Source organism: Sphingomonas humi (assembly GCF_039536725.1).
GTDB classification, from domain to species: domain Bacteria; phylum Pseudomonadota; class Alphaproteobacteria; order Sphingomonadales; family Sphingomonadaceae; genus Sphingomicrobium; species Sphingomicrobium humi.
The window spans coordinates 1,198,142-1,308,211 of the sequence record NZ_BAAAZD010000001.1 but is presented as its reverse complement, the minus strand read 5'-3'; the positions used below and the strand labels follow the sequence as shown (position 1 = coordinate 1,308,211).

Genomic DNA, 110,070 nt, shown 5'->3' with positions numbered 1-110,070 from the left:
GCCGATATAGGCCTGCCGTTCGGCTACCGAGATGACGCCGCGCGCCTGCAGCGTGTTGAAGATGTGGCTCGCCTTGATCGCCTGCTCATAGGCAGGAATGGCGAGCTTGCGGTCGAGGCAGTTCTGGCATTCCTCGCTCGCCTTGCGGAAGGCGTCGAACAGGCGCTCGGTCCCGGCGACCTCGAAATTCCACTCGCTCATCTGCTTTTCGTTCGCCAGGAACACGTCGCCATAGGTCGCCTGCCAGCCGCCCGGACCGGGGCTGTTGAACTTGAGGTCGAAGACGTTGTCGACGCCCTGGATGTACATCGCCAGTCGTTCCAGCCCGTAGGTGAGCTCTCCCGCCACCGGCGAGCAGTCGAAGCCGCCGACCTGCTGGAAATAGGTGAATTGGGTCACCTCCATCCCGTCGCACCAGACTTCCCAGCCCAGCCCCCAGGCGCCCAGCGTCGGGCTTTCCCAATCGTCCTCGACGAAGCGGATGTCGTGCGCGGCGGTGTCGATCCCGATCGCGGTCAGGCTGTCGAGATAAAGCTGCTGGAGGTCGGGCGGGCTCGGCTTCAGCATCACCTGATACTGATAGTAGGCGCCGAGCCGATTGGGGTTTTCGCCATAGCGGCCGTCGGTCGGGCGGCGGCACGGCTGGACGTAGGCGCAGTTCCACGGATCGGGGCCAAGCGCGCGCAGTACCGTTGCCGGGTGGAAGGTGCCGGCGCCCATTTCGAGGTCGTAGGGCTGCAGGATCAGGCAGCCGCGTTCCGACCAGTAACGGTGGAGGGTCAGGATCAGGTCCTGGAAGCTCAGCCCTTGGGAGCTCTGGGGCGCAGGCACGGTCATGGCGCGCGCCATAGGGGAGAGCTTGGCAGGCGGGCAAGGGAGACCCATCTCATGGAGCGCGCCGGAACGGTGCCACCCGGCCAACCCGCCGTTCCGGCGCGGGTGCCTTGCAAGGAGAGTTGCGTGGGTTTGAAGTACAACTGGATCGGCAAGGGTCTTGCAGCGCTCGGCCTCGCGACCTTTGGCGGCGCCCCGGCCGAGGCCCGCGTCCCCGCCCAGCCGCGCCCCGCGCTGTGGAAGGTCGCCGACCGCGACACCACCATCTACCTGTTCGGCACCATCCACCTGCTGCCCAGGAACACCGACTGGGTCAGCCCGACGCTCGACCGCGCGGCCGAGGAATCGCAGGGGCTGGTGGTCGAAACCATCGTCGATACCGCCAATCCCGCGCCGTTCGCCGCGACGCTGATGCGGCTGGCGACCTCGCCCGGCCTGCCGCCGCTGCTCGACCGCGTGCCCAGGGACAAGCGCGCCGCGCTCGCCACCGCGATCGCGAAGAGCCGGATCGCCCCCGCGGCGCTCGACAAGATGGAGACCTGGGCAGTCGCTCTGAGCCTGCTCGGACCCCAGTTCGGCGCGATGGAGGTGCACCAGGACGAAGGCGTCGAAATGAAGCTGAAGGCGCGGTTCAGCGCGGCCGGCAAGCCGATCGGCCAGCTCGAAACCAACGAGGAGCAGCTGCGCTTTTTCGATCAGCTGCCCGAACCGGCGCAGGTCCAGCTCCTGCTCGGAACGCTGGAAAGCCCAGCCGCGGTCAAGCAACAGTTCGACGGCATGCTGAGCGCCTGGACCCGCGGCGACGTCAAGGCCATCGCGCGCAGCTTCAACGCCGACATGGCGGGCAGCCCGGCGCTCGAACAGATGCTCCTGAAGCAGCGCAACGCCAACTGGACGCGCTGGATCGAAGGGCGCCTTGGCCAGCCCGGCACGGTGATGGTGGCTGTCGGCGCGGGCCACCTCGCCGGCAGCAACTCGGTCCAGGCCATGCTTCAGAAACGTGGCCTCAAAGTCACTCGAGTGCAGTGATTTTCTCACCGGTAGCAATGCGTTGACTTAGCGGGGGCTAGTCGTGACACTTCGAGCCTTAACCGGTGGCCGGGGGGTCGCATCATGGTACGGACGGGCTGGGCGCGGTGCGCCCGGCAACTGCTGCTGGGCCTTTGTGCCCTTCCGCTGCTGACTTCCAGCCCTACCGCGGCGCGCCCCGCCGATCCCCTTACCGAACCGGTCCATGACCAAGCCAATTGCGCCCGCCCAGCCTTGTGGGTGGTCAGCGATGCCGACACGATCATCTACCTGTTCGGGACCATCCATACCCACGACGGCGTCGCCCACTGGTTCGATCATGCGGTGCGCCGCGCCTTCGACAGCAGCAGCACCCTCGTTCTCGAAACGTTGATCCCGACCCAGCCGGTCAGGGTCGCAGCACCGGCCGGCTCGGGCCTCGCCGTGGCGCGCGCCACGCTGCAATCGGCGCGGACGGTCGGGCTCAGCCCGCAGTTCGGCGCCGACCAGGTCCTCGCCCGCGCCGCCGGGGCCATTGGCAAGCCGATCCTCGGCCTTGAAAGCTTCGACGAACAATTGCGCATGTATCAGTCGCTGCCGAGCCCGGCGCGGCCTGCAGCGCCCGCCGCCGCCGCCGCGCAGGCCCCCAGCCCGGACCAGAATGTCGCGCCTTACCTGCGGACCATGGTCGACCGCTGGAACCAAGGCGATTCGCAGCCGATCGAAGCAGTGGTCGGCGCCGTCCGCGCCCAGTCGCCCGAAGCCTATCAGCGCCTGTTCGCCGATCGCAACGCCGCCTGGGCCAAGTGGATCGAGGCGCGGTTGAAGCAGCCCGGAACCGTGTTCGTCGCGGTCGGCACGGGCCACCTCGTCGGCAGCGACAGCGTGCAGGCGAATCTCGCGGCCGACGGCATCCGTAGCGCCCGCGTCAACTGACGCGCCAGGACAAGCTATCCTGACAAAAAGTCAGGGTTGCTTGACATGGGCCCGCGACTCGGTATGTAAAGCACACCTGACAAGAAGTCAGGGACGCCTTGCACCAGGAAATGGGTCATGGATCGCCTTCGTATCTGCCTCAGCCGAACGCCCGAGCAGCGCCGCCGCGACGATATCGTCGTTATTTGCGCATCGTTCATCACCATCTTCGCGCCGTCGCTGATCGCGGCGATCACGCAGGGGTGGGCGGGATGACGGGGGCGCGCAACGCGTGATGAACCGCCTCAAAGTCCTCCGCGCCGAGCGGGGATGGAGCCAGGCCGACCTTGCCGCGCATCTCGACGTCTCCCGCCAGGCGGTGAACGCGATCGAGACGGGCAAGTACGATCCCTCGCTTCCCCTCGCCTTCAAGCTTGCCCGGCTGTTCGACCAGCCGATCGAGCAGATCTTTTCCGATGAGGTTCAGTGATGACCGACTTCGCCTCCCCCGCTTCGCCGGGCACCGCCTGGATCGACCGGCTGTCCTCGCCGGCGCGGGTCGCCCTTCTCGCCCTTGCCGTTCTCGGCTGCGTGTTCGCCGCTGGGGTCGTCATGGGCCTGTTTGCCGCGACCCTCGAACGTGGCGTGCTCAAGCCCCTGGCGATCGCCGCCTTCGTGGGAAGCCTTGCCGCCGGTGTCGCCCTGGGCTGGTTTGCCTGGCGCCTGTCAGCGCATTGGCGGGGGCCCGCGCAGAGCGCCTACCAGCGCCGCTACAATCGGATGATGGCGGTCCTCGTCGTTTCCGGACTTCCCCTCGGGCTGCTGCTCGGCGTGGCGAACGACGGGCGGCCGCAGGACATCCTCAGCAACGCCCCGCTCGACCCGCTGAGCGCCGGGCTGGCAGCGCTGGTCTCCGTGGTCGTGCTCGCCTCGACCCTGGTCCTCTACCACCGCACCATCGATGACCATGAGCAGCAGGCGTATCTGTGGGCCAACAGCCTCGCCTTCTACTTCCTCGTCCTCGCCCTTCCGGCGGCATGGCTGCTCGCCCGCGGCGGGCTGATCCCACCGATCGGCATCGGCAGCGCCATGCTGATCCTGCTCGCCGCCTGCGTCGTCAATTTCACCGTCTGGGCCTGGCTCAAATACCGCTGATCCCTTTTTTCCCTTCACTCAGGAGTAATACCCATGTTCAAGCTCATCCGTTCGATCCTGCTCGGCAGCGCCCTTGGCCTTGCCGCGCCCTCCATGGCCCAGACGGCGGCCCCGGCCCCGGCCCCGGCCCCCGCCGCCGCCAAGCTGCCCGACACCGATCCCGCCCTGTGGGTGGTGAAGGACGCCGACACGACCATCTACCTGTTCGGCACCTTCCACGCGCTCGACGGCAAGACCGACTGGTTCAACGACGGGGTCAAGAAGGCCTTCGATTCGTCGAGCAAGGTCTACCTTGAAGTCGTGAAGCCCGAGGATCCCGCCGCCATCGCGCCGCTGATGCAGAAATATGCCATCGCCACCGACGGCAAGCCGCTGACCTCCAAGCTTAGCGACAAGGGCAAGAAGGACTTTGCCGCAGCGCTTGCCGAGCTCGGCGCGCCGCCCACCGCGTTCGACACGTTCAAGCCCTTCTTCGCGTCGATGATGCTGTCGGTCCTCCAGGCCCAGAAGCTCGGCAAGACCGGCGAACAGGGCGCGGAAGCGATCATCACCGCCGCCGCCAAGCAGGTGAACAAGCCGGTCGACCAGCTGGAAACGCTCGATTTCCAGATGAGCATGTTCGACGCGCTGCCCGAGGCCGAACAGGTCCGCCTGCTCGAATATACCGCCTCGACGATCGACGAGACGCCGGCCCTGTTCGCCCGCATGACCAAGTTGTGGAACGACGGCGACGCGGAAGGCTTTGCCAAGCTCATCAACGAGATGCAGTCGCAAAGCCCGATGCTCTATGACGTGCTGCTGGCCAAGCGAAACGCGACCTGGGCCAAGTGGATCGACAATCGCCTGAAGGAACCCGGCACCGTCTTCATCGCGGTCGGCGCGGGCCACCTTGCGGGCAAGGACAGCGTCCAGGATTATCTGGCGAAGAGCGGGATCAAGACCGCCCGCGTCAACTACTGACCACACTTCCGTCATTGCGAGAAAAGCGAAGCAATCCACTGGCCCCAACCCGTGGATTGCTTCGCCCACGGCTCGCAATGACAAGCCCCTTTGTTCCCCTTACACGGCCCCCATGAGGATCATCGCCGGCAAGTGGCGCAGCCGGGTCATCGCCGCGCCGCCCACGTCTTCCACCCGCCCGACCGCCGACCGCACGCGCGAGACGCTCTTCTCCATGCTCGCCAGCCGCCTTGGCAGCTTCGACGATCTGGCGGTGGCCGACCTTTATGCCGGAAGCGGCGCGCTGGCGTTCGAGGCCCTGTCCCGCGGCGCCGTCCGCGCGATCCTGGTCGAAACCGACGCATCGGCCCGCCGCACGATCACCGCCAATGCCGCGACGCTCGGCGCCGAAGTCCAGCTGCTCGCCTGCTCCGCCCTCAAGCTGCCGCCGGTTGCCGCGCCGTTCGACCTCATCCTTGCCGACCCGCCCTATGGCGCAGGGGCAGGCGAGGCGGTGCGCGCGGCGGTCGAGCAGGCCGGCTGGCTCGCGCCCGGCGGCTGGCTCGCGATCGAGACCGCGCGGGGAGATCCTGTCGGCCCGGGCGCGCTTCGGCTCGACACCGAACGCGACACCGGGCCGGCGCGGCTGACCCTGCTGCAGTCCTAAACCGGCGCTACTTCTTCGTGGGCAGCTTGTCCGAGACGGCCTTGGTCCCGCTGTTGAATTCCTTCAGCAGCCGGGCACCGATCGCCGCCGCGGCAGCCTTGCCGGCCTTCTTGGCACTGTCCGCGGACTTGACCGCGCCGGGGCTCTTCGACCCTGCTTCGGCGACCGCCGCCACTGCTGCCAGAGCACCGGCCGCGAGCAGTTCGGACACCAGCGGATGATCGGCCAGCCGCGACAGCGCCTCGAGCGGGTGCGGCCGCGCGATGTCGGCGTGCTTCTTCTTGTCGCCCTTGGCCTTCTTCGGCTTCAGCGCCGCGGCCTCGTCGCCCTTGTGGGCCTTTTTCGCTTTCTTGTCCTTGGCCATGAGCAATCCCTGTTTCGTTACGGCAGACGACGCATATCGGCATCCGCGTAGGGCACCGCAAGCGCGCAGGCGGTTGCGGCCTCGCTGTCGAGCCAGGTCGGGACATCGGAAGGACGCAGCATGACGGGCATCGCCTTGGGGTGGATCGCTCCCACCACCGTGTTGGGATCGCAGGTCAGGAAGGCCATGTGGGGCACCCCGCCCTCGCCCGGCCGCCACAGCCCGGCAAAAGCGAACAGGGGCTCGGCCTCCTCGTGCAGGCCGAACCACACCTTGCGCTTGGACCCCTTCTCGCCTTCCCATTCGCAAAAGCGGGTGACCGGGACGACGCAGCGACGATCCGGGCGATTGAGCGCGCTGCGCCAGAACGGGCTGGCCAGGTTGCGGATATTGGTCACCGGCCGCCCCCTGGCCGCGGCGGGCCCGGGGAAGCCCCATTCCATGATCTCGAGCTTGAGCGCGCCGGTGTCGGAACGCCGAAGCACCGGCGCAGGCTTGCCCGGATAGATTTCGCCGAAGGGCGGCAGGTTGTCGCGCTCGCCCTCGAAACTGCCGAACAGCTTCTTCATCTCGTCGACGCTCGCGGTCATGGAATAGAGATTGCACATCGCGCTTCTGCTCACCTCACCGGACCCAAAAACTCGTTTCGCCGTTAATTGCTTATCTGCCGCTTAACCTCGTCGACCATTGGCACGCCGTTCAGGTTGAACAGTCCAGACGAGTTTCAGCGAACCCGCAACGAGAAACAGGAGAAGACGATGCGGAACATGATCATGGCACTTGCCGTCACCGGCCTTACGGTCCCCGCCGCCACGATGGTGGCTCCGGTCCAGGCCGAGGCGCAGTCGCGCTACTACAACGGCCGCACCTGGTATGACAGCCAGGGCCGCGCCCGCTGCCGCCGCAACAACGGCACCACCGGTCTGCTCGTCGGCGCCGCGGGCGGCGCGCTGATCGGCCGCGCGATCGACACCCACGGCAGCCGCGCCACCGGGACCATCCTCGGCGCCGCCGCTGGTGCGCTCCTCGGCCGCGAGGTCGAGCGCAGCCGCAAGCGCTACGTCTGCCGCTAAGGCTGGCATGGCCCTTCCGGGGGCGCCGGCTTAGTGTATTGACACAATAGAACACCTTCCTGTAGCCTTCGGGTCAACAGGGAGGTGTTTTTTCATGTACAGCCAGAATGACCTCGACGAAGCCGTGGCGGCGGGCGCGATCACGCCCGAATCGGCCACCGCGCTCCGCGCCTTCATCGATCAGCAGCGCCATACCCCGGCCGTCGATGAAGAACATTTCCGGCTGATCACCGGCTTCAACGACATCTTCGTCTCGATCGCTGCCACCATCCTGCTGTTTGCGATCGGCTGGATCGCCCACAGCATCGGCGTGAACCTCGGCTTCCGGGTCGGCGGCGACGGCCCGTCGCCTCTCGCACCGGCAGGCATTGCCGCCGCAAGCTGGGGACTGGCGCTCTTCTTCACCGCGAGGCGCCGGATGGCGCTACCCTCGATCCTCCTGCTGCTGGCGTTTGTTGGCGGAGTGACGGCGACGGTCGGCCTGACCATCGCCTATTTCGTTGAGGGAGCTTACCAGAACAGCGATCCCTCGCCGCTGGTCATCGGCCTCACCGCCGCGGCCGCTGCGACCGCCGGCGCGGCCGCCGCCTTCGTCCACTGGAAGCGCTTCCGCGTTCCGATCACCGTTGCCGCCGGCGCGGCGGCGGTGGCCGGAATCGTGGTCGCCCTGCTCGGCGCCGCGATCGGCAAGACGCCGCAGACCATGAACATCCTGCTCGGCGCCGGCCTGGTGCTCGGGGTGGCGGTGTTCCTGTTCGCCATGCGTTGGGATTCGTCTGACCCGGCCCGTATCACCCGCCGCTCCGACGTCGCCTTCTGGCTTCACCTGCTGGCCGCCCCAATGATCGTCCATCCGGTCTTCACCCTGCTCGGGCTGAACGACGGCGACGCGACCGTCGGCGAAGGGCTGGTGGTCATCGCCATCTACGTCGCGCTCGGCATAGCCGCGCTGGCGATCGACCGGCGCGCCCTGCTCGTCTCGGCGCTGGCCTATGTGCTCTACGCCATGAACAACCTGTTCGAGACGTTCGGCGCGGTCGGGCTCAACATCGCCCTGACGGCGCTGGTCATCGGCTCGGCACTGCTGCTGCTGTCGGCCTTCTGGCACCAGGCCCGCGCCGTGGTGGTGGAATGGCTGCCGAGCCGTCTTCGCGGCTACCTGCCGGCGACCGACGTCCGAATCACTCCGCAACCAGCCTGAGCAGGCGCCGCTCGAGCGGGGCCAGGACACCAGCGAGTTCCTGGCCCCGCTTCAGCACTGCACCATGCTCACCGATCAAGGCCCACGCCCCTTGCTTCAACCGAAGCGAGGGGCGTTTTTCAATTCTTACCTCGGGCCGCTCGGCCGCCCGCCGGAACGCCGCGAAGGTGGCGAGGTCGGGGGAAAACTGCATCGCATAATCGCGCCAGTGCCCGGCCGCGACCATCCGTCCGTAAAGGTCGAGGATCCGCTGCAACTCGGCCCGGTCGAAGGCAGCGACGGCTTTCCGGTCGATACGCACCGGAAAGGGCGTGACGCTGCTCACGAAGCCTTGCTCTCCGGCAGTGCCTCACCCCGCGTCCTCAGCGACTTCAATTCGGCGCGAAGCTCCGCCAGCTCGTCTTCCAGCGTGCCGATCCTGGCGCGCACCGGATCGACGTCCTCCCCGCACGGCGTGCCGTAGGGAATGAAGCCCGGGCTGTAGTGGATGAGGTCGACCGGCACCGGGCGGGCCGGAATGCCGACCACCGTGGTGCGCGGCAGCACATCCTTGGTCACCACCGCATTGGCGCCGACCCGGCCGCCCTCGCCGACCGTGATCGGGCCGAGCACCTGCGCGCCCGATCCGATCACCACATTGTCTTCCAGCGTCGGGTGGCGCTTGCCGCCGACGCCCGTGGAGGGATTGGTCCCGCCCAGCGTGACGTTCTGGTAGATGGTGACATTGTCGCCGATCTCCGCTGTCTCGCCGATCACGGTGAAGCCGTGGTCGATGAAGAAATAGCGGCCGATCTTCGCGCCCGGGTGGATGTCGATCCCGGTGAACAGCCGGCTCCAGTGATTGACCAGCCGGGCAAGCCAGAACAGTCGCCCGCCCCACAGCCAGTGCGCGATGCGATGGTACAGGAGGGCCCAGGCCCCGGGATAGAGGATGACGTCCCAGCGGCTGCGTGCGGCGGGATCCCGCTCCTTCACGCTGTCGAGATAGTCGAGAAGGGCGAAACGCAGGGCCCGTATCCTTGGCAGTGGCTGTTCGGCGTAAATGTATGTCGCCGCGCCGCAGTTGCAAAGGAGTGAACGCAAAGGCCCTCTAGGCGGCGCCCGTGAGCTCGGGCATGGCGGCCGCCTGACGCTTGTGAAGGGGGCCCGACGCACATTCTCGCCGAGCTTGCCGCCGATCCGGGCGTTCTCCTTCCCTTCATCCTGATCGGCTTTGCCGCGCAGCTGATCGATGGCGCGCTCGGCATGGCCTATGGCACCATCAGCTCGACCCTGCTGGTCGGGCTCGGCGTGCCCCCCGCGGTGGCCAGCGCCGGGGTCCACACGGCCGAGACCTTCACTACCGGCGTCAGCGCGATCAGCCATATCGCGCATCGCAACGTCGACTGGCGGTTGTTCGGCCGGATCGTGGTTCCGGGAATGATCGGCGGCGTGCTCGGCGCCTATGTGCTCAGCAACATCCACGCCGATGCCGCGCGGCCGTTCGTGCTCGGCTACCTGTTGCTGCTTGGCTTCTACCTGTCGTGGCGCGGCTGGACCCACCGCCACGTCGTCAAGACGCCGCGGATCGTCGCCCCGCTCGGCCTGGTCGGCGGGTTCCTCGACGCCGCGGGCGGTGGCGGCTGGGGTCCGGTGGTCACCTCCAACCTGATGGTCCAGGGCGCCGAGCCGCGATTCACCATCGGCACGGTCAACACCGCCGAATTCTTCCTGACGACGACCGTCAGCCTGACCTTCCTCCTGACGCTCGGCTGGGAAGCCTTCACCACCGCCATCATCGGCCTGCTGATCGGCGGCATCGTCGCCGCCCCGATCGGCGCGGTGGTCGCAAAGCGGGTCGAAGCGGACAAGCTGCTGCTGCTGGTCGGGCTGGTCCTTACCGCCACCAGCGGATGGGGCCTCTACCGGCTGCTCACCGCCTGACAGGCTGTCCTACAGCCGGCGCTTGCGCTACGGTGCGCAGGCTAAAAAGCGGTCGGAAGCTGAATAAGTGGACGAAGTGAACGCCAAGGCATTTTCGCCTCGATTGGCCTTTCCGGGCCTGAGCGCGTAAAGGGCGCGCCATGCATTTCCTTGATCAGGCCAAGATCTTCGTCCGTTCGGGCGCGGGTGGCCCCGGCGCGGTCTCGTTCCGCCGCGAAAAGTTCGTTGAATATGGCGGCCCCGATGGCGGCAATGGCGGCAAGGGCGGCGACATCGTGTTCGAAGCCGTCCACGGCCTCAATACGCTGATCGATTTCCGCTACACCCAGCACTTCAGGGCGCCCCGCGGCAAGGGCGGCGCCGGCTCCAACCGCTTCGGCGCCTATGGCGACGACCTCGTCATCAAGGTTCCGGTCGGAACGCAGATCCTTGCCGACGACGAGGAGCGCACCCTGCTCGCCGACCTCACCACCGAGGGCGAGCGGCTGGTCTTCCTCAAGGGCGGCGACGGCGGCCGCGGCAACGCGACCTACAAGAGCTCGACCAACCGCGCCCCGCGCCAGCACCAGAAGGGCTGGCCGGGCGAGGAAATGTATGTCTGGCTGCGGCTGAAGCTGCTCGCCGACGTCGGCCTGGTCGGGCTTCCCAACGCCGGCAAGTCGACCTTCATCAATGCCGTCACCAACGCCGACGCCAAGGTCGGCGCCTACGCCTTCACCACGCTCCGCCCCCAGCTTGGCGTCGTCAGCCACCAGGGGCGTGAATTCGTGGTCGCCGACATCCCCGGCCTGATCGAGGGCGCCGCCGACGGGGCCGGGATCGGCGACCGCTTCCTCGGCCATATCGAGCGCACCCGCGTGCTCCTCCACCTGGTCGACTGCCAGGACGAGGATGTCGCCACCAGCTACCGGATCGTTCGCGACGAGCTCAACAACTACGGAGCAGGCCTCGAGGACAAGGCCGTGGTGCTGGCCCTAAACAAGGTCGACACCATCGACGCCGAACTGGTCGAAGCGCTGTCGGCCGAACTGGCCGAAGCGAGCGGACTTCCCGTCCTTGCCCTCTCCGCCGCCGCTCAGCAGGGCCTCGGCCCGGTTCTCGACGCGCTGGGCAAGCATCTCGATGACGGTGCCGGCTTGCCGGACGAGGATGCGTCGGCCGAGGACGCCGAGGCGGAACGGAGCTGGTCGCCCCTGTGAGGCTCGCGATCACCGGTGCCACCGGCTTTGTCGGCAGTCGCCTGCTGAGGCACGCGGTCGAACAGGGCCATGACGTCGTCGCCCTCACCCGCAGCTCCCGCAGTGAAAAGCAGGGCGTTACCTGGGTTCAGGGCGCGCTCGACAATCGGCAGGCGCTGCAGCGGCTGGTCGAAGGCGCGGACGCGGTGATCCATGTCGCCGGGGTCATCAATGCTCCCGATGCGGCGGGGTTCGATGCCGGCAACGTCACCGGCACCCTCGCCGTGCTTGCCGCCGCCACCGCCAGCGGCGTCCACCGCTTCGTCCACGTCTCCAGCCTTGCCGCGCGCGAGCCCAAGCTGTCGCTCTATGGTGCGAGCAAGGCCCGCAGCGAGGAACTGGTGCAGCGCAGCGGCCTCGACTGGGCCATCGTCCGTCCGCCCGCCGTCTACGGTCCGGGCGACCGCGAGACGCTCGACCTGTTCAAGGCGGCGCGGCTGGGGGTCGTGCCCTTGCCGCCCAAGGGCCGCCTCAGCCTGATCCATGTCGACGATCTTTCGCGGCTGCTGCTGGCGCTGGCCGCCGAGGATGCGCCGACGCAACTGCTGGTCGAGCCCGACGATGCCCGTGAAGGCGGCTGGACCCACCGCGAATTCGCCGCCGCACTGGCCGCGGCCCAAGAACGCCGCGCGCTCTCGGTCCCGATTCCCGCCGGCTTGATCAGGCTGGGCGCCAGCATCGATGGCCTCCTGCGCCGAGGCAAGGCCAAGCTGACCCCCGACCGCGCGGCCTATTTCTGTCATCCGGACTGGACGGTCGATCCGGCCAGGCGCCCGCCCGAGACCCTATGGAAGGCGGAGATCCCGACCCTTCCCGGCCTTGCCGACACCGCCCGCTGGTACCAGCGGCACGGCTGGCTCTAGCCCTTGGCCTTGTAGCCCGCGACCGCGCCCAGGATGAAGCAGGTCAGCAGGGCCACGCTCACCTTCCCGCTTGGATCGGACCAGCCGAAGTAGGTCGGGCCCACCAGGAAAAGGCCGAGGAAGATGGCGGTTGCCAGATAGGACATGAAGTCGGCCTCCCGAGTCTGGGGCAGTTCGTTACAGGACTGCCGCAGTCTCCCCTGCAATGCTTGCTAGACTCTTATCCCTTGTCCATAGGCGCCTTGTCAAAGCACCCTTTTTGAGCAGCGGAGTGAGGGCATGAAGGCGCGGGTTCTGGTCACGTTGAAGCCGGGCGTCCTCGATCCGCAGGGCAAGGCCATCCACCACGCGCTCGAAGGGCTCGGTTTTGCGGGCGTCAACGACGTTCGCGCGGGCAAGCTGATCGAACTCGACCTCGCCGATGGGACCGAAGATTCGGCGATCGAGGAGATGTGTCGCAAGCTCCTCACCAACACCGTGATCGAGAATTTCAAGATCGAGCGGCTCGGCTGATGCGCAGCGCGGTCCTGGTCTTTCCCGGCTCCAATTGCGACCGGGATCTTGCCGTGGCGCTGGAACGGGCGACCGGCCGCAAGCCCGACATGGTCTGGCACCGCGATACCGCTTTGCCCGAGGGGCTGGACCTGATCGCGGTTCCCGGCGGCTTCTCCTACGGCGATTATCTCCGCTCCGGCGCCATGGCTGCCCGCTCACCGATTATGCAGGCGGTGGTCGAGGAAGCCGGCAAGGGCCGCCCCGTGCTGGGCATCTGCAACGGCTTCCAGGTCCTGACCGAGGCCGGGCTGCTGCCGGGCGCGCTGATGCGCAACGCCAACCTTACCTTCGTCTGCAAGGATGCGGCGCTGACCGTCGCCAACAACCAGACCATCTTCACCAACGCCTATGACGCCGGCGAGGCGATCGCCATTCCGGTCGCTCACCACGACGGCAATTTCCAGGCCGATGCGGAAACGCTCGCCCGGATCGAGGGCGAAGGCCGGGTCACCTTCCGCTACGCCTGCACCGTCAACGGTTCGGCCAACGATATCGCGGGCCTGGTCAACGAAGCCGGGAACGTGCTCGGCATGATGCCGCACCCCGAACGGGCGGCGGAGCCGGCGCACGGCAACCAGGATGGCCGGCGCCTGTTCGAAAGCCTGCTCGGCGCGCTCAGCCCAGCCTAGCGCTGCTGGTCGCGCGGGGTGACGTCGCGGCAGCCGGAGACCGCGGGCGGCATGGCACACAGGTAGATGCGGTCGGGCCCGGGTTCGTCGATCACGATCGTTCGCCGTTCCAGCGTCATCGGGTCGGTCAGGATCACGATCTTGGCAGCTTGGGCCGGCACCGCGGTTAATATTGCCGCGGCCGCCACGAAGCTCGGAAATACGCGCATAAACACCCCTGTCTTGCGTGGTTAATACGCCTGCCGGGCAGTGAATGAAAGATGAATGCTTGAGCCCGGAGCCACTCCGCCCTAGCGACGTCGGCACGCGCCCGTAGCTCAGCTGGATAGAGCACGTGCCTTCTAAGCTCGTGGTCGCAGGTTCGAGTCCTGCCGGGCGCGCCACTTGCGGCCGCGCGGCGCCAGGCAGCGCCGCCAGATCGGGAAAGATGGTTCATGGAAAAACCCCGGACGGCCTCGCCCTGGCCGAGCCACGTGATCGAAACCGGCGACTGGCAGGGTTGGACGCAGTTCACCGCCGATCCGTTCGAGGAGCATGCCGGTCCCTTCTTCTTCCGCCGCGCGGACGACGGATCGATCACCTGCGCGATGAAGGTCGAGACCAAGCATTTGAACGGCGGCCAGTTCATCCACGGCGGCGCGCTGATGACCTTTGCCGATTATTGCCTGTTCGGGATCGCGCAGGATGAGCTTCACGCCGGCCCGGCCGTCACCGCCACCTTCAATGGCGAATTCGTCGCGTCGGTCCCTGCCGGCGCGGTGATCGTCGGCACCGGCGAGGTCATCCGCGCCACGCGTCACCTGATTTTCGTACGCGGGCTGATGCGCAGCGACGGCGCGCCCATCTTCGCCTTCTCGGGCACCTTGAAGAGGATCCGGGCGACCGCCCCCGACCGCCACTGACGCGGCAATTCTAACGCTCTTGCATTATCGAACTTACTGGACGATGCTGAAGCCGTCGAACAGTCTGCAGCTGCACCTGGCGCGATAATGGAGGGGAGCCCATGAGAACCGTTTATGCAACCTCGCTGATGGCGTTGGCCGCGGCGTTGAGCCAACCTGCCGCGGCCCAGACCGCAGGCACTGCGACCACGCCGGCCGGCGACCCGGCAGAGGCGGCGCAGGCGACGACCACCAGCACCGCGCCGCCACCGGCCGCCGCCGTGGAGTCGTCCGGACCGCAGGTTTCCGACATCATCGTCACCGCGCAGCGCCGCAATACGCGCCTGCAGGATACGTCGGCCGCGATTAGCGCCTTTGGCGGCGCTTCGCTCGAAGAGGATCGCGTTCTCAGCTTCGAGGATCTGGCCGGCCAGGCAACGTCCCTGTCGTTCACCGCGCTGACGCCGCTCGACCAGGAATTCAACGTCCGCGGTATCACCAACACGCGCCTCGATTCGCCGACCGCCGACCAGTCGGTCGGTATCTTCATCGATGACGTCTATGTCGGTCGTTCGGGCCTGTTCAACTTCGACCTCTACGACATCGACCGGGTCGAGGTGATCCGCGGACCGCAGGGCGTGCTGCTTGGCCGCAACGTCGTCGGCGGCGCGGTCAGCATCTACAGCGCCGCGCCCAAGTCGGTCTTCGGCGGAAGCATGACCGCCGGCTACGGCGCCTACAACGAGAAGCTGGTGAAGGGCCATCTCACCGGTCCGCTGAGCGAGGGCCTGAACGGCCGCTTCGCCTTCCAGGTGCGCCAGCGCGACGGCTTCAACCAGGACATCGCCCACGACGTCGACCTTGACAATGTCGACAGCATCCAGATGCGCGGCCAGGTCGAATATCGCCCCGCCGGAAGCAGCTTTTCGGCCCGCCTGATCGGTGACTACACCCGCGACAAGGCGAACGGCTTCCACTCGGTGGTGGTCGACGGCCCCGCCGCCGGCGCCGGCCCGTGGAGCCAGGCGCGCGCCCGCGTCGCCGCCATCCGCGGCGGCCTGTCGGTCCGCGAAAGCCTGCCCGACTGGAATACCTACAAGGGCGACGCCTATCCCAGCCCGCAGGCGCTGAGCCGCAAGGCCTGGGGCTTGACCCTCAACCTCCAGCAGGAGTTCGAGAATTTTGCGACGCTGACCTCGATCACCGGCTACCGCCAGGGCAACGGGTTCAATCGCTACGACCAGACCGGCATCGGGCCGAGCAACGCCTACGGCATCTCGATCCCGCTGTTGTTCCGCTCGCCGGTCCGCGAACTGGAGCGGATCAGGCAGTTCACGCAGGAAATCCGCCTCGTCTCGCCAAAGGTCACCGACCATGGCTTCGACTGGATCGTCGGCGTCTATGGCCAGCGCGACCGGGTGCGCAAGAACGACACCATCAGCTTCGAAATCCTGACTCCGCCGCTGCCGACCCTCAATGGTGAATCGGCGTGGGACAACCGCGGCCGCAACCAGTCCTACGCGGTGTTCGGCCAGATCGGCTATCGCTTCACCCCGCAGCTTCGCGTGGTCGGCGGCCTTCGCTATTCGCACGACAAGAAGAGCGGCCGGGTCAGCGGCCTCGCGGTCGAGACGGGCGACAAGTTCAACCCCAACGACATCACCCCGGCCTCGCCGCTGTCGTCGACCTATCGCGAGGGCGGCGGATACACGACCGATTATTCGGACAAGTGGAGCCAGCTCACCCCGCAGGTCACCGCCGAATTCAAGGCTACCCGCAACGTCCTCGTCTACGGCACCTTCTCGACCGGTTATAAGGGCGGCGGGTTCGAGGACGATCCCGCGAACGATGTCGCCGCGCGCACCAGCTACGACCCCGAAAAGGTCGAAAGCTACGAAGTCGGCGCCAAGCTCGACCTGTTCAATCGCCGCGCGCGGCTGAACATCGCGGCCTTCTCGATGCGCTACAAGAACCTGCAGGTCACCCAGACCTCGCAGATCTGTCTGTGCAACATCACCGACAATGCCGCCGACGCGAAGATCAAGGGCATCGAGGCGGAAGCCACCGTGGCGCTGTTCCGCGGCCTCAGCCTCAACGGCGGGCTGACGCTGCTCGATACCAAGTACATCAAGTTCACCGACTCAGTCGGTAACAAGAATGACGGCAAGTTCCTGCAGCGCACGCCGCGCTACCAGTACAACCTCGGTGCCAGTTACACGACCGACGTCGGCAACTGGAAGAACGGCTTCTCGGCGAACATCAATTACAGCCGTCAGGGCAAGCTCAGCTGGAACCCCGAAGGCAGCGCCAACGAGCCTGGCTACGGCCTGCTCGACGCGCGTGTGTCGGTCAGCCCCAACCCCGACCTCACCTTCTCGGTGTGGGGCCGCAACCTGACCGACAAGCTCTACCGCGTGAACGCCATTGCCTTCTTCGGCGACGAAGCTTCGCGCCTGGGTGCCCCGCGCACCTACGGAGCGGAGATCGCCGTCAAGTTCTGAAGCTTCGTCAACCCAAACAGAAAGGGCTCCGGTCGGGTTCGACCGGAGCCCTTCTCTTTTGGGGCCGTGAAAGGCCTTCGTCAGTCGCGCGAGTAGCTGAGGTCATCGGGTGCCTTGCGGCCCATGGTCATGTTCTTGTGGCTGGTGTCGAACAGCCCCATGCACCAGCCTTCGGACGAGGGCTGGTCGCGGTTCCAGTCGAAGATCGCGCGGCGGTGCGCGATCCGCCATTCGCCGCCGCGCCGCTCGAACCGGTCGAAGCTTCGCGCGCCGGTCAGCGTGTCCCAAGGCTCGCCGTCTTTAGGGAAGCGGGCGAAGGTCAGGATGTAGCTTTCGACGAAGGCCCTGTCCTCGCCGTCGAAGTCGATGTGCATATTGCCGACGAAATGCTGCATCGTCGTGCCATTCGCCTTCATCCGCTGCGCCGCGCCCTTCAGATAAGGCACTGCCGGCCCTTCGTACGCGGGGCCGTGCACTTCGATCGCATCGTCCCAATAGCAGCTCAGCAACAAGGTCTCGTCGCCGCGGTCGATGCCGCGGGCATAGCGCATCATGACGTCGTGGATGTCCTGCCGGGCAAGCATGGTTTCAACCGTGTTGATATGCGCCATCACTTCCTCCCGCGGCCGAGCGAGGCGGCCATCGACGTCTTCAGCGTGTGCGGGTCGCGCGCCAGGAACGCGCGAACCGACACCGCGTGTGGATCGGTGTCATGCTCGTCGATGTTGTGGGTGACGGCGGTCAGCCCGGCCTTGCCGATCGCGCGTGGCGAGGATTTTTCCTGCCAGGTCACGTGGCTTGCCATGCGGGTGTCGACCGAGCCCACGATCAGGGCGTGGACGGTGATGTTCATCGGCGCCAGTTCGGCGCGCAGGCAGTCGCTCGCCGCGCGCATCGCGAACTTGGACGGGCTGTAGCCCCCCATGTTCGGCACCGCGACGATCCCGCCAGCCGACAGAACGTTCACCACCGCGCCGCCGCCATTCTTCTCGATGATCGGGGCAAAGGCGCGGATCATCGCTACGGGGCCGAGATAGTTGGTCTCGATCTCCTGCCGCATCGCGCGGTCGTCCTCGGCGCTCAGCAGCGTGACGTTGTTGAACGCCCCGGCATTGTTGACCAGCAGGGTGAGGTCGGTCGCGGTCGCGGCGGCCCTCGCCACCTCTTCCGGCTTGGTCACGTCGAGCTGCATCGCCACCAGCCGGGGGTCGGCCTTGGCAGCTTCCTCGGCATCGGACAGCTGCCGTGCCGCGACATAGACCTTGGCAGCCCCCGCTTCGAGCAGTTCAGCCACGAACCCCTCGCCGATGCCGCGATTGCCGCCTGTCACCAGCGCGACGCACCCTTCGATCTTCATGCCTTCGGTTCCTCCTCACTCATCACCCGCGCGTAGAAATCGGCGAACGCCGCTTCCCCGCCGGCAAAACCCGTTCCGTGTTCGAATCCCGCCAGCGCGTCGGCCTGCTCGCGCAGCACCCCGACGGGTGCCACCGGGCCCTCGAGCGCGCGGGCCGGCCGCACATGGCTTGCACCGGCGACCCAGATGTCCCCGGTCCGGGTCCATTCCGGACTGCACAGCGCGGCCAGCGCCGTGGCAGCATTTGCGGGCGACAGGCGGTCGTCGGGCACCCGGTCGGGCCGGGCGGTCATGTTGGTCGCCGCATAAGGCGTGATCACATTGACCAGGATGGCGGTTCGGCGAAGTTCGTCGGCAAGGCTCAGCGCCCAGCCGTTCACCGCGCCCTTGGAGGCGGCATAAGCGGCACGTCCGCGCACGCCGTGAAGCCCGCCGGTTGAGGAAACGAATACGATCCGTCCGGCCGGGCTTTGGCGAAGCGCGGGCAGCGCCGCTTCGACCAGCGCGACATTGGCGAAGAAGTTGATCGCCATGACCTCGGCAAGCGCGGTGTCGCCCTCCCCGACCTTAATCGCGGGACCGCTGATCCCGGCATTGAGGACGAGGGTGTCGAGCCGCCCGAAGGCGTCCAGCGCCGAAGCGACGATGGCCTTCGCAGCCCCGTCGCAATCGACCGCACTTCCCTCGGCGATGGCGGTGCCGCCCGCCGCCCTGATCCGCTCGACCACCGCCAGCGCGCTGTGCGGCCGGTCGGGGTGGACCCGGTTGTTGACGACGACCCGGTGACTTTCCCCGAGCGCCTCCGCAAAGGCGGCGCCAAGGCCATTACCCGCTCCGGTGACGACGGCGACGCGGCCGCTGTGATGTTCAGCCATGCCCCATGGCGTAACACGTCAGTATGATAATGAAAGTATTATCTGGCGTCCCGCGGATGCTCGATCACCGCATAGTCGACCTCGTCGGGCTTAAGCGGCTGGCGGCATTCCGAACAGACCACCTTGGGATCGAGCGGCTTCCCGCAGACCTTGTGCGTCAGCAGCAACGGCGGCCCCTCGGGCGAGACATAATATTGGTCGCCCCACCGCAGCAGCATCAGCAGCACCGGGAAATATTCGACGCCCTTGCGGGTCACCCGATATTCGTTGCGCCCGGGCGAGGCGGGGTCGGGCCGCTGGCGGATGACCCCGACCGATTGCAGCCACTGCAGCCGCTCGGTCAGGATGTTGGTCGCCATGGCGGTGTCCATGCGGATATCCTCGAACCGGGTGATCCCGGTGAAGATCGAACGCATGATGAGGCTCGCCCAGCGGTCGCCCATCAGCTGCGCCGCCTGGTCGAGGAGCGAGGTCGCGCCCGCGCTCGATCCGCGTTGCTGGCGGCGCCGGCTGTAGAGCGGCGCCATCAGCCCGACGCCGGGGCCTTCCGCCCATTCGACCTCGGTCGCATCGATCGTCTCTCCGCAGCTGCCGCACGCGGGCTCGGGCGCGAATTCCTTGCCGCAGCTCTTGTGGGTCAGGACGACGCTGATCTTGTTGCGCGTCTCGCCGCACTTCTGCTCCCAGCGGAGCATCATTAGCGACGTCCAGTAAACGTCGCGCCCCTTGGGGGTCATCACATAAGCGTAGCGCGGCGGCCGCTCGCAATAGAGCTGCCGCTCCATCAGCCCTGCCGCGACCAGCCGCTTCAGCCGATCCGACAACAAAGCGTTGAGGAGCCCCGTACGGCTGCGCAATTCGTCATATTTCCGTGCGCCAAGCCAGCTTGCCTCGAGGATCAGCAGGATCGGGGTGTCGCCAACGACTTCGAGGGCGCGCCAGACGGAACAGGTTCGGATCAGGGTCGGGGCGTTCATTGGCTGATGCCTATAGCCGCCTCACAGCTCTGCGGTCGAGCGGGCGGCGTGCCGCGCGGCGACGAAGAAAAGCGCGGCCCCGACCGCATATCCGGCCGGTGCCACGATCGCCATCGCATAGCGGATCCCGTCCCCGCCCGGGAACAGCGCGTCGCCCAGCGCCGCCGTGACGCTTGGCCCGAAGCCGATCCCGACCAGGTTGATGATGAAGACATAAAGGGCGGCAATCGTCGCGCGCATTCCGCCGGGCGACAGTTGCTGGAGCACCGAAGGCGCGGCGCTGACCACTCCCGCCGCCGCCGAGAAGAACGCGATGAACAGCGCGGCCATCAGCCACAGCGAATCGACCAGCGGGAAGGCGGCTGCGGCGAGCACCGCGACCGACACCGACCAGCCGCAAAAGCGCATCCGCGACGCCGGCGTGCCACCGCTCAGCCGGTCCATCAGCGCGCCGAACCCGATCATCCCGATCAGCCCGCCGGCGATCAGCATCGCGCCCGACAGGAAGCCTGCATTGGCCAGCGCGAGCCGGCCGCCGCGCACCAGCATCGCCGGCAGCCAGTTGACCGTGCCGAGCACCGACAGGTTCACCGCCGCGACGCCGAGGAAGACGGACCAGAAGAAGCCCGCGTTGCGACCAAGGTGCTCGCGCACGTCGCGCACGCTGGAGGCCGGCGCGCGGCCGCCCGCGGCGTGACTGGGATCGCGAATCATCAGGAACAGGAGCGAGATCAGGAAGCCCGGCAGCCCGGCCACGATGAAGGCGAACTGCCACGGCCGGACCTCACCGATCAGCGGCATGGTGACGCTGTCGGCGCCCGCGACCAGCGACACCACCGCGCCGCCGATCATGAAGGCAAGGCCCGCGCCGATCGCCGACCCGAGGCCGAAGATGCCCATGGCGAGGCCCAGGCGGCGGCGGTCGAAGCTGTCGGAAATCATCGAATAGGCCGCGGGCGATAGCACCGCTTCGCCGACCCCGACTCCCATCCGCGCCACGAACAGCCCGCCGAAGCTGGTCGCGAACCCGCACGCCACCGTCATCGCGCTCCACACCGCGATCCCCGCCGAGACGGCGCGCGGACGATGGACCCGGTCGATGAGCCGCCCCAGCGGGATCGCCGCGATCGTGAAGAACAGGGCGAAGGCCAACCCCTGCAGCAGGCTGATCTGCGTATCGCTGATCTTGAGGTCGGCCTTGATGCTGTCGACCAGCAGGCCGATGATCATCCGGTCGACGAAGGAAACGATGTAGGCGAGGAACAACGCCGCAAGCAGCAGCCACGCGCCCAGCGTGTTGCGCTGGGCGGTGGCGGCGGGCGGATCGGGGCTGAGCATCGCTTGGCCGTCCCGCCTAGAAGTCTTCGCCGACCCCCATCGCCTCGAGCAATTCCTTGCGGTCGTAATATTCGCGCCATTCGGCGACCTTGCCGTCGCGGATCTCGAGCACGCCGACTACCGGCACCTTGCCGCTGTGGCCCTTGAAGGTGAAATTGTCGGTTCGCTCGATGAAGACGGTATTGCCCTTCACCGCGATATTGCGCGGCTCGATCTTCATGTAGCTTGCATTGTCGACGAGGAATTTCATCCGCGGGCGGATGTTCTCGCGGCCCTTGATCGGGTCGATCATCATCGAATGAAGCACCCCGTCCTCGGTGAACATGTCGGCGATCTTGTCGCCGTCGCGATCGTCCCATGCCTTGATCATCTGCATCACGACTTCAACGGGATCCTGGCTCATGCGGCTCTCCTTGGCTGGGCTCGCTTTGGGGGCGGCAACCGCCGCCTGGGGCAGGCAAACTGCCGCCAGCAACAGGAGGGTATCCTTCGCCAACGTGCTCATGCATGCCTCCTCGATATTATTATGAAAGTCAGACTGTCCTTTGGTGCTGGCTACGTCAAGCAGCTTGATCGCAAACTTGCGCAATCGAACGGACTACCGTAATCTGCGGGCGATCCCAGTTGCTTGGAAATTGCGCCATGAACGTCGAGAAACTCGCCCCCGTCCGCTCGTCGCTCCAGCCGAGCAATCATCCCTATCTGAACGGCCCGTGGACCCCGCTCCACGAAGAAGTGAACGCGACCGATCTCGAGGTGATCGAGGGCGCGATCCCCGACGACATCGACGGGATCTACCTGCGCAATACCGAGAATCAGCTCCACCAGCCGCTCGGCCGCCACCACCCGTTCGACGGTGACGGCATGATCCACCAGATCAGCTTTTCGAACGGCAAGGCCACCTATCGCAACCGCTTCATCCGCACCCGTTGCTTCGAGGCCGAACAGATCGCCGGCGGCTCCTTGTGGGGCGGGCTGATGGACGGCCATGCGGTGTCGAAGCGCCCGGGCTTCGGCGCGCACGGCGGGCTCAAGGACAGCGCCTCGACCGACGTCATCGTCCATGCCGGAAAGGCGATCGCCACCTTCTACCAGTGCGGCGAAGGCTATATCCTCGATCCCGAGACGCTCGACCAGTCGGGGGTCGCCTCGTGGGTCCCGCTCGACGGCATTTCGGCCCATCCGAAGGTCGACGAGGAGACCGGCGAGCTGCTGTTCTTCAACTATTCGAAGTCGGCGCCCTACATGCATTATGGCGTGGTCGACGCGACCGGAAAGCTGGTTCACTACACCCCCGTGCCGCTGCCCGGGCCGCGTCTTCCCCACGACATGATCTTCTCGAAGAACTGGTCGATCCTCAACGACCTGCCGGTGTTCTGGGACCAGGAACTGATCGAGACCCGCGGGCTGCACGCCGTCCGGCTGCACAAGGGCATTCCCTCCCGCTTCGCACTGATCCCGCGCCACGGCGGCGCAGACGAGATCCGCTGGTTCGAAGCCGCGCCGACCTATGTGCTTCACTTCCTCAATGCCTATGAGGAAGGCGACGAGGTCATCGTCGACGGCTATTTCCAGGAAAACCCCACCCCCAAGCCACAGCCCGACGCCGGCCCGCATGGCCATCTGATGAGCTATCTCGACGGCCACGCGCTCAGCACCAAGCTCCACCGCTGGCGCTTCAACCTCGCCGACGGCACCACCCGCGAAGAGCGCCTCGACGACCGCACGGTCGAATTCGGCATGATCAACCAGAAATATGCCGGCAGGAAGTATCGCTACGCCTATTCGACCGTGGCCAAGCCCGGCTGGTTCCTGTTCGAAGGCTTCGTCAAGCACGACCTCGAAACCGGCGAGGCGATCGAGATCAAGCTCGAGCCCGGCCGCTACGGCTCCGAAGCCCCATTCGCCCCGCGCGTCGGCGCGGTCGACGAGGATGACGGCTATCTCGTCAGCTTCATCATCGACGAAAATCGCGGCACTAGCGAATGCATCCTGATCGACGCCAAGAAGTTCGCCGACGGTCCGGTCTGCCGCATCGCGCTTCCCCACAAGATGTCGAGCGGGACCCACGCCCACTGGGTCGACCGGGAAAGCCTGCGCAAGGCCCGCGCGGACGAGATCGCCCGCCTGCAGGCCGCGGGCTGATTGGCGGTCAGAGCCGCGCGAGCACCGCTTCGCGCAGCTCTGACCGAACCACTTTGTTCATCGCGTTGCGCGGCAGCCGGTCGAGCGTCACCAGCCGCTCGGGCAGCTTGAACACCGCCACCCCGCGCGCCTTCAGGAACGCGCTGACGTCGGCGACCGACAGTTCGGCGCCGTCCGCGGGCACGATCCCCACCGCCACCCGCTCTCCAAGGTCGGGGTCGGGAATGCCGACCGTCGCGGCCTCGCGGCTGCCGGGCAGGCCGGCCAGCAAGTCGTCGAGTTCGGCGGGCGAGATATTAACCCCGCCGCGCACGATGATCTCCTTCGACCTGCCGACGAAGCGGTAGAAGCGCCTGAGGTTGCCGTCGCCGGCGATCTCGAACTGGTCGCCGGTGCGGAACCAGCCCTGCTCGTCGAAGGCGGCGGCGGTCAGCTCGGGCGCCTGCCAGTAGCCGCCGAATAATGTCGCGCCTTTCAGTCGCAGCTCGCCCGGCCGCCCGGGCTCCTCGATCTCCTCGCCGGTTTCGAGATCGACCAGCCGGGTCCGCAGCGCCTCGTGGTTGAGCCCGCTCCAGCCATGCCCATCGACCCCGAAACGCGGGAAATAGCGCGACCGGTCGGTGGTGTCGGGGACGTCGACCGCGCTCGAATAAAGCGAAGCGCCTTCGTTCGACCCGAAGATGTTGCAGATCTCGATCCCGCGCGCCTGCCAGCCTTCGATCAGCCAGGGCGACAGCGGCGCCGAGCCCGAGCCGATCGCGCGGAGCGACCTAAGGTCGAACTTCTCCATCAGCGCCGGCTGCTTCAGCAGCGCGGTCAGCACCGCGGGCGGAGCGATGGTGTAGGTCACCTGCTCGGCCTCGATCTGCTGAAGGAAGATGCCGAGGTCGAACGGATGGTGCAGCACCAGCCGCGCGGGCAGCGTCAGCCACGGCATGACCAGCCCGCCGATCGATCCGATGTTCACCAGCGGAAACGGGTTGAGCAACGTATCGCCCGGCACCATCCCGGTCCCCTGCGCGACCACATGCGCGTTGAGGATCCAATGGTTGTGATCGCGCGGGACGCCCTTGGGCCGCGACTCGGTGCCCGACGTCCAGCAGATGGTCAACACTTCGCCGCCGACGGTCGGATGTTCGGCGACGTGGGCGGCGACGGTTGCCGGGTCGGCATCGGCCATCTCTTCCCTGAGGTCGCCGGTCCCGTCCCCGAACAGCGCCACCTCGAGCCCCAGTTCGCGCCCCTGCGCGGCATGATCGAACCCCGCGAAGGCCGGCACCGTGACGAACAGCCGCGGCTTGGTCTGCGCCGAGATGAAGGCCAGTTCGTGGACGCGATATTGCATCACCACCGGCGACACGATCAGGCCCAGCCGCGCGCAGGCGAGGAACAGCAGCACCGCATCGACCGTGTTGGGCAGCTGCGCCAGCACGATGTCGTCCTTGCTGAGGCCCCGCGCCAGCAGCGCCGCGGCCAGCCGCTCGACCCGGTCGGCGACCTCATTCCAGCTCAGCCGCTCGGGCACGCGTCCATCCAGCGCTGCGCGATTGAGGGGATCGACCAGCGCCAGCCCGTCACCTCCCTGCTCGACCGCCGAATGCAAGGCCGCGACGACATTGTCCCCGCTCCACCAACCCTTGTCCTCGAAGGCACGAATTCGCTCGGGGGGAGTGAGAAACATCGGTCCTCCAGATGCCTGACCCTGACGCTGAACGGGGCCTGCTTCCAACTTTCATAAATATACTGACACCGGCAGGCAAGTTGGCTACGCCAGACCTACAGACAGACGGGGCAAGACGACAAACGTGGCGACAATCGTGCAATGGGCAACGGGGTCGATGGGACGGACGTCGATCCGGCGGATCCTCGACGATCCCCGTCATCGCCTCGTCGGCGGCTTCGTCTACGGCGCGCGCAAGAACGGCAGCGACCTCGGCGAAATCGCCCGTCGCGATCCGATCGGGGTCGCGGCTACCAGCGACCGCCAGCAGATCCTCGACCTCGATGCCGACCTCGTCCTCCACATGCCGCGCATCACCCTCCCCTATGACGCGCTGGTCGACGATGTCGCCGCGCTGCTGCGGAGCGGAAAGAACGTCATCTCGGTCGCCGGCTTCCATTTCCCGCAGGCCCATGGCGAGGACTATGTCCGCCGCCTCCACGAGGCTGCGCTTGCCGGCGGCGTGACGCTGGCCGGGGTCGGCGTGAACCCCGGCCTCATCGTCGAACGCATCGCACTCGCCGCCACCGCGATGAGCCACGAGCTCGAGCGGCTGGCGGTGTTCGAAACGGTCGATGCCTCGGCAATGACCTCGCCCGAATTCGTGTTCGGGCTGATGGGCTTCAACAGCGATCCCGCAGCGGCCGACATCCGCTCGGGGCCGCTTGCCGACCTTTACGGCCAGCTCTTCTCCGAAGTGCTCCACTTCGCCGCGGCCGAGCTTGGCACCAGCGTGCGGGAAATCCGACCCGACCACCGCCTGACCCTCGCGCCCTCGCCCCTCATCATCGCCGCCGGGACGATCGAGACGGGCCGCGTCGCTGCCACCGAATGGCGCTGGTCGGCGCTGACCGAGGCCGGGCCCGAGATCTTGATGTCGATCCTGTGGACCGCCGATCCCTCGCTCCACGGCCCCGACAAGCTTGGTCACTGGAAGATCGAGATCAGCGGCCGCCCGACCATCTCGATGACCCTCGACATCACCGAGGCCGATCCCGCGATGCCGCCGTCGCGGGCGCTGACCGATGCCGTGGTGGCGGTCGCGATCCGCGCAATCCCGGACGTCATCGCCGCACCGCCGGGCTTCTTCGCCTACCGCCCGCCCGCCGCGTGGAGCGCCGCATGACCGTGCTGATCTTCGACGCCGTCCGCACCCCCCGCGGCAAGGCCCGGCCCGACGGCGGGCTCGCAAGCGAAACGCCGCATGGCCTTGTCGCGCATCTCGTCGACGCGCTCGAAAACCGCGGAAACGATCCGCGACGGGTCGACCAGCTGACGCTCGGCTGCGTCGGCCAGGTCGGCGCGCAGGGCGGCCACGTCGGCATGGTCGCCAAGCTTGCGAGCAGGCTTCCCGACAGCACCGTCACGCACACGATCAACAATTATTGCGCTTCCGGCCTCAGCGCGATCGGCCAGGCCGCTGCCGCGATCAGCGCCGGGCAGATCGACCGTGCGCTTGCCGGCGGGGTCGAAATGATGAGCCACGTGCCCTTCATGGCCGACCGCGCGAACTATTACGAAGCGACCGATTTCGAACCTCGCCTGCGCTACATTCCGGTCGCGCTTGCCGCCGACCTGCTGGCCGAAAAGGAAGGCATCACCCGCGCCGAACTGGATTCGGCCGCGCTGCGTTCGCAGTCGCTTGCCGCCGCGGCCGAAAGCAACGCCGCCTTCCAGCGGTCGCGGATCGCAGCCGGCAGCCTCGATCGCGACGAGGCGGTTCGGCCGACCACCAGCGACCGGCTCGCAGCGCTCCCGCCGGCGTTTGAATCGATGGCCGGCGCCTATGCCGGGCCGCTCGAAGCCCGCACGATCGACCACCGCCATACCGTCGCCCACGCCCCGCCGATGGCCGACGGCGCGGCGCTGGCCCTCGTCGGCCGCGAAGGCTCGGGCGCGCGGGCACGGATCCTCGGCTATGCCGAAGCGGGCGGCGATCCGCGCGACAGCCTGACCGCGGGTTTCGCCGCGCTCGACAAGGTGCTTGCCGCGACCGGCCTCGACCTTGCCGACGTCGGGCGGATCGAATTCATGGAAGCCTTCGCCGTGGTCATCGCGCGCTTCCTGCGCGAAGGCCGCATCGACGAAAGCCGCGTCAACGTCTCGGGCGGTCACCTCGCCAAGGGGCATCCGATGGGCGCCACCGGCGCGATCCTGCTGTCGACCTTGCTCGACGTCCTCGAAGCCGCCGACGAGACGATCGGCGTGGTGGTCGCGACCGGCGCGCAGGGCGTCGGCGCGGCGATGGTGGTCGAGCGGCTGGCATGACCCACCCCTTGCTCGCCCGCCTCCGCCTGCCGGTAGTCGCCGCGCCCATGTTCCTGGTCACCGGCCCGGAGATGGTGATCGCCGCCGCCCGCAGTGGCATCGTCGGCGCCTTTCCGACGCCCAATTGCCGCACCGCCGAGGAACTGGACCGCTGGATGGCGGAGATAGCCGCGGGGTGCGCCGATGCGCCCGGCCTGTGGGCCGCGAACCTCGTCACCCATTCGACCAACCCCCGCCTCGCCGACGATCTAGCGCTGGTCGCCAAGCACCAGCCCCCGATCGTCATCACCGCGCTCGGCAGTCCCGCCCCGGTGGTCGAGGCCGTCCATGCCTATGGCGGCATCGTGCTTGCCGATGTCGTCAGCGAAGCGCTCGGCCGCAAGGCCGCGGCGGCGGGCGCCGACGGGCTGGTCGCGGTCGCGGCGGGCGCCGGCGGCCATACTGGCAGCCTGTCGCCCTTCAGCTTCCTTGCCGTCCTGCGCAGCTTTTTCGACGGTATTGTCTGCCTTGGCGGCGGGATCGCCGATGGCGCTGCGGTGGCGGGAGCGGTCGCGGCCGGCGCCGACCTCGTCTACATGGGCACCCGCTTCCTCGCCGCCGAGGAAAGCCGCGCCAGCGAAGGCTACAAGGCGATGGTGATCGCTTCTTCGGCTACCGATCTCCTCGTCAGCCCGGCCGTCACCGGCACCGCCGCTTCCTGGCTCAAGCCGTCGCTGACCCAGGCCGGCTACGACATCGACCATCTCACCGGCCCCGCGAAGCGCGACTATTCGGCTCCGGCCGGCGCGCGCTGGCGCGATGTCTGGTCGGCCGGCCAAGGGCTCCACGCGGTGCAGGCGGTCGAGCCCGTCGCGCAGATCGTCGATCAACTCGAACGCGGCTGGAACGAGGGCCGCGCCCGCCTCCTCAGCACAGGAAGATCCGCATGACCGAACAGGAAATCGAAGCCTTCGCCGCCGACTTCGTCGATGCCGTCCAGCAGGGCGACGCCAACCGCATGCGTGCCTGCTACGCGCCGGGCGGGGTGATCTGGCACAATACCGATGGCCTCGAACAGTCGATCGACGACAATGTGAAGGTGCTGGAATGGTTCATCCGCACCCTTCCGGACCGTAAGTACACCGTGCTCCGCCGCGAGCCGCTCAAGGACGGGTTCGTCCAGCAGCATATCCTCTCCGCCACCCTGCCCGACGGCACGCCGTGGAAGATGGATGCCTGCGTCGTAGTCAGGATGAAGGACGGCAAGATCACCCGCCTCGACGAATATATCGACAGCGCGGCGGGCGCGAAGTTGAGGGCGTTCGGCCGCTAGGCGGCTGAGCGCTTCGGCGGCCACGGCACGAAGCCCGACGTCCGCGCCACGTAATCGGCATAGCCGGGCTTGGTCTTGGCCATCTTGCGCTCGACCGTCGGCGCGCCCGACCACTTCATCAGCGTCCAGGTCAGCAGCGCCGGGCCGATGAAGCTCCACACGCCCGGGCCCGTCTCCGCCGCGACCAGGTACATCCCCCACCACGCGCAGGCATCGCCGAAATAGTTGGGATGGCGGGTGTAGCGCCACAGGCCGCTCGTCATCACCTGGCCCTGGTTGGCCGGATCGCGCTTGAATCGCACCAGCTGCGCGTCGCCGATCGTCTCGAACGCGATCCCGAACAGGCTGACCGCCGCGCCGATCCAGGCCAGCGCTCCGAGCGGCGGCCCGCCGGCGACCTGGCCAAGCTGGACCGGCAGGCAGACGATGAACAGCAACGGTGCCTGCGTCGCGAACACCAGCAGCGCCGATGCCTTGGCAAAGCTCCACCCGCGCTGCGCCTCGGCCTTGCCGAGCAGCGCGACATAGCGGCGGTCGCTGCCATGATCGCGCCACCGCCACAGCATGTAGCTGCCGAGCCGAATGCCCCACAGCGCACATAGCCCAAGCAGCAGCAACTTGCGCTCGTGCAGCCCGTCGGTGAGGAGGAAGCTGCTCGCCGCCATGACCACCATGCCGAACGCCCAGAAGCTGTCGACCGGGGTCACGTCGCGGCCCTTCAGGCACAGCGCCCACAGCAGGACGAAGCACCCCACCAGGATGACGGCATTCGTCACCAGCAACGACAGAACCATATTCACCCCCGTAAAATCCTGAAGCTCAGACCACCCCGATGTTCGGGCCCGGCGCGCCGGCATAAAGCTGCTCGACGAGGTCGCTGCGGTGATCGAGCACCGCACGCCGGTTGATCGTCCCCTTGTCCGAAATCTCGTGCGCGTCGGCGGTCGGCGGGCTGGTCATGACGGCCACCCGCCGGATCGTCGCCGACCCGCCCTGCTGCCCGGCGTTGAAGGTGCGCAGCCGCTCGACGAGCTGGTCGAGCAGGTCGGCCGGCGCATCGGCCTTGGGCCATACCAGAAGGCCCAGGAACGGCCGATTGTCGTCCGCCAGCACGATCTCGTTGACCAGCGGCGACAGCGCCTTCAGCAGCGCCTCGCGCAACTGCCCGCCATAGACCCAGGTCCCGTTGGTGAGCTTGAACTCCTCGGCCATCCGCCCGGCGAAGGCGAGGCCCTGTTCGGGATGCGCCTCGTCATGGAACACCGCCATGTCGCCGGTCCGGTAATAGCCTTCCTCGTCGAACACGGCGGCGGTTTTCTCGGGCTCGTCGAGATAGCCGCTCATCAGCATCGGGCCCTTCAGCCGCACTTCATAGCGCGCGCCATTGGGGACCAGCTTGATATCGACCCCCGGCCCCGGAAGCCCGATCCCGACCTTGTCGGTTTCGAAATGGATCGCGCAGCAGCCCGACACCGTCTCGGTCATGCCATAGCCGGTCGTCATGTGGACCCGATGCCCGGTCGCCGCCACCGCATGCTGCTGGAGGCGGTCGTAGACCGGCTGCGGCAGCCCCGCGCCGCCGTAGAGCATCAGCCGCATCTTCGCGAAAAAGGTGTCGCGCAGCACGGGATCGCGGTCCATCGCGTCGACCAGCATCGCATAGCCCAGCGGCACGTTGTTGAAATAAGCGACGCTCTTGCTGCGCAAATTGTCGATCGACCGTTCGAACAGGCCCGGCGCCGGCTTGCCGCTGTCGATGTGCAGCGTGCCCCCGAGCATCAGCCCAGCCCGCAGAACCGAAGCGCCCGCGGCATGGTGCCATGGCAGCCAGTCGAGCATTTCCTCGTCCCACCCCGCGGCGCGGCCGATCAGGCCGATCCCCTGCGCGGTATTGGCGGCCAGCGCGTCAAGCGATTGTTCTACCACCTTGGGCAGGCCGGTCGACCCGCTGGTCATCATGTAGGATCCGGTCTGCGACGGATCGACCGCGGCGACCGCCTCGTCCACCGCGCCGGTGGGCTCGGTCGCGATCACCTCGGCATAGGCGACCGCCCCCTCGCCGAACATCGACGGGTCGGCCGAGATGATCCGGCAGTCGGCGCCGATCTCCTCCAGCGCCTTGGCATAGGGCGGCCGTGGATCGAGGAAGATGGCGGCCGGCCGCACCTTGGCGAACACGTGGCGAAGCCGCGCATGATCGCCGCCTGCCATTCCGTAGGCCGGGCTTGCCGGGCACAGGATCCGGCCCGTTGCGAACGCCGCAAAAGTCATCACCGCCACGGCGATGCTGTTCTCGGCCATGATCACCAGCACGCCGCGCGGCGGCAGATTGTCGATCATCCACTGCGCCGCGCCGCGCACGTCGCGGGCGAGGTCGCGGAAGCTCGTCGCCTGCCACTCGCCGCCGTCCGAACGCTCGGCCAGCGCTGGCGCATCGCCCTTCTGCTCGGCCATCGCGAAGAAAGCGCGGGCAAGATTGCCGTCGATCGGCTCGTAGGGATGATTGGTGGTCAGCCGGATGGTGCCGTCGGCATCGCGCCGTAAGTCGAGGTCGACCGGCAGGAACTCGGCATGGCGGAACGGCGCCGAACGCCAGTCGCCTTCGCTTGCGGCAATCGCCTCCTCCGCGATTGTCACTGCGCCGGCCGTCCGACCAACTCCTTGACCTGCTCGCTCCAGCCGCCACCGGCCTTTTGCGCTTCGATCACGCCCCGGTCGACATAATCGCGCCAGCCGCTGATCTTGTCGCCGCGAAACTCGATCACGCCCGCATAAGGGGCCGCGATCGCGGTGCCGTCCTTGGTGGTATATTCATCGACGCCCTCGACGAACAACCGGTCGCCGACCTCGGCATGGTGGAAGATCCGCCAGCGCACCTCGCCGATATTCTTGCCGAACTGGTCGATGAAGGCGCGCGCGGCGTCCTTGCCCTTGGCCGGCGGAGCAATCGCCGCGGCATAATGCCACACCACGTCGTCGGTCATCTGGCCAAGGACGAACTCGACATCCTTGCGCTTCCACCCGTCGATCACCGCCTGGAATTGCTGCATTCTGGTCATGGGCTGGGTCCTCGCGAAGGCTGGAAGGGAGGCAAAGGGAAAAGCGGCAAGGGCAGCGAGAAGTGGCCGCCGCCCGACCCGCATCAGGCGTCTGCCTGTTCGACGATGAAGCTGACGGAAGTGGTGGTCGATCCGCCGATGTTGAGCGTCTGGACGCGCTTGGCGCCTTCGACCTGATAGTCCCCGGCGGTGCCCGTCACCTGCTTGTGCGCATCGAGCAGCATCCGGACGCCCGTCGCGCCGACCGGATGGCCAAGGCCGATGAGGCCGCCCGAAGGATTGATCGGGCACGCCCCGCCCATTTCGATCACGCCTTCCTCGATCGCCTTCCAGCTTTCGCCGGGCGCGGTCAGGCCAAGATGGTCGATCGCCATATATTCGGTGGCGGTGAAGCAGTCGTGGGTCTCGACCGCGGAGATGTCGCCGATCTCGACCCCGGCGCGGCGGCGCGCATCCTCGATCGCGCGGCGGACCTGCGGAAAGACATAGGGCTGGCCGGCGCTCGCCTTGACCTTGTGGTCATAGGCGATCGGCGCGCTGCGATGGCCCCAGCCGCTGATCCGCGACAGGCTCGACAGGGGAATTCCGCGCTCGCGGGCATAGCGGCGGGCCCGCTCGTCGGAGGCCAGGAAGATCACCGTCGCGCCGTCGGTGACCTGCCCGCAGTCCATCTTGCGGGTGCGGCCCTCGACGATCGGATTGGCCTCGTCGTCGGCGGTAAAGCTCTTTTCGGTGAAGCCATATTTGCGGGTCTGCGCATTGGGATTGCGCTTGGCATTGCCGAAGTTGATCTCGGCGATCCGCATCAAATGCTCGTATTTCAGGCCGTGGCGAGTGTCATATTCCTCCGCCAGATCCGAGAACGCGCGCGGCCAGACATATTCTGCATCGCCAAACTCGTATCCCGTCCACGCCGCCGCCCCCAGATGCTCGGCCGCGGTCTTGCCCGGCACGTTGCGCATCTGCTCGATCCCCAGCACGCAGGCGAGGTCGTAGCGACCGGCCTCGATCTCGGCCGTGGCGGCAAGGATTGCGACGCTGCCACTTGCACAGGCCGCTTCGTGGCGCGACGTCGGCAAGCCGTCGAGGTCGGGATGGACCAGCCCGAAGAAGCCGCCGAGCAGCCCCTGGCCGGCGAACAGCTCGCCGACGAAATTGCCGACATGGCCGGTCTCGATGTCCCTGGGCTCGAGCCCCGTCTCGGCCAGGCCCTGGTTCAGCGCTTCGGTAAAGGCACCCGCGATATCGAGCCCTTCGCGCGACCAGTTGCGGCCGAAGTCGCTCTGCCAACCACCAAGAATATAGACCATCGCGAGCGTCCCAACGTCCAGTCAGTTCGATTACGCAAGTAAGCTATGCGTGCCGCTCGCGAATGACAAGCCGTGAATCGGGATGGGCCGCTCAGGACGCCGCGTTGCCGGCTCCATCTGCAGGCAGTTCGTTGGCAAGGTTGCCGTCGATCGCGCGGGCGCGCTCTTCCAGCTTTGCGCCCGTATCCTCGTAGCGCTCGTCGAAGCTGCGCCGGTCCCCGCATGCGGCGAGGCCGAGCAGGAGCAGGACGAGCGCCGCTGCCCGCATCAATAGGTCTTCCGGTAGCGCACGTTGACGTTGGTCTGCCCCGACCCTCCGGCCTGGCTGAGGATCGACAGGCTGCGGCTCAGCGTCACCTCGAGCTGGGTGGCGGTAAAGCCGCGCGCGTCGGTCACCACCTCCAGATAGATGTCGTCGCCGATATATTTGCCCGCCGCGAGCGCCGTTCCGCGTCCGCTGGTGTCGTCCGGTCCGAGGATCCGCAGGCGGTCGATCCCGGCCACCTGCCGCAGCTTGCCGAGCGGGTTGAGCCCGCCGCCGCCCGATCCGCGCAGCGTGTTCAGCGAGGCGGCGAGCTGCACCGCCTGGATCGCCGACAACTGCCCGACTGAATTGCCGAACAGGATGCGCGACACGATCTCGTCCTGCGGCAGCCCGGGCGAGCTCGAGAAGGTGATCCGCGGGTCGAGCGCGTTGCCGGCGACGTTCACCGTGACATCGACATCCTCGATCGTCTCGGTCGCCTGCATCGCCACCGTGGCGTCGCTCGCGCTGCCGCCATTGAACCGCACGCGGCCCTCCTGCAGCTCGAACGAGCGGCCGGCAAAGCCGAGCGTGCCGCGGACGAGATCGATGCTGCCGGTGATCCGCGGCGCCTGGCTGGTGCCGGTAACCCGCATGTCGGCGCGCCATTCGCTTTCCAGCCCCATGCCCGACACGAACAATTGCCCGGGCGCGACGATGGCAAGGTCGAGCCGCACGTCACCGAAACTGGCGGCGGCGGACTGCGGCGGTGCATCGCCGGTCACCCGCGGCCGGCCCCGCGGCGGCTTGAAACGCACCCCGGTCAGCTCCGGCACCTGCGCCGAGCCCTGCCGCACGATCTGGTAGCGCGTTGCCGGCAAGCGCACCGTTCCGCTCAGCACCGGCGACTGGTTGGCGGCCTTCAGCAGCCGGACGGTCCCGGTCGCCGTCACCCGCAGCGCGTCGCTGTCCGCCAGCCGCGCATTGTCGAGCGACAGGTCGAAGTCCGCCGGATAGCCGCTCGCCGCCGCCAGGCTGACGAAGCCCTTGCCGGTTACCGTCCCGCTCCCCGCCCGGCCGGTCAGCTGGTCGATCTCCAGCCGCTCGCCGGTGAAGCGCCCCTGCAGGGCCATGTCGGTGATCCGCGTGCCATAGGTCGCATTGGCATAGGTCAGCCCGCGCCCGCGGACGACACCCTGCAGGCTCGGCTGCTCGACCCGCCCGCCAAAATCGGCCGCGACGCCAAGTGGCCCGGACAGGCTCTGGTCGGTCAGCCCCGCAAGCGAGAAGAGCGCGTCGGCCGGGCCGACGTAGCGGATCCCGCCGCTTAGCGGCGCCGCGGCGATGCGGCTGGTCCAGCTGCCGCCCCCCTGCGGCCGGATCGCCGCCTGCACCCGGCCCACCACCGTGCCCCGCGTCCGCATCACCGCATTCAGCGTGCCGGTGCCGGGCGCCAGCCGGGCAACGAGATTGACGTCGAGCGGCCGGCTGACCGACGCCGCCGTGGTCCGCGTGAAGTTGCGGATCGCAAGGCTCGCATCCAGTCGCGGGAAGGCATTGCCGGCCTGGACGAAGTCGATGCTTCCGGTCGCCCGCCCGCCGACGCCAAGGCCCGGCGTGAACAGGTTGAGGATGCTCATGTCGACCGCATCGATCCGGCTCTGCAGCGCAAGCTCGCGGCCGTAGCTGCCCGCCAGCCGCATGCTGCCGCGATCGAACACCAGCCGCGTCGGCAGCAGTTCGTAGCTGCCCCCGCGCGGGACGATCCGCGCCGGGTTTTCGGTGCGCACGTCGATGCCGTTGACCCGGCCTTTCAGCGCCGCGCGCCACAGCCTTGGCGTCAGTTCGCTGTTGAAGGCCATCCGGAACGGCACACCCGACGTGCCCTCGGCGATCCCGCGCGCAAAGCCCTGTCCGCCGCGATAATTGATGATGGTGCGCAGCGCCGAAATGTCGGTCGATCCGAACCGCGCCTGCGCCAGCTGCGCGTCGGCGATCACTTCCGGCTGGTCGTAAAGCGTGATCCGCGCATCGACGATGGCCGCGCCGACCGCGATTCCCGCGGGCTCGGGCAGCACCGCGTTGCGGGCCCTCAGGTTGACGATCGCCTGCTGGTAGCGGCCCGCCGCCGCCAGCCGCACGACCCCGCCGATCCCCTGCCCCTGCGCGTTGAGCTGCCCGGCATATGGTCCCGCCGCCGTCTGCCGCACCCGGCCGGCCACGTTGATCCCGGCCAGGGTCGCGCGGCGGATATCGACCGTCAGCGGCCCCGCCGCGGTCTGCACCAGCACGTCGGCGGTGAAGTCGCCATAATCGCTCCGCCCCCGCGCCAGGATCGCATAGGCATTGCCGGTGCTGCGGATCTGCGCGGTCAGCCCGGCGATGCCGATCCCGAGCCCGGGCCGCGCCGCGGTGACGATCGCGCGTGGCGCGCTGACGGTACCTGCCACCTGCACGCCGACCGGCCCATATTGCCGCGACACGCCCTGGGCGCGCAGGTCGATCTGTCCGTTCGGCGAATAACTCCCGCGCCCGTCGGTTACCCGCAGTTGGGGCGAATTGAGCCGCAGCCGCGAAAAGCGGATCATTCCGTCGGTACCGTAGGCGACATCGCTCGACGCGATCAGATTGCCGCCGAGGAAGCTTCGCACCCCGTCGTTGAACAGCCGCGTCGACTGCGCGCGCACCCGCCCGACCAGCGCATAGCCGCCCGGCACCGTCTTCACGTCGGCGTTGGTGTCGATGTTAAAGATGCCGACGCTGTCGACCCGGTAATCGTTGATCCGGCCTTCGATCGCCCCGGTGTAGAGCCCCTTTCCGACATCGGCGAGGACGATCGCCGTCGCATCGATCCGGTCGGAGCGGAGGCGAATATTGTCCGACACGATCCGCGGCCAGCTGACCGCCAGGTCGCCGTCCAGCCGAACGTTGGCGATCGTCCCGCCCGCCGCGACATCGAGCCCGGTGATCGCGCGCGCCGTCGCGGCAAGCGGGACGATCATCTGGTCGCCATCGAACCGGGCCTTGCCCCGCGCGCTCAGCCCCTGCAGCCCCATGTCGTTGAACGCGAGGCTGGCGGCCGTGACGCGGTAATCGACCAGCGGCTTGCGCAGCGCCCCGTTCAGCGTCAGCGCCGCGCGAAGCTCCCGTCCGGACAGGTTGGGCGCGAGCACCTGCGGCTTCCGCAGCCCGAAATCGAGCTTCATATCCTCGAACCGGTCCTGCCCCACGTCGGCGATTCCGCTCGCGACCAGGGTAAAGGCATCGCTCGACAGGCGGCCGCTGACGTCCGCCCGGCGATTGGCCCAGGTCGATTGCAGCGCGACATTGGTGATCGGCCCCAGCAGCGCCGCCGTCGGCCCTTCGACCAGCCGCGCTACCCGGGTCGGGCCGCGCACCCCGAAAGTGCCGTCGCGGGCGGTCAGCGCCAGCCGCGCGAAGGGCACATTGTCGAGGTCGGCGAGCAGCCGTCCGTCCCAGCGCTTCCAGTCGCCCTGCCCCTGCACCCGCGCCCTCAGCGGCTGCGCAAGCCCGGCCATCTTGGCCAGCACACCGCCCGCCGGCGCACTGACGAAGGCGTCGAGCGTCAGCTTGTTGTCGTCCGGTACCGCATCGAGGTTGAACGCCAGCCGGTCCCCGCCCGCGCGCCCGTCGCCCCCGATCACCGCGGCCTGCAACGCAACCTGCGCGCGCCGGTTCGCGATCTTCGCGCGACCGTCGATCGAGCCCACGCGCTGTTCGCCCGTCACCGACGGCCCGATCACCAGCCGGTCGACCTTCAGCCGCCCGATATCGATATCGAGATCGGGCAGCAGCGGCCCTTCGCTGGGCGGCGTCGCCGTGAACTGCGGCAATCGCGCCAGCGTCGCGGTCGGGGCGGTCAGGCTGCGGATGTCGACATGGTTGTTGAGATAATCGAACGGCCGCCAGTCGAGCTTCACCAGCGGCGCCGTGAAGAACACGCCCCTGGGGTCGGACAGGGTGAAGTCGTGGATGGTCGATGCGCCGGTCAGCGACCCGTCGATCCGCCCCACCCCGATCTTCATCCCGTTGGCAAAGGCGAGCCCCTCGACCCGGTCCGCCGCAAACCGCCGCCCCGCGTCGGTGTTGATGAAGGCGAACAGCCCCAGCACCAGCAGCGCCAGCCCGGCCACCAGTCCGGCCAGCGCCTTCAAGATGGTCAGCGGCCAGTTGCGCCGACGCCGGACGACGATCGTCTCGTGCCCACCTTCGGGAAGCTCATCGGGCGAGGCGGCGGTGATGTCGCTCATCAGAAGGCCTGGCCGATCGAGATGTAGACGTTCAGCCGGCTCTCGCCCTTGCGCCGCCCGATCGGTGTCGCGACATCGACCCGCATCGGCCCGAAGCTGGTATAATAACGCCCGCCAAGCCCAACGCCGGTCCGCAGGTCCCGAAAGCTCGGCACGCGCTTCTCATAGACCTGGCCCATGTCGACGAAGCCGACCACGCCGAAGTCGCCGAAGCGATAGCGCACCTCGGCCGCGGCCTCGGTCAGGCTGAGGCCGCCGAGCGGCCGCCCGAGCGGATCCTTGGGTCCCAGCGCCTGATAGGCAAAGCCACGCACCGAACCGCCGCCGCCGCCATAGAAACGGCGCGACGGGGCAAGCTGGAAGCGGTCGATCCCCAGCGTCGTTCCGGCCCGCGCGCGGCCCGCGATCACCAGATTGTCGCCGACCGGATAATAAGCGCTCCCGTCCAGCTGGCTGCGCAGATACGGACGGAAGCCGTCGTTGATCGCGCCTTCCGGCTGGACCAACACCTGCGCCCGGAACCCGCGCGTCGGGTCGAGCAGGCTGTCGGTCCGGTCGAACCCGACCTGCCCGGTCAGCGCACCGATCAGGAACTTGCGGTCGTCGCGCCGGCCAAGCGCGAAATTATAATCCTTCTCGATCGTGCCGAGGATTTCCGCGCCAAGCCCCCAGGTAAGCGTCTTCCGCCAGATCGGCGTGCTGTCGTAGCTCAGTCGCGCGAACAGCCGCCCGGTGGTCGCGTTGAAGGCGTCATAATCGGACCGCAGCGCCTCGATCCCGAACTGCAGGGTCCGGTCGCGCTTGCGCCAGTTGGAGCGGCGGAACAACGCACTCGCGCCAAGCTCCTGCGTTCCCGCCACGGCCGTCGCGATCAGCGCGCCTTCGGGCGGAAACAGGTTGCGGTGCGTCCAGCTGCCCTCGACCCGGAACCCCTGTCCGGTTCCATAACCGGCACTTGCCGCCAGCGTCCGCGGGGGACCGGCGTCCTGCGTCACCAGCATGGTCACCGTCTCGGTCCCGTCCGGATTGACTTGCCCGGTCCGCTCGGGCTCGACCGCGACCGTGCTGAACAGGCCGGTCGCGACCAGCGCCGCGCGCAGGTCGTCGACGTCGCGGCTGTCGTACAGCTCGCCCGCCTTGAACCGCGAAAGCGTCTTCACGTGACTGGCTCCGAACGCCAAGTCGCCGGTCGTCCGGAAACCCCCGAACCTCGCCCGCGGCCCAAGCGTCAGCGGCAGCGTGTAATCGCCAAGGTGCGTCTCGGGATCGAGCAGCACGTCACGCTGGCCGACCACCGCGAAGGGATAGCCTTCCTGCGGCAGCTTGATGGCAAGGTTCGCTTCCGCGCCCTGGATGCGCTGCGCGACGATCGGCTCGCCCGCCTGCAAGGCAAGGTTCTTGGTGATGAGGTCGGCGGGCACCACAGGATCCGCCTCGACCTTGATCGAGGCCAGCTTGTAGCGCTCACCCGGCGACACCTGAAGCACTACCGTCACCGGCTGGTCCGCCGCCGCTTCTGGCGCACGCTCGATGCGGGTCTGCACCGTCACGTCGTACCAGCCCTCGGCCTGCAGGATGCGCTGGACAAGCTTGCTGTCCTCGGTCAGCCGCGCCGACAGCATCGCCTCGTTCGCGGCCTTGCCCTTGCCGTCGTCAAGCGCCGACAGCGCCTTGAACTCGCCCAGCATGTCGGCGTCGGTCGCACCGTCGGCGTCGGTCAGCCCGTCGATCCTGGTCGAATAGCGCAGCTCGGGCGTCGCTTCCGCCGTGTCGGGCTGCGCCAGTTCCACCTCGCGCACGTCGAATTGGCCGAGCGGCGGAAGCGGCTGGGCAAGCTCGGGGTCGGCACTCGGCGCCACGCCGACGCCCGCCGCTTCCTGCGCCCGCAGCCGCGCCTCGAACTCGGCCACGCTTTCGAGCGGCCCGTTCAGCGCGGGATCGTCGGCCCCCAGCGGCGGCACTTCGCGCTGGACCTCGTCCTGGCAGACGATCGGCTCGACCTGCGGCAGGTTCGCACCCGCGGGTGGCGGCGGCGCGATGGTGGCGCTTTCGGGCGGACAGACCGGCCGCTCGGGCGGCGGCGCCTTGACCTGCGCTGCGGCCGGGGTCGCTGCCAGACCAAGGATCGCAGTGGCGCAACCGGCCAGCAGAACGGGTCGGACCCGGGTCGGAACGAAGAAACGCAAATGATGACTCTTTTCGGGGATCGCTCGCGCCTGAATGCATCGCGGACGCAAACGTCTCACGTCCGGGACGATTGCGTCCAAGTGTCGCCCATCCGCCACGCTCAGCGCGCCAGCCTCAGTCCCAGCCACAGGCTACGCGGGGTCGCGCGTTCGGTGATGCCATCGCTGGTCCGTCCGGCAACCACCCGCGCATCCGCCAAATTCTCGGCGCGGGCGGTAAGGCTCAGCCCTGCCGCGAGGGGAAAGGCAGCCGCAGCGTCGAGCGTCGTCGCGGCGGGCAGCACCAGGCGGTTGAGGTCATCCTCGTAGGCCCGCCCGGAATGTCTGAGGACAAGGCCGAGCGATCGCCCGCTGCGCTCCCACCGCACGCAGGCCCCGGCCGCGACCGGAGAAGTCTGGGCCGGTCGCAGCCCATCCAGCGCCGCCGCTGGCCCGCCCGTCCGGACCCGCGCGTCAGCGAGCGCTAGCGAACCGGCGAGGGTCCACGCGCCGCGCCGCCACTCGGCCGCCGCCTCCAGCCCCACGACGTCGATCCGGTCGAGGTTCTGCCGCTGGCGATAGCTTCCCCCCGCCGCAACGAACCCGACCCCCGGGAACGTGCCCGGCCCGTTGCCGAGCGTGACGTTGGCGATCGGCCGGCCAAGCCGATTGGCGAAGGCGGTCAGCGCCAGGGTCGCGCCCCCCTGCTTCCAGTCGGCACCGATCTCCGCACCGCGCAGCCGCTCGGGGCTGAGCAGCGGGTTGGCCGCAACTGCGTCGCTCCCCGCGCGAAACGGCCGGAACAGCTCGTTCAGCGTCGGCAGCCGCCAGCCAAGGTACGCCGCGCTGCGCAGCTCGATCGTGTCGCCGAGTGTCACCCCCGCCGCCGCCCGCGCCGTCGGGCGCCAGCCCGACCGATCGGCGAAGCGCTGGTCCACCAGGGTCGCGCCGCTCACCACCAAACGTTCGCGCAGGATACCGTCGGTGATCCGCCAGCGATCGACCCGCGCCGTGCCGCTGAGGATCAGCGCGCCATTGCGCCGTGTCAGCTCGGCAAATAGCCCCGCATGGTCCGCTTCGCCGCCCGAGCGCCGGTCGCGTGTGGCAACGCCCGCGACGTAAGTGGCCAGCTCGTCCGACCGCCCCCGCATCTGCCGCCCGTCACTGCCGAGGCGAAATTCGGTTCCCTCGCCCAACGGCGGGCGCAGCTCGACGCTCCAGCCGTAGCTGCGCCCCGGCACGTCATATTGCAGCGCCGTGCGGAATGCCGCGGTGCGCGCCCGGTCGATCCCGGCAAAGCTGCTGTTGAACGATCGCCGCTGCGCATAGGCAAGCGCCGACCATGCCCACCGTCCGCGTCCGACCAGCCGGAGCGATCCGTCGAGACCCCTGGTCCGGTTCTCGGTAAAGGCGAGCCCCCGCTCCCGCCGGTCGTCGAAACCGCCCGCCATGGCTTCCAGCGTCAGACGGGCCCCGACCGCCCCGACCCAGCGCAGCCGCCCGCCGCCAAAGGCATAAGGCGACGCCCGGTCGGCCGGTCCGCGCACCGCTGCCTCGATCGGCACGAACCCTTCGCCGCGCCCGCCATAGCCCGACAGGGTCAGCGTCCCGCCCCCCGCCGCCAGCCCGGCCCGCCCGCTTCCGAACAGCGCCCCGCGGCTTCCCGCCTCAACCGTCCCGCTGAAGCCCCGCGCGGACAGGCTCGTCATCTCGATCGTGCCCGCCAGCGCGCCCGGTCCGTTGGTCACCGCCCCGCCGCCGCGCACGATGCGCACCTCGGCCAGCGTCGCCGGATCATAGGCCGGCCAGTTGATCCAGCCCCCAAACGGGTCGGCCTGCGGCACCCCGTCGAGCACCAGCAGCGCCCGGCTCGCGGCATTGCCCCCGAGCGCCCGCAGCGTGACGCCCTGGCTGGTCGGCTGTCCGCTCCGCGCATCCGAGCGGCGGAACAGGATCACCCCCGCCGCCTCGCGCAGCAGTTGCTCGGCGCCCTCGCCGCCCGCTTCGGTCAACCGCTTCTCGTCGATCCGGCTCACCCCCAGCAGGCGCTCGCCCGCAGGCTCGGGCAGGGCCGGCGCGGTGATCACGATGTCGGGCGGGGGCGGCGCCGGTTGCATTGCCCCGCGCCGTAGCAGCACAAAAGCAGTGCGCAACGCCGCGTGCACTGGACCGCAAGCTGTATTGACGATAGCCTGCGTCCATTCGCGTTGACACGGGAGCCTTGGTGGCCGCTTTTCCCTTCTCTGCCATCGTCGGGCAGGACGAAATGAAGCGCGCGCTCCTGATCGCCGCGGTGGAGCCGCGCATCGGCGGCGTCATGGTGTTCGGCGATCGCGGCACCGGAAAATCGACCGCCGCCCGCGCCCTCGCCGCCCTGCTTCCGCCGATGAAGGTCGTCGCCGGATGCCGCTTCAATTGCGATCCCGCAGGGCCCAAATGCAGTCACGGCGGCAACGGCAAAGTGGACGATGTGGCCGTGCCCTTCGTCGACCTCCCCCTCGGCGCCACCGAGGACCGCGTCACCGGCGCCCTCGACATCGAACGCGCGCTGGTCGCCGGCGAGAAGGCGTTCGAACCCGGCCTCCTCGCCAAGGCCAACCGCGGCTTCCTCTACATCGATGAGATCAACCTCCTCGAGGATCATCTCGTCGACCTCCTGCTCGATGCCGCCGCCAGCGGCGAGAACGTGGTCGAGCGCGAAAGCCTCAGTGTCCGCCACGACGCCCGCTTCGTCCTCGTCGGCAGCGGCAATCCGGAGGAAGGCGAGCTGCGACCCCAGTTGCTCGACCGCTTCGGCCTGTCGGTCGAGGTCCGCACCCCGCAGGACGTACAGCAGCGGATCGAGATCATGCGCCGCTGCGACGCGGCCGAACGCGACGGCAAGGCCTTTGCCGCCAAATGGCGCCGCAAGGATCGCCAGATCCTCAACCGGATCGCCGACGGCCGGGCGCTGCTCGCGGCGATCACGGTTCCCGATTCCACCCTCGCCGATGCTGCGATGCTGTGCATGGCGGTCGGCGCCGATGGCTTGCGCGGGGAGCTCACGCTGATCCGCGCCGCCCGCGCCGTCGCCGCGCTGGACGGTGAAAGCGCGGTCGGCCGAAGCCACCTGCGCACGGTCGCCCCGATGGCGCTCCGCCACCGCCTCCGCCGCGGCGTGCTCGACGAGACCGGCCCGACGGTGCGGATCGAACGCGCCATGGCCGAGCTGTGGCCTTAAGCGCGGACGCCAACGCCGCGGCCGCGCTGGTCGCGCTTCACCCAGGGTGGTTTGGCGGACTCTGGCTCCGCACCGACGGCGATGGCGAAGACGCCCTTACCGCACTCCTGTCCGACGCATCGGTGCGCAAGCTTCCCGCCAGCATCGACATGGAGCGGCTGGACGGCGGCCTCGACGTCGCCGCCACCCTCGCTGCCTCGCGCCCGGTGCGCCGGCCGGGGCTGCTCGATGAGGCTCGCGGAAGCCTGCTCCTCGTTCCCGGCGCCGAACGCCTCGCCGGCCCGGTCGCCGGCCGCCTCGCCACCGCCCTCGATCAAGGCGGCCCCGCCCTCCTTCTCCTCGATCGCAGCCTCGACGCGGAAGAGGCCGGACCCGCCGCCTGCCTTGCCGAGCGGGTCGCCTTCCACCTCCTCACCGACGGCGGCGATGACACGGCCGAGCCCGGCGCCGCCATCTCCGACGACCAGGCAGCCGACACCATTGCTTCGGCCGCCGCCATGCTCGGCGTTGCAGGGGCCCGCGCCGACCTGTTCGCCCTGCGCGCTGCCCGCGCCCATGCCGCCTTGCGCGGCCGCGACGGCATTGATGACGCGGCGCTCGGCTTCGCGCTCCGCACCGTTCTCGCGCCCCGCGCCACCCGTCTGCCCGCGCCGCCGGCCGAGGCCGAACCACCGCCGCCACCCCCGCCGGAGCAATTGCGCAGCACCGAAGTCCGCAAGCTCGAGGACGTCGTCCTGGAGGCGGTCCGAACCGCGCTTCCCGCCGAACTCCTTGCCGCGCTGCTCGCGTCGGGCACCCTCCACAAGCAGCAGCGCGGCGGCGGCAAGTCGGGCCGCCGGGCCTCGCCGCTCCATGGCCGGATGCTCGGCGCCCGCCCGGGTCGGCCCGGCAACGGCGCGCGCCTTGCCATCCTCGACACCCTGCGCGCGGCGGCGCCGTGGCAGCGGGTGCGCGGTCGCACCGATCGCATCCGCATCGCCAAGGATGACCTGCGCATCCGCCGGCACGAGGCCAAGTCTGCCGCCCTCACCGTCTTCGCGGTCGATGCTTCGGGCTCAGCCGCGGCGCAGCGCCTCGCCGAAGCCAAGGGCGCGGTCGAAACCCTGCTCCAGCAAAGCTACGTGCGCCGCGCGGAAGTCGCCTTGGTCGCCATCCGGGGCGAAGGCGCGACCCTGCTCCTGCCGCCGACCCGCTCGCTGACCCGCGCCCGCAAGCTCCTCGCCAGCTTGCCCGGCGGCGGCGGCACCCCGCTTGCCGCCGGCATCGACGCGGCGCGCGAACTTGCGCTTGCCGCCGCCCAGCGCGGCCGAATCCCGGCGCTGGTCCTCCTCACCGACGGCCGTGCAAATATTGCGCTCGACGGCAGCCAGGACCGGACCGCCGCCGCCAGCGACGCCTCCGCGGCCGCCAAACGGGTCCGGTCGGCGGCTCTCAGCGCGCTCGTCATCGACATCGGCCCGCGCGCCCGCCCGGAAGCCTCCGCCCTCGCGAAGGACATGGCCGCGCGCTACCTCCACCTGCCGCTCGGCGCTGCCCCCGCCATCGCCGCCGCCCTTTCGGCCGTGGCCTGAACGATGCTCGACTTCGAACGGGACGGACGCGACTGGCCGCTTCGCGAGCATAGCCGCTTCGTCGATGCCGGAGGGTTGAAGTGGCACGTCCAGCTCTTCGGGTCAGGCCCGCCGCTCTTGCTCCTCCACGGCACCGGCGCCAGCAGCCATAGCTGGCGCGACGTCGCCCCGCTGCTTGCTGGCAAGCACCAGCTCATGATCCCCGACCTTCCCGGCCACGCCTTCACCCGCGGAGCGTTGGCGGGCGGGCCGACCCTCGACGCCATGGCGGAGGCGCTCGCCGCCCTCCTCGCCGCCCTCGGCACACCCAAGCCCCGCGTGGTCGGTCACAGCGCGGGCGCCGCCATCGCCTGCCGCATGGCCATTGCCGGCACCGTCACCGGGCCGATCGTCGCCTTCTGCCCCGCCCTGCTCCCGATGGGCGGAAGCGCCGCGCCCCTGTTCGGCAGCTTTGCGCGAATGCTGTTCCTAAACCCGCTGGCGATCGGCATCTTCGCCTCGGTCGCCCGCTCGCCGGGCCAGGTCGAACGCTTCCTCGAACGGGCCACCGGCTCGCACCTCGATGCCCGCGGCACCGCGCTCTACCAGCGCCTGTTCGCCGATCCCGACCATCTTCGCGGCACCATCGCGATGATGGCCAACTGGCGTCTCGAACCGCTCGAACGCGCGCTTCCGCACCTGCCTGTGCCTTTGTCCATCGTGCATGGCGCGGGCGATCGTGCGATTGCCGCCAACGATGTTCGCCGCGTCGCCCGGCTGGCCCGGGCCGAACTGGAGATGGTGCCGGTCCTCGGCCACCTCCTCCACGAGGAACGGCCCGAAATCGCGGCGGCGCGGATCATGGCGGGAGAGCAGGCATGACGAATTACGGCTGGGTCGAAGTGGTGTTCGTCGCCATCATCGCGCTCGGGATCGGCGGCTGGCAGCTCGTCTCCATCAACCGCGAAATCGCCCGCGACCGCGCCCGGAAGGACGACGAGAAAAGCTAGGCGCGCCGCGGCATCTTGTAGGGCAGCATCCACTGCACGATCGGTGAGCGGAAGCGATCGAGCGACAGGCTCTCGTGCATCGCCACCACTTCCTGCCCGAACAACCGGCTTGCCACTGCCGAGCGCGCGTAGAAGGGCGAATCCTCGAATGTCCGCACCACTCGCGCATGCCCCCGGTCGGCACGCGTCCGCCGCCCCATCAGCCAGCGCGTCGCCGGTAGAGGCGCCCCGAGCGGAAGCGCTTCCTCGCTCGCCCGGCCCTGAGCATCGAACCGCAGGGCCGACGCGAAGGTCGACCCGTCGCGCCGCACGCCCTCGTACAGCACCGCCGCCTCGCGCCCGAGATGCGCGCGCGACCATTGCCAGTCGGCGAACCCCTCCTCCAGCGCCTCGCTGCCGCTGTTGGCATCGAGATAACCGCTCCCGCTCCAGCTCACCCCCGGCTGCTCCATCTCGACCCGCACCCGTGCCCGCGGCGCGATCGACCGCCACATGTGCCTGCCCGCGGGATCGAGCGCGAAGCGCTGCCCGCTCCACAGCTCGGGCTCGATCACCACCCGCCCGCGCACGGGGGGATGGTAGGGAACGCCAAGCCAGATCGCCTTCTCCTCGATGTCGATGATCATCCGGTCGCCGTTCCAGCGCACGAGGCTGTCGCCGACCGCAAGATGATCGGCGCCGCGCGCGACGCTCGACGCTCCGCGCTCGGTCATCGTCCAGCGTGCCCCACGCGGGCCGTAGAGCGCGACGTTGATGCAGGCATGATCGATCGGATCGCCCCGCCCGCTCTTCTTGTAATAAGGGGAGAAGACCGACCCCAGGAAAGCGATGATGGTCAGCCCGAAGGCACCGCAGTCGGAGAGGGCATCGACATACCACCAGGCATAGCCACCGGCCGGAACGTCCTGGTCGAAGCCAAGTCCTTCAGCACTTGTCCCGCGGCCAGGCGTCCGGACAAGGCCGCCATCGGAACGCCCGCGCCCGGATGGGTGCTCCCGCCCGCGCAATAAAGCCCAGGGATCCTCGTGCGGGCGCTCTGCCGGAGGAAGGAGGCCGCCCACCCGTGCGAGGCCCGTCCATAAAGGGCCCCACCCGTCGACGGGAACCGCCCCGCGAAGTCCGCCGGGGTCGTTACCAGCGGCTCGGCCAGCGGCTCTACCGTCAAACCGCAGCGGCTGAGCCGCTCCCACATCGCGGCTCCACATGCATCGCTCTCCTTGGGTCCATAAGGATGGGTGTCGCCGTTCGCCGGCGCATTGACGATGATCTGCAAGCGCTCGCCGTCGGCAGGCGCGTCGCCCGGCCGATCGATCGCGCACACGTAAGCGGTCGGGTTCCGGGCGAGCTGTCCCTGCTCGAGCGCCGCGAACTCCGCGCGATAGTCGGGCGAGAAGAACACATTGTGCCGGTCGAGCGGGAAGCCCCCGGTCTTTGCCTTGACCAGCCAGGTCATCGCCGACAGCGACCGGCGCTTCGGCGGCACGGCACGCACTCCGCCGCGGCCCGCTCTTCCGAACGCGCCGGACGCGATCGCCGCCGGATCGGCATTGGCGATCACGCTGTCGGCGCGGATCACCTCGCCGCTCTCCAGCCGCACGCCCGCCGCACGGCCGCGCTCGACCAGGATCTCGCTCACCGCCTCGCCAAACCGCAGCCGCGCGCCCTGCTCGCGCGCCAGTTGCGCCAGCGCTTCGGCCAGCGCGCTCAGGCCACCTTCGATCAGCCACACGCCCATCGCCTCGACATGCGCGATCAGCATCAGGGTGGCGGGCGCCCGGAACGGCGAGGAACCGCAATAGGTGCTGTAGCGCCCGAACAATTGCTGCAGCCGCGGATCGCGGAAGTGTCCGCCAAGCGCGCTCCACAGGCTCTCGTAGGGCCGGATCGCCCGCAGCGCGCCCAGCCGCCACAAGCCGATTCGCCACATCAGCATCGGCGGATAGACCCGGCTGTTCCGCATAAAGCTCTGGTCGAGGATGTCGTGGATGCGCTGGGCCTCGGTCCGGAACGCGCGATAGCCCCGCGCCGCCTCCGCACCCGCGAACTCCCCGATTGCATCCTCGCTGCGCCGGGGGTCGGCGAACAGGTCGAGTCGCTCGCTCGCGCTCCACGCATGGCGCGCGACCAGATCGGCCTGGCGGATGGTGCAACGCTGGCTGAGGTCCGCGCCCGCTTCGGCGAAGAACGCCTCGAACACGTCCTTGCAGGTGAAGACCGTCGGCCCGGCATCGACGGCCACACCCCCGACCTCCTGCCGCCGCACCTTGCCCCCGGCGTGCGCATCCTTTTCGACGAGGGTGACCGCCACGCCCCTGGCGGCGAGCAACACGGCACTGGCAAGGCCACCGATACCGGCGCCGATCACCACCACCTGCCCAGGCCTTGCCATGTCCGCCTCCATTGACGCGCAGCCTAACATGTGTCCAAGCTCATGGACAGCAGCAAGGAACAAGCGTGCTTGACAGCAAGCGTCCGATCCCGCGCGACCAAGCGGGCCGGCATCCCGGCCTGGCGCTGGCCCAGTGGCGCAACCGGCTGATCGCATCACCCCGCTTCCAGGCGCTCGCCCAGCGGCTGCTTCCCGGCCGCTGGATCGCCAGGCGTCACGCTCGCCGCCTGTTCGATCTCACCGCGGGCTTCGTCTACAGCCAGGTCACCGCCGCGCTGGTCGAAAGCGGGCTCCTGCGCACCCTTGCGGATATGCCGCTCACCCTCGACCAGGCCGCCGGCGCCGCCTGCCTGACTCCGCACGCGACTCGCACCCTGCTCCTTGCCGCCGCCTCGCTCGACCTGACGCAGCACGTGGGGGAACACTGGACGCTCGGCGTGCGCGGCGCGGCGCTCGTCGCCACCCCGGGCCTTGAAGCGATGATCCGCCACCACCGCCTCTTCTATGCCGACCTTGCCGACCCGCTGGCGCTGCTGCGCGGAAGCGGCGGCGGCGCGCTCGCAAGCCTGTGGGACTATGCCCCCGGAAGCGATCCCGCCGACGCGCGCACCTATTCCGAACTGATGAGCGCGACCCAGCCGATGGTCGCCGCGCAGGCACTCGCCGCCTACCGATTCGCCCGCCACCGGCGCCTGCTCGACATCGGCGGCGGCTCCGGCGCCTTTCTCCGCGCGGTCGGCGAGAGCGTGCCGGGCCTTGCACTCGGCCTGTTCGATCGCCCGCAAGTGATCGCGGCGACCGCCGCCGAGGATGGGATCGCCCGCCACCCGGGTGACTTCCGGCACGATCCCCTCCCCGCCGGCTACGACCTCCACAGCCTGGTCCGCGTGCTTCACGACCATGACGACGAGCCCGCGCTCGCCATCCTGGCCGCGAGTCGCGCGGCGCTTTCGCCCGGCGGGCGGCTGCTGATCGTCGAACCCATGGCGGCGCCCGGCAAGGCACCGGAAGGCCACGCTTATTTCGGTCTTTACCTTACCGCCATGCGCTCGGGCCGTCCGCGCACCCCGGACGAGATCCGGGCGATGCTTCGCGCCGCGGGATTCTCCAAGTCAGTCCAGCGGCCTACGCCCCTTCCGCTGGTCGCCAGCTGCCTCGTCGCCACCGTCTGACGTCTACCTCGCTTGACAACAAATAGTGTCAAGCGCAGAAGACACATGGGGGAAGTCGGCGCTGCGATATCTTTTGTAGCGACGGTCGTCCCCTCAGGAATTGCTGTTGGACGCACTGGCCGTCATCATCGAGGCACCCGAGCGGATCGCGCTTCGCGAACTCGCGCTCGATCCGATGGGCGACGGCGACGTTCTGGTCGATGTCGCCTGGAGCGGGATCAGCAGCGGCACCGAAAAGCTCCTGTGGTCGGGCGCCATGCCGCCCTTCCCCGGCCTCGGCTATCCGCTGGTTCCAGGCTACGAATCGGTCGGCCGCATCGTCGATGCCGGAAGCGACGCCAGTTCGCGCATCGGTGAGTGGGTCTTCGTCCCCGGCGCCCGCTGCTACCGCGACGCGCACGGCCTGTTCGGCGGCACCGCCCGCCGCCTGATCGTCCCCGCCGCCCGCGCCCTTTCGGTGCCCGAGAAGCTTGGACAGGACGGCATCCTCCTCGCGCTTGCGGCGACTGCCTCGCACCTCCTCGAAGGTGGCCCGGCGCCCGAACTGATCGTGGGTCACGGCGTTCTCGGCCGCCTGATCGCCCGCCTCACCATCGCCTGCGGCGCTCCGCCGCCCACCGTGTGGGAAGCCGACCCGCTTCGCGCTGGCGGTGCCGAAGGCTATACCGTCACCACGGCCGAGGCCGACGAGCGCCGCGATTACCGCGTCATCGTCGACGTGACCGGCGACTCCGCCCTGCTCGACACCCTGATCGGCCGCCTCGCCCCGCAGGGCGAACTCGTGCTCGGCGGCTTCTACGCCGCGCCGGTCCGCTTCGCCTTTCCGCCCGCCTTCATGCGTGAAGCGCGCCTGCGCATCGCCGCCGAATGGCAGCCCGACGACCTCGCCGCCGTCCGCACGCTGGTCGATACCGGCCGCCTGTCGCTTGCCGGCCTGATCAGTGACGTCCGCCCCGCCGAAGAGGCCGCGGACGCCTACCCTTACGCTTTCGCCGACCGCCGCTGTCTCAAGATGGTGCTCGACTGGAGAGGATGGCCTTGATGCTCGACCACCACGAGACGCTCCGTGAGGAAGCCGCGCACGAACCCGATCCGGTTCACACCGCCGAACCCACCAGCAAGACGCAGATCATCGCCATCTACGGCAAGGGCGGCTCGGGCAAGAGCTTCGCGCTCGCTAACCTCAGCTACATGATGGCCCAGCAGGGCAAGCGCGTGCTGCTGATCGGCTGCGATCCCAAGTCAGACACCACCAGCCTCCTGTTCGGCGGCAAGTCGACCCCGACCATCATCGAAACCAGCTCGGCCAAGAAACTGGCGGGCGAGGAAGTCGGGATCGAAGACGTCTGCTTTCAGCGCGATGGCGTGTTCGCGATGGAGCTTGGCGGACCCGAGGTCGGCCGCGGCTGCGGCGGGCGCGGCATCATCCACGGCTTCGAAACGCTCGAGAAGCTGGGCTTCCACGAATGGGGGTTCGACTACGTCCTGCTCGACTTCCTGGGTGACGTGGTGTGCGGCGGCTTCGGCCTGCCGATCGCCCGCGACATGTGCCAGAAGGTCATCGTCGTCGCTTCGAACGACCTCCAGTCGCTCTACGTCGCCAACAACGTCTGCAAGGCGGTGGAATATTTCCGCAAGCTCGGTGGCAACGTCGGCGTGGCGGGCATGATCCTCAACAAGGACGACGGCACGGGCGAAGCCAATGCCTTTGCCGAAGCCGTCGGAATCCCGGTCCTGACCGCGATCCCCGCCAACGAAGACATCCGCAAGAAGAGCGCCAACTACCAGATCATCGGCATGCCCGGCGGTCAGTGGGGCAGCCTGTTCGAGGAACTGGCGGAAAATGTCGCGACGGCCCCGCCGCTGCGCCCGACCCCGCTCGACCAGGACGGCCTGCTCGGCCTGTTCAGCGCCGACATCACCGGTGCCGACTATTCGCTCAAGCCTGCCACCCAGGCCGACATGCGCAGCGCGGACTTCGTGCCGAAGGCCAGCCTCGAGGTCATTTATGACACGATCTGAGGGGCGCGCCTGATGGACTATGTCGCGCCCACCTCGCGCGAGCTCGACCGTATCGAGGTCGAGCCGACCGCCGCCGACAGCGGTTCCGGCTGCCATGCCGGGGCCGAGCGTCTGCACGCGGAAGCGACGGCCGCCGGCAAGGGCGAGCTGCTCGAAGGTTTCGCGCGCGATTATCCCAAGGGCCCGCACGACCAGCCGCAGAGCATGTGCCCGGCGTTCGGCTCCTTGCGCGTCGGACTTCGCATGCGTCGCACCGCGACCATCCTCTCGGGCTCGGCCTGCTGCGTTTACGGCCTGACCTTCACCTCGCATTTCTACGGCGCCAAGCGCAGCGTCGGCTACGTTCCCTTCAGCTCGGAGACCCTGGTCACCGGCAAGCTGTTCGAGGACATCCGCGACGCGGTGCACGAGATCGCCGATCCGGCGCTCTACGACACCATCATCGTCACCAACCTCTGCGTCCCCACCGCTTCGGGCGTCCCGCTGCAGCTCCTCCCCAAGGAGATCAACGGCGTCCGCGTGGTCGGGATCGACGTTCCGGGCTTCGGTGTCCCCACCCATGCCGAGGCCAAGGACGTGCTCGCCGGCGCGATGCTCGCCTTCGCCCGCGCCGAGGCCGCCGCCGGCCCGGTCGCGCTCCCGCGTGAACGGTCGGACCGCCCAACCATCACCTTGCTGGGTGAGATGTTCCCGGCCGATCCCGTGGTCATCGGCCAGCTGCTCGCCCCGCTTGGGCTTGCCGCCGGTCCGGTCGTCCCGACCCGCGAATGGCGCGAACTCTATGGCGCGCTCGATTGCGCCGCGGTTGCGGCCATCCATCCCTTCTACACCGCCAGCGTGCGCGAATTCACCGCTGCCGGCCGCTCCGTCGTCGGCTCGGCGCCGGTCGGCGCCGACGGCACCGCCGCCTGGCTCGACGCGATCGGCAATGCGTGCGGGATCGCCGCCGACAAGGTCGCCGCGGCCAAGAACGCGATCCTGCCCGCCATCCGCGGGGCGCTCGCCGCCATGCCGATCAAGGGCCGCGTCACCGTCTCGGGCTATGAAGGCTCCGAACTGCTGGTCGCCCGGCTGCTGATCGAAAGCGGCGCCCACGTCCCCTATGTCGGCACCGCCTGCCCGCGCACCCAGTGGTCGGACCCCGACCGCGAATGGCTCGAGGCGCACGGCGTCCGCATCAACTATCGCGCCAGCCTCGAACAGGATCTCGCCGCGGTCGAGGAATATGGCCCCGACCTCGCGATCGGCACCACGCCGGTGGTCCAGCACGCCAAGGCCAAGGGCATGCCCGCGCTCTACTTCACCAACCTCATCTCGGCCCGTCCGCTGATGGGTCCGGCCGGCGCCGGCAGCCTCGCCACGGTGATCAACGCCGCGATTGCCGGCAAGGATCGCATGGCCTCGATGAAGTCCTTCTTCGAAGGCGTCGGCGAAGGCCACACGGCGGGCATCCACGAAGAGCTTCCGGTCGACCGCCCCGACTTCAAGGCGCGCTACGCCGCCCGCCGGATCGCCGCCGCCAAGGCCAGCGAGGCGATCGGCTCATGACCCTGATCCTCGATCATGACCGCGCCGGCGGTTACTGGGGCGCGGTCTACGCCTTTACCGCGGTCAAGGGACTGCAGGTGGTGATCGACGGCCCCGTCGGCTGCGAGAATCTGCCGGTCACCTCGGTGCTCCACTACACCGACGCGCTTCCCCCGCATGAGCTTCCGATCGTCGTCACCGGCCTGTCCGAACAGGAACTCGGCCGCGACGGCACCGAAGGCGCGATGAAGCGGGCGTGGGCGACCCTCGATCCCGACCTCCCCAGCGTCGTCGTGACCGGCTCGATCGCCGAGATGATCGGCGGCGGCGTCACGCCCGAAGGCACCAGCATCCAGCGCTTCCTCCCGCGCACCATCGACGAGGACCAGTGGCAGTCCGCCGACCGCGCACTCGCGTGGCTGTGGACCCAGTTCGGACCCAAGAAGGTTCCCGGGCCCAAGAAGCTCAAGGATGGCGACAAGCCCCGGGTCAACATCATCGGCCCGATGTACGGCACCTTCAACATGCCCTCTGACCTGGCGGAAATCCGCCGCCTGGTCGAAGGCATCGGCGCCGAGGTCAATTGCGTCTTCCCGCTCGGCACGCACCTGGCGGATATCCGCAAGCTCGCCGACGCCTCGGTCAACATCTGCATGTACCGCGAATTCGGCCGCAAGCTCTGCGAGGAGCTCGACCGTCCGTATCTCCAGGCGCCGATCGGGCTGACCTCGACCACCCTGTTCCTGGAACAGCTGGGCGAACTCCTCGGGCTTGATCCGCAGCCGTTCATCGCGCGCGAAAAGCACACCACGATCAAGCCCTTGTGGGACCTGTGGCGCTCGGTCACCCAGGATTTCTTCGGCACGGCAAGCTTCGGTATCCACGCCAACGACACCTACGCCCGCGGCATCCGCGCCTTTCTCGAAGGCGACATGGGCCTTCCTTGCAGCTTCGCCTTCTCCCGCCGCGCCGGGGTCAAGCCCGACAACCAGGCAGTGATCGATGCCATCCGCACGGCGCCGCCGTTGGTCGTCTTCGGCAGCTTCAACGAGCGCATGTACCTTGCCGAAGCCGGCTCCCGCGCGACGTTCATCCCGGCCAGCTTCCCGCTGCCGATCATCCGCCGCCACACCGGCACCCCCTTCATGGGCTATGCCGGCGCGACCTACCTCGTCCAGGAGGTCTGCAACGCCCTTTTCGACGCGCTTTTCCACATCCTGCCCGGCGCGTCCCAGCTCGACCGGGTCGAGGCGACCCCGACCCGCGGCCTGTCCGAACTGCAATGGGAAGAAGCCGCGCGCCTGAAACTGCAGGCGATCGTCGATGCCCAGCCCGTGCTGGTCCGGATCTCCGCCGCCAAGAAACTGCGCGACGCCGCCGAACGCGCGGCCCGCTCGGCGGGCGAACGGATGGTCACCGCCGACCGGCTTGCCGACACCTTGATGGAGCTCGCCTCGTGAGCGGCTCCGTACACCCCTTCGCCTGGGCGACCAGGCACCCAAGCTTCGCTGACGGCAACGCCAGCGGAGGAAGCCGCCCGATGGCGTTCGCGCCTCCTTCTTCGGGAACGGGCAAAATGGAGAGCGACGCATGAGCGACACAAGAGAGCGCGATGATCGCTTCGGTCCGGGAACCTACCTGACCCCGGAGGAAGCGAAGGAATTTCACAAGATCTTCGTCAGCAGTTTCCTGCTGTTCACGGCGATCGCCATTATCGCCCACGTCCTAGCCTGGATGTGGCGGCCCTGGCTCCCCGGTGAGGCAGGCTATGGTGCTTCCGCAATGATCGACACGGGCCATGCGTTGGCCAGCGTCGCTCTGACCCTCTTCAGCTAAGGAGCCCTGCCATGTGGAGAATCTGGCTGATCTTCGATCCGCGCCGCACCCTGGTGGCGCTGTTCACCTTCCTGTTCGTGCTTGCACTGCTGATTCACTTCATCCTGCTCAGCACGGACCGGTTCAACTGGCTTGACGGTCCTCGCAGCCAGGGCGCCATGGCGGCTCCGGCCGCGGCGGCAGCCCCGGTGGCGGCCCCGGTCGCAGCTCCGGCTGCCCCGGCGCAATAAGCCGAACACTGCACCTCGAAGGAAGCTGGGCGGCGGCGGGCCGTTTAGCCCAGCTCTCCTTCGCGGGGCACCACTTCTAGATCCTGCCCAAATCAGGGCGCGAACGGGAGCGCTGACCCATGATCCTCAGTTACGAGCGCAAATACCGGGTCCGCGGCGGCACGCTGCTTGGCGGCGACCTGTTCGACTTCTGGGTTGGCCCCTTCTACGTCGGCTTCTTCGGCGTGCTGGGCGCCTTCTTCACCATGCTCGGCACCGGGCTCATCCTGTGGGGGGCCGCGATCGGCCCGACCTGGAACCCGTGGCTGATCTCGATCGCCCCACCCGACATCAGCTACGGCCTGGCGCTTGCGCCGCTGCGCGAAGGCGGGCTGTGGCAGATCATCACCTTCTGCGCGATCGGATCGTTCAGCTGCTGGGCGCTGCGCGAGGTCGAAATCTGCCGCAAGCTCGGCATCGGCTACCATGTCCCGGTCGCCTTCAGCTTCGCCATCTTCGCTTATGTCAGCCTGGTGGTGATCCGGCCCTTCCTGCTCGGGGCGTGGGGCTACGGCTTCCCGTACGGCATCTTCAGCCACCTCGATTGGGTCAGCAACACCGGCTACCAGTATCTGCACTTCCACTACAATCCGGCGCACATGCTGGCGGTGAGCTTCTTCTTCACCACCACCCTCGCGCTTGCGATGCACGGCGGTGCGGTGCTGTCGGCGGTCAACGTGCCCGGCGACGAGCCGGTCAAGACGCCCGAATATGAAGACAGCTTCTTCCGTGACCTGATCGGCTATTCGATCGGCACGCTCGGCATCCACCGCCTCGGCCTGCTGCTGGCGCTGAACGCCGGCTTCTGGAGCGCGGTCTGCATCATCATCTCGGGCCCCTTCTGGACCCGCGGCTGGCCCGAATGGTGGACCTGGTGGCTCAACCTGCCGATCTGGTCGTGATGGGGGAGATTTAAGCGATGGGCGCCTATCAGAACATCTTCACCCAGGTGCAGCTCCGGGCCAAGCCCGAATATGGAGCGCCCCTTCCGGTCGGCAACGATCCGCGTGTCGGCAGCGGCGGCTACCATTACTGGCTGGGCAAGCTGGGCGCGGCGCAGGTCGGCCCCTTCTACCTCGGCAAGCTTGGTCTCGCCTCGCTGATCTGCGGCTTCCTCGCCTTCGAGATCATCGGCCTCAACATGTGGGCCAGCGTCAACTGGGACCCGGTGCAGTTCGTCCGCCAGCTGCCCTGGCTCGCGCTCGAGCCGCCGGGGCCGCAATGGGGCTTCTCGCCGTTCGTTCCGCTGGCGCAGGGTGGCTGGTGGATCATCACCGGCTTCTTCCTGACCTGCTCGGTGCTTTTGTGGTGGGCCCGCACCTACCGCCGCGCCCGCGCGCTCGGCATGGGAACCCACGTCGCCTGGGCCTTCGCCTCGGCCATCTGGCTGTTCCTGGTCCTGGGCTTCATCCGCCCCGCGCTGATGGGCAGCTGGTCCGAAGCCGTTCCGTTCGGCATCTTCCCGCACCTCGATTGGACCGCGGCCTTCTCGATCCGCTACGGCAACCTCTTCTACAATCCGTTCCACGCGCTTTCGATCGCGTTCCTCTATGGTTCGACCCTGCTGTTCGCCATGCACGGCGCGACCATCCTCGCCGTCAGCCGGTATGGCGGTGAGCGCGAGATCGAGCATATCACCGATCGCGGCACCGCACTGGAGCGGGCCGCCTTGTTCTGGCGCTGGACGATGGGTTTCAACGCGACCATGGAATCGGTGCACCGCTGGGCCTGGTGGTTCGCCGTGCTGACCACGCTGACCGGCGGGATCGGGATCCTGCTGACCGGCACCGTCGTCGACAACTGGTACCTGTGGGCGCAGGAGCATCACTACGCTCCTTCCTATCCCGCGACCAACGTCGCCGATCCGTCGCTGCAGCCGCTGAACGCCCCCTATGATCCGGCGGCGCTGGCCCCGGCCAGCCCGGCCGCTCCGGCAACCTCCGGCGGCCTCCCGGTCGGCGACGCTGCCGGCCCGCCTCCGGCCGCCGCCATGCAGCCCACCGACGTTCCGACGCCCGCGGCGCCGGTCCCGGCCCGCTGAGGAGCTGAAGCCATGACCAACCTCCGCCTCCTCGCCGGTGTCCTCCCGCTTCTGGGGCTGACCGCCTGCGAACTCGGGTCCAAGCAGTCGCAGCAGACCGGCTACCGCGGCACGGGCATGCAGCAGGTGACCGACGTCAGCTCGATCAAGGCTGCGGCGGTGATCCCGGCGCCGCCCTATCCGCTGTCCCCGGCCGCCGCGTCGGGTCCCAAGATCCAGGGCCAGAATATCCAGGTGCTGAACAACCTCTCCGAGGAACAGTTCGGCCACCTGATGAGCTCGATCAGCCTGTGGGTCGCGGGCGATGCGGCCAATTGTCAATATTGCCACAACCCCAACAACATGGCCGACGACAGCATCTACACCAAGCGGGTCGCTCGCCAGATGCTCAAGATGACCCTGTCGCTGAACTCGCAATGGTCGAACCATACGGGGCAGACGGGCGTCACCTGCTACACCTGTCACCGCGGCCAGCCGGTCCCGCAATATAATTGGAGCCCGCAGGCGGCGGGCAACGACATGTCGATCCGCGGCAACAAGCGCGGGCAGAACACGCCCGACGCCAACGTCGGCTATGCCTCGCTTCCGAACGACGTGTTCAAGCAATATCTCGGCGGCAATGCGGAAACCGTCCGCGTGCAGTCGAACAGCGCCTATCCCGGCACCCAGCACCTGACCACGCGCAATGGCGAAGACAGCTACGCCATCATGATGCACGTCTCAAAGGCGCTTGGCGTCAATTGCACCTTCTGCCACAACTCGCAGAGCTTCCGCAGCTGGTCGCTGTCGAGCGCGCAGCGGGCGACCGCCTGGTATGGGATCCGCATGGTGCGCGATATCAACGGATCGCACATCCTTCCCCTCGGCCGCGCCGGCGTCTTCCCGCCGAACCGCCTCGGACCGGCGGGCGAACCGCTGCAGGTCAATTGCCTGACCTGTCACCAGGGCGTGAACAAGCCGCTGAACGGCCAGTCGATGATCAAGGATTATCCGTATCTGCGCCCCGCCGGCTACGTGCCGCGCCCCGCCCCCGCGGCAGAGCAGGCCGTCATCCAAGCCCTGCGTCAGCCGGGCGCGATGACCGACAACGTCGGCGCGCCTGGCAACAAGCCGAACCCGGTCGACCAGCCGGCGCGATAAGGGTCGATAATCCGGGCCCGGCCACGAAGCTTTCCGGCTTCGGCCGGGCCTCGGAAGTGATGGTAGCTCCCTGAACATGCCGCGATCCTTGCAGCGCCGGGGCGACGACCGCCCAAGGTTAAGTTGTAGCGGCTCCGTAACGTGAATGACGTAGAGGCCGGCGCGTGAGCGTCATCATCTATCACAATCCTGCCTGCGGCACTTCGCGCAACACACTCGCCATGATCCGTGCAAGCGGGGTCGAACCTGTTATCGTCGCGTATCTGACGACGCCCCCCAACCGCGAGGAGATACGCGACCTGGCGCGCCGCTCAGGAATTCCGCTCCGCGATCTTCTGCGCGAAAAAGGCACGCCGTTCGCCGATCTCGGGCTCGACGATCCGTCGCTCAGTGATGAGCAGTTGCTCGACGCGATCGAGCTGCACCCGGTCCTTCTGAACCGTCCCATCGTGACGAGCGGCAAGGGCGTGCGCCTGTGCCGCCCGTCGGAGAAGGTGCTCGATCTGATCCCGCCACTTCCCGAAGATTTCATCAAGGAAGACGGCGAGAAGGTGAAAAAGGCTTGAGCCCAGCGCTGTCTCGTCGTGCCGCTGCCGAAGCGCTTGGAAGTTTCTTCCTGTTCGCGACTGTGATCGGCTCCGGCATCATGGCCGAACGTCTCGCCAGCGGAAACGTGGCAGTAGCGCTGATGGGCAACACGGTCGCGACCGGCGCGATGTTGTTCGCCCTGATCGGCTGGCTCGGACCCATCAGCGGCGCGCACCTGAATCCGGCGGTGAGCCTGGTTGCCGCATTTCGTCGGGAACTCAGCGGACGCGACCTTGTCCCTTACCTCCTGGCGCAACTCGGAGGCGGGATTGTGGGCGTTATCACCGCCAATCTGATGTTCGACATGCCGGCAATCGCCGTGGCGACCAAGGTCCGCGGCGGACCTGGACAATGGCTCGGCGAGGCAGTCGCCACCTTCGGCCTGATTCTCACTATTCTAGGCACGGTCCGCTACCGTGAACGTCACGTGCCCGCGGCGGTCGCCCTATATATCGTCGCGGCCTACTGGTTCACCTCGTCTACCAGCTTTGCCAATCCCGCCATCACGGTAGCGCGCAGCCTCTCTGACAGCTTCGCGGGCATTTCACCCGGATCTGTCCCCTTGTTCATCGTTGCCCAGCTGCTCGGCGCAGCGGCAGCGGCCTGGGTAGCCAAGGGCTTAATCGACCGGGATCGCTAAGGTCCGATTGGGCCGAAAGCAGACATTCGCGGCCTGCTTACCTAAGCGCCTGCCACGGGCCTCGAACGGCGGTTGGAAGCAGCCCGGGCTCAGCGCCGCGTCGGCGGGACGTCCGTCGTGCCCTGGGCATTCTCCCGGGCGCGGCGTTCGTCCAGCATGCGGCCTTTCTCGCCGTCCATCGGATGACGGTTCTGCGGCTTGCGCAGGAACCAGATTAGCGCGACCGCGGCGATCACGAAGGCGGCGATCAACAGGAACAGGTTGTTCGAGGCCAGATAGTCGGAAGTGTTCATGGCAAAACTCGCTCTCTTTTGAGGAGGTTACGCCATGAACGAACGGGCGGCCACGAAGCTCCTGATGGACCTTGGGCCCCATGATGGAAGGCGGCGGCCGCGAATGGGCTGTCCTACAGCAGCACAATGTGCCAGATAGGTGAGATGTGGATCGACAGTTTTGCGAACGGCTCAGGCGGCGCTATACCAAGGCCGCCCCATGACGCCGGCGCTCGGCGCGTGACAGGGTCGCCGACCCTGTCAACTTCGACAACTTAGCCCCGGGCGGCGCCGCTCAGGCGGCGACGGAAATCCTGCTCAGGGCGCAGCGCGACCAGATCTCGCTCAGCGCCTCGACCAGCCGGTCGATGTCCTCAGCGGTATGCACCGGCGAGGGCGTGATGCGCAGCCGCTCGGTCCCGCGCGGGACGGTCGGATAGTTGATCGGCTGGACGTAGATCCCATGCTCCTCGAGAAGCCAGTCGCTGATCTGCTTGCAGTGCACGGGGTTGCCGACCATCACCGGGATGATGTGGCTGTCATTGTCGAGCACTGGGATGCCGACCGCTTTCAGCCGCGCCCGGACGGTCGCGACGCGATCCTGCTGCCCCTGCCGCTCGGCCGAGCTTTCCTTGAGGTGACGGATGCTCGCCGTCGCCCCCGCCGCCAGCGCGGGCGGCAAAGCGGTGGTGAAGATGAACCCGCTCGAAAAGCTCCGGACGAAGTCGCACAGCGCCGACGAGGCCGCGATATAGCCGCCGAGCACGCCATAGGCCTTGCCCAGCGTGCCCTCGATCACCGTGATCCGGTCCATCAGCCCCTCGCGCTCGGCGATGCCGGCGCCGCGGGGACCGTAGAGGCCGACGGCATGGACTTCATCGATGTACGACATGGCGCCATGCGCCTCGCAGACGTCGAGGATCTCGGCGATCGGCGCGATGTCGCCGTCCATCGAATAGACACTCTCGAAGGCGACCAGCTTGGGCTGATCCTTGGGCAGCGCGGCGAGGCGCCGGTCGAGGTCGCGCCAGTCGTTGTGGGCGAACACCTGCCGCTCGGCGCGGCTGTGGCGGATGCCCTCGATCATCGAGGCATGGTTGCCCGCGTCGGACAGGATGACGACGTTCGGGATCTTGGCGCCAAGCGTCCCGAGCGCGGCCCAGTTGGACACGTAGCCCGAAGTGAACAGAAGCGCCGATTCCTTGCCGTGGAGGTCCGCCAGCTCGCGCTCGAGGAGCACATGCTGGTGCGTCGTCCCGGCGATGTTGCGCGTGCCCCCGGCCCCCGCCCCGCAGCGGTCGAGCGTGTCGTGGATCGCGCCGAGCACCGTGGGATGCTGGCCCATGCCGAGATAGTCGTTGGAGCACCACACGGTTACTTCCGCCGGCCCGTCGTCGGCGTGGCGCCTGGCCTTCGGATAGGCCCCCGCCCGCCGCTCCAGCTCGGCGAAGATGCGATAGCGTCCCTCGCCCTTCAGCTCGTCGAGCGCACCCGCGAAATAGGCTTCATAGTCCATGGCTTGCCCCCAATGCCGAGCGTCCGGCGCGTAAAGTCGATGGTGCCGGCCGCGCCCAGCGCCACAGCGCGCCGTCACGGACCGGAAGAGCGAGGAACAGGAGTTCGAGCGTACCAAGCGCGGCGAGCGCGAACAGCAGGCTTGGCGCCGCGGCCTGCGGACTTGCCAGCGCACGCGATGCGAGGAGGACCGACAGGACGATGCTCGCCCCCAGCATCGCGACCAGCGTCAGGCTCATCCGCCGCGGCCCGTAATAGCTGCGCAGGTGATGAAGGTGCGCCGGCAACAGTTCATCGGTGAGGTTCGGAACCCCGCTGAAGATGGCGAGCTTGGCCGCGAGGCGGAGCGCGAACAGCAGTCCGAACACCGCAGCGCCGGTCTGGTTGGGCATACCCCAGCTCAGCCCCACCAGCATCACGAGGAGCGCGGCGAGCGCCAGTTCGTGCCACAGGAGCGTGGCGGACGCCTGAAGGAAGCGGCGCACTCCCGCGATGCCGGGGTCGGCGCCGATCCGGCGCGGTCCCGCGGCGGCGCCGGTCAGGAAGGCGAATTCCTGCCAGGCCCAGATCGCAAGCGCGGCAAGTGCAGCAGCATAAGCGGCGGGCGCCCCCGGATCGTGCCGGGTCGCAGCCACCACGGCCACCCCGGCAATCGCCGCAAGCGTGGTCCACACCATGGCGGGCCGGTAGGTCGCACGCGGGCGATAGACGAGCCAGACGACCAGCCCCGTGCTCGCGAACCAGGCGATCAGCACCGCCGCGGCGGGAAGGAGATGCCCCGTCAGGCTCACCAGGCGGGCTGCAGCCGGACCGCGGCGGGAAGCGCATGGGTGGCCGGACGCATTAAATACATCCGGGCGAAAGCCAGGCCGGCGCCGATCAGGTGCGGAAGCCGCGCCAGGCCGCGCCGCTTCGACAATTCGCCATGCGCGGTCCGCAGCCGCTCCATCGCCGAACGAAAGCGCGGATCGTCGATCGGCAGTTCAACCGGAAACACCTGCCGGCTGATCTGATTGCAGATGTGGAAGACCTGATAATCATAGTCGGTCGGATCGACCCCGATCGCCTTGTGGAATTCCGGGCGGCCATGATCGCGCACGTACATGGTCGCGTAGACCGACAGCAGGAAGAAGCGGATCCACAACTTGTTGAGGCCGGTCAGCAGCTTGGGATCGGCGCGCATCAACATCGCAAAGGCTTCGCCATGGCGGAATTCGTCCTGGCACCAGCGCTCGAACCAGCTGAAGATCGGGTGAAAGCGAAGCTCGGGATTGCGCTCGAGCTGGCGGTAGATGGCGATGTAGCGCGCATAGCCGATCTTCTCCGACAGATAGACTGCGTAGAAGATGAACTTGGGCCGGAAATAGGTGTACTTCTTGGTCTTGGTCAGGAACCCGAGGTCGATGCCGAGGCCCGCGTCCTTCAGCGTTTCGTTGATGAAGCCGGCGTGGCGGCTTTCGTCGCGCGCAAGGATCTTGAACAGCTTCTTCATGTCCGGGTTGGTGACCCGCTTGGCGATCTCCGCATACAGCACGCAGCCGGAGAATTCACTGGTCAGCGAGCTTACCAGGAAGTCGATGAATTCACGCCGGAGCGGCGCCGGAAGCTGTTCGAGCACGCCGTCGAATTCGTCGCTCTGCTTGAAGTGGCGCTTGTTCTCGTCGCGGTCGAAATCCGCCATCAGCGCGTCCCATTCGGCACGCACCGGGGTGACGTCGATGCGGTCCATCGCCGCGAAATCGGTCGTGTAGAAGCGCGGGGAGAGGACCGTATCCTCGCACGCCTTGGCAAGGCTCTCGTTGGAGGTCTTGATGTGAGCGTGGGCGTTCATGCGAGCCTCCCGGAAGAGAAACTGACTTCGTACAGTTCGGCCATGTCGAAGTAGGCGATCACGTGGGTCCAGGCACGGCGCAGCGGCCCGGCGACCTCGACGGTGGCGGTGCGGTCAATCGTCACGCTCTGTCCGAACGGAACGATCACCGGGTCGCCATGCACCTTGATGCGGTCACCCGGCCCCATCTCCAGCCCGTCGGGCAGTTCGAGATGGGCGTGCAGCGCATCGGCGTCATGCTGGACGGCGATGCGGCACGGCGTGTCGAAACGGGCGGCGCAGAGCAGGCTCACGAGGTCTTTCCCCCAATTGGCAGGAAGCGGGCAAAGGCGGCCCGGTTGGTGGGGCCGAAGGATCCGAGTTCGATGACACGCCCGGTGGTATCGTCGGTCAATGTCAGCGCGCCGTTCGGCCAGGACGACAGGCGGAACGGTGCCGCGGCACCCTGCTGGTGCTGGTAGCGCTCACGGGCGAGGCCGCGCATCACGCCGCGGATGAAGCCACTGCCTTCGGTCCCGATCGCATCGACCAGTTCGCCAGTCCGTCCATCGGTGACGAGGACTCGGCCGTCGGGGCTGTCGGCGAACCGCAGCTGCCGTTCAAACGTCGGCTGCAGATGCTGCTGGACGCGGATCTCGGCGGGGGTCGGATCGGGCGACACCGCGCCGACCCTGACGCCGACCACCAGCAGCAGCGAAAAGATCACCAGCGCGGCCGCGGCCTTCAGCGCCGGCGGCGGGATCATGTTCTCGTGGCTATGGTCTTCGGTCATGCGGTGGCTTCCACGCGGCGAGCGACGCGAACCGGGCGACGAACGGGTGCGACCGATGCGCCCGCGACAATTGCAGGCTCGGCCTCGGCCACTTCGATGTCAACGAGCGCGGCACAGCAGCCATGCAGCAGCCGGGCGATCCTTTCCGCATCGGGGACCGCGCGAAGCATCGGCTCCGGATGGCGGGTGCGCCACGGACGAACGTGCGGCCACAGCAGCGCCCAGGCGATCCGCCCCTTGCCCGCAAGGCGCAGCGCGATGTCACCGCTGCCACCAGTTCCCATGCGAAGGTCGGCGGCGGCGATCTGCTTCAGGGGCAAATTGAAATGCATCGGCAACGCCACGCCGACCCGCAGGACCAGCCGGCGGTCGGTCAGCGTGTAGACGCTGCTGCGGGCCGAGGCCCGGGCGATCAGCGCAAGCACGCCAAGACAGAGCGCGCCGGCGCCAAGCGTCAGCGCAACGCCTTCGAGGCGGCCCATCGCCAGGCCGACGCCGGCAAGCAGGAGAAAATAGAAAGCGACGGCCCTCGCGTGAAAGGCCCCGGCCAGCAGGCGTCCGGTTTCGGGCCGGCCCTGCCAGACGATCGTCTCGCCTTCCGGCAGCGGGCCGGGAAGCCCGCCGAGCTCGTCGGTCAGGCGCTCGCTCACAGCAGGGGCTCCGTGCGGCCCGGCAGGCCGTAAAGGTAGCCGCCACCGAAGTAGCCCACCAGCTGGTCTTCCTCGCGGCGGGTGATCTGGCCGGCGGTGCCGAGCGAGGGAGCGCGGCTGAACTGTTCGGCGCTGATCGCATCGACATGGAAGACGCGCTGCCGGCCCTTCACCGTCCCCATCAGGAACGGCACCTGGACCGTGCGACCGCCGCCGTCGAGCGCGACATCGACATAGCGCACGAGGTGGTCGCTGCGATCGATCCACACGTCGGTGATGGTGCCGGCGACCTTGCCGTCGGCGGCGACCACCGTCATCCCGACGAGGTTCGGATCCTCGCGCGCGATCGACCAGTGGCTGTCGGACGACAGCGGAACGATCCGCGGGCGGCCTTCCATGTCCATGTCAGGATAGTCGGCGCGCTTGACCCATGCCGCCGGGCCGACACCATCGACCAGCGGATCGCCCGTCGGCACGTAAGGCGCGCCGGGGAAGCGGGCGAAGGGCTGGGCACCGACCAGCTCGACCGGCTCGCGGCCCTGTGCCGGGGTGATCGCATAGCCGCGGTCGAACGGCAGCTTGAAGCGCGTGTAGGTGGACGCGGTGAGCGGTCCCCACGCGCTGTCGACCCGTCCGGTGACCGCATCTTCGAGCGGATAGCCTTCGCGGCGATCTTCGCGGCGCAGGTAGACCACCAGCGCGACGAAGAAGGCAACAAAGGCGTAGAAGACGAGCTCCGCGACATCGAGCCGGCCGACGATGATTTCGTGATGCATGGCGTCTGAGGTCCTTGTCCTAGTCTTCAGCTCGGGAAGTGGGCCAGGCCGAAGCGTGGCGCGGGATCGGTAGTGATGTCTGCACGCACAAGCGGTCCGAGTACCGCAATGGTCACGAGGAGGAGGATAATCTCGGTCATGTAGACCGCACCATATCCGGTAGCCCGCCACGCCAGCGTCTGCCCGAGCTCACCGGCGGTGGCGCTTGCGGCGATGGCGTCGCGGAGAAGACCTCCAAGAAGGATAGCGGCTCCGGCGGCGGAGGCCTGGACCGCGCCCCAGGCACCGAGCGCAAGACCCGATGGCGAGTTGCGGGCGAGGGTCATGGCGGCGACCAGCGTCCCGACCATGAACAGTCCACCACCGAAGCCGATCATCGCCGCGCCGAGCATCAGCAGGAGGGGATTGAGCGCCGGCGCGGCGAAGATGACAAGGAGAAACGCGGACAGCCCGGCGACGCAGCCGAAGCCGGCCAGGCGATGGGGTTCGCTGCCCCTGGCAAGGCGGGCCCCCGCAAGGGCAAAGCCGGTCAGGGCACCAAGCGCCCACAGCGCCGTCAGCGACGTGGTGGCGCCGACCGACAGGCCGAGGATCTCGCCGCCGTAGGGCTCGAGCAGGACGTCCTGCATGGTGAAGGCGGCGGTGCCGACGCCGACCGACACGAGCAGGCGGCGGCTGCTGTCTTCGGCCATCAGCTGTGCCCAGACCTGCGCAAAGGGCGGCGCCGGCGGCTGCTCGGCCATTTCGGCGCGCGAGCGGCGGCTTTCCTGCTTCCAGGTGGCGACGATGTTCAGCAGCAGCGCGGAAAGGGCAGCGCCCTGGATCACCTGCACCAGCCGGGTCGCGGAGAAATCGGTCAGCGCCGCGCCGATCAGCAGCGCGCTCACCATCGTCCCGACGAGCAGCATGACGTAAAGCAGAGCGACTGCGCGGGGGCGCTTGTCGTCGGGGGCGAGGTCGGCGACAAGCGCCAGCCCGGCGGTCTGCGCGATGTGGAGGCCGCTGCCGGTGAGCAGGAAGGCGAAAGCCGAGGCACCAAGGCCGACCATCCGACCCTCGCTGCTCGATAGGATCAGCAACGCGAACGGCATCAGCGCCAGTCCGCCGAACTGCAGCAGGGTTCCGAACCACAGGTAAGGCACCCTCCGCCAGCCAAGGACGGAGCGGTGATGATCGGAGCGATGGCCGATCAAGGCCCTGAGTGGCGCAACCAGCAGGGGAATGGCGATCAGCGCGGCAACCAACCCCGAGCTGACCTTGAGTTCGACGATAAGGACGCGGTTGAGCGTGCCGTTGAGCAGGGCGGCGGCCATTCCGGCGCTGACCTGGAACAGCGACAGGCGGACCAGCCGGCTGAGCGGGAGTTCGGCGCTCGCGGCGTCGGCAAACGGCAGCCACGCGCTCGCCACCCTGGTCCACATGCCCGGGGAAAGGAGGCGGCCAGAGCTCACCGCTCGCGCACCAGTTCGACCGCGTGGCTGGTGTAGAAGCCGCGTGCAACCCGCTTGCCCCGCCCGACCCGCCAGCCCGGCAGATTGGCGAGCCGCCGAAGTACTTCGCGCTCGGCGATCGGCACGATGGCCGGCGAACGGTCGGCGCGCGGAAAATACTGTCCCGCGGCGAGCATGGCGGCGAGCAGCCGGCTTCCCGGTGCAAAGGTGAACAGCAGCGAATGACGGGTCCGCGCGGCCAGCAGCGTGACAGCGCTGGCGAGGTCGTCGGCGCGGTAGTGGATCAGCGAATCCATCGCGACCACATGGTCGAACTCACCATAGGCGGGGTCGAGCATGTCGCCGGCGTGGAAACAGGCGCCAGAGGCCGAGGATCGCGCTTCGGCGACCTCGATCAATCCTGCCGCGACATCGACCCCGGTCACCGCCGCGCCGCGATCCGCCGCCACTTCGGCAAGCGCACCGGTGCCGCAGCCGGCATCGAGCAGGCTGCGTCCGGATAGATCGGCCGGAAGCCAGCCCAGCAAGGTTTCGCGCATTTCATCGCGGCCTGCGCGAACGGTGCGGCGAATCCGGCTGACCTTCGCATCGGACGTCAGGTCGATCCATGCGCGCCGCGCGGTGCGGTCGAAATAGGTGCGCAGCGCTTCGCGGCGCTCCGCATAGGCGGGCGCAGCAGTGATCGGGGCCGCGCGGCTCGCCATCATTCGAACCCCAGGAAATCGAAGATGTCGCGGTCCTTCATCGAGCGTGCGGTCGATGGCTCGACACCCGCCCACAGCATCTTGGCGAGACGGATATATTCGTCGCGCGCGGCCTGGACTTCGGGACCGTCCTCCATCTCGAACAGGGTGCACTTCTTGAGGCGCGAACGGCGGATCGCATCGACGTCGCGGAAGTGGGCGAGCCGCGCAAGTCCGGTTGCGTCGGCAAAACGGTCGATCTCGCCCGTTTCGGCCGAACGGTTGGCGATCACGCCGGCGAGGCGGACGTCGTAATTCTTCGCCTTGGCATTGATGGCGGCAATGATGCGGTTCATCGCGAAGATGCTGTCGAAGTCGTTGGCCGCGACCACCACCGCGCGCTCGGCATGCTGCAGCGGGGCGGCAAACCCGCCGCACACCACGTCGCCGAGCACGTCGAAGATGACCACGTCGGTTTCTTCGAGGAGGTGATGCTGCTTCAGAAGCTTGACCGTCTGCCCGACGACATAACCGCCGCAGCCGGTGCCAGCCGGCGGCCCGCCCGCCTCGACGCACATCACGCCGTTAAAGCCCTCGAACATATAATCCTCGGGGCGCAGCTCCTCGTGGTGGAAATCGACGCTCTCGAGCACGTCGATGACGGTCGGCATCAGCTTCTTGGTGAGGGTGAAGGTGCTGTCATGCTTGGGATCGCAACCGATCTGCAGCACGCGGTGGCCGAGCAGCGAGAAGGCCGCCGACAGGTTCGACGAGGTAGTCGACTTGCCGATCCCGCCCTTGCCATAGACCGCGAACACCTTGGCGCCCTTGATCTTCTGGGAAGGATCGAGCTGGACCTGGACGGAACCTTCCCCATCCTCGGGTGCAAGGGTGGAAACGCCGCTCAGCGAGAAGGGATGATCGAGGGTCATTCTGCGGCCAGCAGGCCTTCCAGCCTGTCCTCTATTGCGTCGCTCGCGGCATGCAATGCTGCCAGCGTGTCGGCGTCGGGGTGCCAATATTGGCGGTCGTGGGCTTCAAGGAGGCGGTCGGCCATGCGCGCCGATGCCTTGGGATTGAGGCTGGTCAGCCGCTCGCGCATCGCGGGGTCGAGCACGAAGGTCTCGCTGATCTGCTGGTAGATCCACGGGGCAACCGCACCCGTGGTCGCCGACCAGCCGAGCGTCGTCGCGACATGGCTTTCGATATTGCGCACGCCTTCCTGGCCGTGGCGCAGCATGCCTTCGTACCAGACGGGGTTGAGGGTGCGCGTACGGCTTTCCAGCTCTACCTGCTCGGCAAGGGTGCGGATCCGGGCGGCACCCCGCGTCGCGTCGACGATATAAATCGGCGGTGCCTTGCCGCGGGCGCGGGTGACCGAGCGGGTGATGCCGCCAAGGCCGTCCATATACTGGTCGACGTCGGTGACGCCGAGTTCGACCGATTCGAGGTTCTGGTAGGTCAGTTCGACGGTACCGAGCGCGCTCTTCAACAACGCGCGCTGCTGCACCGGCGGGCCCTTGCGACCATAGGCGAAACCCTTGCGGCGCTCGAACACCTCGGCGAGTTCGTCGGGGTCGTTCCAGACACCGCCATCGACCAGCTGGTTGACGTTGGCGCCGTAGGCCCCTTCCGCATTGGAGAAGACGCGCAGGGCCGCGGTCTCGAGGTCGCATTCATGCGCGGCCATGTGCGCGAGGCTGTTGGCGCGCACGAAGTTCATCTCGGCGGGTTCGTCGGCACTGGCGGCAAGGAAGCTGGCTTCGGCCAGCATCCGCGTCTGCAGCGGCAGAAGGTCGCGGAAGATGCCCGACAGGGTAACGATCACATCGATCCGGGGACGGCCGAGTTCACCAAGCGGGATCAGTTCAGCACCAGCGAGCCGGCCGTAGCCATCGAGCCGTGGGCGGGCGCCGATCAGCGCCAGCGCCTGCGCGATCTGCGCGCCCTCGCTCTTCAAATTGTCGGTGCCCCACAGCACCATCGCGAGGCTGCGCGGCAGTTCGCCCGCATTGCCTTCCTGATGGCGTTCGATCAGCTGCTCGGCCGCCTTGGCGCCTTGCGCGACCGCGAAGGCGCTCGGGATCCGGAAGGGATCGAGACCGCAGACATTGCGGCCGGTCGGGAGAACCGCGGGATTGCGGATGACATCGCCGCCGGGAGCCGGACGGACATAACCGCCGTCCAATGCATGCATCAGCGCGCCCAATTCGTCGCTGCGGTCGAGGCCGGCGGCGGTGGCAGCGCGGCTGTCCTCGGGCACGGCGTCGAGGAAACGCTCGCGGACTTCGCCCTCGGGCATCGCGCCGAGCACGTGCAGGCCGTCTGGGATCAGCGCGGTTTCGACCTCGTAAAGGCGCGCGGCGATTTCCGCGGGGTCGCCCGCGACGAGATCCAGTTCCTCGGCCTTGGCAGCGATGCCGTTTTCGAGGTCGATCCGCTCCGGGGCATCGGGCGCGGTCACCCTCCACCGCTCGATCAGCGCCTTGCACTCGGCGAGACCCTTGTAGAGCCCGGCATTGGCGAGCGGCGGGGTCAGATAGCTGACCAGGGTCGCGCCGCTGCGGCGCTTGGCGAGCAGGCCTTCGGACGGGTTGTTGGCAGCGTAGAGGTAGAAGTTCGGCAGGTCGCCGATCAACCGCTCGGGCCAGCAGTCGCCCGACATGCCGGCCTGCTTGCCGGGCATGAATTCAAGCGCTCCGTGCGTGCCGAAATGAAGCACGGCATGCGCTCCGAAATCCTCGCGCAGCCAGCGATAATAAGCGCTGAAGGCGTGGGTCGGCGCGAAGTTCTTCTCGAACAGCAGCCGCATCGGATCGCCCTCGGTGCCGAAGGCGGGCTGGATGCCGACAAAGACGTTGCCGAAGCGGCGACCGAGGACCTGGATGGCACCCCCGTCCGACTGCTGGCGGCCGGGCGCCGGGCCCCATTGCCGCTCGATCTCGGCCAGATGCGGTTCGCGACGCACATGGTCATCGGCAATGATCCGCGCCGCGACATTGGCGTCGGCGCCGTGACTTGCGGCGTTGCCCTCGAGCACGGCAGTCCGCAGCGCGTCGACGCTGTCGGGCAGTTCGACGGCGTAACCTTCGTCGGTCAGGCGGCGAAGGGTCGCGAAGAGGGATTCCCACACCGCAAGGAAGGCGGCGGTGCCGGTCGCGCCGGCATTGGGCGGGAAGTTGAACAGGGTGATGGCGAGATGGCGCTCCGCGCGCGGGGTGCGGCGCAGCGCGATGAGGCGCGATACCTTGGCCGCAAGCGCAGAGGCGCGCTCGGGACAGCCTGCCATGCCGCGCATCGGTGCGCCCGTGGACCCGCCGCGGCCGCCGAACACGCTGCTGCAGACCGCGCCGTCCAGCTCGGGGATGGCAACCATCATCATCGCTTCGAGCGGAAGAAGGCCTTGCGAGCCCGCCTGCCATTGTTCGAGCGACTGGAATTCGAGCGCCTGCGCAGCGACGTAGGGAACATCGAGTCCGCCAAGCGTCGCCACCGCGCCATCCGCATCATTGTAAGCCGGACCGCCGACCAGGCTGAAGCCGGTCAGGCTGACGATGGCATCGACCGTGGGATGTCCGTCGCGCACGAAATAGCGCTCGATCGCGGGGCGGGAATCGAGCCCGCTGGCGAACGCGGGAACGACATTCAGGCCGCGCTCTTCCATCGCCCGGATCACGCCATCGTAATGGGCGGCGTCGCGGCCGAGGAGGTAGGAACGGAGCAGCAAGAGGCCGACGGTGCCAGCCTTGCCGTCGCTCTTCGGCAGCGCCGAAAGCTGTTCGACCAGCCTTTCCGCTGCGTCCGGATGGTAGAGGCCGACGTCGGGATAGGTGCGCGGCGCTTCGGCCTTGGTCGCCCCGCGATAGCTGCGCCGATCGCCGTCGGCATAGCGGTCGACTAGGGCGCGGACCATCGCGACCACATTGTCGTCGCTTCCGGCCAGCCAGTATTGCAACGTCAGAAAATAGGCGCGGACGTCCTGCGCCGTACCGGGAATGAAGCGCAGCAGCTTGGGCAGGCGGCGCAGCATGTTCATCTGCCCCGCGCCCGAACTGGCGCCCGGCTTCTTGGCGCCGCGCAGGCGCTTCAGCAGCGCCATCGGGCCCTTGGCCGGCGCATCCATCCGCCACCCGCCAAGCCGGGTGAGCTGGACGATCTCCGACCCGCTCATCAAGCCGAGCATCGCGTCGCACTGCTCGCGCCGGGCTTCGAGCGCCGGGCGGATGGCGCGGATGTGGTCGTCGAGGAACAGCATGGTCGCGATGACGATGTCGGCGCGTTCGACCGACGCCTTCGCCGCATCGATCGCGGATGCGTCACGTTCCCATTCGGAAGCGGCGTGAAAGTCAATCGCGATCCCGTCCGCCGCCAGCCGCTCGTTCGCGCGGTCGACCGCACCGGCGAGGTGCTTGTCGAGAGTGACGACTGCCACCCGGACGCTGATCGGGACGTTAGCGGCCATAATGCGCCTTCGCCTCGTAAAGGGTGGCGAGTTCGACCGTTGCGAGCCCCTGCGCAGCGGCGAATGCCTCGGTGTTGCGGCGCGCCTTGCCGCGCACGAAGAAGGGGATCTTGCGCAGTTCGGCTTCGGCCTCGGCGGTCCAGGCAGCGTCCTTGGCCGACGGCTGAGCGTCCACTTCGGGCGTGACCGGAGGGGCCGAACCATGGCCGCCAAGATGGCTCGCGCCCGCTTCGTCGTGAAACTCCGGATCGTCGCGGAACATGGTGAGGAGGTGCTCCTCGAGGCCCATGACCAAGGGGTGCACCCAGCTGTCGAACAGAACGTTCGCGCCTTCGATCCCCATCTGCGGCGAATGACGGGCGGGAAAATCCTGGACGTGAACCGGCGCGGAGATGACGGCGCAGGGAATGCCGAGCCGCTTGGCGATATGGCGCTCCATCTGCGTGCCAAGCACCAGCTCGGGCTGGGCGGCGGCAATGGCGGCTTCAACTTCGAGATGGTCGTCGGTGATCAGCGGTTCGAGGCCAAGCTCGGCGGCAACGGCGCGGATTTCGCGGGCGAACTCACGATTGAAGCAGCCGAGGCCGCAAACGGTGAAGCCAAGCTCGTGTGCCGCGACGCGGGCGGCAGCAGCGGCGTGGGTCGCATCGCCGAAGATGAAGGCCCGCTTGCCGGTGAGGTAGGTGCTGTCGACCGAGCGGCTCCACCACGGCATGCGAAGATCGGGATGGCTGAGCGCCGGGGCCGGATCGACCTTCGCCAGCGCTGCCACTTCTTCGATGAAGCGGCGAGTGGCGGCGGCACCGATGGGCACCGTGCGGATGCAAAGCTGGCCATGCGCCTTTTCAAGGAAGCGCGCGGCCTCGTCGCCGATTTCGGGATAGAGGCAGATGTTGAAGTGGGCGTCGGCCAGGCGGCGGATATCGTCCGGCGCGGCACCGAGCGGAGCGACCACGTTCACGTCGATCCCGAGGAGCTCGAGTATGCGGGTGACTTCACGCACATCGTCGCGGTGGCGGAAACCAAGCGCGGCGGGACCAAGGATGTTGGCGCTGACCCGGCTGGTCCTGGTCGATGGCGAGCCGGCCGGGCAAAGTGCCCGCACGATCTGGTAGAGGGTCTCCGCCGCGCCCCAATGCTCCTTGCGGCTGTAACTCGGAAGTTCGAGCGCGACGACCGGGCAAGGCAGCCCGAGGGTACCCGCAAGCCCGCCCGGATCGTCCTGGATCAGCTCGGCCGTGCAGGACGCGCCGACGATCATCAGCTCGGGCTGGAAACGCTCGTAGGCCTGGCGGGCAGCGATCTTGAACAGTTCGGCGGTGTCGGTGCCGAGATCGCGCGCCTGGAAGGTTGTGTAGGTGACCGGCGGCCGTTCGCCACGGCGTTCGATCATGGTGAAGAGGAGGTCGGCGTAGGTGTCGCCCTGCGGGGCGTGGAGGACGTAATGGACGCCGCGCATGGCGGTCGCGACGCGCATCGCTCCGACGTGCGGCGGTCCCTCGTAGGTCCAGACGGCGAGCTTCATCGCCTAGATCCGCAACAGGTCACGCCGCCGCAGCGGCCGGGCGAACAGTTCGGCAAGGTCGCCGGCCTGTTCGAACCCATGGATGGGGGTGAAGACCAGTTCGATCGCCCACTTGGTGGTAAGCCCTTCTCCTTCGAGCGGGTTGGCAAGGCCAAGGCCGCAGACGGTAAGGTCGGGACGCGCGGCGCGGACACGATCGAGCTGCTTGTCGACGTCCTGCCCCTCGCTGATCTGGACGTCGCCGAGCAGCGCCAGTTCGGGAGCAAGGTGGCGGGCGTGGAGGTAGGGCGTGCCCACTTCGACCAGCTCGACACCACATTCGCTGGCAAGGAAGCGCGCCAGCGGCACTTCGAGCTGCGAGTCTGGCATGAAGAAGATGCGCTTGCCCTGAAGCTGCTCGCGGTGCCGTTCAAGCGCACGCTTGGCACGTTCGCGAGCAGGCGCGATGGCGCGGCGGAAGGTGAGCGGGTCGACACCGAAGTGATCGGCTGCGGCCTGGAGCCAGGCGGCGGTGCCGTCGGCGCCAAACGGGAACGGCGCGGCCAGCCGCAGCGCGCCGCGATCCTCGAGAACTGCCGCGGTTTCACCCAGGAACGGCTGGGCGAGGAGAAAGCGGGTCTGGGAGCCGATTGCCGGCAGGTCGGTCGACGACCGGCCGGGGAAGAAGCGGACGGCAAGGCCCATGTCGGCGAACAAGCGCTCGAACTGGTCCTCGACGATGTCGGGGAGGGCACCCACGACCAGCAGCTCAGGGATCAGCGCCACTCCGTCCCCGCCTGAGGTTACGGGCGCGGAGCGGGCGAGCGTGGCTAGGCAGGCGTCCTCCCCTTCCGTGAAGGTGGTTTCGATGCCGCTTCCCGAATAACTGAGGATGCGGATGCCCGGATGCTGCGCCGCAAGGCGCTGGGCGGCACGCGGAAGGTCAAGCTTGATGACTTCGCTCGGACACGATCCGACGAGGAAGAGGGTGCGGATTTCAGGGCGCCGTTCGAGCAGGCGGGTGACGACCCCGTCCAGCTCCTCGTTCATGTCGGCGAGGCCCGCGAGGTCCTTTTCCTCCATGATCGCAGTGGCAAAGCGCGGTTCGGCAAAGATCATGACCCCGGCCGCCGACTGCAGCAGGTGGGCGCAAGTCCGTGAGCCGACGACGAGGAAGAAGGCGTCGGGCATCTTGCGGTGAAGCCAGACGATCCCGGTCAGTCCGCAAAACACCTCGCGCTGGCCGCGTTCCCGGAGGACGGCACGGGCGCTTGGCGCCAGCGGTGCGGCAACACTCATGCAGCAACTGCCAGTAAGGCAGGCGCCGACTGGAACCGGGCCATGCGCAGTTTCCACAGGAACTGGCCGGCATTCACAACGTAGGTCGCGTAAGCCGCAAGCGCGATCAGCATACGGTCGGTGGAGGTGCCGAGGCCGAACGCCAGCATCGCGACATAGGTCGTATGCAACGCGATCACGACTATGCTGAACACGTCTTCCCAGAAGAAGGGACGGGCAAACAGCCACTGGCCGAACACAACCTTTTCCCAGATCGCGCCGGTGACCATGATCGTGAAAAGCGCGGCGGTCTTGACCAGGACCGACAGATTGGCGGCCGTCTCGCCTTCGCCGCTGCCAAGGTAGCGCAGCACGAGCGCGAGGCTGACGAGGAAAATCAGGAACTGGATGGGAGCGAGAACGCCCTGGACCAGCGTCCACCGGGTCGAGTCGCGGCGGCGCCGTTGCTCTGCCGTGTAGATCGGCAGCGGCATCCTTTCCCTCCTCTGACCCAGATCCATTGGCAGGCCCTTTCCCCACGGGAAGCTACGCCTGTCATGTAGAAAGTGTCAATTGCCGTTGACGTAAAGAGAATTGGACAAATGCGGACAATGGAGGTTGTGCTGCCACATTATTCATCATAGCCTCATGAGTGGAGCGAGGGTGCGGATGAGTCGCACAGTCATTCCTGGCCGACGCAGCAGCGCCGACTACGTCTCGGGGAGACCGTAAGTGGCCTCAGTGATCGGGGAGGGCCCGCGCAGGGCGCGGGGACAGGGCGAAATGAGAGCCGTCGACCAGGCCGTGGCCCGGTTGCTGGTCTCACATGATGGAGGCGATCGTGGTGAAGCCACGAGCAGCTCGATCAGCCGGGAGGAGATGCTTCGCTTCGCGCCCCAGGCCGTATCGCTCGAAGCGTACGACCTGCTGGCGGAAGTCGACGTCTTCATGGCTCGCGGCCTCAGCACCGAAACCATCTTTATCGAATTGCTGGCCCCCGCCGCGCGCTATCTGGGCGAGCAGTGGACGGCGGACCGGCTCGATTTCCTCGACGTGACCATGGGCCTGTGGCGCCTGCAGGAAGTGCTGCGCGAAGTCGCCGCGCGGACCGCTCCCCACCCTGCCCCCGGTTCCGGCCGGCGGATCCTGTTTTCGCCCATGCCGGGGGACCAGCATACGTTCGGCACGGCGATGATCGACGAATGCTTCAGCCGGGCCGGCTGGAACAGCAGCCTGCTGATCGACCCGAGCCGGGCACTCATCCTCTCCAACGTGGCAGGCACGGAATACGATATCGTCGGATTGACCGTCAGTTGTGACTGCCATATCGGCCAGCTCAAATCGCTGATCGTGGCGATCCGGAACGTGTCCAGGAACCCGAACGTGCGTGTGATGCTTGGCGGGCGCTTGCTGACCGAAGATCCGGGCCTCGCATCCCTGGCGGGTGCGGATGCAACGGCGGCAACCGCGCTTGGTGCACTCGAACTCGCCGAACAGCTGGTCGCGGCCCCGTTTAACGCCGCCTTCGCGTAACGCGCCTCTGGCGCTGGAGCAGAAATGAAACAAGCGTCCATCCGCGACGACGGCTCACGCCGGTTCGACAAGGACAGCCCGCTTCTGGCGGGGATGGATGCGGCCGGCGTGGCGCGGCTGGCCGAAGCGTCGGGTGACCTCGCCCTGCTGGTCGATGAAGACGGCGTCATCCGCGACATCGCTGCCGCCAACGATGACCTTGCCGAAGTCGAGCATTGGGTCGGCCAGCGCTGGTCCTCGGTCGTGACGGTGGAAAGCCGGGTCAAGGTCGAGGAGATCCTCGGCGATGACGAGTCTGAACCGTCGCGCTGGCGGCAGATCAATCATTCGGGCGCGGCGAACGAATTGCCGCTGCGCTTCCGCGCCGTGCGCTTGCCCAATGGCGCGACCGTGGCGGTCGGGCGCGACGAACGTGCCACCGCCCGGCTGCAGCAGCGCCTGCTTCAGGTGCAGCAATCGCTCGAACGCGATTACCTTCGCCTGCGCCAAGCCGAATCCCGCTATCGACTGTTGTTCGAAATGACCGGCGAGCCGATGCTGATCGTCGATCTTGCGACGCTTCGCATCCGGGAGATCAATCCGGCCGGAGTGGACCTCCTGGCCGGCGCCAATCTGCAGGGGCAACCGTTCGTCGCCCAGGCATCCGCTGCCGACCGTGACAAGCTGGTCGCCTTTATCGGCGCGGTTTCGACCGGAATCCTGGTCCCGCCGGTCACCATCGCGCTGGCGCGGTCGGGTACCGAGGCCTCCTTGTCGGCGCGGCTGTTTCGCCAGGGCAGCGAAAGCTTCCTGCTGATCCAGCTCGGCACGGGCAGCGAGCCCCGGATCGGCGAGACCGAGCGGCTGACCCTCGACATGGTGCGACGCCTGCCCGACGCGCTGGTCCTTGCCGACGATCGGCTCGAGATCGTCGATGCCAACGATTCCTTCCTCGAATTGGTGCATGTCCCCGCCCTCGCGCCGCTGATCGGGCGCCCGCTCGGTGACTTCCTCGGCCGGCCCGGGATCGACCTCGACCTTATTCGTGCGCAGGTCGCCGATCATCGCGTAGCCCGCAACGTGTCGACCATCCTTCGCGGCGAGGACGGCGGGCAGGAGGAAGTGGAAGTTTCCGCGGTGCGCAGCGGCGACAAGAACAATCATTATGCCTTCACCATGCGGCTGGTCGCACGCCGGCTGCGCGACCTTCCCCCCGTCACGCGCGACCTTCCGCGGTCGGTCGAACAGCTGACCGAACTGGTCGGGCGGATGCCGCTCAAGGACATCGTCCGCGAGAGCACGGACCTGATCGAGCGGCTCTGCATCGAGGCCGCGCTGACCTATACTTCGAATAATCGCGCATCGGCCGCCGAAATCCTCGGCCTTAGCCGACAGAGCCTTTATTCGAAGCTCAACCGGCACGGCCTTGGCCGCGTCGACGAAGGCGAAATCAGCCTCCCGTAAACTGTCCAATTCGTTTGACCGCTTTAAGTGTATAGCATAGCTTACACTCATGTTTCGGCACGTGCGCTCGCCTGCGACTCCTTCCCTGCCGTCGGCAGGCGATGTGCTCGAACTGGCCAAGCCGATCACCTGGTTTCCGCCCATGTGGGCGTTCGGCTGCGGCGTTATCGCCTCGGGTCAACCGATCGGCGGCATGGGCCTGCTGCTGGCCGCGGGCATATTGCTGACGGGGCCACTGGTCTGCGGGACCAGCCAGATGGTCAACGACTGGTTCGACCGCCACGTCGATGCAATCAACGAGCCCGATCGGCCAATACCTTCCGGCCGGATTGCCGGCAGCTGGGGCCTGTGGCTGGCGATCGCCGGGAGCCTGCTGTCGCTCGCCCTCGCCAGCGCTATGGGGCCCGTCGTGACGCTCGCCACCGTCGCCGCTCTGGCGCTCGCTTGGGCGTATAGCGCGCCGCCCGTCCGGCTGAAGACAAGCGGATGGTGGGGGCCGCTCGCGGTCGGACTCAGCTACGAATCGCTGACTTGGTTCACGGGCAGCGCGATCATGCTCGGCACCGTCCCGCCGGCGGACGTCTGCGCCGTGCTGCTTCTTTATGGCATCGGCGCGTGGGGCATCATGACCCTGAACGACTTCAAGGCGGTGGAAGGCGACCGCGTGATGGGAGTCCGCTCGTTGCCCGCGATGCTTGGTACACGCGCGGCAGTGCTCGCGGCCTGTGTAGCGATGGCGGCGGCGCAGGTCGGAGTCATCGCGGTGCTGGTCGCCGCGGACCTTCCGCGCACGGCCGCTACGGTCGGCCTGTCCTTGCTCCTGCAGTTCTTCTGCATGGCGCGGTTGGCTAGAGATCCCCGTCGCTTCGCCCCCTGGTACAATGCCACGGGGGTCAGCCTCTATGTGCTCGGCATGGTGGCCGCGGCGGTCGGCCTCGGATCCGTGCGGTGAAGAACTGGCTGACCATTTTCCGCCTCGGGCTGGTGCAGGCCGCGATCGGCGCGATGGTCATGCTGTCGACCTCGCTCCTCAACCGGGTGATGGTGGTCGAACTAAAACTTGCCGCCGCCATTCCTGCCGGACTGGTCGCCTGGCATTATGCGGTTCAGTTGAGCCGCCCGGTAAGCGGGCATGCCTCGGACCGCAGCGGCCGGCGCACGCCATGGATCCTGACCGGCATGGGTCTTCTCGCGCTTGGCTCGCTGCTGGCGGTGAATGCGGTCATCCTGCTGCACGGCGGTTCCTGGGCCGCCTTCGCAGCCTTGCTCCTGGCCTTCACCCTGATCGGCCTCGGGGTCGGCACCGCGGGTACGGCACTGCTCGCCCTGTTGGCCGCATCGGTACCGGCCGAGCGTCGCGCAGCCGCGGCGGCGACAACGTGGATCATGATGGTCGCGGGCATCGCGATCGCGGCCGGTGTGGCGGGCAAGCTGCTCACCCCCTTCTCGCTTGATCGCCTCGGACTCGTCGCCGGCAGCATCGTGCTCGTCGCCTTCTCGCTTTCGCTGATCGGCGTGGCTGGCTTGGAGCGCGGAACGCAGCCGACCAATGGCGAGCGCGCCCGCACGCCCTTCCTCGCCGCCCTGCGCGAGGTGCGGCGCGACCGCGAGGCGGTGCGCTTCACCCTGTTCGTGTTCCTTTCGATGCTTGCCTACAGCATGCAGGACCTCATCCTCGAACCCTTCGCCGGGCTCGTCTTTGGCGCATCGCCGGGCGAATCGACGTCGCTGTCGGGGATCCAGCATGGCGGCATCCTGGTCGGCATGTTGCTGTCCGGCTGCCTTGCGGGGCCGTGGCTACGCCGTGGTGGACCGCCCCTCATCTGGTGGACCATCGCCGGCTGTGCAGGATCGGCGGCGGCGCTTGCCGGCCTTGCACTGGCAGCACGGGCCGGGCCGCCATGGCCGCTGACCGCCAATATCTTTCTCCTTGGCCTCATGAACGGCGTCTTTGCCGCTTCCGCCATCGCCGCGATGATGGAACTGGCAGGACGCGACGGAAGCGACAAGGCAGGCGTCCGGATGGGCGTGTGGGGCGCCGCGCAGGCGATCGCGTTTGGCACCGGCGGCCTGACCGGAGCGCTGGCGACCGACGCCGCGCGCGCACTGCTTGGCGCCGATGGCCCCGCCTTCGCCCTGACCTTCGGCGCCGAGGCGCTGCTGTTCCTGCTTGCAGCACATTTTGCCCTGCGCCTGCCAGACCGGAAGGCGCACCCGGGGCCCATGGGAGATTATCGATGGAGCGCTTCGACGTCGTTGTCGTAGGCGGCGGGCCCGCGGGGGCCACGGCCGCCGACGACCTCGCTTCCGCCGGCCGCAAGGTGCTGCTCCTCGATCGTGCCGGGCGGATAAAGCCGTGCGGCGGCGCCGTGCCGCCCCGCCTGCTGGAAGATTTCGACATCCCCCTTTGCCTGCTGGTTGCCCGCGCCACCGCGGCGCGGATGATCGCGCCGTCGGACCGTGCCGTACGGATGCCGGTCGGCGACGGTTTTGTCGGCATGGTCGATCGCGACGTGTTCGATGAATGGCTGCGCAGCCGCGCCGCAAGCCACGGCGCGCATCGCCGCACCGGCACCTTCGAGCGGGTCGAGCGTGACGCCACGGGCCGCGCCATCCTCTGCTACCGCGAAGCGCGCGGCGGCGAGCTGGTGAAGGTCATGGCTTCCGCCATCATCGGCGCGGACGGCGCCCGCTCGGCCGTCGCGCGCGACACGCTGAAAGGCGCCGAACGCGTGCCGTGTGTTTTCGCCTATCACGAGGTGATCCGCGCTCCCAAGGCGGACAGCCCTGCCTATGAAGCCGGTCGCTGCGACGTCTTTTACCAGGGTGAGCTGTCCCCCGACTTCTACGGCTGGATCTTCCCCCACGGCGAGCATGCCAGCGTCGGCGTCGGCAGCGCCCACAAGGGGTTCGCGCTGCGCGAGGCTGTCGCCACCATGCGCGACCGCAACGGTCTTGCCGGCTGCGAGACTATCCGCTGCGAAGGCGCGCCAATTCCGCTCAAGCCGCTCAAGCGGTGGGATAATGGCGTCGACGTGGTCGTCGCGGGCGATGCCGCGGGTGTGGTCGCACCGGCATCCGGCGAAGGGATCTACTACGCCATGACCTGCGGCCGGATGGCTGGCGAAGCTGTGGCCGAGTTCCTCGATTCAGGCGATCCGCGATGTCTCGCCGCAGCGCGCCAGCGCTTCATGAAGGCGCACGGCAAGATCTTCTGGGTGCTGCGGCTGATGCAGCATTTCTGGTACAAGTCGGACAAGCGGCGTGAGCGTTTCGTGCACATTTGCGCGGACAAGGATGTCCAGCATCTCACCTGGCAGGCCTATATGAACAAGCGGCTGGTGAAGGCGAAACCCGGCGCCCACCTGCGCATCTTCCTCAAGGATACCGCGCACCTGCTCGGGCTGGCAAAGGTCGCGGCCTAACGTTGCGCTCGCGGCCCGGCAGTTCACATCGACCGGACATGAAAAAAGGCGGCGCGCCGTCCCGTCGGGAACAGCGCGCCGCCGCAAAAAGAAACTACTTCTGGGTGGCGAGCCAAGCGATCAGGTCGGCACGCTTTTGCGGATCCTGGATACCGGCAAACGCCATCTTGGTACCCGGAACCACGCGCTGCGGATTCTCGAGATACTGGAACAGCTTTTCGGCGGTCCAGGTGATGCCGCTGTTCTTGTTGGCGGGCGAATAGGTGTAGCCCGGCTCGACGCCCGAGTGGCGACCGACGATCGCGTGCAGCGACGGGCCGATACGGTTCACGCCGGCGTCGGTTACGTGGCAGGTCTTGCACTGCACGAACACCGCTTCGCCCTTGGTGGCATCGCCGGTGAAGTCGGCGAACTTGGCGCCGCTGACGGTATCGACATTGTCGGCCGCAGGAGCCGCTGCTGCCGCCGGGGCCGCAGTCGCCGGGGCCGCCTCGGCGATGTTAGTAGCCGGAGTTGCGGTGGTGCTCGCAGTGTCGCCGCCGCTACTGCTTGATTTGTCGCCTCCGCCACAAGCTGTCACCGAAAGACCGACCAGGAGGGCGGATGCAAGCAGAGAAGCAGAACGATTCATGGGCGAAGACTCCCTTGTTACGCTGGCGATGTAAGCAGAATTGTCCACACAGGGCAAATCAGCACAAAGGCCAGTTGCAGTAACGTAACGAGTGGCTCACACTAAGGCTGCAACGGCTCGAAAAAGGGGCAGCCCTTGGACTTCCACCCCCAGCGTGATTCGCTGCTTGCCGAAGTTCATGCACGCCCTTCGACCCCGATCGATCCGCCGATGCTGGTCACCCGCATTGCGGCGCTTTCCGGTCCCGACGGCGTCGCCGCCGATCGCCGTCACATCAGCGATCTGTGCAAGCGCGTCGGCGTGCCGCGCGCGGCGGATGACGCCGTCTGGTGCGCGGTCGACGGCGGCGAATGGCAATTGCGGTGGGAGAAGCATGGGGAGTTCTCCAGCTGGACTTTCTTCGCCAAGCCGAGGAGCAAGGGCGCCAGTGCGAGCGCGATCGACAGCGTGCCGCCGGCATGGCTCGAAACCTTGCCGGGAAGCGTCGTTGTCCTCACTACCCTGGTCGTCTCACGCGAAGACCAGCGCCCGGATTCGGCGCCCGATCCCAAGGAGGCGGTCGGCGCGCGCATCGTCGATGGTGCCGCGACCCTGCTGACCGATCTTCGCGCCGATGCCGCAGGCATGACCCGCTTTCGCCTGTTCATGCACGTAGACGATCCGATCCTGACGGGTCGGATCGCGCTTAGCCTGCTGGAGATCGAGAGCTATCGTCTGATGGCCCTGCTCGCTTTTCCGATTGCCCAGCAGACTGCCGCCCGCCTGTCGGAGATCGAGGCGGAGGCGCGCGAACTGACGGAGAAGATCGCCACCCACCTCGGCATCGACGACGACCGCGACCTCCTGGCCAAGCTGGTCGCTTTGTCGGGCCGGATGGAAGCGATGAGCGCCAGCACCAGCTTCCGCTTCGGCGCCGCACGGGCCTACCACGACATCGTCCAGAGCCGCATCGCCTCCCTTGGTGAGCAGCCCCTCCCCGGCCGCCAGTCGATGCGCGATTTCATGGATCGGCGGCTTGGCCCCGCGATGCGCACTTGCGCCAGTATCGCCCAGCGCGAGGCGGAAATGATCTCGCGTATCTCGCGCGCGGGACAGATGCTGAGCACGCGGGTCGAGCTCGTCACGCAGAAGATCAATGCCGATCTCCTCAATTCCATGAACCGCCGCGCCTCGATGCAGTTGCGACTGCAGCGCACGGTCGAAGGCCTCTCGGTCGCCGCGGTCTCTTATTACGTCGTGTCGCTGCTGCTGATACCGCTCAAGGCGGCAGAAGGGCGGCTGCCCGTCGATGGCCATCTCGTCACCATCATCCTCGTGCCGCTCGTCGTCATCGCGGTGTGGTGGACGTTGCGGCGCGTCGCCGGCCGTCTCCACGACGACTAGGGGCACTAGCGGACGGGCCTTTTCTCCAGTTTCCTCGCAAGGGTCCGGCGGTGCATGCCCAGCCGCCGCGCGGTTTCCGAGATATTGAAACCGGTAGCGATCAGTGTCTCGTTAATCTTCTCCCATTCCAGCGTGCGCAGCGAAGTGGCGCGACCGTCGACCGGCACCTCCGCATCTCCGGCAGCGCGTCCAAAGGCGGCCTCGATGTCGTCGGTGTTGCTCGGCTTGGGAAGATAATGCGCAGCGCCGAGCTTGATCGCCTCCACTGCCGTGGCGATGCTGGCAAAGCCGGTCAGGACGACGATCCGGGTCGCCGGATTAGCCGCCGCGATCGCCCCGACGCAGGGCAGTCCCGAATGCACGCCGAGCTTCAGGTCGACCACCGCATAATCGAACTGCTCCGCCCCTAGCAGCTGGTCGAGCTCGGCCGGCCCGACGGCCGTGCGGACATGGTAGCCGCGGCGTTCGAACGAGCGGGCAAGGGTGCGCGCGAAATCCTCGTCATCCTCGACGATGACCAGGCGTCTTGGCGCGTTCATGCCGATTGTCCCGAGCCGACTAGGGGGAGCGAAAGCCGAACCGAGGCGCCACCTTCAGGACGATTGCCCGCATCGAGCGATCCGCCCAGCCGCCGCGCGACACTTGCGGCGAGAAACAGGCCGAGCCCATGGCCCGAGCCCTTCACCGAGCGTAGCGCGTGGCCGATCAGGGCAAGCTGCTCCGGCGAAAAGCCTGGCCCGTCATCGAGGACGTGCACAACCAGCTGATCTCCTTCGACCACGGCGCGCATCGCGATTCCGCCCGGGCTTGCCTCGCCCGCATTTTCCAGCAGGCTCCATAAGGCCTGGCGAAGCGCCGGCTCGCCGGGGATGCGGGCGCCGCGCACGCCGTGAAAACTCGCTTCCAGCGGAACCTGTTCGTGAAGCGCGGTCCAGTCGGTCACCAACCCTTCCAGCACGTCCTCGGCGGCAAGGCTGGCCATGGCTTCGCCGCGGGGCAGCCCGGACGTGTCGAGGATGTCGCTGACGATCTCGCGGCAGCGTTCCACCGCCCGGCGGGCGTCGGCGAGCTCTTCGCGAAAATGCGGGTCGGACGATCGCTCGGCATCGCGCTGCCAGTCACCGACCAGCACCGACAGGGATGATAAAGGTGTTCCAAGCTCATGCGCTGCGCCGCTTGCGAACAGTCCCATGCGAACGATCGAATCCTCCTCGGCCGCCTTCTGGCGCAGCTCGGCGACATAGGCGTCCCGCGCGCGCAGGTTGCGGCTGATGCGGGTGGTGAACAGCACCAGCAGCACCGCGACCATGACGAAGGCGATCTCCTCGCCGATCAGGAACAGGTCGAACGCCGGGGTGAGCTGGGGCGGAAGGTTCAGGGGCAGGTGGTGAAGGGCAAGGAAGATGAAGGCCCCGATCGACACCGCCGCCAGAAGCCAGGCGCGGCCGGCCGGCAGCAGCACGGCGCCAAGGACGATTTGCAGAAGGTAGAGCGAGACGAAGGGATTGCGGACCCCGCCGCTCAGGTAAAGCTGGGCGGTCAACGCGGCCATGTCGAGCAGCAATGCAAGGAACAGCTCGCCCGGGACGACCCAGCGCTCCTGCTGCGTCAGGGTGAAGAGGAGGTTGCCGATCGCCAGCAGTCCGGCAACGCCGAGCATCGCCGGAAGCGGGAGATCGACCCCGAGCAGGCGATGCGCGACGAGGATCGCGATCAACTGTCCCCCGACCGCGATCCAGCGCAGCTGGATGAGCAGCCGCATGTTCTCGACCACCGCTTCCTGCGGGGACCGACCCGGAAGCCGCGAGGCCTGGTTGGTGAGGGCGAGCAGGGGCACGTCCATCAACCCCCGTTGTGCTTGTTTCGGACCATCAGCGCCAGCCCGAAGCCGCAAAGGGCGGCGAGACCGAACCAGGTCAGGGCGTAGACGAGGTGGGCGTTGCGGAAATGGACGACGGTCATGCCGCCGATCGGATAGGCATCGGCGGGGCTGCCCACGGCGGCGTCGATAAAGAAGGGGGCGACGCCGGAAAGTCCCCGCGCGGCAGCGATCGCTGCGATGTCGCGGGAATACCAGGCATTGTCCCCAGGGCGGTTGGCGCGGAGAAAGCGGCCGTTCGGTTCGCTGAGGCGCATCAGTCCGATGATCTCGACGGGTGCGGCCTCCCGCGGCGGATCGTTCCAGCCCTTGGGGGCGAAGCCGCGATTGACGATGATCGTGCCCTCGCCCGTGCGAAGCGGGGTCAGCACCCAATTGCCAGCGCCCCGCTCGGTCAGTGCATCGACGAATGTCGTGTTCGCAAGATCGAAGACGCCCCGTACCCGGACGCGGCGATACTCGATCTCCCGCGGGTCGAGCTTCGTCCAGCTTGCCCGCGGGGGCAGTTCCTCCGGCGCCGCGGCGAGCCGCGCCTCGACCCGGGCGATGAGGTCGCGTTTCCAGGCCAGGCGCTCGACCTGCCAGACGCCCAGGCCCGCAAAGACAAGGGCGAGCAACGCGCACAAGGCCGGCAGGAACAGGCGCTTGGGGCGCGCCGGCGTCACGGCGTGGTGCTGACCTCGCCGGTCATCATCCCCGGCATCATGTTGGTGTTGAGGTGATACATGATCCAGATCGAGCCCGCGATCGTGATGAACAGCAGCACGCCGGTGAAGACATAGGCAAGCAGCGTCCAGCCGCCCTCCCCGCTCGTGTTCACGTGCAGGAAGCAGATGGTGTGGACCAGAATCTGCGCCACCGCGAACAGGATGATCAGCAGCGCGACCAGCCCGGGGCTTCCGATCGGCCTTGCCATCACCAGCCAGAAGGGGATGAAGGTCAGCACCGCCGACAGCGCGAAGCCGACGAGGTAGCTCTTCTTCGACCCATGGCCGTGCTCGTCGCCGTGGCCGGCGTCGGGGGTGTGATCGGTCGCAGCGCTCATCGCAGCATTCCCAGCAAATAGACGAAGGAGAAGACGCCGATCCACACGACGTCGAGGAAGTGCCAGAACATGCTGAGGCAGGTCAGGCGGCGCCGGTTCACGACGTTGAGGCCGTGCTTGCCCACCTGCACCAGCATGATGCCGATCCAGATGATCCCGACCGTCACGTGAAGGCCGTGTGTCGCGACCAGCGTGAAGAAGGCGCTGAGGAAGCCAGAGCGCTGCGGTGTTGCGCCCTCCGCGATCAGCGTGCCGAATTCGAAAAGCTCGATGGCGACGAAGCTCATGCCGAGGAGCGCGGTCAGCGCCAGCCAGCCCTGCACCGCCCGAACCCCGCCCTTGTCCATCGCCAGCATGCCGAAGCCGTAAGTGATGGAGGAAACGAGCAGGATCGCGGTGTTGACCGCCACCAGCTCGAGATCGAACAGGTCGCGGGGGCCCGGTCCACCGGCAAAGCTGGTGGAAAGGACGCCATAGGTCGCGAACAGCGAGGCGAAGATGAGCGCGTCGCTCATCAGGTAGATCCAGAAGCCGAGCAGGACCGGGCTGGCATGGGCCGAGCCATGATCATGCCCTTCCTTCTCGATCAGGTGGAAGGTGTCGCGGTCGAAGCTTGCGTCAGGTGCGATGGTGGCCATGGTCCTCAGGCTCCCGCCGGGGCCGCCGTGCCCGTCCTGGGCGCGGGCAGCAGCGCCGGCTCGGGCGCGTAATTGATGTCGAGGTAGGAAAGCTTTTCACGGCTGACCCGGGCGACTTCCTCGGCCGGGATGTCATAATCCCGGTTGTAGTCGAAGCTGTGCCAGATGGTGACCGCGATCAGCGCGACGAACGCCGCCACCGCCAGCCACCAGATGTACCAGATCATCCCGAAGCCAAGGACCGCGGCAAGACCGGCCTGGATGATCGCCGTGCCCGTGTTGCGCGGCATGTGGACCGGCCGGAAGCCTTCCGCCGGATGGGCGTAGCCGCGGCTCTTCATGTCGTACCAGGCGTCGAGATCGTGGACCACCGGCGTGAAGGCGAAGTTGTAGGACGGTGGCGGCGAGGTGGTCGACCATTCCAGCGTGCGGCCTTCCCACGGGTCGTCGCCGACACGCAGCTGGTCGCGCTTGCGGTAGCTTACGACCAGACCGACGATGAAGCCGATGATGCCGATCAGGATGATGCCGGCACCGATCGCCGCGACGATGAACCAGGGCTGCAACGTCGGATCGTCGAAATGGTGAACGCGGCGCGTCGTGCCCATCAGGCCGACAATGTAGATCGGCGTCCACGCCACCCAATAGCCGATCACCCAGCCCCAGAAGTGGACCTTGCCCCAGAACTTGTCGAGCTTGTAGCCGAATGCCTTAGGGAACCAGTATTCGATGCCCGCGAACAGGCCGAACACCACGCCGCCGATGATCACATTGTGGAAATGGGCGACCAGGAACAGACTGTTGTGAAGGACGAAATCGGCAGGCGGGACCGCCAGGAGCACGCCGGTCATGCCTCCGACCACGAAGGTCAGCATGAAGGCGATCACCCACATCATCGGCAGCTCGAAGCGGATCTCGCCGCGGTACATGGTGAACAGCCAGTTGAATATCTTGGCGCCGGTCGGAATGGCGATCACCATCGTCGCGATGCCGAAGAAGCTGTTGACGCTGGCCCCCGATCCCATGGTGAAGAAGTGGTGCAGCCAGACGAGGTAGCTGAGGATGGTGATGACCACCGTCGCATAGACCATCGACGAATAGCCGAAGAGCCGCTTGCCGGTGAACGTCGAGGTCACTTCCGAATAGATGCCGAACACCGGCAGGATGAGCACGTAGACCTCGGGATGGCCCCACAGCCAGACGAGGTTCCAGTACATCATCGGATTGCCACCAAGGTCGTTGGTGAAGAAGTTGGTGCCGACGTAGCGGTCGAGCATCAGCATCGCGAAGGCGCCGGTCAGGACCGGGAAGATCGCGACCGCCAGCACCTGGCTGCAGAAAGCCGTCCAGGTGAACACCGGCATCTTCATCATGGTCATGCCGGGCGCGCGCATCTTGATGACCGTGGTCACCATGTTCAGCGCCGATAGCGTCGTTCCGATGCCGGCTATCTGCAATGCCCACAGATAATAGTCGGGCCCGACCCCCGGCGAATTCTCGAGGTTGGCGACCGGCACGTAGTTGAGCCAGCCCGCGGTCGAGAATTCGCCCACGAACAGCGATACCATCACCAGTCCGGCACCCGCTGCGGTCAGCCAGAAGCTCAGGGAATTGAGGTAGGGGAAGGCAACGTCACGCGCGCCGATCTGCAGGGGCATGACGAAGTTGATGACGCCCGAGACCAGGGGGATCGCCACGAAGAAGATCATGATCGTCCCGTGGGCGGTGAAGATCTGGTCGTAATGATGCGGCGGCAGGTAACCCTCGTTCGCACCGAACGCCATCGCCTGCTGGAGGCGCATCATCACCGCATCGGCAAAGCCACGCAGCAGCATGACGATTCCGAGGATGAAGTACATGATGCCGATCTTCTTGTGGTCGACGGTGGTGAACCACTCCCGCCACAGATAGCCCCACAGCTTGAACTTCGTGATCGCCCCGAGCACGCCGAGCCCGCCCAGCGCCACCACCGCGAAGGTGATGAGCAGGATCGGCTCATGGATCGGGAAGCTCTCGAGGCTGAGCCGGCCGAAGATGGTCTTTGCGTCGAACACTTGGCGTTCTGCTTTCTCGGATGATCAGGTCATGTTGCGGTTGGCATCATCGCCGGGTTTGGTGACCCCCGGTGCCTTCCGCGGATCGGTGGGCTTGGTGACGTTGGCGCCGGTGCCCTTCTCTTCGGGCGACTTGAAGATCGCGCCCTCGGGCTTGTCGCCATGGGGCGGAGCCGAGCCGCGACCGGGCGGCATCGTCCCGTGCCCGCCGCCGTGGCCCATGTCCTTGGCCATGACATCGCCCATGCACGGCTTGCCGGGCTCGACGCAGCGCTCGACGATGCGGCGGAACAGGTCCTTGTCGCCGACCGAAAAGAGCATGGACGGCACCCGCTCGCTGGGCTTCACGAGCCTAAGGTAGGTCGCGGTGTCGAGGCTGCGGCCGCTGGCCCGCGCGCCGTTGACCCAGCCCGCGAATTGCTGGTCGGTCACGCCGCGGATCCGGAAGCGCATGCCCGAAAAGCCCGCGCCGCTGTAATTGCCGCTCAGCCCGAAGCTGTCGACCGGACGATCGAGCGCCGCGTGAAGCGTGCTCTGCATCCCCGGCATGGCATAGATCATCCCCGCCATGGTCGGCGCGTAAAAGGTGTTCATCATGTTCGACGAGGTGATGTCGAACCGCACTTCGCGATCGATCGGAAGGACGAGGTCGTTGACCGTCGCAATCCCGAGGTCGGGGTAGATGAACAGCCACTTCCAGTCGAGCGACACGACCTGCACCCGCAGCGCCTGGCTGTTCTGCGCCTTGCCCTCGAGCGCGGTCGCCTTGCGGTCGAGCGGGCGGAACGGATCGAGGAGGTGGGTGCTCGACCAGGTCAGCGCACCAAGCGCGATGATGATCAGCAGCGGTGCCGACCAGATCGCCAGTTCGAGCGTGGTCGAATGGTCGAAATTGGGATCGTAGGTCCCGCCCTTCCCCTTGCGATACCGCCAGGCGAAGACCACGATCAGCACCATGACCGGGACGATGATCAGGAGCATCAGTCCCGTGGAGATGACAATCAGGTCGCGCTGCTGGCGGGCGATGTCGCCGGCCGGATTGAACACCGCGCGCTCGCACCCGGCGAGCAGCAGCGCGCACAGCGCTACCGCCAGTGAACAGCGAACCGGGAAATGGGACAACGACTTCATGGAATGGCCAAGTAGGCTGGTGCCGTCGGCGCGGACATTGGACAAAATGTCCAATCCCATCCTTCCGCCGGCTAGGGCAAAGCGAGTGGCAATGTGGGAGTTCGCGCCTTGCGTGAGCCAATGCCAAAGCTGAGAGAAGACGCTTCACGATGAACACAGCGGCAGACAAAGCGCACTCCGCCTCGCTCGAGCGCGACGGGCGGGTGGTCAATTCGACCCATGGCGACATCCGCCCGGGCGAGATCGCGATCGGCGTCATCATCGGCCGCACCACCGAATTCTTCGACTTCTTCGTCTACGCCATCGCCTCGGTGCTGGTGTTCCCTTCCTACGTATTTCCCTACCTGCAGCCGCTCGAAGGAACCCTCGCCAGTTTTGCCCTGTTCAGCCTCGCCTTCTTCGGCCGGCCGCTCGGCACCTTCCTGTTCACCTACATCGACCAGCATCACGGCCGCGGGGTAAAGCTCACGATCGCGCTGTTCCTGCTCGGTGGTTCGACCATGGCGATCGCGCTGCTTCCCAGCCACGCCCAGGTTGGAGCGACGAGCGCCTGGCTGCTCGGGCTGTTCCGCCTGCTCCAGGGTGTCGCCCTCGGCGGCGCGTGGGACGGCCTTCCGTCCCTTCTCTCGCTCAACTCCCCGGAGGAGAAGCGCGGCTGGTATTCGATGATCCCGCAGGTCGGCGCCCCGCTCGGGCTGGCGCTTGCCTGCGCCCTGTTCGCCTATTTCCTCGCGCTGCTCGAACCTTCCGACTTCCTTCGCTGGGGCTGGCGCTATCCCTTCTTCGTCGCCCTGGCGCTCAATATCGTCGCGCTGTTCGCGCGGCTGCGGATCGTCGCGACGCCCGAATTCAAGCGCCTCTTCGACAATCGCGAACTGCAGCCCTCGCCGCCCTTCGAAACCCTCTTTTCGGAATGGCGCGTGATCCTGCTCGGGGCCTTCGCGCCGCTTGCGAGCTTTGCGCTGTTCCACCTCGTCGCGGTGTTTCCGCTGTCCTACAATCAACTCTTCACCACCTCCAGCCCGGTCCGCTTCCTCATCATCGAAGGGCTCGGCGCGCTGCTCTGCGTGGTGGCGATCGTCGCGTCGGGCATCCTTGCCGACAAGGTCGGCCGGCGCGCGGTACTGGGCGTGTCGGCGGCGCTGATCGGCACCTTCTGCTTCGCGCCGGTCCTGCTCGGCTTCGGGCAGTTCGGCGAGGGATTGTACCTGCTGCTCGGATTCATCCTTCTCGGCCTCAGCTTCGGGCAGGCGGCGGGAGCGGTGAACGGCAGTTTCCGGCAGCAATATCGCTACACGGGTGCGGCGATCGTCTCCAACTCGGCATGGTTCATCGGCGCCGGCTTTGCCCCGCTCGTCGCGCTGTGGCTGACCGCGACCTTCGGGCTGTGGGCAGTCGGCCTTTACCTGCTGTCGGGCGTGATCTGCACGCTGGGCGCCCTGCGCATCAACCGCCAGTGGGGCCGCCGCGAGAGCGAGAGCGAGAGCCCGGCCGTCGTCGCCGACTAGACCCCGGCAAGTTCGGCCAACACGCCTTCCAGCTCGGACAGGCGCTCGGCCGGTTCATCGCTTTGCGGGCGGAATAGCCAGCGCTCGTCCTTGGCCTGAAGCTGCGCGGGCGGGGCCACCCTGGCGTCCGCCGGCGTGATGGCGATAGCGGCCGGCCCCGCATCGATCCGCCGCACCCCGGCGGCACGGGCAAGCAACCGCACCTGCGCGGCGTCGAGCAAGGCTTCGGCCTCCACCGGAAGCTCACCGAAGCGGTCCGCCATCTCGGCCCTTAGCGCTTCGAGCTCGCCGCTATCCTCGAGCCGCGCGAGGCGGAGGTAGAGCGACAGGCGCACTTCCTCTTCGGGGATCCACGTCGCCGGCAGCCGCCCGGCGGTGCCCAGGCGAAGCTCGGGCTCGGGCGCATCGACTTCCTCGCCGCGGGCCCGCCGCAGAGCTCGCCCAAGCAGGTTCTGGTAGAGGTCGATGCCGATCAGCTTCAAATGCCCCGACTGCTCCTCGCCGAGGAGGTTGCCGGCGCCGCGCAGATCGAGGTCGCGGGCGCTGATCGCGAACCCTGCCCCCAGGCGATCGAAGGCGGCAAGCGTGTTCAGCCGGTCGAGCGTCCGCTTGGGGATGTCTGCCGTGGCGGTCATCAGAAGGATTTGCCCGCGCCGGGCCCCGCGTCCGACCCGGCCGCGCAGCTGATGGAGTTGCGCAAGCCCAAAGCGTTCGGCCTTGAACACGACCATCGTATTGGCGCGTGGCACGTCGAGCCCGGCCTCGATGATGTTGGTGGCAAGCAGGACGTCGCCGTCGCCCTTGGCAAAGCCGACCATCGCCTCGTCGATCGCGGCGGCGGGCATTTTGCCATGCGCCTGGACGAGAGTGAGTTCGGGAACCAGCCGCTTCAGCTTTTCACCAAGCGGCTCCATGTCCTCGATCCGCGGCACCACGACGAAGCTCTGCCCGCCGCGCGAGCGTTCGCGCATCAGCGCGGTGCGCAGCTTCGCTTCGTCCATCGCGCCGACTTCGGTGCGGATCGACTGGCGCCGGGCGGGCGGAGTCGCGAGAATGCTGACCGGCTGCAGGCCGACCAGCGCGGATTGCAGCGTGCGCGGGATCGGCGTCGCGGTCAGGCTCAGGGCGTGCGGGGCGCCAAGGCCGCGCAGCTTGTCCTTGTCCTTGGCACCGAAGCGCTGCTCCTCGTCGATAATGACGAGGCCGAGGTCCTTGTAGCTGACGCCCTTGCCGGCGATCGCGCCCGTGCCGACCACAAGGGAGATGCTGCCGTCCTTGAGCCCGGCGACCACCCGCTTCTTTTCAGCAGCGGTGACGAGGCGCGACAGCATCGCAACTGCGATGCCAAGGTCGGCAAAGCGATCGTGGAAGGTTTCGAGATGCTGCCGTGCAAGCACCGTCGTCGGTGCGGCGAGGGCGACCTGCTTACCGGCGAAGACTGCCATCGCCGCCGCCCGAAGCGCGACCTCGGTTTTGCCGAACCCGACGTCGCCGACCACCAGCCGGTCCATCGGCTTGCCCGAACAGAGGTCGCCGCGGATGGCGTTGACGGCGCGGAGCTGATCGGGCGTTTCGGTGAAGGGAAAGCCCGCGACCAGCTGTTCGTAGCGCGCGGCGTCGGGGTCGATCGCCTCGGCCTCGGCCTTGGCCCGCTCCGCCGCCAGCGCAACCAGACCGCGCGCGGTGTCGGCGACCGCCGCCAGCACCTCGCCGCGGCGCTTCTCCCATGACGAGCCGTCGAGCTTGTCGAGCGTCACGGCGTCCTCGTCGGAGCCGTAGCGCCACAGCCGGCCGGCGTCGGCGACGGGCACCAGTCGGCGCGCGTCCCCGGCAAAGCGGAGCACCACCGCGTCGCCGCCTTGTTCGGGCAATTCGGTGATGCCGGCGACGACTGCCAGTCCGTGATCTTCGTGCACGACGACGTCGCCGGGCCGGATTTCGGGCGCGGCGAAGAGCTCGGCTGCGGACGCGTCCTGCCCGCTGTCCTGCCCTGCGCGCGAGCCAATCAGGTCGCCGGCGGTCACCGCGACCAGCGCGCCACGCGTGAAGCCGCGGCGGACTGCCATCGGCAGCGCCAGCACCGACGCCGGCGGTGCTGCGAGCACGTCCTTCCATTCCCCGGCTGCCGCGACCTCGGTCTTCAGCGCCTTCGCCACCCGGCCCGACAGAAAGCGAAGGTCGCGGGGCGAGCCGAGCAGGACCAGGGTCTTGCCATCCGCCAGCGCGGCCTTGGCGAAGCGCAAAAAGGCGCGTTCGGGTCCACGCTGCTCGACGAACCGCGGCGGCGCGGCAGCAAGTTGGGCGGACAGGTCGAGGGGTTGAAGCGCACCGGCCGCCTTCTGCCACGTTTCCTCGTCGCAGATGTCGGCCAGCGCGCGTGCCGGGCGCCGCCGGGCGCTGTCGGCGGCGAGGTTGAGGAACAGCTTGCGCCGACGGTCGGCCCCTTCGTCAAGCGCCAGCACGGCGCCGGGGAGATGGTCGGGCAGCGGGACGCCGTTGCGCGCCGATGGTTCGGCGACGGTCCCGATCTCCAGCCGGTCGATCTCCTGATCGGTAAGCTGGGTGAGGGGATCGAAAGTGCGGATGGCGGTGATGACGCCGTCCGCCACCTCGATCCGCACCGGATGCGGACGGTCGCCGGGATAAAGGTCGGCGACATTGCCCCGGACCGCGACTTCGCCGGGTTCATCGACCCGGTCGTCGTCATGATAGCCAAGGCCATGCGCGGTGTCGGCAAAGCCTTCGAGATCGAAGCGGTCGCCGCAGCTGAGGAGCGGCGGTTTGGCGACGAAGGCGGCGGGCGGTGCGACCAGCCGTCCGGCCGCTTCGCCGCTGCTGACCAGCAGGACCGGGCGCTCGTCTCGGACCGCCTCAGCCAGGTGGCGAAGGGTCGCGGTACGCTGGCCGGCGACGCTGGGCGAGGCGGGCGCGTCGTCGCCCGGAAGGACGTCGGAAGCCGGGAGGTGGAGGACCAGGCGGGCGCCCGAGACGCATGCGGCGGCCCGCGCCACGGCATCGGCGCGGACTTCGTCGCGGGCCAGGAAGAGGAGCCGCGGCGCCTCCGCCGAAAGCAAGGCCGCAACCATTTCGCCGATCTCGAGATCGGCTCTCTTTTGTTCATCGCCCCGCGCCATCGTCAGGGAACGGGCCGGGCCGGTGGCTGTTCCCGCCGCCTCAATCGATCAGCTTGCCGGGGTTGAAGATACCCTGCGGATCCATCGCCCGCTTGATCGCCCGCAGCGCCTGGATCCGCGCCGGCGGGGCGAGCCGGGCAAGCTCGTCCTTCTTCATCTGGCCGATCCCATGTTCGGCCGAGATCGAGCCGCCGGCGGCGGTGACGAGGTCGTGGACCAGCGCGCTGACCGCCTTGCCCTCCCTGCTGTCGGCCCAGTCGCGACCAGCGCCCGCCGGGGCACGAACGTGGAAGTGGACATTGCCGTCGCCAAGGTGGCCGTAACCGCTCGCTTCGGTGCCGGGGAAGCGCTGTTCGATCAGCCGCGCTTCCTCGGTCAGGAAGCCCGGAACGCGGTCGATCGGAAGCGAGATGTCATGCTGCGCGGCGGGGCCCTCGGCGCGCTCGGCCTCCGAAATCGAATGGCGAAGGCGCCACAGCGCCTCGGCCTGCGCCTCGCTTTGCGCGATCGCCGCATCGCCGACCTGCGGCGCATCGGCCAGCAGCCGTTCGAGCAACTGCTGCGGCGGTTCATCGGCCGGGCCGGCAGTGGCTTCGATGAGGACATGCCACGGCCATTCCCCGGCCAGCGGGGCGCGGGTCTGCGGAATGTGATGGAGGACACGGCCGAGCAGGACCGAAGGGATGAGTTCGAACCCCTCGATCTGGCCGGTCGCGCCTTCCAGTCGCCGCAGCAGGGCAAGCGCCTGGTGCGGATCGGCAAGCCCTATCCACGCGACCGCGCGCTGCACGGCGCCGGGCACCAGCCGCAGACGAAGCGCGGTGACGATGCCGAGCGTCCCTTCGGCTCCGACCAGCAAATGGTCGAGGCTGACGCCGCGATTGTCCTTCTTCAGTCCAGCGAGGCTGTCGTGGACCTGCCCGCCGCTCAATACCGCTTCCATGCCCAGCACTTGCGCCCGCATGGTGCCGAAGCGCAGCACCTGCGTCCCCCCGGCATTGGTCGAGGCAAGCCCGCCGACGGTGGCCGAGCCGCGCGCGCCAAGGTCGAGCGGGAAGCGCGCGCCGACGTCGACCGCGGCCTGCTGGAGGTCGTGGAGGATTACCCCCGCCTCCACCACCGCATGATCGGGCGCGAGGTTGCGGATGCGGTTCATGCGGCGGAGCGAGAGGATGACCGACGAGCCGTCGGACGGCGGGGTCGCACCGCCGACCATCGAACTGTTCCCGCCCTGCGGAACGAGGCCGATGCCATGGAGTTCGGCGGCTTGGACGATCGCGGCCACTTCCTGCGTGGTAGAGGGCTGGAGCAGCGCCGCGCTGGTTCCGGTCCAGCGGCCCCGCCAGTCGGTCAGCCAGGGTTCGATCTGGCCTGCGTCGGTGACGATGGCCCGATCCGGCAGGCGCGCCGTGAGGGTGTCGAGGAAGGTGGCGAGGGTCATCGGCGGGCGCCGGAAAAAGGAAAACTGCCTTGGATTTCACTTTGTCCACTTCGTCCCGCGGCGGGAGCCGGCCCTGCGCGAAGCGGGGACGTGAAGCGGGGGAATGGCGGCCGACCCATGCTTTGGGCGATGCCATTCGCTTTCCTATTGTTCAAGTTGGCCGCGGCGGGCAAAGCTTCGCCTTCGGCTTACCGGGGGGTGGCTCGTGAACGCGTGGATGTGGGGCCTCGGCCTCGTGGTGATCGCTACCGTCCTGATCTCGCTCGCCGGGCGCGCGCTGCAACGCCGGCTGCGGCTGATGCGCGACGATCATTCGCTTCGCCCCAGCCTGTGGAACCGGTTCTACGCGGTCGACTGGGGCGAGACGGCGACCAACAATTACGGCTTTGCCCCCGCCGACGAGGATGGCGCGTCCGACCGCTTCCAGCGGCAGATGTACCGCGAGATGTTCAAGGCGCTGACGCTGAGCGGCAAGCAGGTGGCGCCCGGAGCGCGCCTGCTGGAAGTGAGCTGCGGGCGGGGTGGCGGGCTCGACGCCTTCCTTGAGGCGGCAGGGCCCGGCCTGTTCGAAGCAACCGGGCTCGACGTGGCTGCCAGCGCGGTCAGTTTCTGCGAGCACAAGTGGACGCGGCGGAGCGGCCTGAACTTCGTCGAAGGGTGCGCGATGAGCCTCCCCTTCCCCGACGCGAGCATCGACGTGCTGCTCAACGTCGAAGCGTCGAACGACTATCCCGACCGCCGCCGCTTCTTTGCCGAGGTGCGGCGCGTGCTGAAGCCCGGCGGGGTGTTCCTTTACGCCGACACCGAAAAGGCCAAGCATGAAGGGCGGATGGCGAGCGAGCTGGACGAAGCAGGCTTCGGGTTCCAGCTGCGCGACATCACGCCCAACGTGGTCGCCGCCTGCCGCGAGGACAGCCCGCGCCGCCGCGAGGTGATCGCGTCGGCCGTTCCCCTGCCCGCCCGGCTGGTGCTGCGCAGCGAACTGGCCAATTATGCGGCGATGGAAGGCAGCGAGAAGTTCGGCCATTTCGCCAGTGGCCAGCGCCGTTACTACCTGACCGCCGCACGGCCCGTCATGGCAATGGCGTCATGATCCAGCTGGTGGTGGCCCGCGCGACGAACGGCGTGATTGGCCGCGACGGCAAACTGCCGTGGCACCTTCCCGAGGATCTGAAGCGCTTCAAGCGGCTGACGCTCGGCACCGCGATGATGATGGGGCGCAAGACCTTCGACAGCCTGCCCGGGCTGCTGCCGAGCCGCCGCCACATCGTCATCACCCGCGATCGGGAATGGACGGCGGCAGGCGCCGAGGTGGCGCATTCACTGCCCGAGGCATTCGCCCTGGCGCCACCTGACGATGTGAGCGTGATCGGCGGCGCAGAGATCTTCCGCCTCGCACTGCCCTTCGCCGAGCGGATCGAGCTGACCGAGGTGCTGGGCGAGGTCGCGGGCGACACGAGGATGCCCGACCCGCGCGAGAGTGCCCCTTGGCGCGAGACGTTCCGCGAGGACCATCCGGCGCAGGACGGACGACCGGCCTTCGCCTTCGTGACGCTGGAGCGCGCCTAGCGCCGGACCGCGATCTCCCCGGCGGTCTTCTGCAGGCGCTGCACCTGCTCGCCAAGCACGGCATCGACCGCAGGGGCGAAGACCGCGGCGCGACCGTCATTCAGGCCCACGACCTTGTAGGTCATCGCCAGCGTCGAACCGGCGCCGGTGGGGGTGATGGTCCAGATCATGGTGCCGGCCTGCGCCTCGGTCTTGAGCGGGCCGAGCAAGCCCATCAGCAGGAGGCGGCGGCCCGGTTCGGCGATGCCGACGACCAGGTGCTCGCGCCGTTCGCCGCCGGGCATCGCCTCGCACCAGCATCCGGTTGGCTTCAATTCCAGGCGGAGGTTGGCGGCCTTGCCCGAATAGGTGTGCGCGTCCGACCACCAGCGCGACGGTTGCCCGAGCAGTGCGTAGAGCCGGTCGGGATCGAGCGCGGTATCGACGCTATAGGCGACCTCGAACCGGTCGGGTCCGACCGCGCGCACGTCGGCGGCCGCGGGCGTCGCCACCAGCGCCGTCGCCGCCGCGATTGTCAGAAGATGCCGCATTGCCCCTCCCCCGGGTGAACCGCGCGAAGGATGCGCGCGTCAGGCGGCGGCGTCCAGCACCGCGTCGATCTGGCGCGCGACCTCGTCGACGCTCGCCATGCCATCGACCCGGCTGACCAGCCCGCGCTCCTCGTAATAAGGGAGGACCGGCGCGGTCTTGGCGCGATATTCGGCCATGCGGGTGCGGACGGTCTGTTCGTTGTCGTCCGGACGGCGCTTGAATTCATGCCCGCCGCAGACGTCGCAGGTGTCCTGCACCGCGGGCGGCTTGAACCGGTCATGGTAGGGCGCGCTGCAGGTGGCGCAGGTGAAGCGGCCGGTGATGCGCTCGACCAGGGCTTCCTCGTCGACCTCGAGCTCGACCACGTGGGCGAGCGTGCGGCCGCGTTCATCGAGCAGGATGTCGAGCGCTTCGGCCTGGTGCTGGGTGCGCGGGAAGCCGTCGAAGATGGCGCCCTTGCCGCGGCTCTGGTCGAGATGTTCGCCGATCAGGGCGGAGACGATCGCGTCGCTGACGAGTTCGCCCGCTTCCATTACCGCCTTGGCCTTGAGGCCGACCGGCGTGCCGGCCTTGACCGCCGCGCGCAGCATGTCCCCGGTGGAGAGCTGGACCATGCCGCGGGCATCGACCAGCCGCTGCGACTGCGTGCCCTTGCCCGCTCCAGGCGGTCCCAAGAGGATGATATCCAAGCCGAAAAGCTCCCCTGTTCCGTCAAGCCTGCTTGTCACGGGCTTGTCATAGCCCGTCAAGCGTCAGCGGCGCGCTGGGCGCCCGCCCTTCAGCTTCGCCTTCTTGATGAGGTCGCCATATTGATGCGCGATCAGGTGACCCTGGATCTGGCTGACCGTGTCCATCGTCACGTTGACGACGATGAGCAGGCTGGTCCCGCCAAGATAGAAGGGGATGCCGGCCTGGGTGAACATGAATTCGGGCACCAGGCAGATCAGCGTCAGATAGGCGGCGCCGATCACCGTCAGGCGGGTCAGCAGGTGATCGAAATAGCTTTCGGTCGCCTTGCCCGGACGGACGCCGGGGATGAAGCCGCCATGCTTCTTGAGGTTGTCGGCGGTTTCTTCCGAATTGAACTGCACCGAGGTGTAGAAGAAGCAGAAGAAGATGATGCCGAAGCCGTAGAGCGCCATGAACACCGGCGAGCCGTGCTGCAGATAGGTGCTGAGCGTGACCAGCCATTCCGACCCGCCTTCGCTGCCCGGGGTCGCGCCGGCCATCTGGATGACGGTCAGCGGCATCAGCAACAGCGAGGAGGCGAAGATCGGCGGTATGACGCCGGCGGTGTTGATCTTGATCGGTAGGTGCGAACGCTCCTGCGCCATCATCCCGCGGGCCGTGGCGCGCTTGGGATACTGGATCAGCACGCGGCGCTGGGCCCGCTCCATGAAGCAGATGAAGAGGATCAGGCCGACCACCACGCCGATGATCAGCAGGATAACCAGCGGGTCGATCGAGTTGCTGCGGCCGCCTTCGAGCAACTGCGCGAGGGTGCGCGGGAGCGAGGCGACGATGCCGGCCATGATGATCAGCGACACACCGTTGCCGATGCCGCGGCTGGTGATCTGCTCACCGATCCACATCAGGAACAGGGTACCGCCGACGAGGCTGATGGTGGCGGCGACGCGGAACATGACGCCGGGGTCGACCACCGCCGGGATGCTCTGGTTGGCGCCGAGGCCTTCAAGGCCGACCGCGATGAAATAACCCTGCACCGTGGTCAGGAGCACGGTCAGGTAGCGGGTATACTGGTTGAGCTTCTTGCGCCCGGTCTCGCCCTCTTTCTTGAGGGTCATCCACGGGCCGTACATGGTCGCGCCAAGCTGCACGACGATCGACGCGGTGATGTAGGGCATGACGCCGAGGGCGATGATGCTCATCCGCGCCAGGCTGCCGCCCGAGAAGGTGTTGAAGAAGTCGAGGACGCCGCCGCGCTGGGTGTTGAAGAGCTGGGCCATGGCGCGCGGGTCGATGCCCGGCATCGGCACGTGGCTGAGCAAGCGGAACAGGATCAGCGCACCGATGGTGAACCAGATGCGCTTCTTGAGCTCGGTCGCCTTGCCGAAGTTGGCAAGGCTGATGTTCGAAGCCAGTTGTTCGGCTTGAGATGCCATGTGCTTGTTCTAGTCCCTACCCCAGGCCGCCCATATAGGCGCGTCATCCGCCATTGCGAGAAGCGAAGCGACGAAGCAATCCAGTGCCGGAGCGCTGGATTGCTTCGCTGCGCTCGCAATGACGGTAGTGGCGGCGGTTACTTGGCCGACTTCGCCGACTTGGCTGCCTTGTCGGCCAGGCGCGCTTCACGAGCGGTGCCCTTCTTAGCCTTGGCGAGCTCGGCCTTGTCCTTGCGCTCGATCAGCTCGACGCTGCCGCCGGCCTTCTCGATCGCCTCGCGGGCGCCCTTGCTGACGCCGGCGACCTTGAAGCTGAGCTTGGACGAGAAATCGCCCTTGCCGAGGATGCGGACGCCGTCCTTGCCGCCACGGCCGACGCCAGCGGCCTTGAGCGCGGCGTGATCGATGGTGCCGTTGGCATCGAGCGTCCCGGCATCGACCAGCTTCTGGATCGCGCCGAGGTTCACTTCGGAATAATCCTTGGCGAAGATGTTGTTGAAGCCGCGCTTCGGCAGCCGCATGTGAAGCGGCATCTGGCCGCCTTCGAAGCCCTTGATCGAGACGCCCGAGCGGCTCTTCTGGCCCTTCTGGCCGCGGCCGGCGGTCTTGCCGACGCCCGAACCGATACCGCGGCCGACTCGAACGCGGCTCTTGCGGGCACCAGGATTGTCACGGAGGTCGTTGAGCTTGATGGTCATGTCAGTGCACTCGCTTTCGCTTTTGTCGCGCCGCTGGGCCCCTGTCCGAAAACAGAGGCCCAGCACTTGATTGGTGATGAGAAATCGGCCCCTAGCGCGTGCCGGGGGCGAATTCCAGTTACTTCGCCACGCTCACCAGGTGCTGCACCTTGCGGATCTGGCCGAGGACCTCGGGGGTCTCTTCCACTTCCACGGTGCGGTGCATCTTGTTGAGGCCGAGACCGACCAACGTTGCGCGCTGGGTCTTGTCGCGGCGGATGGGCGAGCCCGTCTGCGTGATCTTGATAGTGGCCACGTCTCTTACTCCGTGATGCTGTCGGCGGTGGCCTCGGCCTCCGCCTGGCTCACGCCAGAACGGCCGAGCAGGTCAGCGACCTTCTTGCCGCGACGCTGCGCCACCGAACGGGGGCTGGTCTGCTCCTTGAGCGCCTCGAAAGTCGCCCGGATCATGTTGTACGGGTTCGAGGTGCCGACCGACTTGGTCACCACGTCGGCCACGCCGAGGCTTTCGAAGATGGCGCGCATCGGACCACCGGCGATGATGCCGGTACCGGCCGGAGCCGCCCGCAGCGCGACCTTGCCAGCGCCGAAGTGGCCCTTGCCGTCGTGATGCAGGGTGCGGCCGTCACGCAGCGGAACGCGGATCATGGCCTTCTTGGCCGCCGCGGTCGCCTTGCTGATGGCTTCCGGCACTTCGCGCGCCTTGCCATGACCGAAGCCGGCGCGGCCCTTACCGTCGCCAACCACGACCAGCGCGGCGAAACCGAAGCGCTTACCGCCCTTCACGGTCTTGGAGACGCGGTTGATGTGGACGAGCTTCTCGATCAGCTCCTCGCCGCCATCGTCGTCGCCGCCACGGCCGCCACGGCGATCGTCACGACGTCCGCCACGGTTGCCGCCGCGGCCGCCGTCACGGCCACCGCCGCGACCGCCACGATTGCCGCCGCCGCCGCCGCGCGGACCACGGGAGTCCTGCTGCTGCTGCTGCGCCGGAGCGCCGGCGTCGGCTGCTTCAGCGGCCGGAGCCGCGTCCGGAGTGCCGGCCTGGGTCTGGGTTTCGATTTCGTCAGCCATCTTTAGAACTCCAGCCCGCCTTCACGGGCGGCATCGGCGAGGGCCTTGACCCGGCCATGGAACAGGAAGCCACCGCGGTCGAACACGACCCGGTCGACGCCAGCAGCCTTGGCGCGCTCGGCCAGGGTCTTGCCGACGAGCTTGGCGCCCTCGGTGGTCGCGTTGGCGGAGCCGCGCAGATCCTTGTCCAGGGTCGAGGCGGCGGCGACCGTGTGGCCGGCGGCGTCGTCGATGATCTGGGCGTAGATGTGACGGCCCGAGCGATGCACCGACAGACGCGGCTTGCCAGCCGAGCGGGCACGCAGCGCCGTGCGCACGCGGCGCCGGCGACGATCGAAGAGGGAAAGCTTGGCCATTACTTCTTCTTCCCTTCCTTGCGGAAGATGAACTCGCCGCGATACTTGATGCCCTTGCCCTTGTACGGCTCGGGCTTGCGCCAGCGACGGATCTCGGCCGCGACCTGACCGACCTTCTGCTTGTCGATGCCGCTGATCTCGACCGTGTTGGGGTCGGGAGTCTTGACGTCGATGCCTTCGGGGATCGCGTAGTTGACGTCGTGGCTGTAGCCGAGCTGCAGGCGCAGGTTCTTGCCCTGGGCCGCGGCGCGGTAGCCGACGCCGGTGATCTCGAGGACCTTGGTGAAGCCCTCGGTCACGCCGGTGACGAGGTTCAGCACGTTGGTGCGCTGCATGCCCCACGCCGCGCGCGAACGCTGGCTGTCATTGACCGGCTGCACACTGATCTGGCCGTCCTCGATCGAGGTCCGGACCAGCTCGTCGAGCATGGTCATCGAGAGGGTGCCCTTGGGGCCCTTGACGCTGAGCGTCTGGCCTTCGAGGTTCGCCGTCACCCCGGCCGGAACCGGGACCGGCTTTTTGCCGATACGGGACATCTTAGAACACCTCCGCCAGGACTTCGCCACCGACGTTCTGCTCACGCGCTTCCGCATCGGAAAGCACGCCGCGAGGAGTCGAGACGATCGTCATGCCAAGGCCGTTGCGAACCCGCGGCAGCTCGCGAGCGCCCGAATAGACCCGGCGACCGGGCTTCGAAACGCGCGCCAGGTGCTGGATCGCAGGCTGGCCTTCGAAATACTTCAGTTCGATCCGCAGGCCCTTCTGGCCCGCCAGCTCCTCTTCCGAGTAGCCGCGGATGTAGCCTTCACGCTGAAGCACGTCGAGGACGTGAGCGCGCAGCTTGGAAGCCGGCGTCAGGACGCTGTCCTTCTTCGCCTGCTGGCCGTTGCGGATGCGGGTGAGCATATCACCCAGGGGATCGGTCATCGCCATCTTGCGGTGTCCTTACCAGCTCGACTTGGTGAGGCCGGGAATCAGCCCCTTGTTGCCCATCTCACGCAGCATGACGCGCGAGAGACGGAACTTGCGGTAATAAGCGCGGGACCGGCCCGTCAGCTCGCACCGATTGCGGATTCGGGTCGGGTTGCCGTTACGGGGCAGCTCCGCCATCTTCAGACGCGCGATCAACCGCTCGGTCTCGTCGAGGCTCTCGTCGTTCGCGATAGCCTTCAGCTTGGCGTACTTGGCCGCCTGCTTTTCGACGAGCTTCTTGCGCCGCTCGTTCTTGTTGATGGAACTCAGTTTCGCCATGACTTAAGTTCTCCTAACCGCTTACGCGGCAGCCTTTTGCTGGTCAGCGTCTGCGGGGAACGGGAAGTTGAAGAGGCGGAGCAGCTCGCGCGCTTCCTCGTCGGTCTTCGCCGTGGTGGTAACGATGATGTCCATGCCGCGGACCTTTTCGATCCGGTCATATTCGATCTCGGGGAACACGATCTGTTCCTTGAGGCCCATCGCATAGTTGCCGCGCCCGTCGAAGCTCTTCGGGTTGAGGCCGCGGAAGTCGCGGACGCGGGGAAGAGCGATCGTCACGAGACGGTCGAGGAACTCGTACATGCGCTCGCGGCGAAGGGTGACCTTGCAACCGATAGGCATGCCCTCACGCAGCTTGAACTGCGCGATCGAGGTCTTGGCCTTGGTGATCACCGGCTTCTGACCGGCGATCAGCTGCATTTCGGCAGCGGCCGCTTCGACCTTCTTCTTGTCCTGGGTCGCTTCGCCAACGCCCATGTTGATGACGATCTTGTCGAGCCGCGGAACCTCCATGTGGTTCTTGTAGCCGAACTTCTCGGTCATCGCCTTGACGATGCGCTCGTCATAATCCTTCCGCAGGCGCGGAGTGTAAGCCTGCTCAGCCATTGATCAGCTCCCCGGACTTGGCCGCGACGCGGACCTTCTTGCCGTCACGCTCTTCGAAGCGGACGCGCGTTGCCTTGCCCGTCTTCGGGTCGGCAATCGCGACCTTCGAGATGTGCAGCGGCGCTTCCTTGCGCTCCAGGCCGCCCTGCGGGGCTGCCTGGGTCGGCTTCTTGTGGCGGGTGGCGACATTGACGCCGCTCACCACGACCTTCTGTTCCTTGGGCATGGAGCGGACGACCTCACCGGTCTTCCCCTTGTCCTTGCCCGACAGGACGACGACCTTGTCGCCCTTCTTGATCTTCGCGGCGGCCATTACAGCACCTCCGGCGCAAGGCTGATGATCTTCATGTGCTTCTTGGCGCGCAGTTCGCGCACCACCGGCCCGAAGATACGAGTGCCGATCGGCTCCTCGTTCTTGTTGACCAGCACGGCGGCATTGCTGTCGAAGCGGATCACCGAACCGTCGGGACGGCGGATGTCCTTGGCGGTGCGAACGATGACGGCGCGGTGCACGTCACCCTTCTTCACGCGGCCCTTCGGAGCGGCTTCCTTGACGGAAACGACGATGATGTCGCCGACGCTCGCGGTGCGGCGCTTGGAGCCACCGAGCACCTTGATGCACATGACGCGCTTGGCACCGCTGTTGTCCGCGACGTCCAGGTTGGACTGCATCTGGATCATGGGTCTACCCTATCCTTCTTCGCGGCCGCTCAGACGTTGGCCGCTTCGGCCAGGTCGGAGGCTTTCGCCTCGCCAACCAGCCCGGCAACGGTCCAGGTCTTGAGCTTGGAAAGCGGAGCGCACTCTTCAATGCGAACCTGCTGACCCACGCTGTAGGCATTCGCCTCGTCGTGGGCATGGTACTTCTTCGACAGCTTGATGATCTTGCCGTACAGCGGGTGCTTCACCCGCCGCTCGACACGGACCACCACGGTCTTGTCACCCTTGTCGGACACCACGGTGCCGGTGAGGACGCGCTTTGGCATCTCGTTACTCTCCTCAGCCCTGCGCCGTCGCGCCAGTGTCCGAAGACTTCTGGCTGCGCTGGCCCTGCAAGGTCTTGATGCGGGCGATGGTCCGGCGGACCTCACGCACGCGGCTCGGCTTCTCAAGCTGGTTGGTGGCCGCCTGGAAGCGCAGGTTGAACTGCTCGCGCTTCAGCTCTCCGAGCTGGGTCGCAAGCTGGTCGTCGGACTTCACCGACAGGTCTTCACGCTTCGCCATGGTTAGTCGGCCTCAACCAGGGTTTCGCCAAGGCGGGCGACCACCTTGACCTTGATGGGGAGCTTTTCCGCCGCACGCTCGAAAGCGGTCTTGGCGAGCGGACCGGGAACGCCGTCCAGCTCGAACAGGATACGACCCGGCTTGACGCGGGCGACCCAATATTCGGGCGAACCCTTGCCCGAGCCCATGCGGACTTCGGCAGGCTTGCTCGACACCGGCACGTCCGGGAAGATCCGGATCCACAAGCGCCCCTGGCGCTTGATGTGACGGGTGATCGCGCGGCGGGCCGCTTCGATCTGGCGGGCGGTGATCCGCTCCGGCTCCATGGCCTTGAGGCCGAAGGCGCCGAAATTGAGCTCGGTTCCGCCCTTGGCATTGCCATGGATGCGGCCCTTGAAGGCCTTGCGGAACTTGGTGCGCTTTGGCTGCAACATGATGTCTGTTCCTTACCGGCGCCGGTCGTCGTCACGCGCGGGGCGGACGCCGGAAGTCTGCGCTTCCATCATCAGGCGGTCCTGGGCGAGCGGGTCGTGACCCAGGATCTCACCCTTGAACACCCACACCTTGACGCCGCACACACCGTAAGCGGTGTGGGCCTGCGCCTCGGCATAATCGACATTGCCGCGCAGCGTGTGCAGCGGCACGCGGCCTTCGCGATAACGCTCGGAGCGAGCGATCTCGGCGCCGCCGAGACGGCCGCCGCACTCGATACGAATGCCTTCCGCACCGAGACGAAGGGCCGACTGAACGGCGCGCTTCATCGCGCGGCGGAACGCGATGCGGCGCTCCAGCTGGTCGGCGATGCCCTGCGCCACGAGGCGCGCATCGACTTCCGGCTTGCGGATCTCGACGATGTTGAGGCTGACTTCCGAACCCGTCATCTTGGACAGGGTCTTCTTCAGCTTCTCGATGTCGGTGCCCTTCTTGCCGATGATCACGCCGGGGCGCGCGGCATAGACGGACACGCGGCACAGCTTGGCCGGACGCTCGATCACCACCTTGGAGATCGCCGCCTGCGGCAGCGTCTTCATGATGTACTGGCGGATCTTGAGATCCTCGAGCAGCAGGCGGCCGTAATCCTGGCCTTCCGCGAACCAGCGGCTGTCCCAGGTGCGGTTGATCTGCAGCCGGAGGCCGATCGGATTGCTCTTCTGACCCATTAGGCTTCTTCCTGCTCGGACACGACGACGCGGATGCGGCTGAACGGCTTGACGATGCGGCTCGACCGACCGCGGGCGCGGGTGGCGAAACGCTTCATCGAGATCGACTTGCCGACACTCGCCTCGGTGACGATCAGCGCGTCGACGTCGAGGTTGTGGTTGTTCTCGGCATTGGCGACGGCCGACGCGAGAACCTTGTACACGTCCTCGCTCATGCCCTTGGGGCTGAACTTCAGGATGTTCAGCGCTTCCTCGACCTTGCGGCCACGGATGAGCTGCGCAACCAGGTTCAGCTTGCGGGCCGAGCCACGGATGGTGTTGCCAACGGCGAGCGCGTCCTTGTCGCCCACCTTGCGGGGTGCTGATGCCTTGCCCATTAGCGCTTGCCCTTCTTGTCGGCGGCATGACCCGGGAAGTAACGGGTCGGCGCGAACTCGCCGAGCTTCATGCCGACCATGTCCTCATTGACCGACACCGGCACGAACTTGCGGCCGTTGTAGACATTGAAGGTGAGGCCGACGAACTGCGGCAGGATGGTCGAGCGGCGCGACCAGGTCTTGATCGGCGCGCGAGCACCCGCGTCCTGAGCGGCTTCCGCCTTCTTCAGGAGCGAAAGCTCGACGAACGGACCCTTCCAGACGGAACGAGCCATCTCTTAGCCCTTCTTCTTGGCGTGGCGGCTACGGATGATGAACTTGTCCGTTGCCTTGTTGTGACGGGTGCGGGCACCCTTGGTCGGCTTACCCCACGGGGTAACCGGGTGACGGCCGCCCGAGGTCCGGCCTTCACCACCGCCGTGCGGGTGGTCGACCGGGTTCTTGGCGACGCCGCGGGTGAGCGGACGGCGACCGAGCCAGCGGGTGCGGCCCGCCTTGGCGAGGGTCTGGTTGCCGTTGTCCGGGTTCGACACGGCACCGACGGTGGCCATGCAGTCCGAACGGACATAGCGCTGCTCACCCGAGTTGAGGCGAACGATGACCATGCCCTTGTCGCGGCCAACGACCTGCACATAGGTGCCGGCGGCGCGAGCGATCTGGCCGCCCTTGCCGGGCTTGAGCTCGACGTTGTGGACAATGGTGCCGACCGGCATCTGGCCGATCTCCATCGCATTGCCCGGCTTCACGTCGACCTTCTTGCCCGCGACAACCTTGTCACCCGGAGCGAGACGCTGCGGAGCGAGGATATAGGCCTGCTCGCCGCCCTCGTAAGTCACGAGCGCGATGAACGCCGACCGGTTGGGGTCATACTCGAGCCGCTCGACGGTAGCCGAGACGTCCCAGGTGCGACGCTTGAAGTCGACGATCCGGTACTTCTGCTTGTGGCCGCCCGCGATGCCGCGGCTGGTCACATGGCCCTTGTTGTTGCGGCCACCGGTCTTGTGCTTGCCTTCGGTCAGCGCCTTGACGGGCTTGCCCTTCCACAGCGCGCTCTTGTCGACGAGGATCAGGCCACGGCGGGCCGGGCTCGTCGGCTTATATGCTTTGAGTGCCATCGGTCCTTAGATCCCGCTCGTGACGTCAATCGGGTCCTGGCCCGGGGCCAGGGTGACGATCGCCTTCTTCTCGTCCGACCGCTGATAGGGCTTGCCCTTCCAGCGCTTGGACTTGCCCTTGGTGACCATGGTGTTCACGTTGGCAACCTTGCGGTTGAACAATGCTTCCACGGCAGCCTTGATTTCCGGCTTGCTGGCGTCGCCCGCGACCTTGAACACGACCGCATTATGCTCGGAGAGCAGAGTCGTCTTCTCGGTGATGTGCGGACCGCGGATCACGTCGTAGTGACGCAGTTCCACCGCCTTGGCCTCGTCCTTCTTAGCCATTGAACCGGGCCTCCAGCTTCTCGAGCCCGGACCGGGTAATGACCAGGGTCTCATGGCGCATGATGTCGTAGACGTTGGCGCCGACCGCCGGGAGCAGGTTCAGCCCCGGAAGGTTCGACGAAGCGTGCGCAAAGCTGACGTTCAGCGCATCGCCGTCGATCACCAGCGCGGTCTTGCCGAAGCCCAGCGAACCGAGCTTCTGCGCGAGCGCCTTGGTCTTGCCTTCGGCGACGTCGAGATTGTCGACGACGATCAGCTGACCGCCCTGAGCCTTGCTGCTCAGCGCCATCTTGAGGCCGAGGGCACGCACCTTCTTGTTCAGCGAAGCGCTGAACACGCGGGCGCGGGGACCGTGGGCCTTGCCGCCGCCGATGAAGATCGGGGCGCGGCGATCGCCGTGACGAGCCGTACCGCCGCCCTTCTGGCGACCGAACTTCTTGCCGGTGCGAGCCACGTCCGACCGCTCGCGAGCGGCGCGGGCCGGGGCGCGGCGATTGACCAGCTGCCAGGTGACGACGCGATGCAGGATGTCGGCGCGCGGCTCGACACCGAACACGGCGTCATTGAGCTCGACTTCACCGGATCCAGCGGCGTCGAGGGTCTTTACTTCGACCTTCATCGCTTAGCCTTCCGTGCTCTCGTCGGTGGCGGGCGCAGTGTCCGTCACCTGAGCGTCGTTGTTCTGGGGAGCCGCGGCGGCGGTCTTCAGACCGGCCGGGTACGGCGCATTCTCGTTGCGGGCGAGCTTGACCGAGTCCTTGACGGTCAGCCAGCTGCCCTTGTGACCGGGCACCGAGCCCTTCACGAACAGCAGGCCACGCTCGACGTCCGTGCGGACGATCTCGAGGTTCTGCTGGGTGCGGTTGCGGGCGCCCATGTGGCCGGCCATCTTCTTGTTCTTGAAGACGCGGCCCGGGTCCTGGCGGTTACCGGTCGAACCGTGCGAACGGTGCGAGACGGACACGCCGTGAGTGGCGCGAAGACCACCGAAACCCCAGCGCTTCATGGCGCCGGCGAAGCCCTTACCCTGGGTGACACCGGAGATGTCGACCATCTGGCCTTCGACGAAGTGGTCGGCCGAGATTTCCGAACCGACGTCGAGGAGCGCGTCCTCGGCGACCCGGAACTCGACCATCTTGGCCTTGAGCTCGACCTCGGCCTTGCCGAAGGCGCCGCGCTGCGGCTTGTTGACATTCTTCGCCTTGGCAGCGCCGGCACCGAGCTGGACGGCGGTATAACCGTCCTTGTCGCTCTCGCGGCGGCTGACAACCTGGACGCCATCGAGTTGGAGAACAGTCACGGGAACGTGACGGCCGTCCGCCTGAAACAGGCGGGTCATTCCAACCTTCTTGGCGATCACGCCAGTGCGCATGATCACTCACTCCTCACAGAGGCCTAGTCCGTTACCGGAAGAGGCATGCAGCCCGTGAAAAAGTGCGTCGCCCCGCCTGGGCTATTCCTGCCGAGGCAGGAAGCGGGGGACGCAGACCGGGCTACCTTCTTTTGGAAGGCTTCCCGCGGTATCCCTTGTAGTTCTTCGCAGCAGGATCGCTTGGAGCGATTCAACCGCCGCGCACAGGCCCTTAGGCCAGTTTGATCTCCACGTCTACACCTGCCGCGAGGTCGAGCTTCATAAGTGCATCGACGGTCTGCGGGGTCGGCTGCACGATGTCGAGCAGACGCTTGTAGGTGCGCACCTCGAACTGCTCGCGTGACTTCTTGTCGACGTGCGGCGAACGGTTGACGGTGAACTTCTCGATGCGGGTCGGAAGCGGAATCGGGCCACGGATCAGAGCACCGGTACGACGCGCGGTGTCGGCAATGTCGCCGGTCGCCTGATCAAGCACGCGGTGATCAAAGGCTTTCAGACGAATCCGGATGTTCTGAGTTTCCATGGGTTCCACTACCGATTGCAAAGAGCCGCACGAACTGTTTCCAGTCCGCAAAAACAATGAGGCCGCAGCCGACTATCCCCGGTTACCCGGGTCGGTGTGACCCCAACGCTGAAACTTGTTGGCCGGGACGAATC

General features: G+C 67.5%; 119 protein-coding genes and 1 tRNA gene (1 of these 120 running past the window's edge). 47 read left to right on the top strand and 73 right to left on the bottom strand.

The features are described 5' to 3' along the window. On the bottom strand, positions 1-837 hold the 5' portion of the coding sequence (locus ABD729_RS06595; protein ID WP_344709361.1) for a glycine--tRNA ligase subunit alpha. 69 nt of this gene lie to the left of the window's left edge; only the first 837 of its 906 coding nucleotides appear in the window; it begins with the start codon at positions 835-837; its stop codon lies off the left edge, out of view. 123 nt (positions 838-960) lie between these two features. Here ABD729_RS06595 and ABD729_RS06590 point away from each other — a divergent pair, with 123 nt between their 5' ends. The 7 genes from ABD729_RS06590 to rsmD all read left to right on the top strand — a co-directional run bounded on the left by ABD729_RS06590 (position 961) and on the right by rsmD (position 5,518). Further along, entirely contained in the window at positions 961-1,863 is a 903-nt protein-coding gene (locus tag ABD729_RS06590) for a TraB/GumN family protein (protein ID WP_344709360.1), read from the top strand. 84 nt (positions 1,864-1,947) lie between these two features. Next, a complete protein-coding gene (locus ABD729_RS06585; RefSeq protein WP_344709359.1) occupies positions 1,948-2,778 on the top strand; it encodes a TraB/GumN family protein in 831 nt (276 codons plus the stop codon). Positions 2,779-2,895: 117 nt separating this feature from the next. Further along, on the top strand, positions 2,896-3,033 hold the full coding sequence (locus tag ABD729_RS06580; protein ID WP_344709358.1) for a hypothetical protein: 138 nt from the start codon (positions 2,896-2,898) through the stop codon (positions 3,031-3,033). Between the two features lie 16 nt (positions 3,034-3,049). After that, a complete protein-coding gene (locus ABD729_RS06575) occupies positions 3,050-3,247 on the top strand; it encodes a helix-turn-helix transcriptional regulator (protein WP_344709357.1) in 198 nt (65 codons plus the stop codon). After that, positions 3,247-3,912, top strand: a complete 666-nt coding sequence (locus ABD729_RS06570) for a hypothetical protein (RefSeq protein ID WP_344709356.1) — start codon at positions 3,247-3,249, stop codon at positions 3,910-3,912. Before ABD729_RS06575 ends, ABD729_RS06570 begins: the two co-directional genes overlap by 1 nt. A 33-nt stretch (positions 3,913-3,945) precedes the next feature. After that, positions 3,946-4,872: a TraB/GumN family protein gene (locus tag ABD729_RS06565; RefSeq protein WP_344709355.1), complete on the top strand. Its 927-nt coding sequence runs from the start codon at positions 3,946-3,948 to the stop codon at positions 4,870-4,872. A gap of 112 nt (positions 4,873-4,984) precedes the next feature. Continuing rightward, on the top strand, positions 4,985-5,518 hold the full coding sequence (rsmD, locus tag ABD729_RS06560) for a 16S rRNA (guanine(966)-N(2))-methyltransferase RsmD (protein ID WP_344709354.1): 534 nt from the start codon (positions 4,985-4,987) through the stop codon (positions 5,516-5,518). A 7-nt stretch (positions 5,519-5,525) separates the two neighbouring features. Here the strand turns inward: rsmD and ABD729_RS06555 are convergent, their stop codons facing one another. Both ABD729_RS06555 and ABD729_RS06550 read right to left on the bottom strand, forming a co-directional pair. Then, positions 5,526-5,882, bottom strand: coding sequence for a hypothetical protein (locus ABD729_RS06555; RefSeq protein WP_344709352.1), 357 nt, complete (start codon positions 5,880-5,882; stop codon positions 5,526-5,528). A 17-nt stretch (positions 5,883-5,899) separates the two neighbouring features. After that, the gene (locus tag ABD729_RS06550; RefSeq protein WP_344709351.1) at positions 5,900-6,490 is read right to left on the bottom strand and encodes an SOS response-associated peptidase; all 591 of its coding nucleotides are present in this window, start codon (positions 6,488-6,490) and stop codon (positions 5,900-5,902) included. A gap of 150 nt (positions 6,491-6,640) precedes the next feature. Between ABD729_RS06550 and ABD729_RS06545 the strand changes: the two genes are divergently transcribed. Both ABD729_RS06545 and ABD729_RS06540 read left to right on the top strand, forming a co-directional pair. Continuing rightward, positions 6,641-6,955 (top strand): glycine zipper 2TM domain-containing protein, encoded by a 315-nt coding sequence (locus tag ABD729_RS06545; protein ID WP_344709350.1) that lies wholly within the window; start codon positions 6,641-6,643, stop codon positions 6,953-6,955. Positions 6,956-7,049: 94 nt separating this feature from the next. Beyond that, entirely contained in the window at positions 7,050-8,156 is a 1,107-nt protein-coding gene (locus ABD729_RS06540; RefSeq protein WP_344709349.1) for a hypothetical protein, read from the top strand. Here ABD729_RS06540 and ABD729_RS06535 read toward each other — a convergent pair. Both ABD729_RS06535 and epsC read right to left on the bottom strand, forming a co-directional pair. After that, positions 8,137-8,481: a DUF2794 domain-containing protein gene (locus ABD729_RS06535; RefSeq protein ID WP_344709348.1), complete on the bottom strand. Its 345-nt coding sequence runs from the start codon at positions 8,479-8,481 to the stop codon at positions 8,137-8,139. The two genes, ABD729_RS06540 and ABD729_RS06535, sit on opposite strands and share 20 nt — an antisense overlap. After that, positions 8,478-9,164 carry a serine O-acetyltransferase EpsC gene (gene epsC, locus ABD729_RS06530; RefSeq protein ID WP_344709645.1) on the bottom strand — a complete coding sequence of 229 codons (687 nt, stop codon included), beginning with the start codon at positions 9,162-9,164 and terminating at the stop codon, positions 8,478-8,480. Before epsC ends, ABD729_RS06535 begins: the two co-directional genes overlap by 4 nt. Positions 9,165-9,311: 147 nt before the next feature. On the opposite strand from epsC, the gene ABD729_RS06525 reads away from it, so the two are divergent. The 3 genes from ABD729_RS06525 (at position 9,312) to ABD729_RS06515 (ending at position 12,180) form a co-directional block, all read left to right on the top strand. Next, positions 9,312-10,079, top strand: coding sequence for a sulfite exporter TauE/SafE family protein (locus tag ABD729_RS06525; RefSeq protein ID WP_344709644.1), 768 nt, complete (start codon positions 9,312-9,314; stop codon positions 10,077-10,079). A gap of 140 nt (positions 10,080-10,219) precedes the next feature. Then, on the top strand, positions 10,220-11,278 hold the full coding sequence (gene obgE / locus ABD729_RS06520; protein ID WP_344709347.1) for a GTPase ObgE: 1,059 nt from the start codon (positions 10,220-10,222) through the stop codon (positions 11,276-11,278). Then, entirely contained in the window at positions 11,275-12,180 is a 906-nt protein-coding gene (locus tag ABD729_RS06515) for an NAD-dependent epimerase/dehydratase family protein (protein ID WP_344709346.1), read from the top strand. The genes obgE and ABD729_RS06515 overlap by 4 nt, the downstream gene beginning before the upstream one ends. Here the strand turns inward: ABD729_RS06515 and ABD729_RS06510 are convergent. Beyond that, on the bottom strand, positions 12,177-12,326 hold the full coding sequence (locus ABD729_RS06510) for a hypothetical protein (RefSeq protein WP_344709345.1): 150 nt from the start codon (positions 12,324-12,326) through the stop codon (positions 12,177-12,179). The two genes, ABD729_RS06515 and ABD729_RS06510, sit on opposite strands and share 4 nt — an antisense overlap. Before the next feature lie 133 nt (positions 12,327-12,459). Between ABD729_RS06510 and purS the strand changes: the two genes are divergently transcribed. Both purS and purQ read left to right on the top strand, forming a co-directional pair. Further along, positions 12,460-12,693, top strand: a complete 234-nt coding sequence (gene purS, locus ABD729_RS06505; protein ID WP_344709344.1) for a phosphoribosylformylglycinamidine synthase subunit PurS — start codon at positions 12,460-12,462, stop codon at positions 12,691-12,693. After that, positions 12,693-13,364 carry a phosphoribosylformylglycinamidine synthase subunit PurQ gene (purQ, locus tag ABD729_RS06500; protein ID WP_344709343.1) on the top strand — a complete coding sequence of 224 codons (672 nt, stop codon included), beginning with the start codon at positions 12,693-12,695 and terminating at the stop codon, positions 13,362-13,364. The genes purS and purQ overlap by 1 nt, the downstream gene beginning before the upstream one ends. Here the strand turns inward: purQ and ABD729_RS06495 are convergent. Continuing rightward, the gene (locus ABD729_RS06495; RefSeq protein WP_344709342.1) at positions 13,361-13,573 is read right to left on the bottom strand and encodes a hypothetical protein; all 213 of its coding nucleotides are present in this window, start codon (positions 13,571-13,573) and stop codon (positions 13,361-13,363) included. The genes purQ and ABD729_RS06495 overlap by 4 nt on opposite strands. 97 nt (positions 13,574-13,670) lie before the next feature. On the opposite strand from ABD729_RS06495, the gene ABD729_RS06490 reads away from it, so the two are divergent. From ABD729_RS06490 to ABD729_RS06480, 3 genes are all read left to right on the top strand, one after another. Beyond that, a tRNA-Arg gene (locus tag ABD729_RS06490) sits at positions 13,671-13,747 on the top strand. A gap of 51 nt (positions 13,748-13,798) precedes the next feature. Next, positions 13,799-14,266: a PaaI family thioesterase gene (locus ABD729_RS06485; RefSeq protein ID WP_344709341.1), complete on the top strand. Its 468-nt coding sequence runs from the start codon at positions 13,799-13,801 to the stop codon at positions 14,264-14,266. 101 nt (positions 14,267-14,367) lie between these two features. Further along, entirely contained in the window at positions 14,368-16,746 is a 2,379-nt protein-coding gene (locus ABD729_RS06480) for a TonB-dependent receptor (protein WP_344709340.1), read from the top strand. Positions 16,747-16,826: 80 nt separating this feature from the next. Here ABD729_RS06480 and ABD729_RS06475 read toward each other — a convergent pair whose 3' ends face one another. The 6 genes from ABD729_RS06475 to ABD729_RS06450 are packed head-to-tail and all read right to left on the bottom strand — an operon-like array spanning position 16,827 to position 21,798. Continuing rightward, positions 16,827-17,357, bottom strand: coding sequence for a nuclear transport factor 2 family protein (locus ABD729_RS06475; RefSeq protein WP_344709339.1), 531 nt, complete (start codon positions 17,355-17,357; stop codon positions 16,827-16,829). Next, positions 17,357-18,103, bottom strand: a complete 747-nt coding sequence (locus tag ABD729_RS06470) for an SDR family oxidoreductase (RefSeq protein ID WP_344709338.1) — start codon at positions 18,101-18,103, stop codon at positions 17,357-17,359. Before ABD729_RS06470 ends, ABD729_RS06475 begins: the two co-directional genes overlap by 1 nt. After that, positions 18,100-18,978: an SDR family NAD(P)-dependent oxidoreductase gene (locus ABD729_RS06465; protein ID WP_344709337.1), complete on the bottom strand. Its 879-nt coding sequence runs from the start codon at positions 18,976-18,978 to the stop codon at positions 18,100-18,102. Before ABD729_RS06465 ends, ABD729_RS06470 begins: the two co-directional genes overlap by 4 nt. A 38-nt stretch (positions 18,979-19,016) precedes the next feature. Continuing rightward, positions 19,017-19,955: a winged helix-turn-helix transcriptional regulator gene (locus ABD729_RS06460; RefSeq protein WP_344709335.1), complete on the bottom strand. Its 939-nt coding sequence runs from the start codon at positions 19,953-19,955 to the stop codon at positions 19,017-19,019. Positions 19,956-19,976: 21 nt separating this feature from the next. Further along, positions 19,977-21,293 carry an MFS transporter gene (locus tag ABD729_RS06455; RefSeq protein ID WP_344709334.1) on the bottom strand — a complete coding sequence of 439 codons (1,317 nt, stop codon included), beginning with the start codon at positions 21,291-21,293 and terminating at the stop codon, positions 19,977-19,979. Between the two features lie 16 nt (positions 21,294-21,309). Next, positions 21,310-21,798, bottom strand: a complete 489-nt coding sequence (locus tag ABD729_RS06450) for an SgcJ/EcaC family oxidoreductase (RefSeq protein WP_344709333.1) — start codon at positions 21,796-21,798, stop codon at positions 21,310-21,312. A 137-nt stretch (positions 21,799-21,935) separates the two neighbouring features. On the opposite strand from ABD729_RS06450, the gene ABD729_RS06445 reads away from it, so the two are divergent. Next, the gene (locus tag ABD729_RS06445; RefSeq protein WP_344709332.1) at positions 21,936-23,438 is read left to right on the top strand and encodes a carotenoid oxygenase family protein; all 1,503 of its coding nucleotides are present in this window, start codon (positions 21,936-21,938) and stop codon (positions 23,436-23,438) included. 7 nt (positions 23,439-23,445) lie between these two features. On the opposite strand, the gene ABD729_RS06440 is transcribed toward ABD729_RS06445, so the two are convergent. After that, entirely contained in the window at positions 23,446-25,119 is a 1,674-nt protein-coding gene (locus tag ABD729_RS06440; protein ID WP_344709331.1) for a class I adenylate-forming enzyme family protein, read from the bottom strand. 124 nt (positions 25,120-25,243) lie between these two features. Here ABD729_RS06440 and ABD729_RS06435 point away from each other — a divergent pair, with 124 nt between their 5' ends. From ABD729_RS06435 to ABD729_RS06420, 4 genes are read left to right on the top strand one after another with little or no spacing between them, the layout of a single operon-like run. Then, a complete protein-coding gene (locus ABD729_RS06435; protein ID WP_344709329.1) occupies positions 25,244-26,284 on the top strand; it encodes an NAD(P)H-dependent amine dehydrogenase family protein in 1,041 nt (346 codons plus the stop codon). Next, the gene (locus tag ABD729_RS06430) at positions 26,281-27,426 is read left to right on the top strand and encodes an acetyl-CoA C-acyltransferase (protein WP_344709328.1); all 1,146 of its coding nucleotides are present in this window, start codon (positions 26,281-26,283) and stop codon (positions 27,424-27,426) included. The genes ABD729_RS06435 and ABD729_RS06430 overlap by 4 nt, the downstream gene beginning before the upstream one ends. Then, positions 27,423-28,355, top strand: a complete 933-nt coding sequence (locus ABD729_RS06425) for an NAD(P)H-dependent flavin oxidoreductase (protein WP_344709326.1) — start codon at positions 27,423-27,425, stop codon at positions 28,353-28,355. Before ABD729_RS06430 ends, ABD729_RS06425 begins: the two co-directional genes overlap by 4 nt. Continuing rightward, positions 28,352-28,738: a nuclear transport factor 2 family protein gene (locus ABD729_RS06420; protein WP_344709325.1), complete on the top strand. Its 387-nt coding sequence runs from the start codon at positions 28,352-28,354 to the stop codon at positions 28,736-28,738. The genes ABD729_RS06425 and ABD729_RS06420 overlap by 4 nt, the downstream gene beginning before the upstream one ends. On the opposite strand, the gene ABD729_RS06415 is transcribed toward ABD729_RS06420, so the two are convergent. From ABD729_RS06415 to ABD729_RS06380, 8 genes are all read right to left on the bottom strand, one after another. After that, positions 28,735-29,532, bottom strand: a complete 798-nt coding sequence (locus tag ABD729_RS06415; protein ID WP_344709324.1) for a DUF1295 domain-containing protein — start codon at positions 29,530-29,532, stop codon at positions 28,735-28,737. The two genes, ABD729_RS06420 and ABD729_RS06415, sit on opposite strands and share 4 nt — an antisense overlap. 25 nt (positions 29,533-29,557) lie before the next feature. Further along, a complete protein-coding gene (locus ABD729_RS06410; protein WP_344709323.1) occupies positions 29,558-31,375 on the bottom strand; it encodes an AMP-binding protein in 1,818 nt (605 codons plus the stop codon). Further along, on the bottom strand, positions 31,372-31,797 hold the full coding sequence (locus ABD729_RS06405) for a nuclear transport factor 2 family protein (RefSeq protein WP_344709322.1): 426 nt from the start codon (positions 31,795-31,797) through the stop codon (positions 31,372-31,374). Before ABD729_RS06405 ends, ABD729_RS06410 begins: the two co-directional genes overlap by 4 nt. 83 nt (positions 31,798-31,880) lie before the next feature. Continuing rightward, complete coding sequence (locus ABD729_RS06400) at positions 31,881-33,107, bottom strand: acetyl-CoA acetyltransferase (RefSeq protein ID WP_344709321.1); 1,227 nt, start codon at positions 33,105-33,107, stop codon at positions 31,881-31,883. 91 nt (positions 33,108-33,198) lie between these two features. Further along, complete coding sequence (locus tag ABD729_RS06395; protein WP_344709320.1) at positions 33,199-33,375, bottom strand: hypothetical protein; 177 nt, start codon at positions 33,373-33,375, stop codon at positions 33,199-33,201. Then, entirely contained in the window at positions 33,375-37,622 is a 4,248-nt protein-coding gene (locus ABD729_RS06390) for a translocation/assembly module TamB domain-containing protein (protein ID WP_344709319.1), read from the bottom strand. The genes ABD729_RS06395 and ABD729_RS06390 overlap by 1 nt, the downstream gene beginning before the upstream one ends. Then, complete coding sequence (locus tag ABD729_RS06385) at positions 37,622-39,808, bottom strand: autotransporter assembly complex protein TamA (protein ID WP_344709318.1); 2,187 nt, start codon at positions 39,806-39,808, stop codon at positions 37,622-37,624. Before ABD729_RS06385 ends, ABD729_RS06390 begins: the two co-directional genes overlap by 1 nt. 101 nt (positions 39,809-39,909) lie before the next feature. Then, on the bottom strand, positions 39,910-41,904 hold the full coding sequence (locus tag ABD729_RS06380; RefSeq protein WP_344709317.1) for a TonB-dependent receptor: 1,995 nt from the start codon (positions 41,902-41,904) through the stop codon (positions 39,910-39,912). Between the two features lie 104 nt (positions 41,905-42,008). On the opposite strand from ABD729_RS06380, the gene bchI reads away from it, so the two are divergent. Genes bchI through ABD729_RS06360 form a run of 4 tightly spaced genes read left to right on the top strand, consistent with a single transcriptional unit; the run spans position 42,009 to position 45,567 of the window. Then, positions 42,009-43,007 (top strand): magnesium chelatase ATPase subunit I, encoded by a 999-nt coding sequence (gene bchI, locus ABD729_RS06375; protein WP_344709316.1) that lies wholly within the window; start codon positions 42,009-42,011, stop codon positions 43,005-43,007. Next, positions 42,998-44,578 (top strand): VWA domain-containing protein, encoded by a 1,581-nt coding sequence (locus tag ABD729_RS06370; protein WP_344709315.1) that lies wholly within the window; start codon positions 42,998-43,000, stop codon positions 44,576-44,578. The genes bchI and ABD729_RS06370 overlap by 10 nt, the downstream gene beginning before the upstream one ends. A 3-nt stretch (positions 44,579-44,581) precedes the next feature. Beyond that, positions 44,582-45,439 (top strand): alpha/beta fold hydrolase BchO, encoded by an 858-nt coding sequence (gene bchO, locus ABD729_RS06365; protein WP_344709314.1) that lies wholly within the window; start codon positions 44,582-44,584, stop codon positions 45,437-45,439. Further along, complete coding sequence (locus ABD729_RS06360) at positions 45,436-45,567, top strand: hypothetical protein (protein ID WP_344709313.1); 132 nt, start codon at positions 45,436-45,438, stop codon at positions 45,565-45,567. Before bchO ends, ABD729_RS06360 begins: the two co-directional genes overlap by 4 nt. Here the strand turns inward: ABD729_RS06360 and ABD729_RS06355 are convergent. Beyond that, the gene (locus ABD729_RS06355) at positions 45,564-46,280 is read right to left on the bottom strand and encodes a hydroxyneurosporene dehydrogenase (RefSeq protein ID WP_344709312.1); all 717 of its coding nucleotides are present in this window, start codon (positions 46,278-46,280) and stop codon (positions 45,564-45,566) included. The two genes, ABD729_RS06360 and ABD729_RS06355, sit on opposite strands and share 4 nt — an antisense overlap. 122 nt (positions 46,281-46,402) lie before the next feature. Then, on the bottom strand, positions 46,403-47,956 hold the full coding sequence (gene crtD / locus ABD729_RS06350; RefSeq protein WP_344709311.1) for a 1-hydroxycarotenoid 3,4-desaturase CrtD: 1,554 nt from the start codon (positions 47,954-47,956) through the stop codon (positions 46,403-46,405). A gap of 65 nt (positions 47,957-48,021) precedes the next feature. Between crtD and ABD729_RS06345 the strand changes: the two genes are divergently transcribed. The 12 genes from ABD729_RS06345 (at position 48,022) to ABD729_RS06290 (ending at position 59,191) form a co-directional block, all read left to right on the top strand. Next, the gene (locus ABD729_RS06345) at positions 48,022-49,128 is read left to right on the top strand and encodes a methyltransferase (RefSeq protein WP_344709310.1); all 1,107 of its coding nucleotides are present in this window, start codon (positions 48,022-48,024) and stop codon (positions 49,126-49,128) included. A gap of 106 nt (positions 49,129-49,234) precedes the next feature. Next, on the top strand, positions 49,235-50,170 hold the full coding sequence (gene bchC / locus ABD729_RS06340; RefSeq protein ID WP_344709309.1) for a chlorophyll synthesis pathway protein BchC: 936 nt from the start codon (positions 49,235-49,237) through the stop codon (positions 50,168-50,170). Continuing rightward, on the top strand, positions 50,170-51,150 hold the full coding sequence (locus tag ABD729_RS06335; RefSeq protein ID WP_425564852.1) for a chlorophyllide a reductase iron protein subunit X: 981 nt from the start codon (positions 50,170-50,172) through the stop codon (positions 51,148-51,150). Before bchC ends, ABD729_RS06335 begins: the two co-directional genes overlap by 1 nt. 12 nt (positions 51,151-51,162) lie before the next feature. Then, positions 51,163-52,698: a chlorophyllide a reductase subunit Y gene (gene bchY, locus ABD729_RS06330; RefSeq protein WP_344709307.1), complete on the top strand. Its 1,536-nt coding sequence runs from the start codon at positions 51,163-51,165 to the stop codon at positions 52,696-52,698. Beyond that, positions 52,695-54,137, top strand: a complete 1,443-nt coding sequence (bchZ, locus tag ABD729_RS06325) for a chlorophyllide a reductase subunit Z (RefSeq protein WP_344709306.1) — start codon at positions 52,695-52,697, stop codon at positions 54,135-54,137. The genes bchY and bchZ overlap by 4 nt, the downstream gene beginning before the upstream one ends. A 130-nt stretch (positions 54,138-54,267) precedes the next feature. Then, positions 54,268-54,513 carry a light-harvesting antenna LH1, beta subunit gene (pufB, locus tag ABD729_RS06320; RefSeq protein WP_344709305.1) on the top strand — a complete coding sequence of 82 codons (246 nt, stop codon included), beginning with the start codon at positions 54,268-54,270 and terminating at the stop codon, positions 54,511-54,513. 11 nt (positions 54,514-54,524) lie between these two features. After that, positions 54,525-54,743 carry a light-harvesting antenna LH1, alpha subunit gene (gene pufA, locus ABD729_RS06315; RefSeq protein WP_344709304.1) on the top strand — a complete coding sequence of 73 codons (219 nt, stop codon included), beginning with the start codon at positions 54,525-54,527 and terminating at the stop codon, positions 54,741-54,743. A gap of 119 nt (positions 54,744-54,862) precedes the next feature. Continuing rightward, positions 54,863-55,684 carry a photosynthetic reaction center subunit L gene (gene pufL / locus ABD729_RS06310; RefSeq protein ID WP_344709303.1) on the top strand — a complete coding sequence of 274 codons (822 nt, stop codon included), beginning with the start codon at positions 54,863-54,865 and terminating at the stop codon, positions 55,682-55,684. 17 nt (positions 55,685-55,701) lie between these two features. Then, positions 55,702-56,823: a photosynthetic reaction center subunit M gene (gene pufM / locus ABD729_RS06305; RefSeq protein WP_344709302.1), complete on the top strand. Its 1,122-nt coding sequence runs from the start codon at positions 55,702-55,704 to the stop codon at positions 56,821-56,823. A gap of 12 nt (positions 56,824-56,835) precedes the next feature. After that, positions 56,836-57,963 (top strand): photosynthetic reaction center cytochrome PufC, encoded by a 1,128-nt coding sequence (gene pufC / locus ABD729_RS06300; protein ID WP_344709301.1) that lies wholly within the window; start codon positions 56,836-56,838, stop codon positions 57,961-57,963. Between the two features lie 164 nt (positions 57,964-58,127). Next, complete coding sequence (gene arsC, locus ABD729_RS06295; protein ID WP_344709300.1) at positions 58,128-58,529, top strand: arsenate reductase (glutaredoxin); 402 nt, start codon at positions 58,128-58,130, stop codon at positions 58,527-58,529. Positions 58,530-58,537: 8 nt separating this feature from the next. Next, positions 58,538-59,191, top strand: coding sequence for an aquaporin (locus ABD729_RS06290; RefSeq protein ID WP_344709643.1), 654 nt, complete (start codon positions 58,538-58,540; stop codon positions 59,189-59,191). A gap of 89 nt (positions 59,192-59,280) precedes the next feature. Here ABD729_RS06290 and ABD729_RS06285 read toward each other — a convergent pair whose 3' ends face one another. From ABD729_RS06285 to bchF, 15 genes are all read right to left on the bottom strand, one after another. Further along, a complete protein-coding gene (locus ABD729_RS06285) occupies positions 59,281-59,484 on the bottom strand; it encodes a hypothetical protein (protein WP_344709299.1) in 204 nt (67 codons plus the stop codon). Positions 59,485-59,758: 274 nt separating this feature from the next. Then, positions 59,759-60,979 (bottom strand): 5-aminolevulinate synthase, encoded by a 1,221-nt coding sequence (gene hemA / locus ABD729_RS06280; protein WP_344709298.1) that lies wholly within the window; start codon positions 60,977-60,979, stop codon positions 59,759-59,761. After that, positions 60,969-61,769, bottom strand: a complete 801-nt coding sequence (puhE, locus tag ABD729_RS06275) for a putative photosynthetic complex assembly protein PuhE (RefSeq protein ID WP_344709297.1) — start codon at positions 61,767-61,769, stop codon at positions 60,969-60,971. Before puhE ends, hemA begins: the two co-directional genes overlap by 11 nt. Continuing rightward, positions 61,766-62,809 (bottom strand): magnesium-protoporphyrin IX monomethyl ester (oxidative) cyclase, encoded by a 1,044-nt coding sequence (gene acsF, locus ABD729_RS06270; RefSeq protein WP_344709296.1) that lies wholly within the window; start codon positions 62,807-62,809, stop codon positions 61,766-61,768. The genes puhE and acsF overlap by 4 nt, the downstream gene beginning before the upstream one ends. Continuing rightward, positions 62,806-63,102 (bottom strand): hypothetical protein, encoded by a 297-nt coding sequence (locus ABD729_RS06265; protein ID WP_344709295.1) that lies wholly within the window; start codon positions 63,100-63,102, stop codon positions 62,806-62,808. Before ABD729_RS06265 ends, acsF begins: the two co-directional genes overlap by 4 nt. Then, positions 63,099-63,581, bottom strand: a complete 483-nt coding sequence (gene puhC, locus ABD729_RS06260; protein WP_344709294.1) for a photosynthetic complex assembly protein PuhC — start codon at positions 63,579-63,581, stop codon at positions 63,099-63,101. The genes ABD729_RS06265 and puhC overlap by 4 nt, the downstream gene beginning before the upstream one ends. Further along, positions 63,578-64,231, bottom strand: a complete 654-nt coding sequence (gene puhB, locus ABD729_RS06255) for a photosynthetic complex putative assembly protein PuhB (RefSeq protein ID WP_344709293.1) — start codon at positions 64,229-64,231, stop codon at positions 63,578-63,580. Before puhB ends, puhC begins: the two co-directional genes overlap by 4 nt. Continuing rightward, positions 64,228-65,007: a photosynthetic reaction center subunit H gene (gene puhA / locus ABD729_RS06250; protein ID WP_344709292.1), complete on the bottom strand. Its 780-nt coding sequence runs from the start codon at positions 65,005-65,007 to the stop codon at positions 64,228-64,230. The genes puhB and puhA overlap by 4 nt, the downstream gene beginning before the upstream one ends. Positions 65,008-65,033: 26 nt before the next feature. Then, complete coding sequence (locus tag ABD729_RS06245) at positions 65,034-66,428, bottom strand: BCD family MFS transporter (protein ID WP_344709291.1); 1,395 nt, start codon at positions 66,426-66,428, stop codon at positions 65,034-65,036. Positions 66,429-66,454: 26 nt separating this feature from the next. Continuing rightward, entirely contained in the window at positions 66,455-67,165 is a 711-nt protein-coding gene (bchM, locus tag ABD729_RS06240; protein WP_344709290.1) for a magnesium protoporphyrin IX methyltransferase, read from the bottom strand. Continuing rightward, a complete protein-coding gene (gene bchL / locus ABD729_RS06235; RefSeq protein ID WP_344709289.1) occupies positions 67,162-68,073 on the bottom strand; it encodes a ferredoxin:protochlorophyllide reductase (ATP-dependent) iron-sulfur ATP-binding protein in 912 nt (303 codons plus the stop codon). The genes bchM and bchL overlap by 4 nt, the downstream gene beginning before the upstream one ends. Next, positions 68,070-71,603 carry a magnesium chelatase subunit H gene (locus ABD729_RS06230; protein WP_344709288.1) on the bottom strand — a complete coding sequence of 1,178 codons (3,534 nt, stop codon included), beginning with the start codon at positions 71,601-71,603 and terminating at the stop codon, positions 68,070-68,072. Before ABD729_RS06230 ends, bchL begins: the two co-directional genes overlap by 4 nt. After that, complete coding sequence (gene bchB / locus ABD729_RS06225; protein ID WP_344709287.1) at positions 71,593-73,128, bottom strand: ferredoxin:protochlorophyllide reductase (ATP-dependent) subunit B; 1,536 nt, start codon at positions 73,126-73,128, stop codon at positions 71,593-71,595. The genes ABD729_RS06230 and bchB overlap by 11 nt, the downstream gene beginning before the upstream one ends. Before the next feature lie 3 nt (positions 73,129-73,131). Then, positions 73,132-74,406, bottom strand: a complete 1,275-nt coding sequence (locus tag ABD729_RS06220) for a ferredoxin:protochlorophyllide reductase (ATP-dependent) subunit N (protein ID WP_344709286.1) — start codon at positions 74,404-74,406, stop codon at positions 73,132-73,134. Further along, on the bottom strand, positions 74,403-74,879 hold the full coding sequence (gene bchF / locus ABD729_RS06215) for a 2-vinyl bacteriochlorophyllide hydratase (protein WP_344709285.1): 477 nt from the start codon (positions 74,877-74,879) through the stop codon (positions 74,403-74,405). Before bchF ends, ABD729_RS06220 begins: the two co-directional genes overlap by 4 nt. A gap of 310 nt (positions 74,880-75,189) precedes the next feature. On the opposite strand from bchF, the gene ABD729_RS06210 reads away from it, so the two are divergent. Genes ABD729_RS06210 through ABD729_RS06190 form a run of 5 tightly spaced genes read left to right on the top strand, consistent with a single transcriptional unit; the run spans position 75,190 to position 80,786 of the window. Further along, the gene (locus ABD729_RS06210) at positions 75,190-75,918 is read left to right on the top strand and encodes a cobalamin B12-binding domain-containing protein (RefSeq protein ID WP_344709284.1); all 729 of its coding nucleotides are present in this window, start codon (positions 75,190-75,192) and stop codon (positions 75,916-75,918) included. A gap of 24 nt (positions 75,919-75,942) precedes the next feature. Beyond that, a complete protein-coding gene (gene ppsR / locus ABD729_RS06205) occupies positions 75,943-77,361 on the top strand; it encodes a transcriptional regulator PpsR (RefSeq protein WP_344709283.1) in 1,419 nt (472 codons plus the stop codon). 49 nt (positions 77,362-77,410) lie between these two features. Beyond that, the gene (gene chlG, locus ABD729_RS06200) at positions 77,411-78,313 is read left to right on the top strand and encodes a chlorophyll synthase ChlG (protein WP_344709282.1); all 903 of its coding nucleotides are present in this window, start codon (positions 77,411-77,413) and stop codon (positions 78,311-78,313) included. Then, positions 78,310-79,626, top strand: a complete 1,317-nt coding sequence (locus ABD729_RS06195) for a BCD family MFS transporter (protein ID WP_344709281.1) — start codon at positions 78,310-78,312, stop codon at positions 79,624-79,626. The genes chlG and ABD729_RS06195 overlap by 4 nt, the downstream gene beginning before the upstream one ends. After that, positions 79,599-80,786: a geranylgeranyl diphosphate reductase gene (locus ABD729_RS06190; RefSeq protein WP_344709280.1), complete on the top strand. Its 1,188-nt coding sequence runs from the start codon at positions 79,599-79,601 to the stop codon at positions 80,784-80,786. Before ABD729_RS06195 ends, ABD729_RS06190 begins: the two co-directional genes overlap by 28 nt. A gap of 94 nt (positions 80,787-80,880) precedes the next feature. On the opposite strand, the gene ABD729_RS06185 is transcribed toward ABD729_RS06190, so the two are convergent. Then, positions 80,881-81,417: a c-type cytochrome gene (locus ABD729_RS06185; protein ID WP_344709279.1), complete on the bottom strand. Its 537-nt coding sequence runs from the start codon at positions 81,415-81,417 to the stop codon at positions 80,881-80,883. A 135-nt stretch (positions 81,418-81,552) separates the two neighbouring features. Between ABD729_RS06185 and ABD729_RS06180 the strand changes: the two genes are divergently transcribed. After that, complete coding sequence (locus tag ABD729_RS06180; protein ID WP_344709278.1) at positions 81,553-82,800, top strand: DUF3422 family protein; 1,248 nt, start codon at positions 81,553-81,555, stop codon at positions 82,798-82,800. A 5-nt stretch (positions 82,801-82,805) separates the two neighbouring features. Here the strand turns inward: ABD729_RS06180 and ABD729_RS06175 are convergent, their stop codons facing one another. The 7 genes from ABD729_RS06175 to cyoA are packed head-to-tail and all read right to left on the bottom strand — an operon-like array spanning position 82,806 to position 89,547. Next, a complete protein-coding gene (locus tag ABD729_RS06175) occupies positions 82,806-83,339 on the bottom strand; it encodes a response regulator transcription factor (RefSeq protein WP_344709277.1) in 534 nt (177 codons plus the stop codon). Next, on the bottom strand, positions 83,336-84,643 hold the full coding sequence (locus ABD729_RS06170) for an ATP-binding protein (protein ID WP_344709276.1): 1,308 nt from the start codon (positions 84,641-84,643) through the stop codon (positions 83,336-83,338). Before ABD729_RS06170 ends, ABD729_RS06175 begins: the two co-directional genes overlap by 4 nt. Then, positions 84,643-85,344 (bottom strand): SURF1 family protein, encoded by a 702-nt coding sequence (locus ABD729_RS06165; protein ID WP_344709275.1) that lies wholly within the window; start codon positions 85,342-85,344, stop codon positions 84,643-84,645. Before ABD729_RS06165 ends, ABD729_RS06170 begins: the two co-directional genes overlap by 1 nt. After that, positions 85,341-85,724: a cytochrome o ubiquinol oxidase subunit IV gene (cyoD, locus tag ABD729_RS06160; protein WP_344709274.1), complete on the bottom strand. Its 384-nt coding sequence runs from the start codon at positions 85,722-85,724 to the stop codon at positions 85,341-85,343. The genes ABD729_RS06165 and cyoD overlap by 4 nt, the downstream gene beginning before the upstream one ends. Continuing rightward, complete coding sequence (cyoC, locus tag ABD729_RS06155; RefSeq protein ID WP_344709273.1) at positions 85,721-86,362, bottom strand: cytochrome o ubiquinol oxidase subunit III; 642 nt, start codon at positions 86,360-86,362, stop codon at positions 85,721-85,723. Before cyoC ends, cyoD begins: the two co-directional genes overlap by 4 nt. Positions 86,363-86,367: 5 nt before the next feature. Continuing rightward, complete coding sequence (gene cyoB / locus ABD729_RS06150) at positions 86,368-88,416, bottom strand: cytochrome o ubiquinol oxidase subunit I (protein ID WP_344709272.1); 2,049 nt, start codon at positions 88,414-88,416, stop codon at positions 86,368-86,370. 24 nt (positions 88,417-88,440) lie between these two features. Next, a complete protein-coding gene (gene cyoA, locus ABD729_RS06145; RefSeq protein ID WP_344709271.1) occupies positions 88,441-89,547 on the bottom strand; it encodes a ubiquinol oxidase subunit II in 1,107 nt (368 codons plus the stop codon). A gap of 149 nt (positions 89,548-89,696) precedes the next feature. On the opposite strand from cyoA, the gene ABD729_RS06140 reads away from it, so the two are divergent. Continuing rightward, positions 89,697-91,055 (top strand): MFS transporter, encoded by a 1,359-nt coding sequence (locus ABD729_RS06140; RefSeq protein WP_344709270.1) that lies wholly within the window; start codon positions 89,697-89,699, stop codon positions 91,053-91,055. Here ABD729_RS06140 and ABD729_RS06135 read toward each other — a convergent pair. Beyond that, the gene (locus tag ABD729_RS06135; RefSeq protein WP_344709269.1) at positions 91,052-94,189 is read right to left on the bottom strand and encodes a helicase-related protein; all 3,138 of its coding nucleotides are present in this window, start codon (positions 94,187-94,189) and stop codon (positions 91,052-91,054) included. The two genes, ABD729_RS06140 and ABD729_RS06135, sit on opposite strands and share 4 nt — an antisense overlap. Positions 94,190-94,229: 40 nt before the next feature. After that, complete coding sequence (locus ABD729_RS06130; protein WP_344709268.1) at positions 94,230-95,630, bottom strand: FAD-binding oxidoreductase; 1,401 nt, start codon at positions 95,628-95,630, stop codon at positions 94,230-94,232. 205 nt (positions 95,631-95,835) lie between these two features. Here ABD729_RS06130 and ABD729_RS06125 point away from each other — a divergent pair, with 205 nt between their 5' ends. Beyond that, positions 95,836-96,723: a class I SAM-dependent methyltransferase gene (locus ABD729_RS06125; protein WP_344709267.1), complete on the top strand. Its 888-nt coding sequence runs from the start codon at positions 95,836-95,838 to the stop codon at positions 96,721-96,723. Further along, entirely contained in the window at positions 96,720-97,199 is a 480-nt protein-coding gene (locus tag ABD729_RS06120; RefSeq protein WP_344709266.1) for a dihydrofolate reductase, read from the top strand. Before ABD729_RS06125 ends, ABD729_RS06120 begins: the two co-directional genes overlap by 4 nt. Here the strand turns inward: ABD729_RS06120 and ABD729_RS06115 are convergent. The 24 genes from ABD729_RS06115 to rpsJ all read right to left on the bottom strand — a co-directional run bounded on the left by ABD729_RS06115 (position 97,196) and on the right by rpsJ (position 109,936). Further along, the gene (locus ABD729_RS06115) at positions 97,196-97,729 is read right to left on the bottom strand and encodes an ATPase (protein ID WP_344709265.1); all 534 of its coding nucleotides are present in this window, start codon (positions 97,727-97,729) and stop codon (positions 97,196-97,198) included. The two genes, ABD729_RS06120 and ABD729_RS06115, sit on opposite strands and share 4 nt — an antisense overlap. A gap of 39 nt (positions 97,730-97,768) precedes the next feature. Continuing rightward, positions 97,769-98,419: an adenylate kinase gene (locus tag ABD729_RS06110; protein ID WP_344709264.1), complete on the bottom strand. Its 651-nt coding sequence runs from the start codon at positions 98,417-98,419 to the stop codon at positions 97,769-97,771. 63 nt (positions 98,420-98,482) lie between these two features. Continuing rightward, complete coding sequence (gene secY, locus ABD729_RS06105) at positions 98,483-99,853, bottom strand: preprotein translocase subunit SecY (RefSeq protein ID WP_344709263.1); 1,371 nt, start codon at positions 99,851-99,853, stop codon at positions 98,483-98,485. Between the two features lie 137 nt (positions 99,854-99,990). Then, positions 99,991-100,545, bottom strand: coding sequence for a 50S ribosomal protein L15 (gene rplO / locus ABD729_RS06100; protein WP_344709642.1), 555 nt, complete (start codon positions 100,543-100,545; stop codon positions 99,991-99,993). A gap of 124 nt (positions 100,546-100,669) precedes the next feature. Next, the gene (rpmD, locus tag ABD729_RS06095; protein WP_344709262.1) at positions 100,670-100,846 is read right to left on the bottom strand and encodes a 50S ribosomal protein L30; all 177 of its coding nucleotides are present in this window, start codon (positions 100,844-100,846) and stop codon (positions 100,670-100,672) included. Between the two features lie 5 nt (positions 100,847-100,851). Beyond that, positions 100,852-101,625, bottom strand: coding sequence for a 30S ribosomal protein S5 (gene rpsE, locus ABD729_RS06090; RefSeq protein WP_344709261.1), 774 nt, complete (start codon positions 101,623-101,625; stop codon positions 100,852-100,854). A gap of 2 nt (positions 101,626-101,627) precedes the next feature. Continuing rightward, positions 101,628-101,981, bottom strand: coding sequence for a 50S ribosomal protein L18 (gene rplR / locus ABD729_RS06085; RefSeq protein WP_344709260.1), 354 nt, complete (start codon positions 101,979-101,981; stop codon positions 101,628-101,630). Next, positions 101,981-102,517, bottom strand: a complete 537-nt coding sequence (rplF, locus tag ABD729_RS06080; protein WP_344709259.1) for a 50S ribosomal protein L6 — start codon at positions 102,515-102,517, stop codon at positions 101,981-101,983. The genes rplR and rplF overlap by 1 nt, the downstream gene beginning before the upstream one ends. Before the next feature lies 1 nt (position 102,518). Then, a complete protein-coding gene (rpsH, locus tag ABD729_RS06075) occupies positions 102,519-102,914 on the bottom strand; it encodes a 30S ribosomal protein S8 (RefSeq protein WP_029941092.1) in 396 nt (131 codons plus the stop codon). A 12-nt stretch (positions 102,915-102,926) separates the two neighbouring features. After that, positions 102,927-103,232 carry a 30S ribosomal protein S14 gene (gene rpsN, locus ABD729_RS06070; RefSeq protein ID WP_344707500.1) on the bottom strand — a complete coding sequence of 102 codons (306 nt, stop codon included), beginning with the start codon at positions 103,230-103,232 and terminating at the stop codon, positions 102,927-102,929. A gap of 21 nt (positions 103,233-103,253) precedes the next feature. Then, positions 103,254-103,838: a 50S ribosomal protein L5 gene (gene rplE / locus ABD729_RS06065; RefSeq protein WP_344709258.1), complete on the bottom strand. Its 585-nt coding sequence runs from the start codon at positions 103,836-103,838 to the stop codon at positions 103,254-103,256. Further along, positions 103,831-104,151 carry a 50S ribosomal protein L24 gene (gene rplX / locus ABD729_RS06060; protein WP_344709257.1) on the bottom strand — a complete coding sequence of 107 codons (321 nt, stop codon included), beginning with the start codon at positions 104,149-104,151 and terminating at the stop codon, positions 103,831-103,833. Before rplX ends, rplE begins: the two co-directional genes overlap by 8 nt. Continuing rightward, positions 104,151-104,519 (bottom strand): 50S ribosomal protein L14, encoded by a 369-nt coding sequence (rplN, locus tag ABD729_RS06055; protein ID WP_168068190.1) that lies wholly within the window; start codon positions 104,517-104,519, stop codon positions 104,151-104,153. The genes rplX and rplN overlap by 1 nt, the downstream gene beginning before the upstream one ends. 29 nt (positions 104,520-104,548) lie before the next feature. Beyond that, the gene (gene rpsQ / locus ABD729_RS06050; protein ID WP_249503711.1) at positions 104,549-104,824 is read right to left on the bottom strand and encodes a 30S ribosomal protein S17; all 276 of its coding nucleotides are present in this window, start codon (positions 104,822-104,824) and stop codon (positions 104,549-104,551) included. 13 nt (positions 104,825-104,837) lie between these two features. After that, a complete protein-coding gene (rpmC, locus tag ABD729_RS06045) occupies positions 104,838-105,062 on the bottom strand; it encodes a 50S ribosomal protein L29 (RefSeq protein ID WP_344709255.1) in 225 nt (74 codons plus the stop codon). 2 nt (positions 105,063-105,064) lie between these two features. Beyond that, a complete protein-coding gene (gene rplP, locus ABD729_RS06040; RefSeq protein ID WP_300975312.1) occupies positions 105,065-105,496 on the bottom strand; it encodes a 50S ribosomal protein L16 in 432 nt (143 codons plus the stop codon). A gap of 12 nt (positions 105,497-105,508) precedes the next feature. Then, positions 105,509-106,222, bottom strand: a complete 714-nt coding sequence (gene rpsC, locus ABD729_RS06035) for a 30S ribosomal protein S3 (protein ID WP_344709254.1) — start codon at positions 106,220-106,222, stop codon at positions 105,509-105,511. Continuing rightward, the gene (rplV, locus tag ABD729_RS06030; protein ID WP_344709253.1) at positions 106,222-106,599 is read right to left on the bottom strand and encodes a 50S ribosomal protein L22; all 378 of its coding nucleotides are present in this window, start codon (positions 106,597-106,599) and stop codon (positions 106,222-106,224) included. The genes rpsC and rplV overlap by 1 nt, the downstream gene beginning before the upstream one ends. After that, complete coding sequence (rpsS, locus tag ABD729_RS06025) at positions 106,599-106,874, bottom strand: 30S ribosomal protein S19 (RefSeq protein WP_314443247.1); 276 nt, start codon at positions 106,872-106,874, stop codon at positions 106,599-106,601. Before rpsS ends, rplV begins: the two co-directional genes overlap by 1 nt. Positions 106,875-106,877: 3 nt before the next feature. Continuing rightward, positions 106,878-107,714 carry a 50S ribosomal protein L2 gene (gene rplB, locus ABD729_RS06020; RefSeq protein ID WP_344709252.1) on the bottom strand — a complete coding sequence of 279 codons (837 nt, stop codon included), beginning with the start codon at positions 107,712-107,714 and terminating at the stop codon, positions 106,878-106,880. Positions 107,715-107,720: 6 nt separating this feature from the next. Next, the gene (locus ABD729_RS06015) at positions 107,721-108,041 is read right to left on the bottom strand and encodes a 50S ribosomal protein L23 (protein ID WP_344709251.1); all 321 of its coding nucleotides are present in this window, start codon (positions 108,039-108,041) and stop codon (positions 107,721-107,723) included. Next, entirely contained in the window at positions 108,034-108,660 is a 627-nt protein-coding gene (gene rplD / locus ABD729_RS06010) for a 50S ribosomal protein L4 (RefSeq protein ID WP_344709250.1), read from the bottom strand. Before rplD ends, ABD729_RS06015 begins: the two co-directional genes overlap by 8 nt. A gap of 3 nt (positions 108,661-108,663) precedes the next feature. After that, positions 108,664-109,413: a 50S ribosomal protein L3 gene (gene rplC / locus ABD729_RS06005; RefSeq protein WP_344709249.1), complete on the bottom strand. Its 750-nt coding sequence runs from the start codon at positions 109,411-109,413 to the stop codon at positions 108,664-108,666. A 211-nt stretch (positions 109,414-109,624) separates the two neighbouring features. Then, entirely contained in the window at positions 109,625-109,936 is a 312-nt protein-coding gene (gene rpsJ / locus ABD729_RS06000; protein ID WP_028969184.1) for a 30S ribosomal protein S10, read from the bottom strand. Positions 109,937-110,070: the final 134 nt, after the last annotated feature.

Bases quoted from the DNA above. Each gene is read 5' to 3' on its own strand.
- ABD729_RS06585 (WP_344709359.1), top strand. From the start codon at position 1,948: ATGGTACGGACGGGCTGGGCGCGGTGCGCCCGGCAACTGCTGCTGGGC.
- ABD729_RS06580 (WP_344709358.1), top strand. From the start codon at position 2,896: ATGGATCGCCTTCGTATCTGCCTCAGCCGAACGCCCGAGCAGCGCCGC.
- ABD729_RS06570 (WP_344709356.1), top strand. From the start codon at position 3,247: ATGACCGACTTCGCCTCCCCCGCTTCGCCGGGCACCGCCTGGATCGAC.
- ABD729_RS06565 (WP_344709355.1), top strand. From the start codon at position 3,946: ATGTTCAAGCTCATCCGTTCGATCCTGCTCGGCAGCGCCCTTGGCCTT.
- rsmD (WP_344709354.1), top strand. From the start codon at position 4,985: ATGAGGATCATCGCCGGCAAGTGGCGCAGCCGGGTCATCGCCGCGCCG.
- ABD729_RS06555 (WP_344709352.1), bottom strand. From the start codon at position 5,882: ATGGCCAAGGACAAGAAAGCGAAAAAGGCCCACAAGGGCGACGAGGCC.
- ABD729_RS06550 (WP_344709351.1), bottom strand. From the start codon at position 6,490: ATGTGCAATCTCTATTCCATGACCGCGAGCGTCGACGAGATGAAGAAG.
- ABD729_RS06545 (WP_344709350.1), top strand. From the start codon at position 6,641: ATGCGGAACATGATCATGGCACTTGCCGTCACCGGCCTTACGGTCCCC.
- ABD729_RS06540 (WP_344709349.1), top strand. From the start codon at position 7,050: ATGTACAGCCAGAATGACCTCGACGAAGCCGTGGCGGCGGGCGCGATC.
- obgE (WP_344709347.1), top strand. From the start codon at position 10,220: ATGCATTTCCTTGATCAGGCCAAGATCTTCGTCCGTTCGGGCGCGGGT.
- ABD729_RS06510 (WP_344709345.1), bottom strand. From the start codon at position 12,326: ATGTCCTATCTGGCAACCGCCATCTTCCTCGGCCTTTTCCTGGTGGGC.
- purS (WP_344709344.1), top strand. From the start codon at position 12,460: ATGAAGGCGCGGGTTCTGGTCACGTTGAAGCCGGGCGTCCTCGATCCG.
- purQ (WP_344709343.1), top strand. From the start codon at position 12,693: ATGCGCAGCGCGGTCCTGGTCTTTCCCGGCTCCAATTGCGACCGGGAT.
- ABD729_RS06495 (WP_344709342.1), bottom strand. From the start codon at position 13,573: ATGCGCGTATTTCCGAGCTTCGTGGCGGCCGCGGCAATATTAACCGCG.
- ABD729_RS06485 (WP_344709341.1), top strand. From the start codon at position 13,799: ATGGAAAAACCCCGGACGGCCTCGCCCTGGCCGAGCCACGTGATCGAA.
- ABD729_RS06480 (WP_344709340.1), top strand. From the start codon at position 14,368: ATGAGAACCGTTTATGCAACCTCGCTGATGGCGTTGGCCGCGGCGTTG.
- ABD729_RS06475 (WP_344709339.1), bottom strand. From the start codon at position 17,357: ATGGCGCATATCAACACGGTTGAAACCATGCTTGCCCGGCAGGACATC.
- ABD729_RS06470 (WP_344709338.1), bottom strand. From the start codon at position 18,103: ATGAAGATCGAAGGGTGCGTCGCGCTGGTGACAGGCGGCAATCGCGGC.
- ABD729_RS06465 (WP_344709337.1), bottom strand. From the start codon at position 18,978: ATGGCTGAACATCACAGCGGCCGCGTCGCCGTCGTCACCGGAGCGGGT.
- ABD729_RS06460 (WP_344709335.1), bottom strand. From the start codon at position 19,955: ATGAACGCCCCGACCCTGATCCGAACCTGTTCCGTCTGGCGCGCCCTC.
- ABD729_RS06455 (WP_344709334.1), bottom strand. From the start codon at position 21,293: ATGCTCAGCCCCGATCCGCCCGCCGCCACCGCCCAGCGCAACACGCTG.
- ABD729_RS06450 (WP_344709333.1), bottom strand. From the start codon at position 21,798: ATGAGCACGTTGGCGAAGGATACCCTCCTGTTGCTGGCGGCAGTTTGC.
- ABD729_RS06445 (WP_344709332.1), top strand. From the start codon at position 21,936: ATGAACGTCGAGAAACTCGCCCCCGTCCGCTCGTCGCTCCAGCCGAGC.
- ABD729_RS06440 (WP_344709331.1), bottom strand. From the start codon at position 25,119: ATGTTTCTCACTCCCCCCGAGCGAATTCGTGCCTTCGAGGACAAGGGT.
- ABD729_RS06430 (WP_344709328.1), top strand. From the start codon at position 26,281: ATGACCGTGCTGATCTTCGACGCCGTCCGCACCCCCCGCGGCAAGGCC.
- ABD729_RS06425 (WP_344709326.1), top strand. From the start codon at position 27,423: ATGACCCACCCCTTGCTCGCCCGCCTCCGCCTGCCGGTAGTCGCCGCG.
- ABD729_RS06420 (WP_344709325.1), top strand. From the start codon at position 28,352: ATGACCGAACAGGAAATCGAAGCCTTCGCCGCCGACTTCGTCGATGCC.
- ABD729_RS06415 (WP_344709324.1), bottom strand. From the start codon at position 29,532: ATGGTTCTGTCGTTGCTGGTGACGAATGCCGTCATCCTGGTGGGGTGC.
- ABD729_RS06405 (WP_344709322.1), bottom strand. From the start codon at position 31,797: ATGACCAGAATGCAGCAATTCCAGGCGGTGATCGACGGGTGGAAGCGC.
- ABD729_RS06400 (WP_344709321.1), bottom strand. From the start codon at position 33,107: ATGGTCTATATTCTTGGTGGTTGGCAGAGCGACTTCGGCCGCAACTGG.
- ABD729_RS06395 (WP_344709320.1), bottom strand. From the start codon at position 33,375: ATGCGGGCAGCGGCGCTCGTCCTGCTCCTGCTCGGCCTCGCCGCATGC.
- ABD729_RS06390 (WP_344709319.1), bottom strand. From the start codon at position 37,622: ATGAGCGACATCACCGCCGCCTCGCCCGATGAGCTTCCCGAAGGTGGG.
- ABD729_RS06380 (WP_344709317.1), bottom strand. From the start codon at position 41,904: ATGCAACCGGCGCCGCCCCCGCCCGACATCGTGATCACCGCGCCGGCC.
- bchO (WP_344709314.1), top strand. From the start codon at position 44,582: ATGCTCGACTTCGAACGGGACGGACGCGACTGGCCGCTTCGCGAGCAT.
- ABD729_RS06360 (WP_344709313.1), top strand. From the start codon at position 45,436: ATGACGAATTACGGCTGGGTCGAAGTGGTGTTCGTCGCCATCATCGCG.
- ABD729_RS06355 (WP_344709312.1), bottom strand. From the start codon at position 46,280: ATGACCGAGCGCGGAGCGTCGAGCGTCGCGCGCGGCGCCGATCATCTT.
- crtD (WP_344709311.1), bottom strand. From the start codon at position 47,956: ATGGCAAGGCCTGGGCAGGTGGTGGTGATCGGCGCCGGTATCGGTGGC.
- ABD729_RS06335 (WP_425564852.1), top strand. From the start codon at position 50,170: ATGCTCGACCACCACGAGACGCTCCGTGAGGAAGCCGCGCACGAACCC.
- bchY (WP_344709307.1), top strand. From the start codon at position 51,163: ATGGACTATGTCGCGCCCACCTCGCGCGAGCTCGACCGTATCGAGGTC.
- bchZ (WP_344709306.1), top strand. From the start codon at position 52,695: ATGACCCTGATCCTCGATCATGACCGCGCCGGCGGTTACTGGGGCGCG.
- pufB (WP_344709305.1), top strand. From the start codon at position 54,268: ATGAGCGACACAAGAGAGCGCGATGATCGCTTCGGTCCGGGAACCTAC.
- pufA (WP_344709304.1), top strand. From the start codon at position 54,525: ATGTGGAGAATCTGGCTGATCTTCGATCCGCGCCGCACCCTGGTGGCG.
- pufL (WP_344709303.1), top strand. From the start codon at position 54,863: ATGATCCTCAGTTACGAGCGCAAATACCGGGTCCGCGGCGGCACGCTG.
- pufM (WP_344709302.1), top strand. From the start codon at position 55,702: ATGGGCGCCTATCAGAACATCTTCACCCAGGTGCAGCTCCGGGCCAAG.
- pufC (WP_344709301.1), top strand. From the start codon at position 56,836: ATGACCAACCTCCGCCTCCTCGCCGGTGTCCTCCCGCTTCTGGGGCTG.
- ABD729_RS06285 (WP_344709299.1), bottom strand. From the start codon at position 59,484: ATGAACACTTCCGACTATCTGGCCTCGAACAACCTGTTCCTGTTGATC.
- hemA (WP_344709298.1), bottom strand. From the start codon at position 60,979: ATGGACTATGAAGCCTATTTCGCGGGTGCGCTCGACGAGCTGAAGGGC.
- acsF (WP_344709296.1), bottom strand. From the start codon at position 62,809: ATGAACGCCCACGCTCACATCAAGACCTCCAACGAGAGCCTTGCCAAG.
- puhC (WP_344709294.1), bottom strand. From the start codon at position 63,581: ATGACCGAAGACCATAGCCACGAGAACATGATCCCGCCGCCGGCGCTG.
- puhA (WP_344709292.1), bottom strand. From the start codon at position 65,007: ATGCATCACGAAATCATCGTCGGCCGGCTCGATGTCGCGGAGCTCGTC.
- ABD729_RS06245 (WP_344709291.1), bottom strand. From the start codon at position 66,428: ATGTGGACCAGGGTGGCGAGCGCGTGGCTGCCGTTTGCCGACGCCGCG.
- bchM (WP_344709290.1), bottom strand. From the start codon at position 67,165: ATGATGGCGAGCCGCGCGGCCCCGATCACTGCTGCGCCCGCCTATGCG.
- bchL (WP_344709289.1), bottom strand. From the start codon at position 68,073: ATGACCCTCGATCATCCCTTCTCGCTGAGCGGCGTTTCCACCCTTGCA.
- ABD729_RS06230 (WP_344709288.1), bottom strand. From the start codon at position 71,603: ATGGCCGCTAACGTCCCGATCAGCGTCCGGGTGGCAGTCGTCACTCTC.
- bchB (WP_344709287.1), bottom strand. From the start codon at position 73,128: ATGAAGCTCGCCGTCTGGACCTACGAGGGACCGCCGCACGTCGGAGCG.
- ABD729_RS06220 (WP_344709286.1), bottom strand. From the start codon at position 74,406: ATGAGTGTTGCCGCACCGCTGGCGCCAAGCGCCCGTGCCGTCCTCCGG.
- bchF (WP_344709285.1), bottom strand. From the start codon at position 74,879: ATGCCGCTGCCGATCTACACGGCAGAGCAACGGCGCCGCCGCGACTCG.
- ppsR (WP_344709283.1), top strand. From the start codon at position 75,943: ATGAAACAAGCGTCCATCCGCGACGACGGCTCACGCCGGTTCGACAAG.
- chlG (WP_344709282.1), top strand. From the start codon at position 77,411: ATGTTTCGGCACGTGCGCTCGCCTGCGACTCCTTCCCTGCCGTCGGCA.
- ABD729_RS06190 (WP_344709280.1), top strand. From the start codon at position 79,599: ATGGAGCGCTTCGACGTCGTTGTCGTAGGCGGCGGGCCCGCGGGGGCC.
- ABD729_RS06185 (WP_344709279.1), bottom strand. From the start codon at position 81,417: ATGAATCGTTCTGCTTCTCTGCTTGCATCCGCCCTCCTGGTCGGTCTT.
- ABD729_RS06175 (WP_344709277.1), bottom strand. From the start codon at position 83,339: ATGAACGCGCCAAGACGCCTGGTCATCGTCGAGGATGACGAGGATTTC.
- ABD729_RS06170 (WP_344709276.1), bottom strand. From the start codon at position 84,643: ATGGACGTGCCCCTGCTCGCCCTCACCAACCAGGCCTCGCGGCTTCCG.
- cyoD (WP_344709274.1), bottom strand. From the start codon at position 85,724: ATGAGCGCTGCGACCGATCACACCCCCGACGCCGGCCACGGCGACGAG.
- cyoC (WP_344709273.1), bottom strand. From the start codon at position 86,362: ATGGCCACCATCGCACCTGACGCAAGCTTCGACCGCGACACCTTCCAC.
- cyoA (WP_344709271.1), bottom strand. From the start codon at position 89,547: ATGAAGTCGTTGTCCCATTTCCCGGTTCGCTGTTCACTGGCGGTAGCG.
- ABD729_RS06140 (WP_344709270.1), top strand. From the start codon at position 89,697: ATGAACACAGCGGCAGACAAAGCGCACTCCGCCTCGCTCGAGCGCGAC.
- ABD729_RS06135 (WP_344709269.1), bottom strand. From the start codon at position 94,189: ATGGCGCGGGGCGATGAACAAAAGAGAGCCGATCTCGAGATCGGCGAA.
- ABD729_RS06130 (WP_344709268.1), bottom strand. From the start codon at position 95,630: ATGACCCTCGCCACCTTCCTCGACACCCTCACGGCGCGCCTGCCGGAT.
- ABD729_RS06120 (WP_344709266.1), top strand. From the start codon at position 96,720: ATGATCCAGCTGGTGGTGGCCCGCGCGACGAACGGCGTGATTGGCCGC.
- ABD729_RS06115 (WP_344709265.1), bottom strand. From the start codon at position 97,729: ATGCGGCATCTTCTGACAATCGCGGCGGCGACGGCGCTGGTGGCGACG.
- secY (WP_344709263.1), bottom strand. From the start codon at position 99,853: ATGGCATCTCAAGCCGAACAACTGGCTTCGAACATCAGCCTTGCCAAC.
- rpsE (WP_344709261.1), bottom strand. From the start codon at position 101,625: ATGGCTGACGAAATCGAAACCCAGACCCAGGCCGGCACTCCGGACGCG.
- rplR (WP_344709260.1), bottom strand. From the start codon at position 101,981: ATGGCCAAGCTTTCCCTCTTCGATCGTCGCCGGCGCCGCGTGCGCACG.
- rplF (WP_344709259.1), bottom strand. From the start codon at position 102,517: ATGTCCCGTATCGGCAAAAAGCCGGTCCCGGTTCCGGCCGGGGTGACG.
- rpsH (WP_029941092.1), bottom strand. From the start codon at position 102,914: ATGGCGATGACCGATCCCCTGGGTGATATGCTCACCCGCATCCGCAAC.
- rpsN (WP_344707500.1), bottom strand. From the start codon at position 103,232: ATGGCGAAACTGAGTTCCATCAACAAGAACGAGCGGCGCAAGAAGCTC.
- rplE (WP_344709258.1), bottom strand. From the start codon at position 103,838: ATGGCTGAGCAGGCTTACACTCCGCGCCTGCGGAAGGATTATGACGAG.
- rplX (WP_344709257.1), bottom strand. From the start codon at position 104,151: ATGGCCGCCGCGAAGATCAAGAAGGGCGACAAGGTCGTCGTCCTGTCG.
- rplN (WP_168068190.1), bottom strand. From the start codon at position 104,519: ATGATCCAGATGCAGTCCAACCTGGACGTCGCGGACAACAGCGGTGCC.
- rpsQ (WP_249503711.1), bottom strand. From the start codon at position 104,824: ATGCCAAAGCGCGTCCTCACCGGCACCGTGGTGTCCGACAAGGGTGAC.
- rpmC (WP_344709255.1), bottom strand. From the start codon at position 105,062: ATGGCGAAGCGTGAAGACCTGTCGGTGAAGTCCGACGACCAGCTTGCG.
- rplP (WP_300975312.1), bottom strand. From the start codon at position 105,496: ATGTTGCAGCCAAAGCGCACCAAGTTCCGCAAGGCCTTCAAGGGCCGC.
- rpsC (WP_344709254.1), bottom strand. From the start codon at position 106,222: ATGGGTCAGAAGAGCAATCCGATCGGCCTCCGGCTGCAGATCAACCGC.
- rplV (WP_344709253.1), bottom strand. From the start codon at position 106,599: ATGGGCAAGGCATCAGCACCCCGCAAGGTGGGCGACAAGGACGCGCTC.
- rpsS (WP_314443247.1), bottom strand. From the start codon at position 106,874: ATGGCTCGTTCCGTCTGGAAGGGTCCGTTCGTCGAGCTTTCGCTCCTG.
- rplB (WP_344709252.1), bottom strand. From the start codon at position 107,714: ATGGCACTCAAAGCATATAAGCCGACGAGCCCGGCCCGCCGTGGCCTG.
- ABD729_RS06015 (WP_344709251.1), bottom strand. From the start codon at position 108,041: ATGGCTAAGAAGGACGAGGCCAAGGCGGTGGAACTGCGTCACTACGAC.
- rplD (WP_344709250.1), bottom strand. From the start codon at position 108,660: ATGAAGGTCGAAGTAAAGACCCTCGACGCCGCTGGATCCGGTGAAGTC.
- rplC (WP_344709249.1), bottom strand. From the start codon at position 109,413: ATGCGCACTGGCGTGATCGCCAAGAAGGTTGGAATGACCCGCCTGTTT.
- rpsJ (WP_028969184.1), bottom strand. From the start codon at position 109,936: ATGGAAACTCAGAACATCCGGATTCGTCTGAAAGCCTTTGATCACCGC.